At 38.1% G+C, this 109,396-nt stretch carries 107 protein-coding genes and 1 pseudogene; 48 read left to right on the top strand and 60 right to left on the bottom strand.

Going from position 1 to position 109,396, the window contains the following annotated elements; translation table 11 throughout:
• Positions 1-152: 152 nt before the first annotated feature.
• Positions 153-1,055: a response regulator gene (locus O2942_09665; GenBank protein MDA0782515.1), complete on the top strand. Its 903-nt coding sequence runs from the start codon at positions 153-155 to the stop codon at positions 1,053-1,055.
• Between the two features lie 43 nt (positions 1,056-1,098).
• Here the strand turns inward: O2942_09665 and ahcY are convergent, their stop codons facing one another.
• A complete protein-coding gene (gene ahcY, locus O2942_09670) occupies positions 1,099-2,418 on the bottom strand; it encodes an adenosylhomocysteinase (GenBank protein ID MDA0782516.1) in 1,320 nt (439 codons plus the stop codon).
• Between the two features lie 278 nt (positions 2,419-2,696).
• Between ahcY and metC the strand changes: the two genes are divergently transcribed.
• Together metC and O2942_09680 are read left to right on the top strand one after the other, a co-directional pair.
• A complete protein-coding gene (gene metC, locus O2942_09675) occupies positions 2,697-3,884 on the top strand; it encodes a cystathionine beta-lyase (GenBank protein MDA0782517.1) in 1,188 nt (395 codons plus the stop codon).
• 35 nt (positions 3,885-3,919) lie between these two features.
• A complete protein-coding gene (locus O2942_09680; protein MDA0782518.1) occupies positions 3,920-4,360 on the top strand; it encodes a hypothetical protein in 441 nt (146 codons plus the stop codon).
• Position 4,361: 1 nt separating this feature from the next.
• Here the strand turns inward: O2942_09680 and O2942_09685 are convergent, their stop codons facing one another.
• Both O2942_09685 and O2942_09690 read right to left on the bottom strand, forming a co-directional pair.
• Complete coding sequence (locus O2942_09685) at positions 4,362-5,147, bottom strand: metal ABC transporter permease (protein ID MDA0782519.1); 786 nt, start codon at positions 5,145-5,147, stop codon at positions 4,362-4,364.
• Positions 5,140-5,901, bottom strand: a complete 762-nt coding sequence (locus O2942_09690; GenBank protein ID MDA0782520.1) for an ATP-binding cassette domain-containing protein — start codon at positions 5,899-5,901, stop codon at positions 5,140-5,142. Before O2942_09690 ends, O2942_09685 begins: the two co-directional genes overlap by 8 nt.
• A gap of 41 nt (positions 5,902-5,942) precedes the next feature.
• Here O2942_09690 and O2942_09695 point away from each other — a divergent pair, with 41 nt between their 5' ends.
• From O2942_09695 to O2942_09730, 8 genes are all read left to right on the top strand, one after another.
• The gene (locus O2942_09695) at positions 5,943-6,854 is read left to right on the top strand and encodes a zinc ABC transporter substrate-binding protein (GenBank protein ID MDA0782521.1); all 912 of its coding nucleotides are present in this window, start codon (positions 5,943-5,945) and stop codon (positions 6,852-6,854) included.
• Between the two features lie 3 nt (positions 6,855-6,857).
• Positions 6,858-7,250 (top strand): phosphoribosyl-AMP cyclohydrolase, encoded by a 393-nt coding sequence (hisI, locus tag O2942_09700; GenBank protein ID MDA0782522.1) that lies wholly within the window; start codon positions 6,858-6,860, stop codon positions 7,248-7,250.
• A complete protein-coding gene (modA, locus tag O2942_09705; protein MDA0782523.1) occupies positions 7,243-8,034 on the top strand; it encodes a molybdate ABC transporter substrate-binding protein in 792 nt (263 codons plus the stop codon). The genes hisI and modA overlap by 8 nt, the downstream gene beginning before the upstream one ends.
• A gap of 84 nt (positions 8,035-8,118) precedes the next feature.
• Complete coding sequence (locus tag O2942_09710) at positions 8,119-8,397, top strand: DUF2610 domain-containing protein (GenBank protein MDA0782524.1); 279 nt, start codon at positions 8,119-8,121, stop codon at positions 8,395-8,397.
• 148 nt (positions 8,398-8,545) lie between these two features.
• Positions 8,546-11,311: a hypothetical protein gene (locus tag O2942_09715; protein MDA0782525.1), complete on the top strand. Its 2,766-nt coding sequence runs from the start codon at positions 8,546-8,548 to the stop codon at positions 11,309-11,311.
• An 8-nt stretch (positions 11,312-11,319) separates the two neighbouring features.
• Complete coding sequence (locus O2942_09720) at positions 11,320-14,838, top strand: type II secretion system protein (GenBank protein MDA0782526.1); 3,519 nt, start codon at positions 11,320-11,322, stop codon at positions 14,836-14,838.
• Positions 14,839-14,929: 91 nt separating this feature from the next.
• Entirely contained in the window at positions 14,930-15,496 is a 567-nt protein-coding gene (locus O2942_09725) for a hypothetical protein (protein MDA0782527.1), read from the top strand.
• A gap of 136 nt (positions 15,497-15,632) precedes the next feature.
• Positions 15,633-16,235 (top strand): hypothetical protein, encoded by a 603-nt coding sequence (locus O2942_09730; GenBank protein MDA0782528.1) that lies wholly within the window; start codon positions 15,633-15,635, stop codon positions 16,233-16,235.
• 36 nt (positions 16,236-16,271) lie between these two features.
• Here the strand turns inward: O2942_09730 and O2942_09735 are convergent, their stop codons facing one another.
• From O2942_09735 to O2942_09755, 5 genes are all read right to left on the bottom strand, one after another.
• A complete protein-coding gene (locus O2942_09735) occupies positions 16,272-17,342 on the bottom strand; it encodes a 5-(carboxyamino)imidazole ribonucleotide synthase (protein MDA0782529.1) in 1,071 nt (356 codons plus the stop codon).
• Position 17,343: 1 nt separating this feature from the next.
• Complete coding sequence (purE, locus tag O2942_09740) at positions 17,344-17,838, bottom strand: 5-(carboxyamino)imidazole ribonucleotide mutase (protein ID MDA0782530.1); 495 nt, start codon at positions 17,836-17,838, stop codon at positions 17,344-17,346.
• Positions 17,839-17,910: 72 nt separating this feature from the next.
• On the bottom strand, positions 17,911-18,111 hold the full coding sequence (locus O2942_09745; GenBank protein ID MDA0782531.1) for a DUF465 domain-containing protein: 201 nt from the start codon (positions 18,109-18,111) through the stop codon (positions 17,911-17,913).
• A gap of 105 nt (positions 18,112-18,216) precedes the next feature.
• Complete coding sequence (dnaA, locus tag O2942_09750) at positions 18,217-19,623, bottom strand: chromosomal replication initiator protein DnaA (protein MDA0782532.1); 1,407 nt, start codon at positions 19,621-19,623, stop codon at positions 18,217-18,219.
• Between the two features lie 2 nt (positions 19,624-19,625).
• Positions 19,626-20,093, bottom strand: coding sequence for a rhodanese-like domain-containing protein (locus tag O2942_09755; protein ID MDA0782533.1), 468 nt, complete (start codon positions 20,091-20,093; stop codon positions 19,626-19,628).
• A 282-nt stretch (positions 20,094-20,375) separates the two neighbouring features.
• On the opposite strand from O2942_09755, the gene O2942_09760 reads away from it, so the two are divergent.
• From O2942_09760 to O2942_09770, 3 genes are all read left to right on the top strand, one after another.
• On the top strand, positions 20,376-20,639 hold the full coding sequence (locus O2942_09760; protein MDA0782534.1) for a succinate dehydrogenase assembly factor 2: 264 nt from the start codon (positions 20,376-20,378) through the stop codon (positions 20,637-20,639).
• A gap of 485 nt (positions 20,640-21,124) precedes the next feature.
• A complete protein-coding gene (gene mfd, locus O2942_09765) occupies positions 21,125-24,598 on the top strand; it encodes a transcription-repair coupling factor (protein MDA0782535.1) in 3,474 nt (1,157 codons plus the stop codon).
• A gap of 76 nt (positions 24,599-24,674) precedes the next feature.
• Positions 24,675-25,205, top strand: coding sequence for a hypothetical protein (locus tag O2942_09770; protein MDA0782536.1), 531 nt, complete (start codon positions 24,675-24,677; stop codon positions 25,203-25,205).
• Here O2942_09770 and coaBC read toward each other — a convergent pair.
• Positions 25,195-26,365: pseudogene (gene coaBC, locus O2942_09775) on the bottom strand (bifunctional phosphopantothenoylcysteine decarboxylase/phosphopantothenate--cysteine ligase CoaBC). The gene O2942_09770 and the pseudogene coaBC overlap by 11 nt on opposite strands.
• Before the next feature lie 72 nt (positions 26,366-26,437).
• On the opposite strand from coaBC, the gene O2942_09780 reads away from it, so the two are divergent.
• The 3 genes from O2942_09780 to O2942_09790 are packed head-to-tail and all read left to right on the top strand — an operon-like array spanning position 26,438 to position 28,232.
• The gene (locus tag O2942_09780; protein ID MDA0782537.1) at positions 26,438-26,908 is read left to right on the top strand and encodes a DUF192 domain-containing protein; all 471 of its coding nucleotides are present in this window, start codon (positions 26,438-26,440) and stop codon (positions 26,906-26,908) included.
• Positions 26,898-27,524, top strand: coding sequence for a YdcF family protein (locus O2942_09785; protein MDA0782538.1), 627 nt, complete (start codon positions 26,898-26,900; stop codon positions 27,522-27,524). The genes O2942_09780 and O2942_09785 overlap by 11 nt, the downstream gene beginning before the upstream one ends.
• Before the next feature lie 3 nt (positions 27,525-27,527).
• Positions 27,528-28,232 (top strand): lysophospholipid acyltransferase family protein, encoded by a 705-nt coding sequence (locus tag O2942_09790; protein ID MDA0782539.1) that lies wholly within the window; start codon positions 27,528-27,530, stop codon positions 28,230-28,232.
• A gap of 89 nt (positions 28,233-28,321) precedes the next feature.
• Here O2942_09790 and O2942_09795 read toward each other — a convergent pair whose 3' ends face one another.
• Positions 28,322-28,840 (bottom strand): TlpA disulfide reductase family protein, encoded by a 519-nt coding sequence (locus tag O2942_09795; GenBank protein MDA0782540.1) that lies wholly within the window; start codon positions 28,838-28,840, stop codon positions 28,322-28,324.
• A gap of 69 nt (positions 28,841-28,909) precedes the next feature.
• Between O2942_09795 and argH the strand changes: the two genes are divergently transcribed.
• From argH to O2942_09850, 11 genes are all read left to right on the top strand, one after another.
• A complete protein-coding gene (gene argH / locus O2942_09800; GenBank protein ID MDA0782541.1) occupies positions 28,910-30,304 on the top strand; it encodes an argininosuccinate lyase in 1,395 nt (464 codons plus the stop codon).
• Positions 30,294-30,407 (top strand): lipoprotein, encoded by a 114-nt coding sequence (locus tag O2942_09805; GenBank protein ID MDA0782542.1) that lies wholly within the window; start codon positions 30,294-30,296, stop codon positions 30,405-30,407. Before argH ends, O2942_09805 begins: the two co-directional genes overlap by 11 nt.
• Positions 30,404-32,068: a DNA polymerase III subunit gamma/tau gene (locus tag O2942_09810; protein MDA0782543.1), complete on the top strand. Its 1,665-nt coding sequence runs from the start codon at positions 30,404-30,406 to the stop codon at positions 32,066-32,068. The genes O2942_09805 and O2942_09810 overlap by 4 nt, the downstream gene beginning before the upstream one ends.
• Positions 32,069-32,086: 18 nt before the next feature.
• Positions 32,087-32,407, top strand: a complete 321-nt coding sequence (locus tag O2942_09815) for a YbaB/EbfC family nucleoid-associated protein (protein ID MDA0782544.1) — start codon at positions 32,087-32,089, stop codon at positions 32,405-32,407.
• Between the two features lie 53 nt (positions 32,408-32,460).
• Positions 32,461-33,054, top strand: a complete 594-nt coding sequence (recR, locus tag O2942_09820) for a recombination mediator RecR (GenBank protein MDA0782545.1) — start codon at positions 32,461-32,463, stop codon at positions 33,052-33,054.
• A gap of 54 nt (positions 33,055-33,108) precedes the next feature.
• Positions 33,109-33,975 (top strand): glucose-1-phosphate thymidylyltransferase RfbA, encoded by an 867-nt coding sequence (gene rfbA / locus O2942_09825; protein MDA0782546.1) that lies wholly within the window; start codon positions 33,109-33,111, stop codon positions 33,973-33,975.
• A complete protein-coding gene (gene rfbD / locus O2942_09830) occupies positions 33,968-34,882 on the top strand; it encodes a dTDP-4-dehydrorhamnose reductase (GenBank protein ID MDA0782547.1) in 915 nt (304 codons plus the stop codon). The genes rfbA and rfbD overlap by 8 nt, the downstream gene beginning before the upstream one ends.
• Positions 34,839-35,393 carry a dTDP-4-dehydrorhamnose 3,5-epimerase gene (rfbC, locus tag O2942_09835; protein MDA0782548.1) on the top strand — a complete coding sequence of 185 codons (555 nt, stop codon included), beginning with the start codon at positions 34,839-34,841 and terminating at the stop codon, positions 35,391-35,393. The genes rfbD and rfbC overlap by 44 nt, the downstream gene beginning before the upstream one ends.
• A 34-nt stretch (positions 35,394-35,427) precedes the next feature.
• Positions 35,428-37,278, top strand: a complete 1,851-nt coding sequence (locus O2942_09840; protein ID MDA0782549.1) for a glycosyltransferase — start codon at positions 35,428-35,430, stop codon at positions 37,276-37,278.
• On the top strand, positions 37,275-38,246 hold the full coding sequence (locus O2942_09845; protein ID MDA0782550.1) for an NAD-dependent epimerase/dehydratase family protein: 972 nt from the start codon (positions 37,275-37,277) through the stop codon (positions 38,244-38,246). The genes O2942_09840 and O2942_09845 overlap by 4 nt, the downstream gene beginning before the upstream one ends.
• A gap of 216 nt (positions 38,247-38,462) precedes the next feature.
• Positions 38,463-40,235 carry a M3 family oligoendopeptidase gene (locus tag O2942_09850; protein ID MDA0782551.1) on the top strand — a complete coding sequence of 591 codons (1,773 nt, stop codon included), beginning with the start codon at positions 38,463-38,465 and terminating at the stop codon, positions 40,233-40,235.
• Here the strand turns inward: O2942_09850 and mnmC are convergent.
• Genes mnmC through O2942_09865 form a run of 3 tightly spaced genes read right to left on the bottom strand, consistent with a single transcriptional unit; the run spans position 40,216 to position 43,734 of the window.
• Positions 40,216-41,421: an FAD-dependent 5-carboxymethylaminomethyl-2-thiouridine(34) oxidoreductase MnmC gene (gene mnmC / locus O2942_09855; protein ID MDA0782552.1), complete on the bottom strand. Its 1,206-nt coding sequence runs from the start codon at positions 41,419-41,421 to the stop codon at positions 40,216-40,218. The genes O2942_09850 and mnmC overlap by 20 nt on opposite strands.
• 48 nt (positions 41,422-41,469) lie before the next feature.
• Complete coding sequence (locus O2942_09860) at positions 41,470-42,342, bottom strand: ankyrin repeat domain-containing protein (protein MDA0782553.1); 873 nt, start codon at positions 42,340-42,342, stop codon at positions 41,470-41,472.
• A 21-nt stretch (positions 42,343-42,363) separates the two neighbouring features.
• Entirely contained in the window at positions 42,364-43,734 is a 1,371-nt protein-coding gene (locus O2942_09865; GenBank protein MDA0782554.1) for a penicillin-binding protein activator, read from the bottom strand.
• 12 nt (positions 43,735-43,746) lie between these two features.
• Between O2942_09865 and rsmI the strand changes: the two genes are divergently transcribed.
• The 9 genes from rsmI (at position 43,747) to O2942_09910 (ending at position 53,259) form a co-directional block, all read left to right on the top strand.
• Positions 43,747-44,625, top strand: coding sequence for a 16S rRNA (cytidine(1402)-2'-O)-methyltransferase (gene rsmI / locus O2942_09870; GenBank protein ID MDA0782555.1), 879 nt, complete (start codon positions 43,747-43,749; stop codon positions 44,623-44,625).
• A gap of 251 nt (positions 44,626-44,876) precedes the next feature.
• Positions 44,877-45,884 (top strand): hypothetical protein, encoded by a 1,008-nt coding sequence (locus O2942_09875; protein MDA0782556.1) that lies wholly within the window; start codon positions 44,877-44,879, stop codon positions 45,882-45,884.
• A gap of 158 nt (positions 45,885-46,042) precedes the next feature.
• Positions 46,043-47,302: a flagellar basal body P-ring protein FlgI gene (locus O2942_09880; protein ID MDA0782557.1), complete on the top strand. Its 1,260-nt coding sequence runs from the start codon at positions 46,043-46,045 to the stop codon at positions 47,300-47,302.
• Complete coding sequence (locus O2942_09885; GenBank protein MDA0782558.1) at positions 47,303-47,623, top strand: rod-binding protein; 321 nt, start codon at positions 47,303-47,305, stop codon at positions 47,621-47,623.
• A 10-nt stretch (positions 47,624-47,633) separates the two neighbouring features.
• Positions 47,634-48,083: a hypothetical protein gene (locus O2942_09890; protein ID MDA0782559.1), complete on the top strand. Its 450-nt coding sequence runs from the start codon at positions 47,634-47,636 to the stop codon at positions 48,081-48,083.
• A gap of 19 nt (positions 48,084-48,102) precedes the next feature.
• On the top strand, positions 48,103-50,517 hold the full coding sequence (gene flgK / locus O2942_09895) for a flagellar hook-associated protein FlgK (GenBank protein MDA0782560.1): 2,415 nt from the start codon (positions 48,103-48,105) through the stop codon (positions 50,515-50,517).
• A gap of 18 nt (positions 50,518-50,535) precedes the next feature.
• A complete protein-coding gene (locus O2942_09900; protein MDA0782561.1) occupies positions 50,536-51,453 on the top strand; it encodes a hypothetical protein in 918 nt (305 codons plus the stop codon).
• Positions 51,454-51,477: 24 nt separating this feature from the next.
• Positions 51,478-51,987, top strand: a complete 510-nt coding sequence (locus O2942_09905; GenBank protein MDA0782562.1) for a flagellar assembly protein FliW — start codon at positions 51,478-51,480, stop codon at positions 51,985-51,987.
• A 135-nt stretch (positions 51,988-52,122) separates the two neighbouring features.
• Complete coding sequence (locus O2942_09910) at positions 52,123-53,259, top strand: DegT/DnrJ/EryC1/StrS family aminotransferase (GenBank protein ID MDA0782563.1); 1,137 nt, start codon at positions 52,123-52,125, stop codon at positions 53,257-53,259.
• Between the two features lie 56 nt (positions 53,260-53,315).
• Here O2942_09910 and O2942_09915 read toward each other — a convergent pair whose 3' ends face one another.
• From O2942_09915 to O2942_09945, 7 genes are all read right to left on the bottom strand, one after another.
• Positions 53,316-53,747 (bottom strand): hypothetical protein, encoded by a 432-nt coding sequence (locus tag O2942_09915; GenBank protein MDA0782564.1) that lies wholly within the window; start codon positions 53,745-53,747, stop codon positions 53,316-53,318.
• Between the two features lie 123 nt (positions 53,748-53,870).
• Positions 53,871-54,776: a methionyl-tRNA formyltransferase gene (gene fmt, locus O2942_09920; GenBank protein ID MDA0782565.1), complete on the bottom strand. Its 906-nt coding sequence runs from the start codon at positions 54,774-54,776 to the stop codon at positions 53,871-53,873.
• Between the two features lie 8 nt (positions 54,777-54,784).
• Entirely contained in the window at positions 54,785-55,348 is a 564-nt protein-coding gene (def, locus tag O2942_09925) for a peptide deformylase (protein MDA0782566.1), read from the bottom strand.
• Between the two features lie 77 nt (positions 55,349-55,425).
• The gene (locus O2942_09930) at positions 55,426-55,767 is read right to left on the bottom strand and encodes a hypothetical protein (GenBank protein ID MDA0782567.1); all 342 of its coding nucleotides are present in this window, start codon (positions 55,765-55,767) and stop codon (positions 55,426-55,428) included.
• Positions 55,768-55,786: 19 nt separating this feature from the next.
• The gene (mtaB, locus tag O2942_09935) at positions 55,787-57,019 is read right to left on the bottom strand and encodes a tRNA (N(6)-L-threonylcarbamoyladenosine(37)-C(2))-methylthiotransferase MtaB (protein ID MDA0782568.1); all 1,233 of its coding nucleotides are present in this window, start codon (positions 57,017-57,019) and stop codon (positions 55,787-55,789) included.
• Positions 57,016-57,825 (bottom strand): diaminopimelate epimerase, encoded by an 810-nt coding sequence (dapF, locus tag O2942_09940; protein ID MDA0782569.1) that lies wholly within the window; start codon positions 57,823-57,825, stop codon positions 57,016-57,018. Before dapF ends, mtaB begins: the two co-directional genes overlap by 4 nt.
• Before the next feature lie 274 nt (positions 57,826-58,099).
• Positions 58,100-58,819 carry a hypothetical protein gene (locus tag O2942_09945; protein ID MDA0782570.1) on the bottom strand — a complete coding sequence of 240 codons (720 nt, stop codon included), beginning with the start codon at positions 58,817-58,819 and terminating at the stop codon, positions 58,100-58,102.
• A 71-nt stretch (positions 58,820-58,890) separates the two neighbouring features.
• On the opposite strand from O2942_09945, the gene O2942_09950 reads away from it, so the two are divergent.
• Positions 58,891-59,616, top strand: coding sequence for a prepilin-type N-terminal cleavage/methylation domain-containing protein (locus O2942_09950; protein ID MDA0782571.1), 726 nt, complete (start codon positions 58,891-58,893; stop codon positions 59,614-59,616).
• A gap of 3 nt (positions 59,617-59,619) precedes the next feature.
• Here O2942_09950 and O2942_09955 read toward each other — a convergent pair whose 3' ends face one another.
• The 6 genes from O2942_09955 to gyrB form a co-directional block, all read right to left on the bottom strand.
• Entirely contained in the window at positions 59,620-62,403 is a 2,784-nt protein-coding gene (locus O2942_09955; GenBank protein ID MDA0782572.1) for an OmpA family protein, read from the bottom strand.
• 128 nt (positions 62,404-62,531) lie between these two features.
• Complete coding sequence (locus O2942_09960; protein ID MDA0782573.1) at positions 62,532-63,329, bottom strand: inositol monophosphatase family protein; 798 nt, start codon at positions 63,327-63,329, stop codon at positions 62,532-62,534.
• A gap of 6 nt (positions 63,330-63,335) precedes the next feature.
• On the bottom strand, positions 63,336-63,902 hold the full coding sequence (gene efp, locus O2942_09965; GenBank protein ID MDA0782574.1) for an elongation factor P: 567 nt from the start codon (positions 63,900-63,902) through the stop codon (positions 63,336-63,338).
• A 231-nt stretch (positions 63,903-64,133) separates the two neighbouring features.
• Complete coding sequence (gene arsC / locus O2942_09970) at positions 64,134-64,484, bottom strand: arsenate reductase (glutaredoxin) (protein MDA0782575.1); 351 nt, start codon at positions 64,482-64,484, stop codon at positions 64,134-64,136.
• A gap of 16 nt (positions 64,485-64,500) precedes the next feature.
• Positions 64,501-65,418 (bottom strand): permease, encoded by a 918-nt coding sequence (locus tag O2942_09975; protein ID MDA0782576.1) that lies wholly within the window; start codon positions 65,416-65,418, stop codon positions 64,501-64,503.
• A gap of 126 nt (positions 65,419-65,544) precedes the next feature.
• Positions 65,545-67,959: a DNA topoisomerase (ATP-hydrolyzing) subunit B gene (gyrB, locus tag O2942_09980; GenBank protein ID MDA0782577.1), complete on the bottom strand. Its 2,415-nt coding sequence runs from the start codon at positions 67,957-67,959 to the stop codon at positions 65,545-65,547.
• A 387-nt stretch (positions 67,960-68,346) separates the two neighbouring features.
• Between gyrB and O2942_09985 the strand changes: the two genes are divergently transcribed.
• Both O2942_09985 and O2942_09990 read left to right on the top strand, forming a co-directional pair.
• Entirely contained in the window at positions 68,347-69,021 is a 675-nt protein-coding gene (locus O2942_09985; protein MDA0782578.1) for a 7-carboxy-7-deazaguanine synthase QueE, read from the top strand.
• A 56-nt stretch (positions 69,022-69,077) separates the two neighbouring features.
• Positions 69,078-69,341 carry a hypothetical protein gene (locus O2942_09990; protein ID MDA0782579.1) on the top strand — a complete coding sequence of 88 codons (264 nt, stop codon included), beginning with the start codon at positions 69,078-69,080 and terminating at the stop codon, positions 69,339-69,341.
• Here the strand turns inward: O2942_09990 and O2942_09995 are convergent.
• From O2942_09995 to rph, 9 genes are all read right to left on the bottom strand, one after another.
• Positions 69,330-69,947: a TIGR04282 family arsenosugar biosynthesis glycosyltransferase gene (locus tag O2942_09995; protein MDA0782580.1), complete on the bottom strand. Its 618-nt coding sequence runs from the start codon at positions 69,945-69,947 to the stop codon at positions 69,330-69,332. The genes O2942_09990 and O2942_09995 overlap by 12 nt on opposite strands.
• A complete protein-coding gene (locus O2942_10000) occupies positions 69,914-70,696 on the bottom strand; it encodes a glycosyltransferase (GenBank protein MDA0782581.1) in 783 nt (260 codons plus the stop codon). The genes O2942_09995 and O2942_10000 overlap by 34 nt, the downstream gene beginning before the upstream one ends.
• A gap of 3 nt (positions 70,697-70,699) precedes the next feature.
• Entirely contained in the window at positions 70,700-71,548 is an 849-nt protein-coding gene (gene mtnP, locus O2942_10005) for an S-methyl-5'-thioadenosine phosphorylase (GenBank protein MDA0782582.1), read from the bottom strand.
• Between the two features lie 17 nt (positions 71,549-71,565).
• The gene (locus O2942_10010; GenBank protein ID MDA0782583.1) at positions 71,566-72,759 is read right to left on the bottom strand and encodes an NADP-dependent isocitrate dehydrogenase; all 1,194 of its coding nucleotides are present in this window, start codon (positions 72,757-72,759) and stop codon (positions 71,566-71,568) included.
• Between the two features lie 185 nt (positions 72,760-72,944).
• Positions 72,945-74,318, bottom strand: coding sequence for a dicarboxylate/amino acid:cation symporter (locus O2942_10015; GenBank protein ID MDA0782584.1), 1,374 nt, complete (start codon positions 74,316-74,318; stop codon positions 72,945-72,947).
• A 222-nt stretch (positions 74,319-74,540) separates the two neighbouring features.
• Positions 74,541-75,656 (bottom strand): radical SAM family heme chaperone HemW, encoded by a 1,116-nt coding sequence (gene hemW / locus O2942_10020; protein ID MDA0782585.1) that lies wholly within the window; start codon positions 75,654-75,656, stop codon positions 74,541-74,543.
• Between the two features lie 3 nt (positions 75,657-75,659).
• The gene (locus O2942_10025; protein ID MDA0782586.1) at positions 75,660-76,034 is read right to left on the bottom strand and encodes a hypothetical protein; all 375 of its coding nucleotides are present in this window, start codon (positions 76,032-76,034) and stop codon (positions 75,660-75,662) included.
• Between the two features lie 65 nt (positions 76,035-76,099).
• Positions 76,100-76,696 (bottom strand): RdgB/HAM1 family non-canonical purine NTP pyrophosphatase, encoded by a 597-nt coding sequence (rdgB, locus tag O2942_10030; protein ID MDA0782587.1) that lies wholly within the window; start codon positions 76,694-76,696, stop codon positions 76,100-76,102.
• Positions 76,697-77,416: a ribonuclease PH gene (rph, locus tag O2942_10035; GenBank protein MDA0782588.1), complete on the bottom strand. Its 720-nt coding sequence runs from the start codon at positions 77,414-77,416 to the stop codon at positions 76,697-76,699. It lies immediately after the preceding gene.
• Between the two features lie 272 nt (positions 77,417-77,688).
• Between rph and O2942_10040 the strand changes: the two genes are divergently transcribed.
• Positions 77,689-78,318 (top strand): PH domain-containing protein, encoded by a 630-nt coding sequence (locus O2942_10040; protein ID MDA0782589.1) that lies wholly within the window; start codon positions 77,689-77,691, stop codon positions 78,316-78,318.
• An 87-nt stretch (positions 78,319-78,405) separates the two neighbouring features.
• Positions 78,406-79,035: a nucleotide exchange factor GrpE gene (gene grpE, locus O2942_10045; GenBank protein ID MDA0782590.1), complete on the top strand. Its 630-nt coding sequence runs from the start codon at positions 78,406-78,408 to the stop codon at positions 79,033-79,035.
• Between the two features lie 196 nt (positions 79,036-79,231).
• Here grpE and rfbF read toward each other — a convergent pair whose 3' ends face one another.
• From rfbF to O2942_10065, 4 genes are all read right to left on the bottom strand, one after another.
• On the bottom strand, positions 79,232-80,005 hold the full coding sequence (gene rfbF / locus O2942_10050) for a glucose-1-phosphate cytidylyltransferase (GenBank protein ID MDA0782591.1): 774 nt from the start codon (positions 80,003-80,005) through the stop codon (positions 79,232-79,234).
• A 9-nt stretch (positions 80,006-80,014) separates the two neighbouring features.
• Positions 80,015-80,974, bottom strand: a complete 960-nt coding sequence (locus O2942_10055) for a glycosyltransferase family 2 protein (GenBank protein ID MDA0782592.1) — start codon at positions 80,972-80,974, stop codon at positions 80,015-80,017.
• The gene (locus tag O2942_10060) at positions 80,967-81,860 is read right to left on the bottom strand and encodes an NAD(P)-dependent oxidoreductase (protein ID MDA0782593.1); all 894 of its coding nucleotides are present in this window, start codon (positions 81,858-81,860) and stop codon (positions 80,967-80,969) included. The genes O2942_10055 and O2942_10060 overlap by 8 nt, the downstream gene beginning before the upstream one ends.
• Positions 81,861-81,959: 99 nt before the next feature.
• On the bottom strand, positions 81,960-82,673 hold the full coding sequence (locus O2942_10065; GenBank protein MDA0782594.1) for a class I SAM-dependent methyltransferase: 714 nt from the start codon (positions 82,671-82,673) through the stop codon (positions 81,960-81,962).
• A gap of 121 nt (positions 82,674-82,794) precedes the next feature.
• Between O2942_10065 and rfbG the strand changes: the two genes are divergently transcribed.
• The gene (gene rfbG / locus O2942_10070) at positions 82,795-83,880 is read left to right on the top strand and encodes a CDP-glucose 4,6-dehydratase (protein MDA0782595.1); all 1,086 of its coding nucleotides are present in this window, start codon (positions 82,795-82,797) and stop codon (positions 83,878-83,880) included.
• A 4-nt stretch (positions 83,881-83,884) separates the two neighbouring features.
• On the opposite strand, the gene O2942_10075 is transcribed toward rfbG, so the two are convergent.
• From O2942_10075 to O2942_10085, 3 genes are all read right to left on the bottom strand, one after another.
• Complete coding sequence (locus tag O2942_10075; protein ID MDA0782596.1) at positions 83,885-85,558, bottom strand: hypothetical protein; 1,674 nt, start codon at positions 85,556-85,558, stop codon at positions 83,885-83,887.
• Between the two features lie 231 nt (positions 85,559-85,789).
• Positions 85,790-87,409, bottom strand: coding sequence for an NAD(P)/FAD-dependent oxidoreductase (locus tag O2942_10080; GenBank protein MDA0782597.1), 1,620 nt, complete (start codon positions 87,407-87,409; stop codon positions 85,790-85,792).
• A 307-nt stretch (positions 87,410-87,716) separates the two neighbouring features.
• Complete coding sequence (locus O2942_10085) at positions 87,717-89,027, bottom strand: mechanosensitive ion channel (protein ID MDA0782598.1); 1,311 nt, start codon at positions 89,025-89,027, stop codon at positions 87,717-87,719.
• Positions 89,028-89,174: 147 nt separating this feature from the next.
• Between O2942_10085 and O2942_10090 the strand changes: the two genes are divergently transcribed.
• The gene (locus O2942_10090) at positions 89,175-90,371 is read left to right on the top strand and encodes an NAD(P)/FAD-dependent oxidoreductase (protein ID MDA0782599.1); all 1,197 of its coding nucleotides are present in this window, start codon (positions 89,175-89,177) and stop codon (positions 90,369-90,371) included.
• A gap of 141 nt (positions 90,372-90,512) precedes the next feature.
• Here O2942_10090 and O2942_10095 read toward each other — a convergent pair whose 3' ends face one another.
• Complete coding sequence (locus O2942_10095; GenBank protein MDA0782600.1) at positions 90,513-91,133, bottom strand: OmpA family protein; 621 nt, start codon at positions 91,131-91,133, stop codon at positions 90,513-90,515.
• A 340-nt stretch (positions 91,134-91,473) separates the two neighbouring features.
• Between O2942_10095 and O2942_10100 the strand changes: the two genes are divergently transcribed.
• Positions 91,474-92,070, top strand: a complete 597-nt coding sequence (locus O2942_10100) for an ABC transporter substrate-binding protein (protein MDA0782601.1) — start codon at positions 91,474-91,476, stop codon at positions 92,068-92,070.
• A gap of 53 nt (positions 92,071-92,123) precedes the next feature.
• Here the strand turns inward: O2942_10100 and recF are convergent, their stop codons facing one another.
• From recF to O2942_10115, 3 genes are all read right to left on the bottom strand, one after another.
• Complete coding sequence (gene recF, locus O2942_10105) at positions 92,124-93,296, bottom strand: DNA replication/repair protein RecF (protein MDA0782602.1); 1,173 nt, start codon at positions 93,294-93,296, stop codon at positions 92,124-92,126.
• A gap of 3 nt (positions 93,297-93,299) precedes the next feature.
• Complete coding sequence (dnaN, locus tag O2942_10110) at positions 93,300-94,409, bottom strand: DNA polymerase III subunit beta (protein ID MDA0782603.1); 1,110 nt, start codon at positions 94,407-94,409, stop codon at positions 93,300-93,302.
• 165 nt (positions 94,410-94,574) lie between these two features.
• Complete coding sequence (locus O2942_10115) at positions 94,575-95,168, bottom strand: hypothetical protein (protein MDA0782604.1); 594 nt, start codon at positions 95,166-95,168, stop codon at positions 94,575-94,577.
• A 286-nt stretch (positions 95,169-95,454) separates the two neighbouring features.
• Here O2942_10115 and O2942_10120 point away from each other — a divergent pair, with 286 nt between their 5' ends.
• A complete protein-coding gene (locus O2942_10120; protein ID MDA0782605.1) occupies positions 95,455-96,612 on the top strand; it encodes a prephenate dehydrogenase/arogenate dehydrogenase family protein in 1,158 nt (385 codons plus the stop codon).
• Positions 96,613-96,723: 111 nt separating this feature from the next.
• Positions 96,724-97,269: a hypothetical protein gene (locus O2942_10125; GenBank protein ID MDA0782606.1), complete on the top strand. Its 546-nt coding sequence runs from the start codon at positions 96,724-96,726 to the stop codon at positions 97,267-97,269.
• A gap of 1 nt (position 97,270) precedes the next feature.
• On the opposite strand, the gene O2942_10130 is transcribed toward O2942_10125, so the two are convergent.
• Positions 97,271-97,519: a hypothetical protein gene (locus O2942_10130; protein MDA0782607.1), complete on the bottom strand. Its 249-nt coding sequence runs from the start codon at positions 97,517-97,519 to the stop codon at positions 97,271-97,273.
• 150 nt (positions 97,520-97,669) lie between these two features.
• On the opposite strand from O2942_10130, the gene mepA reads away from it, so the two are divergent.
• Positions 97,670-98,587 (top strand): penicillin-insensitive murein endopeptidase, encoded by a 918-nt coding sequence (gene mepA, locus O2942_10135; protein ID MDA0782608.1) that lies wholly within the window; start codon positions 97,670-97,672, stop codon positions 98,585-98,587.
• On the opposite strand, the gene leuB is transcribed toward mepA, so the two are convergent.
• The 13 genes from leuB to rplU form a co-directional block, all read right to left on the bottom strand.
• Positions 98,571-99,677 (bottom strand): 3-isopropylmalate dehydrogenase, encoded by a 1,107-nt coding sequence (gene leuB, locus O2942_10140; protein ID MDA0782609.1) that lies wholly within the window; start codon positions 99,675-99,677, stop codon positions 98,571-98,573. The genes mepA and leuB overlap by 17 nt on opposite strands.
• A 100-nt stretch (positions 99,678-99,777) precedes the next feature.
• Positions 99,778-100,203, bottom strand: coding sequence for a type II toxin-antitoxin system PemK/MazF family toxin (locus tag O2942_10145; GenBank protein ID MDA0782610.1), 426 nt, complete (start codon positions 100,201-100,203; stop codon positions 99,778-99,780).
• A 4-nt stretch (positions 100,204-100,207) separates the two neighbouring features.
• The gene (gene leuD, locus O2942_10150) at positions 100,208-100,819 is read right to left on the bottom strand and encodes a 3-isopropylmalate dehydratase small subunit (GenBank protein ID MDA0782611.1); all 612 of its coding nucleotides are present in this window, start codon (positions 100,817-100,819) and stop codon (positions 100,208-100,210) included.
• A 1-nt stretch (position 100,820) separates the two neighbouring features.
• On the bottom strand, positions 100,821-101,723 hold the full coding sequence (locus O2942_10155; protein ID MDA0782612.1) for an RDD family protein: 903 nt from the start codon (positions 101,721-101,723) through the stop codon (positions 100,821-100,823).
• A gap of 5 nt (positions 101,724-101,728) precedes the next feature.
• Positions 101,729-102,691: an RDD family protein gene (locus tag O2942_10160; GenBank protein MDA0782613.1), complete on the bottom strand. Its 963-nt coding sequence runs from the start codon at positions 102,689-102,691 to the stop codon at positions 101,729-101,731.
• 1 nt (position 102,692) lies between these two features.
• Complete coding sequence (leuC, locus tag O2942_10165) at positions 102,693-104,132, bottom strand: 3-isopropylmalate dehydratase large subunit (protein ID MDA0782614.1); 1,440 nt, start codon at positions 104,130-104,132, stop codon at positions 102,693-102,695.
• 276 nt (positions 104,133-104,408) lie between these two features.
• Positions 104,409-104,876, bottom strand: coding sequence for a 50S ribosomal protein L19 (rplS, locus tag O2942_10170; GenBank protein MDA0782615.1), 468 nt, complete (start codon positions 104,874-104,876; stop codon positions 104,409-104,411).
• On the bottom strand, positions 104,873-105,592 hold the full coding sequence (gene trmD, locus O2942_10175; GenBank protein MDA0782616.1) for a tRNA (guanosine(37)-N1)-methyltransferase TrmD: 720 nt from the start codon (positions 105,590-105,592) through the stop codon (positions 104,873-104,875). Before trmD ends, rplS begins: the two co-directional genes overlap by 4 nt.
• Positions 105,589-106,104, bottom strand: coding sequence for a ribosome maturation factor RimM (rimM, locus tag O2942_10180; protein MDA0782617.1), 516 nt, complete (start codon positions 106,102-106,104; stop codon positions 105,589-105,591). Before rimM ends, trmD begins: the two co-directional genes overlap by 4 nt.
• 379 nt (positions 106,105-106,483) lie before the next feature.
• The gene (gene rpsP, locus O2942_10185) at positions 106,484-106,948 is read right to left on the bottom strand and encodes a 30S ribosomal protein S16 (GenBank protein MDA0782618.1); all 465 of its coding nucleotides are present in this window, start codon (positions 106,946-106,948) and stop codon (positions 106,484-106,486) included.
• Between the two features lie 103 nt (positions 106,949-107,051).
• Positions 107,052-108,074, bottom strand: a complete 1,023-nt coding sequence (gene obgE / locus O2942_10190) for a GTPase ObgE (protein ID MDA0782619.1) — start codon at positions 108,072-108,074, stop codon at positions 107,052-107,054.
• A gap of 89 nt (positions 108,075-108,163) precedes the next feature.
• Positions 108,164-108,424 (bottom strand): 50S ribosomal protein L27, encoded by a 261-nt coding sequence (gene rpmA, locus O2942_10195; protein MDA0782620.1) that lies wholly within the window; start codon positions 108,422-108,424, stop codon positions 108,164-108,166.
• A gap of 4 nt (positions 108,425-108,428) precedes the next feature.
• Positions 108,429-108,962 (bottom strand): 50S ribosomal protein L21, encoded by a 534-nt coding sequence (rplU, locus tag O2942_10200; protein ID MDA0782621.1) that lies wholly within the window; start codon positions 108,960-108,962, stop codon positions 108,429-108,431.
• Positions 108,963-109,396 lie beyond the last annotated feature (434 nt).

A 109,396-nucleotide genomic window follows, 5' to 3' on the forward strand; every position in this document is an offset into this window, starting at 1 on the left:
TCTCCCTCCCTCCCTCCCTCCCTCCCTCCCTCCGAAGGGTAAACAAGCATCTGAACCAATTAATTGTACATTTTGATATAAAAAGATTTGCAAATATCGGCAAAAAGTACTTTAGTTGTATTTATGCGTTCCTTATTAACACGGAGATTGAAATGCAAAGTCAGAATATTAAAGTAATGGCAGTCGATGATGATGACATTAATCTTGAAATACTAATTAAAAATCTAAAAGATTCCGGTTATGACACTCTGGCATATAATGACGGTCACGAAGCATGGCAGCATATGAACGACAATCCGGAAAGTTTTGATATAGTATTGCTAGATAAAATGATGCCTAAAATGAACGGCATGGATTTATTATCAAAAATGAAAGAACATAGCTTACTAAAAAACATTCCGGTTATAATACAAACAGGTGATGTAGGCGTTAATGAAGTAAGACAAGGAATGGAACGAGGGGCTTACTATTATTTATGTAAACCTTTTGATTCGACTATTATGGTTGCGATGGTAAATGCCGCATCAAGGGATTGTATAAAGCGGAATAATATCTATAAACGCATGAAAGATGAAACTTCGATAGCAGAAATGTTAAAAAAAGGGCATTTTGAATATAAAAATATAGCGGAGGCAAAGAAACTTGCATCTGCTATATCGTGTAAAGCCGACAAGCCGGATAGGATAAACACTGCTCTTTTAGAATTAATGGTAAATTCAGTGGAACACGGCTTATTATCTATCGGTCACGAAGAAAAAGGCAAGCTTCTTGCCCATGATAATTTTGCAAAGGAGATTGATGAAAGGAGTAAATTTCCTGAAAACGCAAAAAAAACGGTCGATGTTTTTTTTAACGTTGATAATGAAGCTGTTACCGTCAAGATATCTGACAAAGGTCAAGGATTTAACTGGCGTAAGTATGAGGATTTTGACCCTCTGCGTCTGACCGAACCTAACGGCAGAGGAATTGCCACAGCAAAACTTATGGCAGAAAAAATTGAATATAACGAATCCGGTAATGAAGTCACATGCACTTTTAACAGGGCAATAGGGTAAAAAAATCCCTGTAAAATTTACAATTTACAGGGATTTTTAAGTTTTAATATCTATACATTTCCGGCTTATAAGGTCCTTCAACATCTACATCAATATATTCTGCCTGTTCTTTTGTTAGCTTAGTAAGGTTTGCACCGATTTTTTTCAGATGCAGACGCGCAACCTTTTCGTCCAACTTTTTAGGCAAGGTATATACGTTGTTCTCATAGTTAGATGAGTTTTTCCATAGCTCTATTTGTGCCATAACCTGATTTGTAAATGAAGCACTCATAACAAATGAAGGGTGTCCCGTACCACAGCCTAGATTTACCAATCTTCCTTTAGCTAGTAGAATTATCCTTTTTCCATCAGGGAATTCAACTTCATCTACTTGCGGTTTTACTTCTTCCCACTTCATATTTGCAAGGGCGGAAACCTGTATTTCGTTATCGAAGTGACCTATGTTACAAACAATAGCCCTATCCTTCATAGCCCTCATATGGTCGATAGTTATAATATCTTTATTACCCGTTGTAGTTACAAAGATATCTGCGATAGGTGCGGCTTCTTCCATAGTAACAACCTGATAACCTTCCATACATGCCTGCAATGCACATATAGGATCTATTTCGGTTATTAAAACCCTAGCTCCTTGATTACTAAGCGATGCGGCAGACCCCTTTCCTACGTCACCATATCCGGCTACAACGGCAGTCTTGCCCGATATCATAACATCGGTGGCACGTTTTATGCCGTCCACCAGACTTTCACGGCAGCCATATAGATTATCGAATTTAGACTTTGTAACCGAATCGTTAACATTAATAGCCGGAACTTTTAGCGTTCCTTTCTTAGCCATTTGCACAAGCCTGTGTACACCCGTAGTTGTTTCTTCGGACAGACCTTTTATATCCTTTAATAATTCAGGGTGATTGTTATGTATTATCGCAGTTAAATCACCGCCATCATCTAAAATAAGGTTAGGCTTCCAACCGTCAGCCCCTTGTAATGTTTGCTCGATACACCACTCATATTCTTCTTCCGTTTCCCCTTTCCATGCAAAAACAGGTATGCCTTTTGCCGCAATAGCCGCTGCGGCATGATCTTGAGTCGAAAATATATTACATGAACTCCAGCGTATAGTAGCACCAAGATATGTAAGAGTTTCAATTAAAACTGCCGTCTGAATCGTCATGTGCAGACACCCTACAATCTTTGCTCCTGCAAGAGGCTTGCTATTGCCGTATTCCTCACGGACAGCCATTAATCCGGGCATTTCGGTTTCGGCAATCGTAATTTCTTTACGTCCCCATTCTGCCAAAGATATGTCGGCAATTTTATAGTCGCTAAATCCTGATTTTTCGGCGTGTGCTTTTGAGTTCATATTTTTTCCTGTTTTTTTATAAATACTTTTTAATATTTACGTTTTTATAGTGACTATAATACAAAGTAAATAGGTAATCTTTATATTATGTGTTTTTAGCGTTTAATTTTCTAGAAATTCCTTTATATTCAATGGCAGAAGTGTTCTATAAACTTAGCTTTGTCATACTGAACTTGTTTCAGTATCTTACTGTAAACGGATAGTAGATGCTGAAACAAGTTCAGCATGACATAAATTGCGAACACTCCCGAATCGAAAATAAAGATTAAGGTAAAACTATGAGACCCGAAACATTAGCGATTACATCAAGTAAGAATTATAAAAAGAATCAGGGAACCGTTAACACCCCTATCCATAAAACATCTACAATTCTGTTTGAGACGTGGCAAAAATATATGGAAGCCGATAGCGGACAAGATGTTTATCAAAGCGGTAACGGTCAGGTTGCCGATTTTAGCTATGGAATAGGAGGCACTCCTACACGTTTTGACCTGCAAAAAACTCTAGCAGAGCTTGAGGGAGCGGAATATGCACTGGTTGCACCTTCGGGGTTATCGGCTATAACTACGGTGCTATTGGCGTTAGTTAGCTCAGGCGACCATATATTAATTACCGATTCGGTATATGGACCGACACGACGTTTTTGCAATAAAGAGCTAAAACGCCTTGGTGTTGAAACCCAATATTACGACCCTCTTATAGGTGCAGGCATAAAAGACCTTATCAGGGATAATACCAAGCTTATATTTACCGAAAGCCCCGGTTCGCTAACTTTTGAAATACAGGATATTCCCGCCATATCAAACGCTGCAAAACAAAGGGATATAGCCGTAATTATAGATAACTCATGGGGAACTTCCTTTTATTTTAAGCCGTTCGAACATGGGGTTGACATCTCAATACAGGCAGGTACAAAATATATAGGCGGTCACTCCGACCTGATAATAGGCACTATCACCTGCAATAACAAATATATCAAGCAGATATTTAACACATATAAAAATCTGGGTGTTTCCGTAGCACCTGAGGATTGTTATATGGCACTTCGCGGCATAAGGACAATGCCGACGAGGATTAAAGCACATGAACAATCTGCGTTAAGCATCGCTAAATGGCTGGAAAAACATTCTAAGGTTAAGTCGGTTTTACACCCTGCCCTACCTTCCTTTGAGGGGCATAAGATATGGAAGCGTGATTTTCTAGGCTCAACAGGTTTATTTACCGTAATTTTAGATAAAAAATATTCGTATGAATCCATATGTAACATGATAAACGGCATGAAATATTTCGGTATCGGTGCATCATGGGGCGGATATGAAAGCCTTATAATACATTTTGACCCTAAAACCATACGTACTGCGAAAAAATGGGATATAGAGCAAAGCTGTATCCGTTTATATATAGGTCTGGAAGCCGAAGAAGATTTGAAAGAGGATATTGAATCAGGTCTTAAAAGGCTCGGTTAACCTTTTATTAAACGGTTTAATTTATAATTTGCCTTATGGTAAATAAGTCAAAAATTCTTGTTATGCTGAGCTTGTTTCAGGGCAACGTTAAAAATATTATTTTTATAGCGTTATTTTTTGTTATTGTGTCGTTAAAAGCGAATACTTCTCATGCATTATCCGAATACGGCGCTAAATGTGATAACAACCCTGATTGCGTAGAATGCCGTGATGAAGTTGATGATTTAGATGGCATTGAGTGTCAGCAATGCATGCACGCATGCTGGAATATGTATGGTCCGGCGGAATTTGACGATATAGCAAAAAGACCTCGAACAAAAATTGAGCAATGCCGTATGAAATGGGCAAAGTGGTGTAACGCCCAATGCTGGGACCCCGATGACAAGACAAATCCGGAGTATGTTAGTACAAAACCTATATGCAATGACGATTTTGTGTTTCCTAAATATAACGGTTCTAACACAAGACCGTGGTAATCTAAGCTCTTTTTATCGTACTGCTTAATACGAACAAAATCAAAGCACACACAACAATACTAGGGCCCGAAGGTGTATCAAGCTTCAACGAAGCATACAGCCCCATAAAGACAGACATTGTTCCTACACAGCTTGCCGCTAATACCATTCTTTCAGGAGTATTGCTGAACTTCCTTGCAGTTGCAGCAGGTATTATAAGTAGCGATGTAACCAGTAATATCCCTACTATTTTTATTGATAATGCAACGAGTAACGATATTAAAAGCATGAATATCAGCCGAATTACATCAACATTTACCCCCTCAACTTTTGCCATGTCGTAATTTATCGTTGTAAGCAATAAAGGTCGCCATATTTTGTATAAAACTGAAAGTGATATAATAAGACCTGTGTAAATAAGTATGATGTCGTTTAAGTCGGTAGCCAGTATATCACCGAATAAAAAGCTCATTAAATTGACCCTTATGCCGTCAAAAAACGACACTACCACAAGTCCGCTTGCTAAAGCACTATGAGCAACTATACCGAGCATTGTATCGCTCGAATATGAGCGGTTCTTTTGTAACGACACTATCAAAAGAGAAAATACCGATGCCGATATAACTATACCCAAGATATGATGAACGTTAAAAATAAACGCTATAGCCACTCCCAACAACGCAGAATGTGCCAAAGAATCGCCAAAAAATGCCATGCGGTTCCACACTAAAAAGCTGCCTAAAGGTCCTGCTGCTAAAGCTACTCCTGTTCCGGCAATGATTGCCCTTATTAAAAAATCATCAAGCATTTTTATCTCCGTCAACGCAACCGCTCGGGTCATGAACATGGTCATGATTATGTGTGTATATCGCTACATTCTCTGCGTTTTTCTTACCGAATAAAGCTATATATTCAGGGTGTTCGTTTATGTCCTCAGGAGTTCCCTCACAGCATATATGCTGATTTATGCACACAACTTTATCAGTAGATGCCATTACCATATGTAAATCATGGGAAACCATAATTATACCGCAGCCTATTTCATCACGTATATGCGATATCAGGTTATAAAACTCCGCTTGTCCGTTTATATCAAGCCCTTGCGTCGGTTCATCAAGGATTAGCAGGTCGGGGTTCAGTAAAACAGCTCTTGCAAGCATCACACGCTGCATTTCACCGCCGGATATATCATGAACCTGTTGTTTTAATATGTTAGATATATTGAATTTTATTGCGATACTTTCCACATCTTCAATGCTTCTTAGTTTTTTAGATGTACCGTTCAATCTTAAAAACCTTCTGACGGTTAAAGGCAATATTTTCTCAATGTGTATTTTTTGCGGCATATAGCCTATTACGGTATTTTTTGATACTTTCACCTTGCCTTTAGTAGGATGCTGAATCCCGCAAATTGTTTTTAAGAGTGTCGTCTTGCCGCTTCCGTTCGGACCTATAATCGTTACTATCTCTTTTTTGCTTACTATAAGTGAAACGCCCTTTAAAACGTTCCTATCGCCGAAAGATACGGATATATCCTTGCAATTAATCAATTCTTTCGTCATAATACGTACGCTTTAGTATTTGAATAGTCTGTTGTAATATAATGATAAAAATCATAACCGCAATTTTTTTAATAATATTTTCGTTCAATACCCATTCCAAAGAACAAAATAGCCCCCCTAAAATAGCGGTTTCCATTAAGCCGATACATTCTATAGCGGCTAATATTACCGATGGAATTACAGAGCCTTACCTAATAGTTAATGATAATTCGTCACCGCATGATTACTCCCTAAAGCCTTCAGCCGCAAGTAATATAAATGAAGCCGACATAATAATTTATATTAGCGATGAGTTGGAAACATTCCTAAACAAAACCGTTATTAGTATGGGAAATGACAAAAAAATCCTACAACTAATCAAAACAAACGGTTTACATCTTCTAAACAACGGGAAAAACTTAAATAATACCGAAGATGAACACGACCACCATCACGGGGAAATTGATCCTCATATATGGCTGTCATCAAAAAATTCCGTCATAATAGCAGAGAAAATACTAGATATACTTATTGAGCATAATCCTCAAAACGCAGAAAAATATACGAAGAATTTTTTAGATTTTTCTAAGAAGAATGCGTCTGCAAGTGAAAAATACCATAAAGAACTGGAAGAGTATAAAAACCTTCCCTTTATAGTATTTCACGATGCTTACCGTTATTTTGAAAATGAATACGGCTTAAACAATATCGGAAGCATGACCGATCCTTCATCTAGCGGTATCGGAGCAAAAAGGATTAAAGAAATTGAACAGGCGGTTAATAAATCAAATGTTTCCTGCATTTTTACAGAACCGCAATTCTCTAGTGCCGTCATAGATAATATATTTTTAGGTAAGGATATCAAAATAAAAACCCTTGATCCTATAGGTTATGAAATTGAAGCTGGTAAAGATGCATATTTCATTATATTAGATAATATAGTTAATAACATTAAATCGTGTTTAAAAGGTTAGATTATGTCCGGTGCAGAGAAAATAATAGAAACCGTAAAGTTTAATGATGACGGGCTTGTTCCGGCGATAGTGCAGGACTCTAAGACAAATGAAGTGCTTATGATGGCGTGGATGAATGCCGACGCATTGCGTGAGTCTATCAATAACAACCGGATGTACTATTTTTCACGCTCTAGAAACAGGCTTTGGAAAAAGGGTGAAACTTCAGGGCAAATACAAAAAATAATAGAACTAAGGCTTGATTGCGATAATGACACTATTTTAGCTATCGTGGAACAAGAGGGAGTTGCTTGCCACACGGGCAGAAAAAGTTGCTTCTTTAAGACTGTAGATAATGATAATATCAAGATAAACCAAGATGTCGTCACTCCCCCTGAGGAGCTTTATAATGAGTAGGCACATATTATTTATAATCATAGTTTTTTTTGCACAAATAGCCAATGCCGACTTGCGAGGGCTGCCTAATGTTACAATTTTGGCATCTTCCAGCCTTACCAACCCTATAACCGAACTGGCAATTGAATATTCAAGGCAAAAGAACATTACGGTTACGGCATCATATAATTCTACGGCAGAACAGGCGTGGCGAATTGAGGACGGAGAATCTGCCGACATATTCATATCTTCTCACCCTTATTGGATGGCATCTTTAAAGCAAATGGGTTTAATTGATGTTTATTCGCTTACTAATCTGGTCAAGAATAAACTGGTTTTAATAACTTCGGCTAAAGGTAAGCTAAACGAATATCCCATTGCGGCAGCAGGACTTGAGGGGAAACTTGAGAATCTGGGAAACCGAACAATAATGTCGTTTGGCGACCCCGGCAATACCGCTCTGGGTATGTACACAAAGCAGGCAATAGAAAAACTCGATGAGCAAAACGGTACAAAATTATGGGAGTCACTTAATGCGAAAACCATCAAGTCCCTTAGTTCTAAAAACAACCTATATCTTATAGCACAGGGCGAAACGGCAGGAATAGTTTATTATAGCGATGCAAGGGGCAATGATGAGGTTAGAATCTTAAATGTAGTTGATGAAAACCTGCATGAACCTATTATTTATCAGGCGGCCGTAGTAGCCGGTGAAAATATGGGCTATGCCAGAGATTTTCTTGAATTTATTCAAAAGGAAGAATCAAAGCAGGTATTTAAGAAACACGGATTTATTATAGACTGATTCTACGTTATTATTTATTGCGATTTTTAAGCATAATTGCTAGAATCAACGTGAAATATGTAATTTAAAGGAATTTTCTTAAATATGGTGAAAAAGTTTACTGTTCCATGCGATTTCGGAGGTACAAGAGCACCTTTTACTATATATATCGGTGAACCTGAATCTACGCACCACCCTCTTCATTTTCAGGCAGAATGGCTTGGTAAGAACCGTGGCGGTAACATACCCGCTGATATAATGGATAGTATAGCCAAGCTATATGAATTATCGAAAAAGAATAACGTATCATTTGAAGAGCTATGTGTTTATGCAATAAGTGATCAGGTGAATGATGATTTTGACGAGGCTCCCGTCCCATCATGATTGATTATGTTTTAAAATGATACGGCTACGTTTATAACAATGTATTTATTTTGTAATTGTCTTTGAACTAGTGTATAATAAAACAGTAGGTTGTTACAAAGGCAATGTATTTGATAAGGTTTACAGTTAGTGGACTTACAGGGGGCAGATGTTTTTTAATCGTTTTGCTTTTTTTATAAAAAAAAGCAACCAGAAAGGATTCAGCTTAATTGAGTTGTCGGTTATAATAAGTATTGCGGCAGCAAGCACTGTGGCTTTTCTTTCATGGACGCAGCCCGAAACCCTTACCGACGCACAAAATGCGGTAGAAACAAGAGCCAGAATGGATAGGATAGAAAAGGCTATAGAAGCCTTTCGTGTTGAGCGTGACAGGCTTCCTTGTCCGGCAGATCCGCAAATGCGTATAGGCAATACTCACATTCTGGGTACGAATGGCGTGGTAGGTACGGGTGGCGACACTTACGGTAATGACTTTGGAACCGAAGATCTTGATGAAACTCAGGAAACCTCAGGCACTGCCACATACGGTATTGATTGCCCTGTAAACATGGGGGCTGTTCCCGTCCAGTCGTTAGGACTGAGCAATGATTATATTAACGATGCATGGGGAAGGCGTTTTACTTATGCCATATCGCCGAAAATTTGCGGAAGAGATGCCGGTTTTTCGCTACCGGGTACCCTCGCCGAACAGGCTGCCAGCCGTGAAAATGGCTGTACACGTAACGACTATGAAAATAATTCCGGTGATATTGTAGTGACAGACGGCACTAATCCTTATACCACCGCTGCGGCATATGTTGTAGTCAGTCACGGCTCTAACGGTCTGGGAGCTTTCCTGCCCAGCGGTAGCCAACTTACCGCAGGGGCGGGAAATGAATTGGAAAATTCCGACGGATTGGAAGTGGGCGGAACTTATGACGGCAAATATGTCTTTGTAAAACAAGCAAAAAATACTACTTTTGATGATATAACCTCATTTAAAACCAAGATACAAATAGAAAGACTAACAACAAGGTCTAGTGCTAAACAAATAAGCGTTGCAGAATGTGAAACAAACTCTCAGCAAATTAAAAATATCACCTCTTCGCAAGCTAACTTCATGACTTCAGATATTACCGGTTACGACCATACCGCCGGAATATATAACACGGGCGAGCAAGTCGGGCTTGGTCTGATGATGGCGGTACAGGATATTTGTATCAGCTATTACGGATATCAGCCTCAGATTTTAAGGGGCGATACATGGTCGGGTGCTCAATGTCCGGGAAACAACGCAACTACCGTAGGAACGGGCGGCAACCACGCAGCTGAAACCACTTATTCATCTAAGAATAATGTTTGTACATGTGCCGATGATGCATGGGACGGCGGCTGTACGATGGATTGGTTCGCCGCAAGCGGTCTTACCGTAAGGGACAATATGGTTCTTTGGCTTGATGCCGATAGCCCTGAAACTGTTTTTGAAGACCTTGCATGTTCTGATATTGCCGAATACGGCGATGGTGTTGCGTGTTGGAGGGACAAATCAACTATCGGATTTAGTGCAACTCAAACTACGGCTGTAAACAGACCTGTTTACAGCCTATCAGGAACCATGAACTCTAAAGATGTTATAGTATTTCCGGGAATAGCAGGAAATAAACTTTCAATTCCCGATGACAATAGACTGGATATCACAGGTGATATGAGTGTTTTATTTACCCTTAATTTTGACGATTTTAATCAATGGACGGGAATACTCTCAAAAAGCAACAGTAACCAGCCCAACCCATATGACATATACACTACTACCTCGGGAGAACCTGCCAATTTGCGTTTTTTCAGGGGTAATGGTGTCGTAAATGGTTATGTTCAATCAAATACAAATATTTACGCAGATAATGATTATGTTTTTTCTGTAATAATGCAGGGAACCACAATAACGCACTATAAAAGCGGTGTAAAAAACGGAACGGGAACATATGGCGGTCCGACTCCGGCAGGCGGCTCTACCGCCCTTGATATAGGCGGAAGAAACGATAATCTTACCCGTATGGACGGCGAAATGGGTGAGATAATCATTTATGACACCGCACTTACAGAGGCGAATCATAATATAGTTAGCGATTACTTAAGCGACAAATGGAATATATCCGCAATACCTATTTCAGCAACCTTATCGGCACAGCCGGTATTATGGTTAGATGCCGATGATGAGGCAACATTCTACCAAAGCAACTGTACGACAAGAATCACCTCAGGTTCATTAGGCTGCTGGATGGATAAATCACCTTCGGGGTTCAATGCGGTTCAAACAACTGCCGGAAATCAGCCGTCCTTTATAAAAGAGCCTACTATGAATTACAGGAGCGTTATTAAGTTCCAAACAGATGACTATATGGAAGCCAATGGAGTTGCCGGCGTATTTAGTAATGATTTTTCATTATTTGTTGTTGGCGACTTCGCAGTAGGTAGTGCTTCTAACAGCAGTATAATCTCGGTAAACGACTATAGTGGCCCTACAGCTGGAGATGATGTATTTAGAATAAGATATAGCTCAGCCCAGACAGACATAAACTTAAGTGCCGACAATATGCAAGAGGCGGGTACTTCTTATCAGGTAACTAACGGATTTAGTTTAGCTGAAGATTCATTCATAATGAGTTTGGTATTCGATAGCTCGTTAACCGGTACAAATTTTGATTTTTATTATAATAGCGTTGGAAAAACATCGCTAACTTATGAGCCTACCAACCCTAATACCGCAGATAGGTTTGTTATTGGGGCAGATTACGACGGAACAACGGTTGGCAGATATCTTAGTAATGGATTTGTAGGGGAAATAATAATTTATGACCAGCCGCTAGACGATGTAAACAGAAAAATAATTGAAACCTACCTATCGGATAAATGGAACGTAGAAATTGATAACTAAGAAACATTATGACAAACGTAATTAGAAGCATCAATCAAAAAGGATACACACTGGCAGAGCTTGCCATATCAACTTCTATACTTGCTATGCTTGCTGTCGGCGGTCTTTCTATTATGGGAAAGAAGAATGAGGCTGATAATTTAAAAGAAACCTATATGAAGCTAGAAAAAATAGAGGCGGCTTTGGAATCTTTTATCAGAGTTAACCTTAGAGTTCCATGCCCTGCCGGCCCGCAACTTTCAAGCGATAATAGCACAAACAACAGTCACCAATTTTTCGGTTATGAAGTTGCATATAATAACACACAAGCCGACGGGGACGATTCTGATTTTGAAGAATGTGACAATGATGCGGCAGATGACGGCAATGGCGATTCCGATCTAAATGACGATGGAGTAGTGAACGCAAACGATCTTTTGGCAAATGCCACAGGTGCAGTGCCTGTTAGAACGTTAGGTTTACCTGATGACTATATGTATGATGGCTGGGATAGAAAATTTACATACCGTATAGCAAAAGGTGCCGGGCTTTCAGAAGACTTTGATGTGTCTACTTTTCATGGCGATATAGGTATTATGGACAGGAAGGGTATCCACAAAACAGATATTAACAACCTTCCTCCGAACAATAACGGAGCCATCTACGTTATTATTAGTCACGGTAGTAACGGTAAGGGTGTTGCTTGGGGTAAAAACGCTACCACTGCTCCTGCTCCGGCATCCGGTGTTGAAGGTCAGAATACAAATCATACTTCTAAGAACTATATACAATCTCCTAAAACGGATACTTTTGATGATATTGTTGAATTCGGTCTTAAAAAAGATGTTTTAAGACCTTTTAATGTAACATCACCTGTGGACGTATCCCCGCTAACATGTGAAAATGCTACGGAGTTGATTGAAAAAGGTCGCACTACATTAAATACTTTAGCCGGCAATACCTCAACGACATTAGCCGATCAGATATTTAACAATGCTTTAATACTATCCGAGTTATGTGATAGTGCTCCTACTGAAATAAAATTGCCAAGTTCATTCAGGGGGCTGGTTTTGTGGTTAGATGCCGATGATAGTAATACGGTACATGAATTATCTACATGTAATGACACGGCAGAAAACGGTGACGAGGTTCAATGTTGGCTTGATAAATCCGACAACGGAAATAATGCGATAAGCACCACCGGTCCGGATTATGATATATATGATCCTATCGGTGATACGGGGGGAATGAATAACAGGAATGTACTGGTTGCCAATGATGATGCCGGTTCCGACTTCTTAAGGATAGCGGAAAATCCTAATAACCCTAGTCTTGATTCAATCCAGAATAATACGTTCTTCTTTGTAGGTCAGGTTGATTCGGTTCCGACATCTCCATCTGCCTCGTCTATTTTGAGTAAAGTACAAAACCCCGGCACAAGACACTTTCAGTATGGTCTGAGTAGCTTCACAGGGCAGTTATTTATTGATAATAGCAGCACCCTTTCTTCCAATAGTCAGGTTCCGGTAGGCAGACCCGTACTATATTCATGGAGAGTTAATCTCGGACAGAATGTTAATTATTATATGGACGGTGAAGAACTAGCTCAATCTTCAGGTGCTGTTTTGGGAAGCCTCGTGTTAAATGATGAGGATGTTTATTTGTTCTCCTCAAATCCCGGAAGTGCCGAACTTCTTGATGCAAAAATAGGTGAGATAGTGCTATACAATACGACCCTGTCTAATCAGGAGCGTAGCTCGCTTGAAGTATATTTATCGGATAAATGGAGCATAGACCTAAACAACACAAACAGCGAGCTATGCCCTCCGGGTATGGAGTTTATACGCAATCAGGAGCGTCCTGAAGGAGCCTGCCAGTGCGTTACCGACAATAACGTTTTGGTTCAAGAGCTATCCAGTGGCAGTGCATGTTTGTTCGGGCAGAACAAATTTAACACCTGTGCAGCTATATATTCCGGTTCTCCGACTTATACCAATCCGCCGTCAAGTTCCGGTCAGGTGCTATGGCTAGATGCAAATGATTGTACTACGATTACTTTAGACGGTTCGTCAGCTCAGGTGACGTTATGGGAAGATAAAAGTGCAAATGAATTTAATGCCGAACAAACCGTAACAAGCCGTATGCCTCTTTACAATCAAGATGGTACAAACGGTTTGGACACAATTGACTTTGACGGTACTAATGATCACCTCACTTTAGGTAGTAATTACATTTACAGTGCAAATGACGGTCTAAATATTTTCGCTGTAGCAGATAGTTCAAAATCTTCATCTACGGCTAAAGGATATATAGTTGATTTCGGTAATGCTGAAACTTTAGGATACGGCTTAAGCTTTATAGAAAATGCTATAGACCCTTATGCAACCGGTGCCGACCACATGAATAAAACCGACTTATTTACACCGAGCTATGCAATTTTACATATGAATGTTGACTTTACCAATCAAATGGTTATCAAAATAAATAGTACGGAATTAAAAGAAGAAAAAAAAGCTGCCACAACTACTGCACTTGGTAGCGGTCAGATTAATGAGGCAGCCACAAGAGGTGGTAGCCAAGGACCGGTTACAATTGGCGGGCAAAGCAAGACCACGTCTGATTCCGATAAATTCCATCTCGGTAATATAGGTGAAGTGATTATTTATGATAAAAAACTGACAACCAATGAAGCACTTGCCGTAGAAAATTATTTATCCGATAAATGGGCAATAAATAATAGTCCTGATGATATAGCTAGTCTTGAGCTATGGCTAGATGCAAGTGATACAAGCACCGTATTCGAAGATGCTTGCGGCGGAACTAAAGCAAACTCAGCCGATAGTGTAGCATGTTGGGAAGATAAATCGTCCAACACCAACAATGCGGTGTCAAGCGGCAGCAACAGGCCTACATTCGCAATCCTCACTGCTGACGGTGCATTTACAATTAATGTTATAGATGGTGGATTACCTGACGAAACCATGCCGGTGTTGAATTTTAATGCGGCTAGTTTCCAACGTATGACTATACCTAATCATTCAACATTAGATAGAGATAGTGATTTAAGTTTGTTTGTTTTATACGATACTGCGGCTGCCGGTGCAGGAGATCATTACATATTTACAAAATTCACAAATGCTAGCAATCATCAATATGGAATTTACTACACGAATGCCGGTGGTAAAAGAATGAGTTTTACACATAAAATAGGCGGCGTAACAGTCGAAACTACTGCCGATTCTCCGTCAGGAGCGGGTAATGCACTAAGGCTTTATAGCGGAACCGTATCATCAACGGGAGCAGTAACAAGTTACTTTCAGGGGGCACAAAGCGGTGCGGGTACAAACTATAAAACTGCCACGTACACAACAGGTGCAACAGGTGGCGGTCAGTTAGTAATCGGTGATAGTGATACTGTAAACGGCAGTGAATTTGAAGGTCAAATGGCCGAGATAATGTTCTTTTCAGACGAACTAAGTGATTCTGAAAGAGAATATATCGAACAATACCTTTCTTCAAAATGGGGCGTTACAATCAATCAAAATTAAAAAATTAACTTTTTAATGTGACTTCCTTGCTCAAACGTGCTACCATTTCCAAAATTATGGATTACTTATAAGATAGTATGTTGGAGACGATGTGACAAAACAACAAGACCGTAACTTAAAATCCGCAATACGAAATTCTTCAGGCGGCGAGTCTGTTACTAAGACGGTCAGATTTAAGAAAAAACCGGAAGTTCTGAATATACCTCACGATACGGATATCAAAGCTGAAGAAGGAATTTCATATCAGGCATCTAAATATAATTACATGCAAACAGAAATTTATCCTAAAAAAGCAAAGCACTCATTAATTAATTATTATGTAAAAAACGGTAGTTCTGAAGAAGATGCTTTAAAAAAAATAAAAGAAGTTGCAGAAAGCCCTGACCGTGAAAAAATATTAGATAAAATAAAGCGTGAAAAAGAAATCGAAAAACTACAAAAAGATACGGAACGTTCCGAGAAGCTAAGATATTACAATCGCAAAAGTAATTTTACCAAACAACACTTGAAAAACGGTGCAAGCAACTTTGCTGAGGCTGAACAGATGGCTGACAGATCCATTGTTGCAGAAGATATGAAAATGGATCATGACTACACAAGTTTCATATTGGAGCAAAGGCAAAATCAGGAAAAGGACTGTTTTTGCACTATATCATAGATGTTTACCTCTGATTCTGATGATACTTATAATAAACTGCACACAATATTTTTAACTAAAATAATTTACATAAAGCATGATTCTGTTAGTATTTTCCGCTACTAATTAAGTGGTTTAATATTATATTAAGATTCCTATGCGTTTTTTTACTGCAATTATTGTTTTACTTATTTCGGTTATTTTAAGTAGTTGCGGTTCCGGCATTTACGATAGCGAACTTCTTGAAAGGCTTGACAAAAGACTGCCTCAATACAATGCAGAGTCGGCTTATAGGCAAAATATCCCGCATTACGGCAATGATGATAGCCTTCCGTTATACAAGCCCTCTTCTGATTATCTTCCGAGTGAAAAAATATACGAAGCTTACGATACTAAAATTTATCCTATATATGACAGCGAGGCGGATAACCCCGTTTTACCTGCCACTCGTGATATAGCTCCGATATATCAATATCCTACATACGATCCGTCAGCCGATAATCCGTATTACAACGGTCAGTCATATGGTGGCTTTGAAGATAAAGTTTATAACGATTATTACCCTATATATGACTCAAGTGCCGATAATCCGGTTTATCCGCCTCAGAATGTTTATCAACAACAGCCTTATGGCGGGCAACGACCAAAACAATATCAATATTATAATTACAATCCTGAAGCGGATAACCCTGTAGTACCTGATAATACGAAAAACTTATTTAATAAACCGAGTTTTAATGAGCCGTTATTTGACGAATAAACCTTTTCGTTATTTTAGCCGCAATGCCGATTTGTTTTAATTATCCTGAATTATTGTAACGTGACCCATCTTGCGACCTTCTTTTATTACTTTTTTACCGTATAGATGTAGCTTTGCGTTAGGGTCTTTTACATAGTCTTTCCATAGGTTTATTTCGTCACCTATAAGATTTTTCATTACAGACTTGCTGTGATAATCGGGGTTTCCCAGAGGCAGTCCGCATACGGCACGAATAAATTGTTCAAACTGATTCGTAATACTCGCATCAATTGTGCAATGTCCGGAATTATGAGGTCTTGGAGCAAGCTCATTTATAATTATTTCGTTATTTTTAGTAACAAACATTTCCACGGCAAGCAAACCTACAAGTTCAATATTTTGAGCTATTTTTGTAGCTATTTCTTTTGCATCAAAAGCTAATTCGGCACTTATTTGCGCCGGAGATATCGTTGTATCCAGTATGCCGTCCTTATGGATATTTTCAACAGGCGGATAAGGCACTGTTTGACCGTCATATGTACGTGCGACTATAACTGATATTTCCTTAGTAAAATCAACCTTCCCTTCAAGCACTCCTACTTTCATTCCGGATTCATTCCAGACTTTTTTAAAATCGGTTGAGCCGTTTATCTTATATTGTCCTTTGCCGTCATATCCGTCTTCGACGGTCTTTAAAATACAGTCTGTACCTATTGTATTAAATGCGTTTTTTAGGGACTCGGAACCCACCACTTCTTCAAATCGGGCAGTAGCAATACCTATCGAATTTATAAATCTTTTTTCCCGCAATCTGTTCTTTGTAATATGCAAAACCTGCCAACGTGGGTTAACGGGCGATATTTCTTCAAGAAGCTGTATGGATTTGTGGGGTATATTCTCAAACTCAAATGTAATTACATCAACATTTTTTGCAAAATCAAGCAGAGCTTCTTTATCTTCATAATCGGCAATTATGGTCTTGGTTGCAAAATGTGATGCAGGGCTATCATCTTTGTTGGTATAAATATGAACTTTATAGCCAAGGTTTGCCGCAGCAAGAGCCGACATTCTTCCGAGTTGTCCGCCACCAAAAATGCCGATTGTTGCTCCGGGTTTTATTACTTTCATTTTATGACGGATCTTCTTTAATAGAATTAGTTTGATTTTTTCTATATTCCAGTAGCTTATTGCGTATATCATTATCAAGCAATGCAATTACGGAAGCTGCTAGTAAAGCGGCATTTTTCGCACCCGCCTCCCCTATTGCCAGAGTACCCACCGGTATTCCTGCCGGCATTTGCACGATTGACAAAAGGCTGTCCATTCCTTTTAAGGCTTTGCTTTTTACAGGAACGCCAAATACAGGCAAATGAGTCATTGACGCAGTCATACCGGGCAAATGTGCCGCACCGCCTGCTCCTGCGATTATTACCTTAATACCTCTATCATATGCACTATGTGCATAATTAAATAATCTATCGGGAGTCCTATGTGCAGATACGATTTTGCTTTCGTGTTTTATACCCAGTTCATCAAGTATATCGGCAGCACATTTCATGGTAGCCCAATCTGACTGGCTACCCATTATGATTCCTACCACAGGAGAGTTTTTATCAATTGTCATTATTAAAAGCTTTGTTGATTATTAATAATAAGCGGGTGATTATGTCTTAATAATAAAGTAGAATCAAGAAATTTATGCAATGATGTCATCACATAAAAATTCCTGTAAATAAGATATCCTATCTTTTAGCCAGAGCTTTCTTCTTTTCATTCTTTGAAGCATAAGTTGATCGAACTGTGATTCTTTACTGATAGCCTCAATTTTTATATTTAACTGTTTGTGTTCGTCCTGACACTCTTCCAGTTCTTTTCTGGCTTTTTCCTCTTCTCCCATTATCATTCCTTAACTGTCTAAACTAAAGAGTTAGAATGATAACATATTTTCAACTTAATTAAAACGTAAAAGAACATAACGGGGTATATTTTTTAACAAAATTTATTATGAATTAATAATGTTAATAATATTTTCCACATCGTTACTGAACTCTGAGTCCGAACTTCTTAATTCTTCAACTTTTTTTACAGCGTGCATTACGGTAGTATGGTCTTTGCCTCCGAACTTGCGACCGATTTCGGACAAGCTACGGATAGTAAGCTGTTTACAAAGATACATGGCTATTTGTCTTGGACGGGCAATGCATCTTGAGCGTTTTGCAGAAGACATATCGGATAGCTTTATTTCAAAATATTTTGCTACCTTCTTCTGGATTTCCATAATAGTTACGGTTTTTTCATTGCTGCGTAATAAGTCTGCCAGAATTTGCTGAGTTGAAGACATAGTAACAGGAACGTCCATAAGGTTTGAATGTGCGATAACCTTGTTCAAAGCTCCTTCTAGCTCCCTTACATTTGAGCGTATCTTGCCTGCTAAAAACTCCAGAACCTGCTCGGGAATATCGTTTTTATTCATATTGCTGACTTTTGACTTTAATATACCGAGTCTCAGTTCAAAATCTGTTGACTGCACATCGGCAACCATACCCCAGCCTAAGCGGGATCTTACACGGTCTTTCATACCGTCAAGGTCGGACGGTGAGCGATCACCCGATATAACTATCTGCTTGTTCATATCCAAAAGAGCGTTAACCGTGTGGAAAAATTCTTCTTGCGTGCTTTCTTTGCCGCAAATGAACTGAACGTCATCTATCATGAGTATATCGACTTCACGGAAACAGTGTTTGAAGGTCATTATATCGTTCTCACGAAGTGATTTTACAAACTGATACATGAACTTTTCAGCCGATAAATAAAGCACTTTACGTTCAGGCTGATGTTGTTGAACGTGCAAGGCGATAGCGTGCATAAGGTGAGTTTTACCAAGCCCTACACCGCCATGTAGGAACAATGGATTGTTGCCCTGAACAACCTCATTATTTTCCGCAACCGATTTAGCCGCCATAAAGGCAAGCTTGTTTGAATTTCCTACGACATAGTTGTCGAATGTGAACCTTCTATCTAGCGGTGAGGATATATTATTACTATTTTTCTCTAAGCCTATAACACCGATATTCTGACCTGTAACGTCAACTCCCGATGCTATAACGTTGCTATTGATAGGAGTTATTGTCGCCGTTTTATTAACGATGATATCAACCGAGTAAATAGATGCTTTTTGATTACGGCAAAGCTCTTTTATTCTGCTTAGATAGTTGTTAGCAATCCACTCACGGATAAATCTTGTAGGAGCTTCCAAAACGACCTCGCTGCCTTTCACATCAACAAGCCTCAAGTGGGAGAACCAGCTTTTATATGTAGCTGCACCGAATTCTTTTTTTAACTGCTCGGTTATTATTAGCCAACTATCATTAAAATCTATGTCGTTTTTTTTGTTTACTGCTGATTGCATAATTACCTTTGCTCCCATGGTAGATTGTATTTTTTCCAACCGTTTTTGTTTCCCCTATGTCCGTTTTCGTCTAAATCACCTTCAAAACCTCCGAATATATTATAACATTGAGTATAGCCGTGTTTAGTCATCTCGATTGCGGCATCTAGCGAGCGACCTCCCGTTTTGCATAAGAAAAAAATCGGTGAATCTTTTCCTATTTTATTTTGGTCTTCGACCTGATAAACGAATTTTTCGTTGATTTCCATAGTAGGGAAAACCCTCCATGGAATAAATATAGCCTGTTTTGATAAAACGCTTAAATTAGGAGTTCCTACAAGCGTCCACTCCGGTGCGGTTCTAACATCGACTAAAATAGCGCTAAAATCGTTTTTAAGTATGTCCCATGCTATATCAGGCTCCACCTCACCTGCACAACCCTTTGCAACTTTTGATTTAATTTTATTTGAAATAGAAGTTGGGTTGCCCATAAAGCTATCTTCCCTATGCGTTTTATCAGTTTTTATTTTTTTGATTGAATCTAACTGATTCCCTATGTGTCTTCCTATACCTATAAATGCCCCAAAGAAAGCTGTTAGTAAACTACTTTTTTTTAAAAATTTTCAAATAAAGTTATTGACAGAATCAAAAGTCAGGATATGTCTTGAGCTTAGTAAAAATAATTTTTTTTAGTTAAAATTTAAGTAAAAATTACCATTAACAACTTAACAAATAGTTCAATTTCAAGTTGAGCAAATCGGGTGTAAAATACTATGAGTAGAGATGAAAGATTAAAACGTTTACTTTATCAAAGTATCCATAGAGGATGTAAAGAAACAGATGCACTTTTAGGAAAGTTTGCGAAGAAATACCTTGAAACTTTTTCCGCCGAGGAAGTTGACCTTTATGAAAAATTTATTTCACAAGACGATTGGGATATTTACGCATGGATAACCGGCGCAAAAGATTTCCCCAAAGAGCATGAGAACAAAGTGACAAAAATGCTTCGGGAGTTTGATTTTGTGAAGGGTGAGTAGTTTATTTGTTAAATACCGCAATCTATAGACATCATATGAAAGAAAAAAGAAGTTGCTATAAGTGGAGATATTAAAATAAAATACAATAATATTTTTAATAAAGTTTTTATCAGTTTTTTCCTTTAAAACCATCCTTTGTAAATTTTGCCTTTTTTAGAAAAAAACGAGTAAAGTAAAAAATTATAATCGGAAAGGGTGTTCCGATTATAATAATTTGCGTTTTCAGACAAACTGCAATATCAATCCATGCTAACAAACATAAAAGCTGTATTGTAAAACAAATAATAACGCCTTTTGTAACGGCTTTTTGTTTTACGTATGATAAAATTCCTGCAATTAAAACCGGTAAATATGAGAATAATGATACCAAAGATATCATAAAAATAACAAAATATAATTCTGGCAAAGTGTAATACAAGTCCTTCATGAAAACAAAGCTAAACTATAATTGCAAATTAACGATATTTTATTTATAAAACATCTTTATGAAAATAAATACAAAAAAAATCTCAAATAATACCGTATTGTCGTCATTGCCCGAAGGTGCGGAGTCCATAGTGCTGTCGCAAATAGTATCGGATTGTGATAACGGTATTTTATATATTGCAAGAGATGACAAACGCATGGAACATGTATGTTCGGCTATGGAATATTTTTCTCCAAAATGCAGGATCATCAAAATACCTGCATGGGATTGTTTGCCGTATGACAGAGTCTCCCCAACCATACATACCGCAAATAAACGTACTGAGGCATTGTGTGAACTGACTTCATTAAAAAGCCGCAAGAATACTTTGATAATCACAACGGTTAATTCGATTTTACAAAGGATTCCTCCCAAAGAGGTTTTGTCGGATCTAACATTTGCGGCAAAGGCAGGTGATAAAATTAACCGTGAAAATTTAATCAAACACCTTGTTAAAAGCGGCTATATACGCTCACCAAATGCTAATGAGGCAGGTGAATTCGCTGTGCGTGGCAGTATAGTTGATATTTTGCCAAGCGGTAGCGAGGAAGGTATAAGGCTGGATTTTTTCGGTGAGGACTTAGAGAGCATCAGAAGTTTTGACCCTCTTACCCAGATAAGCGGAAAGAAAAAGAAAGAAATAAAGTTGATGCCTGCATCGGAAGTTATAATTGATGACGATACGATAAAGTGCTTTCGCAATGCTTACAGGGGAATATTCGGCACTGTCGCAGGTGATGACCCCTTATATGATGCAATTTCAGAAGGGCGACATTATGCAGGTATGGAACACTGGATGCCGTTATTTTATGAAAGGGTCGATACGTTATTCGATTATTTGCCCGATAGCATAATAGTTTCCGACCACCTGACGGAAGAAGCCGAAGATGAGCGTTATGTATTGATAAACGATTATTATGATGCCAGAAAAAATGCACAGAAAAACTCATTTGGCGAAGGTAGCCGCTATAACCCTATTTTGCCTGACTATCTTTATCTTGCTCAAAATGAATTATCAATAAAGATACAAGAACATAAGAATATAAAAATAAATCCTTTTAAACTCCCTGATGCGGAAAATATATATCAAATGCCGTTTAAGGCTGTCGATAACTTTTCCGTTATGTCAAAGACGACAAATACTAATTCTTTCGAGTTAATGAAGGATTATTTTACAGGCAATAATTCTCCCCGCCTGCGTAAGAAAAAGATAGTTTCCTGTTTTTCACAAGGCTCTATGGAGCGTATGAAAAATATGCTAAAAGAGCATGATTTTCATGTTGTAATTATAGATAAGTGGGAAGATGCCAAAGATGTGAAAGGCAAATCAATCGGGCTTACTGCTTTTGAGCTGGAAAGAGGTTTTGAATCTGATGATTTTGTAATAGTAAGTGAACAGGATATTATCGGTGAGCGTATCGGCAATCGCCGTACTACACGTAAAAAATCGGAAGAATATATTACGGAAGCCTCAACCCTTGCCGAAGGTGAGCTTGTAGTTCATAAAGAACATGGCTTAGGTCGTTTTGAAGCCTTGGAAACTATAGTAGTATCAGGCGAAAAACATGATTGTCTAAGAGTAATATATTTTGGCGGCGATAAGTTATACGTTCCCGTTGAAAATATTGACTGCCTCACTCGTTACGGTTCTGATGCCGAGCATATACAGCTTGATAAGCTAGGAAGCACAGCTTGGCAGGCACGAAAAGCCAAAATGAAAAACCGCATTAAACTTATTGCCGATGATTTGATTAAGGTGGCTGCGATGCGGGAGTTGAAAACCGCTCCTTATATGACTCCTATGGAAGGGGCTTATGATGAGTTTTGTGCAAGATTTCCATATTCTGAAACTGAAGACCAGCTTCGCTGCATTGAAGATGTTGCAAAAGATTTGGCCTCAGGCAGACCGATGGATAGGCTTATATGCGGTGATGTGGGATTCGGAAAAACGGAAATAGCCCTGCGTGCGGCATTTATTGCCGCAAGTGGCGATGACAATAAACAGGTCGCTATTATTGCACCAACCACCCTGCTTTGCCGTCAACATGCCAAGACTTTTAAGGACAGGTTTGCAGGTTTCCCGTTTGAAGTGAGGGATTTATCACGCCTTACAACTCCTAAAGACGCTAAGGAAACAAAGAAAGGATTGGAAGAAGGAAAAGTTGATGTAGTTATCGGCACTCACACCCTGATTTCAAAATCTATTAAATTTAAAAATCTCGGATTGGTGATAATAGACGAAGAACAGCAATTCGGAGTAGCCCAAAAAGAACGTTTCAAACAACTTCGTTCTGACATTCATATATTGTCATTATCCGCCACCCCGATTCCTCGCACGCTACAAATGTCATTAACGGGCATTAAAGATTTGAGTATTATAGCTACTCCTCCTGTAGATAGGCTTGCCATAAGAAGTTTTACTATGCCGTTTGACGGCGTGGTAATTAGAAATGCAATATTGCGTGAGCATTATAGGGGAGGCTCAACGTTTTTTGTAGTGCCTCGTATAAAGGATTTAGCGACATGTGAGGAGCAATTGCAAAAAATTGTGCCTGAAGTAAAACTCACAAAAGCACACGGCAAAATGACACCTGCACAACTTGACAACACAATGAACGATTTTTATGACGGTAAATATGACGTTCTGTTATCGACAAATATCATAGGTTCGGGCATTGACCTGCCGACGGCAAATACCATTATAATATACAAAGCCGATATGTTCGGACTGGCACAATTATACCAGATGCGTGGTCGTGTGGGGCGTAGTAAAACAAGGGCTTATGCTTATTTTACATTCCCGCCTAGGAGAACTCCTTCCAAAACCGCCCTAAAACGTCTGGAAGTTATCCAGAATATTGATTCACTCGGAGCCGGTTTCTCGGTTGCCAGCCATGATATGGATATTAGAGGATTCGGTAACATGTTAGGTGACGAGCAGTCGGGTAACGTAAAAGAAGTAGGTATTGAACTTTATCAGGAAATGTTGCGTGAGGCAGTTGAAAACGCAAAAGCCGTCGCTAACCACGAGCCTGAAAATGAAAGCTGGAGTCCGTCAATAAATCTCGGTATTTCGGTTTTAATTCCTGATGATTACGTGTTGGATATTGAACTTCGCCTCGGATTATATAAGCGTATCGCTAATATGACTACGGAAGACCAACTTGAAGAAATCGCCGTGGAGATGATAGACCGATTCGGCAAATTGCCAAAAGAAGTGGAAAACCTGTTGGATATCATGAAAATAAAACAGCAATGTTTAAGAGCCGGAGTATCTAAAATAGATGCCGGACCAAAAGGAATTATACTTTCATTTCATAATAATAAGTTCAAGAATCCCGATGCCCTCATTAATTTTATAGCAAAAAATCCTCTGAAAACCAAAATACGTGGCGACCAGAAGCTTGTCCTATTGCATGAATGGAAAGACGCTAATGAAAGATTGAAAGGAACTCGCAATTCATTAGAAAAAATTGTTGAGTTGGCGGCTTGATTTCAAATTTTATTGACATTTTTTAATCAGTTGATACTTATTGTATGTCATATAACCATTCAAAAGTTAACAGACTATGAAAAATAAATATCAGACCAAAGAAAGTGCTGAAAAAGATAAAACATTAAAGGCATATATTGATAAAGCAGAAGCTTCTAATGAGAAATTTAGAAAAGCCGAAGATGCCGACATTGCAAAACAAAGTAAGGCTTTGAGTGAGTTAAATCAGTGGTTAACTAAAGAAATTGAAAAAGATAATTCTCCACCAAAAAGAATCAGAACGGTGACTTTTGATTCAAATGAAAGCAATCCGACCAAGAAAGCTAGATCAGAAAGCTCGGAGGAAATTCTGCATAAAATGGGAGAAACTCTCTACGCACAGATGGTTGTTTTAAATAGAGCCGTTAATAACGGAAGCATTGGCGAGCAAGTCTCCGAACAATATCGCAAAGAGATAGAGAGTTCCGTAAAAAGTTTCAGTTATGCTCAAAAAGTAAAAGATACAAAAAGTTTGGGGTTGCTGAAAAAAAGACCGGTCAGCGAAAACGGAGCAAGGTCGTTTGTCGATTTAACGCAAGACTCCGACAGCGAAATATCTATAGGTTAATACTTGATAAAATTATCTTGGAAAGCTTGTCTGCGACATCTTTTTTTGACATTTTATCCCATGTTTCTATATTGCATTTTGATACTAACGAAACGGTGTTCGTCTCGGAGCCGAAAACTCCTTTACTAACGTCATTAGCAAGTATGTAGTCGCAACCTTTATTGATTAGTTTTGTCTTGGCATTTTCAAGCAGATTTTCAGTTTCGGCAGCGAAGCCTACTACAATTTTTGGACGCATTTTATGGTTACTTATTGTCTTTAATATATCCGGTGTCTTTACAAATCTGATATCAAGATAATTTTTATCTGATGTTTTCTTCATTTTTTGAGAGTGTTTCTGTTCGGGTTTCCAGTCACAGACGGCGGCAGCACTCACAAAGATATCTGCAGGTAGTGAATTTTCAACCGACGTTAGCATCTCTTCTGCCGATTCCACGCTAATTACATTAACATTCTCAGGTGGCGGAATATTTACCTTGCCGGATATCAAGGTAACATTGACACCATTTTCCTGTAGTGCTTGTGCTATAGCGTGTCCTTGCTTACCCGAAGAATCGTTTGTTATGTAGCGTACAGGGTCAATCCGTTCAATGGTAGCACCGCTTGTAACTATGGCTTTAAGCATTATTGAAGTAATCCTCTACAACTTTTATGATATTTTCAGGCTCTGCCATTCTACCCTGTCCTTTTTCACCACAAGCAAGCTCTCCCGATTCCGGCTCAATTAGCCTCGCCCCGTCTCCAAGTAATAGGTTAACATTGCGTTGTACAGCATTGTTTTTCCACATTAAATGATTCATTGCAGGTGCTATAAATATGTCTTTGTCAGATGCAAGTAAAATGGTGCTTGCAAGGTCATCGGCAAGACCGTTTGCCATTTTTCCGATTATATCGGCACTTGCCGGAGCTACTAATATCAAGTCTGAATCTCTTGAAAGCCTGATATGCCCCATTTCAGTTTCGTCTTTTAGGCTAAATACATTGTCATAAACATTATTTTCGCTAATTGACGCAACGGACATAGGTGTAACGAACTGTTTTGCACCGTCTGTTAACACGCATGTTACATCAAAAGTTTTTTTCCTTAAAAGCCTTATCAATTCCAATGATTTATAGGCAGCAATGCTTCCTGTTATAATAAGTAATATTTTTTTGTTCATAATATTAACTTGCTTCAACGAATTTTTTCATTAACAATAGGTCTTATTTACAACATTTTTATTACTATGTATATGAACTTTTGTAAGTTTTTAGCCATCATTATATTATTTGCCGGCAATGCAAGTGCTGAAGAATTAAAAGCTCTTGATGTTTTACATATAAATAATTCAAAAAAAGAGCTTATAAGGTTTGATGTTGAATTAGCCGATACCGAGGAAGAACAGATAAAAGGTCTGATGTACCGTACATCAATGCCGGAAAATCAGGGAATGTTGTTTGTTTTCAAGCAGCCAAAAATAGTTAATATGTGGATGAAAAACACATTTATTCCGCTGGATATTTTATTTATTAATGAAAATGGCGTGATAAAAAAAATCGTTAAAAATGCCACACCACATTCATTAAAAACATTATCATCGGACGTTAGTGTTATTGCGGCACTTGAAATAAATGCTATGATGACCGAAAAGCATTTTATTGAAGTTAATGATGTGGTTTTGCATCCGTTTTTTAATAATATTGAAGATTTGAATGTTAATTAAACGTATATTAGGCAGTAAAACATCGAAGGTTGCAAAGGTTGCTAATAAGTTTCTGGTGGTTTTTGTTGTATCTTTTATATTCTGGGCTATCGGTCTGAATGTTTTTGTCAAAAACATTCCTATGGAAGCCGAGGACAAAGAGAGCCAAACCGATGCAATAGTTATACTGACAGGCGGCACTCAAAGATTTGAGGAAGGCTTAAAGCTGTTAGCTCATGAGAAAGCCGGAAAGCTATTTGTGTCAGGAGTCGGTGAAGATGCTACATTGCCTAACCTGCTTTTACTATCAGGATATGTTCCGGCTAGCATAAGCAGTATTGCCAAAAATATCGAGTTGGGATATGCGGCAAAAAGCACTAAAGGCAACGCTGAAGAAGTATATCAATGGGTTGTCGGTAACGATATAAAAAGCATTAGACTGGTAACGGCAAATTACCACATGGCAAGAAGTAAAATAGAGTTTGACAGAAAAATGCCTGACATAAAAATAATACCCAATCCTATATTGCCCGATCAGTTCCGGTTGGAAAAATGGTATCTGAATCCGGTAATGAGGAAGGTAATAATTTCCGAATATAATAAATATCTTGTTACAAAAATAGGATTTTCGGTATAAGCTATGATAATAATACGTTCCGTTTTATTTAATATATACTTCCCGTTATGGACATATACATTAGCAATTGTAGCTTCGCCTTTTTATCTGGCTCCACAACATATAGCCTCAAAGATAGGTCATATATGGTCTACGGGAATTATGATAGGTTTGAAATATATTTGCGGTATAACTTACGAAATACACGGGTTGGAGAATCTCCCCAAAGAGCCTTATGTAATTGCCTGTAAACACCAATCGGCATGGGATACGGCTATATTTTTGAAGCATATAAACGGTCCGGCATATATTTTAAAAAAATCCTTGTTGAACGTACCTTTATTCGGTAGGTACTTAAAAACCATGTGTATGATACCTGTTGACAGGGAGGGAGGGTCTGCCGCATTAAAACAGTTACAAAAAGATGTAAATGACAGGTTGGAAAAAGGGCGTTGTGTAATAATATTCCCTGAAGGCACAAGGACGGCGGTAGGCGAAAGAGTTAAGTATCAGCCCGGAATTGCCTTTATATATAAGGATATGAAGCAGAACATACCTGTTGTACCCGTTGCCCTAAATTCAGGAAAATTCTGGGGGCGCAACTCGTTTAAAAAGAATCCGGGTGTTATAAAAATGCATTACCTAGAGCCTATATATCCGGGACTGGACCGGAAGGAGTTCATCAAAAAACTTGAAGATACGATTGAAACTAAATCGGCACAGTTGTAGTAATGTCTGCTATAAAAAACAGAGAACTTCTTAAGCGTGGCAGGAGTTATTTAACAGAATTTATTGAAATAATTATCTGTATCGGTTAACTAATCCGATGATAATTTTATAAAGTAATCTTTAACATCCTTTGTTGACCAGTCAAACTCGCCATATACCCTTGCTACTTCAAAGCCGTCCTTGTTTACTATAATAGTTGTGGGTAACGCTCGAAGTTTTAGTGACCGGAAAGATTCACCGTTATTATCCAAATATATACCGAGGTTTTTTATATTCGTGTCCGTATAGAATTTTTTTACGGCATCTATCCCTTTAAAATCAACCGATATGGGTATTACCTCGGCATTTAATCCCGATATATTATCATGCAGCTTTGACAATGACGGCATTTCTTGAACACACGGCACGCACCATGTTGCCCAAAAATTAATTAAAACAACTTTACCCGAATAGTCGTTTAAGCTATTAATATTGTTGTTTTCGTCTACAAACTGAATGTCGTTAATTGCTATTGGCTCTTTATGCTCATAATCTGCCAGACTTTTTGCAATTACTTTTTGGCTTGATAAAACAATAATAAATATGAATAAAACAATTTTTTTGTACATATGTTGATACTTAAATTAAACTTAATACACGATACATTATAGAGTATAAAGGTCTATAGGGCAAAAGCTATGATAAAAACAAATAAAAATCCGTTATGGGGAGGTCATTTTGATAACGGCCCTTCCGAGATAATGGAAAAGATAAACGAATCTATTAGTTTTGACAAAAAGCTGTATGAATATGATATAAAAGGTTCGATTGCCCATTGTGATATGCTGGTAAAGAAGAAAATACTCACCCAGCCCGAAGGCAAAATGATTGTAAAAGGTCTTAACCAGATTAAAAAAGAGATATACAGAGGGAAGTTCGTATTCAAAACTCAGCTTGAAGATATTCACATGAATATAGAATCCCGTCTTCACGACATCATCGGAGATGTTGCCGGAAAGCTGCACACCGCCCGTTCAAGGAACGATCAGGTAGCAACCGATTTCAGGCTGTATGTAAGGGACGCACTGGACGTTACGGAGGCAACTTTAAAGAATCTGCAAAAAGCACTTATTAAACGTGCTAATGAACATTCTTCAACAATAATGCCCGGATTTACCCACCTTCAGACCGCCCAGCCTGTTACCCTTGGTCATCATTTGATGGCTTATGTCGAGATGTTCGGCAGAGATAGGAGTCGTGTAAAAGACGCTCGTAACAGAATGAACGAATGTCCGCTAGGGGCTGCGGCACTTGCGGGAACTTCCTTCCCTATTGACAGGAAGGCAACGGCAAAATCATTAGACTTTAAATGTGCTACCGCAAATTCTATTGATTCTGTTTCCGACAGGGATTTTGCACTGGAATTTCTAAGTACCGCATCAATTATATCCATGCATTTATCAAGATTGGCAGAAGAGGTAGTTATCTGGTCGAGTGCCGATTTTAATTTTATAAAACTTTCCGATGCGTTTACGTCGGGAAGTTCGATAATGCCGCAAAAAAGAAACCCTGATGCCGCAGAATTAGTAAGGGCAAAAAGCGGCAGGATATACGGCTCGTTATTTGCCCTTTTAACTGTGATGAAAGGTCTTACCCTCACTTATAGTAAGGATATGCAGGAGGATAAAGAGCCTGTGTTCGATGCGGCGGAAAACCTTTCTTTATGCATAAACGCTATGGCAGGTATGATAACGGATATGAACGTAAATAAAGAAAAAATGAAGGAGGCGGCAGGTAGGGGATATTCAACCGCTACCGATTTAGCGGACTGGCTTGTTCAGAATTTGGGAATTCCTTTTAGGCAATGTCATTCAATTGCCGGAAGGGTCGTAAAACTGGCGGAAGAAAGGGGGTGTAAATTAGAAGAAATCCCTCTTGAAGATATGCAGCAGATAGAGCCTAAGATAACTGAAGGTATTTTAAAGGTTTTAAGTGTCGAAAGCTCCGTTAAAAGCCGTACAAGCTATGGCGGAACCTCTCCTGAAAATGTAGAAAAAGCTATAAAAGAGGCAAAGAAGAAATATGAATTATAAAAAATTATTAGCAGTATTATTTATTTGTTTTACGGTTTGTTCTTGTGGAATAAAGGGTGATTTGTACTTACCTGATGACAAGCAAGAGGAAAGCGGCAAATAACACAAAAAGAGGCAAAGGTGACAAAAGGAAAAAAAGATAATTACAAGGTTCTGGCATTAAAATACAGACCTGATAATTTTGATGACCTAATCGGTCAGGAAGTTTTGGTGCGTACTATAACTAATGCTATCAAAACAAATCGTATAGCCAATGCCTTTTTACTTACGGGTATAAGGGGAGTCGGTAAGACTACTACGGCTCGGATTATTTCCCGTGTTTTAAACTGTGTAGGTAAAGACGGCAAAGGCGGTGCTACCGCAAGCCCATGCGGGGTGTGTGTTAATTGTATAGAAATTAAGGAAGACAGACACCCGGACGTACTCGAAATGGACGCTGCAAGCCATACAGGGGTTGATGATATCCGTGAGATAATTGACAATTCCAGATACTTGCCGACTACTGCCCGTTATAAGATATATATTATTGACGAGGTTCACATGCTTTCAAAAAATGCGTTTAACGCATTATTGAAAACATTAGAAGAACCCCCTTCCCATGTAAAATTTATTTTTGCCACAACCGAGATACGCAAAATTCCTGTTACAATTCTGTCAAGATGCCAGCGTTTTGATTTAAGGCGGATTGATAATGAGATACTCGTTCCGTTCCTGCAAAAAGTATCGGAAAAAGAAGGGGCTGATGTTGATAAGGAAGCCATAGAGATGATAGCCCATGCATCGGAAGGCTCGGTGCGTGATTCGCTTTCATTATTAGATCAAGCAATTTCACATTCAGGCGACAAGATTACCGCCAAGATGGCACAGGATATGTTGGGTCTTGCCGATAAAGGCAAAATAATCGATATATTCGATTTTATTGCTAAGGGTGATATTGAAAATGCTCTTGGTGCATTGAAAGATTTATATGATGCCAGTGCCGATCCTGTTTTAGTCCTGAATGACTTACTGGAGTTTTCTTATATCGTTACAAAGCTGAAAATTATTCCTAATCTGAATGCTACGGGTTTTATTCCTGAAAATGAATTTAAAAGAGCAAAAGAAATAGCGGAAAAACTTGACATGCCTTATCTTACGAGATGTTGGCAGATGTTATTAAAAGGGCTGAATGAGGCAAAAACCGCTCCTAACACATTTAATGCGGTTGAAATGATAATGATACGCCTTGCTCATTTATCAAACCTCCCCTCACCTGCTGCCCTGATTAAGAAAATGCAGAACTCCGATTCTCCCGCTCCGACAGGCGGAGGAAGTAAAACAGGCGGTTCTTATGGTATGCAGTCAGCACAACATGCTTATCAGCCTCAGTCAATGCCGCAAAATGAGGTTGAAGGCGAGCCTGTTGCTTACATTCACAACTTTGAAGAACTAGTTGAATTGTTTAAAATAAATAAAGAAGCGTTAATTCATAGTTGGCTGGTATCAGATGCGAGCTTGATAAGCTTTAAACAAGGCAGACTGGAATTGAGCCTTACAGCCGAAATACCTTCTGATTTTCCACAGCGTGTCAGTGGGCATTTAAGAAACTGGACAGGACAAAACTGGGTTGTTGTAGCCTCAAATAAAGCAGGCGCACCAAGTTTGCTGCAACAAAAGATAAATGAAGAAAAAAATCTTAAAAAAGAACTATCCAAGCACCCTAATGTTAATAAAATACTGGAATTATTCCCCGGTGCGTATATAAGTAAAGTAGAGGAAAAATAGTATAAAAGGGCAAAACTCATGAACATTCAACAAATGATGAAGCAAGCACAGAAGATGCAGAAAAAAATGGAAGAGATGCAACAGCAGCTTGCCCAAAGTGAATATGAAGGTACATCAGGCGGCGGTTTAATTAAAGTTACGGTTAGCGGCAAAGGAGAGCTGAAGAAATTAAAGATAGACCCTTCGCTAATTGACCCTGAAGATCCTGAAGTTCTGGAAGATTTAATTGTTGCCGGTTTTAACAATGCAAAAAAAGACGCCGATGATGCACAATCGGAAGCCATGTCCGGTGCTATGGGCGGAATGGGGCTTCCTCCAGGTTTCAAGATGCCTTTTTAATTAGGTTTTGTCTGCTCTCTTTGGGATAAAACCAATTTTCTTATAAGGTATATATGCAGGATAATGACATTGAGAAATTAATATATTTACTGGGCAAACTTCCCGGTCTTGGCAAAAGATCTGCAAGGCGTGCCGTATTACATCTTGTTCAGAACAAAGAATCTCTAATGATTCCCTTGGCTGATTCTATAGCGAGTGCCGCCGATTCAATAAAAATCTGCGATGAATGCGGAAATGTCGATAGCTCCAACCCATGCCACATATGCACAGACCCCAAAAGGCAAAATGATAATATATGTGTAGTAGAAGAGGTTTCAGACCTTTGGGCAATTGAACGCAGCAATATGTATCGCGGGACTTACCACGTTCTGGGAGGAACATTATCAGCGATAGACGGTCGTGGACCTGCGGACTTGAACATTGAGAAACTTATCATAAAAGCTTCAAATGACGATATAAACGAAATCATTTTAGCGACAAACGCAACTGTTGAGGGGCAAACTACGGCTCATTATATAACCGAGCGTTTAAAACATCTGAACATACAAATAACTCAAATAGCCCATGGTATTCCGATGGGCGGAGAGCTTGAATATCTTGATGACGGAACACTTGCCACGGCATTAAAAGCGCGACGCTCTTTTTGAGTTTTCAGTTAATTACAAGTAATAAGTATTAGATAAACATAAAAAAAGAAGAAAATGAAAGGCATTATTTTAGCAGGAGGATCGGGAAGCAGACTAGCCCCGATAACAAGAACAATAAGCAAGCAGGTTATTCCGCTTTACGACAAGCCTATGATTTTTTATCCGCTATCAACCTTAATACTGTCTGGTATAAAAGACATATTAATAATAAGTACGCCACGTGATTTACCATCAATTGTAAGATTATTGGGTGACGGTTCTAAATTAGGTATATCCATATCATATAAAGAACAACCAAAACCGGAAGGCATTGCACAGGCGTTTTTAATCGGTGAAGAATTTATAAACAACTCCCCTGTGTGTCTTATTTTGGGTGATAACGTTTTTTATGGACAAGGCTTGTCTAATAAACTTAGCGAAGCTTCAAAGTTAAACAAAGGTGGGCTTGTATTCGGCTATCACGTAAAAGACCCTGAACGCTACGGCGTTGCCGAGTTTGATAAAAATAAAAAAGTCATCTCTATTGAAGAAAAACCCAAACAACCAAAATCAGCATGGGCAGTAACAGGCTTGTACTTTTATGACTCACAGGTCGTTCAAATAGCAAAAAACTTAAAGCCGTCAGCACGTGGCGAGCTTGAAATAACCGATGTTAACAACGAATACCTGAAAAAAGGTCAGTTGAATGTCGAGCTATTCGGGCGAGGAATGGCATGGCTTGATACGGGTACGCCTCAATCGCTGCTAAATGCATCAAATTTCGTCCATACCGTTGAAGAACGCCAAGGGCTAAAAATAGGCTGTATTGAAGAAGTTTCATACAGAAAGAATTTTATTGATAAAACACAGCTTATGGCTTTAGCAGGTGAATATAAAAACAATGAATACGGTGAATATTTGAACCGGTTAGCCAATGAATAAAAAATATATAATCATCGGAAAAAACGGACAAGTAGGCTCTAATCTTGTCCGGCTTTTGGGAAATAACGCAATCTCATATTCACACAGCGATTGTGACTTTAAAAACCTAACGCAAGTAACTAATTTATTAAAAGAAACCGACATTAAGGCAATCTTTAATGCTTGTGCCTATACAAATGTAGATGCCGCTGAAACCGAGTATGACGAAGCAATTGCCGCCAACTGTGAAATACCCGACACGCTGGCAAAATTTTGTAAGGAAAAAGACATACCGCTTGTGCATTACTCAACAGATTATGTGTATAGCGGCGATGGAACGGCTCCCAATAAAGAGGAAGATGCCCCCTCCCCTTTGAACAAATACGGGCAAAGCAAGCTAGACGGGGAAAAACGAATAATTGCAAGCGGCTGTAAATACCTGATATTCAGAACCTCGTGGGTATATGACCTACATGGAAAGAATTTCCTTACCACCATGCTACGCCTTGCCAAAGAACGTGAGGGCCTATCTATAGTATCAGACCAAGTCGGTTCGCCGACATATGCACTAGACCTAGCGGAAAAATCTATTGAAGCATTTGAAAATGCACTAAAAAAAGATTCGTTTCCATCGGGTGTATATAATTTATGTAATAGCGGCGAAACAAACTGGCATGAATTTGCCGAAAACATTTTTGATAATGCCAAAAAGCATGGTATTGCTTTAAAAATAAAAGAGGTAAAAAAAATAACCGCTTGTGAATATCCGACTCCCGCAAAACGCCCTTTAAATTCAAGATTAGATTGCAGTAAGGCTAAATCTGTACTAAACACTCAAATGCCCGATTGGAAAGACAGCTTAGAAAAGTGCATGGAGAAATTAATTGAAAATACAAACAACACCGATAAAAGACCTGTTAGTTGTTGAACTTGACGTTCATGGTGATGAGCGTGGCTTTTTTGTGGAGCGTTTCCATTTTGAAAAATTTTCGGAACTTGGATTACCGACAATTTTTCCGCAAGACAACCACTCCCGTTCCGCCCCTAACGTACTTCGAGGAGTTCATTACCAACACACACCTGCACAAGGCAAATTAGTCGGAGTAATAAGGGGCAGAATTTGGGACGTTGCCGTTGATATACGCCCTGAGTCTGAAACATTCGGGCAATATTTCGGCATTGAACTTGATGATATTAACGGCAAATTGCTATGGATTCCTGCCGGATTTGCACATGGCTTTTGCGTACTATCCGATGATGTTGCAGACGTATATTATAAAGTAACGTCCGCCTATAATCCGCAAGGTGAATCGGGCATTGCATGGAACGACCCTGAATTAAGTATTGACTGGCCGCTAAAAAATCCGATAATTTCAACAAGAGATACAAAACAACAAAGTTTTAAACAATATAAAAACAATCTTCCCGACCGGAATTAACATAATAATTAATTGAATTTTAATGCAAAAAGATATGACTGATACGCAGCAATCAGAGTATAGTGTTAGTGTGGTTATGCCCTCATACCATACCGGCCCTGTGATTATACGTGCCATAAAATCAGTTCTGTCGCAAAAGTATTTGAAAGAGCTTATAATAGTTGATAACGGCAATTCGGATTATGTACGTGGAAAAATAGAGGAATATTCGCTAAAGCATGATGCGATACATATAATATCGGGACAGGGAAATATCGGCTTTGCAAGGGCGTGTAATTTAGGTGCGCATGAAGCTAAGGGGAATTATCTGCTTTTTTTAAATCCTGACTGTATATTGCCTACAAATTCATTCCAAAAAATCATAAACGAAATAGAAAAAGATGATGATGTGTGGTTGGCAGGGTGTAAGCTTGTCAACCCTAACGGCAGCGAACAAAAGGGTAATCGTCGCAACTTACTGACTTTCAAAAGCCTTGCGGCAGAATGGTTCGGTTTACACCGATTTTTGAATATACCGAGATTCGAACTGGGTAAAACACATATATCAAACAAGAATAATTATGTACCTGCCATATCAAGTGCGTTGATGATGATATCACGGGATAAATTCAATCAAATCGGCACTATGGACAAAAGCTACTTTGTGCATATTGAAGACCTCGACCTTTGCTTTAAGGTAAACCAGATGGGAGGAAAAATAGCGTTTTTATATGAGCTGGAAGTAGTACGGTACGGAACTAGCGATGATATTACCAAATTAAACTTGAATAAACATCGAGCAAAAGGTCTGGCATATTATTTTAGAAAAAATTTTAACGGGGCTTATTTTCCGGGTGCTATATTACTCATATGGATAATAATATATCTTCGCTTTTTCTTTCAGGCATCATTTTATTTGCTCAAGAAAATAAAAAATAAATTCTGTAATCCGTTCCTGACCAAAGACGAAATAAAATGCTATAAATCCTTTGTTGAAAGCTATAAGGAATTTGAAAAAGAATGCAAAGATATACCCAAAGACTCTAAATACAATATCTCTAACCGCTCACCCGTACTAATCACCGATACGGAGTCTGAAACGGGAATATCAATTTTACGGAGATTGTTAGCTGCTAATATTGATGTGGTTGCACTATATAAAAACAATTATATAGACATATACCACCCAAAATTAGTATGGATAAAGTCCGATATAAATAATAAAAATTTGGATTTGCCAAAAAACACTACGGTGAAAACGGTGTTTTATACGTCGAATTTTGATTATATCGCACCGTTTTTAGAAAAATTTGCGGCAATAGGCACAAAAAGAATAATCATCTGCTGTCCGCTAAATGCGTCCAATAAAAAGGATATCATTGAAAAGGACATATCACGCATCTGTAGCAAAAAAGAGATAGATTATACCATTTTAAAAACCCCGATAGTATATGGTCTGGGAGCGAATATATATTTTTCCCCGATTCATGAGTTTATTAAAAAATTCGGCAGATTTCCGGTTAAACGTTCTAATTTTAAGATATACTCGCCAATTCACGCAGATGACCTCGCTATATCAGCAATTAAGATACTAAATTTCAAAGAAACATATGGCAAGAGCTATAACCTTATCGGAAGTGATAAGGAGTTAAGCTATAAAAAAATGATTGAAAAGATTTTCAAGTCATTAAATAAAAAGCAAAAAATAAGCAACTCACGTTTTTGGTTACTTTTTTATAAACTTTATACAAAATTTACTAACTCAAAAGATATCAATACCGATATCCGAAAATATAAGGAAGAACGCTTTATAATAAATTCCGATGAGGCAAAAAAAGATTTTGATTTTTATGCGGGCAGTTTTCTTGAGGCATCAAATAAAGATTTAGGAATAGACAAAACATGACAATATTAATAACCGGTGCGGCAGGTTTTATCGGATACCACGTGGCAAAAAAACTGCTGGAACGTGGTGAAAAAATCATCGGCATTGATAACCTGAATGATTATTATGACGTAAATTTAAAAAAAGACAGGCTGGAACTTTTAAAGCAAAGCATTAATTTTGCATTTTATCACACTGATATATCAGGTGCAAACGTAATCAACGATATTGCAAGCAAGCATCGTGACATCAATAAAGTTGTTCATTTAGCGGCACAGGCAGGAGTGCGTTATTCTCTGGAAAATCCGTTTGCATATATTAACAGTAATCTTGTCGGTCATGCGGTTATATTGGAAATGTGCCGTAATTTAGATAATTTCGAGCATCTGGTATATGCAAGCTCAAGCTCGGTTTATGGTGGAAATACCAAATTACCGTTTTCAACTAAAGATTCGGTAGACCACCCTCTTTCATTATATGCGGCAACTAAAAAAGCTGATGAATTATTAAGCCATAGCTATAGTCATTTGTATAACATACCTACAACCGGATTGAGGTTTTTTACAGTTTACGGTTCTTGGGGCAGACCTGATATGGCAACGTTTTTATTCACAAAAGCTATATCTGAGGGAAAGCCGATAGATGTATTTAACAACGGTGATATGCGAAGAGATTTTACATATATTGACGATATAGTAGAAGGCACTATATCGGCACTTGATAATCCGCCATCGGGCAAGCCTCCTTATAAGGTTTACAATCTTGGTAATAACACTTCTGAGAACCTTATGGACTTTATCGGAATAATAGAAGAATCACTTGATAAAAAAGCTGAAATTAACTTTAAACCGATGCATATCGGTGACGTTAAAGAGACATATGCCGACATTGAAGATACTAAAAAAGATTTAGGATTTTCTCCTAAAACCACAATCAGGCAAGGTTTACCTAAATTTATCGAGTGGTATAAGTCTTATTATTCAAAATAGATGTTTTCATTATCCGAATTTTAATTATATTGTTATAGAAGACTCTGCAAAGGGCGGTAAAAACTCCCTCTCCCTTTGGGAGAAGGAACTAGGATTTGAACTTTACTACCTTTTGCAGAGGTTTTATAATAGAACCTGAAATAAGTTCAGCATTGCAAAAAATTATAAAAAACCAATTAATGGGATATTCCGTAAAAAATACAATTAAGGAACAAAATGAAAGCACAAAAAGTCGAACAAACCCTTCCAACTTGGGACTTATCAGCACTTTATCCGAGTAAAGAATCAGGTGAGTTAAAAAGCGATATAAAAAATGTCGAAGATAGAGCGAAGCGTTTTCAAAAAATATTTGAAGGAAAGATAAAAGGCTTAGACGGCAAAATGCTTGCATCTACAATAAGAGAATATGAGGAGATAGAAGAAACGCTGGGTCGCCTGCACAGCTTTGCTTATTTGCTTTATGCCGAGAACATATCTAGTCAGGAAAATTCCGCCTTCTACCAAAATATCTCGGAAAAAATCACGGAAATATCTTCTTTGATTTTGTTCTTTGAACTGGAGATAAATAAAATCAGCGATAAAGAGATGGATAAAAAACATTCCTCATCTTCAGAGCTTAAAAAATATCAGCCGTGGATTCGTGATGTAAGAGTTATGAAGCCTTACCAGCTATCGGACGAAGTGGAAAAAATTCTTCATGAAAAAAGCATAACAAGCCGTCAAAGCTGGCACAGGCTATTTGAAGAAACTATGGCCGATTTAAGGTTTCCGTTTGATGACAAAAAACTGACGGCAGCAGAAGTTATGAACTTTATGTCGTCAAAAAATGAAGATGAACGAAAAAAAGCCGCCAAGTCGGTTGGAAAAACTCTTGGAGAAAACATCAAGAAATTCGCCCTGATTACTAACGTTCTGGCTAAAGATAAAGAAATAAACGATAGGTGGAGAAAATTCTCAAAACCGATATCTTCAAGGAACTTGGCAAATCTGATTGAAGACGAGGTGGCAGAGGCATTAATCAACTCGGTAAAGAAAAACTATGAGAAACTCGGACATCGTTATTATAAAATAAAAGCCGGAATGTTCGGTAAAAAACAGCTTGATTACTGGGATAGAAACGCCCCCCTTCCTGATGATAAATCTGAAAAAATATCATGGAATGACGCTGTTGAAACAGTAATAGAAGCATATTCCGATTTCTCACCCGAAATGGCAAAGATAGGTAAACGCTTTTTTGATGAGAACTGGATAGACGCACCTGCTCGTGAGGGAAAGGACTCGGGAGCATTCTCGCACCCTACGGTTCCATCGGCACACCCTTACATATTAATGAACTTTCAGGGCAAGATACGTGATGTAATGACGCTCGCCCACGAGCTTGGACATGGCGTACACCAATATCTGGCAGCCGGACAAGGTGCTTTAATGGCAAGCACGCCTTTAACGTTAGCAGAAACTGCATCGGTATTTGGTGAACAGCTTACCTTTAGAAAGTTACTGGAAAGACAAACAAGCGAGCAGCAAAAGAAAATCATGATAGCTAACAAAGTTGAGGATATGCTCAACACCGTTGTACGTCAGATAGCATTTTGTGAATTTGAACGTCAGGTTCATGACGAGAGAAAGAACGGCGAAATACCGGCGGAAAGGCTCTGCGAGATTTGGCTTGGAGTTCAAAAAGAATCACTAGGTCCTGCTATAAAATATGACGATGAATACAAGTATTTCTGGTCATACATACCGCACTTTGTACATACTCCTTTTTATGTCTACGCATATGCATTCGGCGATTGTCTGGTCAACTCGCTATATAAAGTTTATCAGGATAAACCTGACGGATTTGTAGATAAATACATAGAAATGTTAAAAGCAGGCGGAACGCTACGCCATAAGGAATTATTAGAACCGTTCGGATTAGATGCGAGCAACCCTAAATTCTGGCAAGGCGGTCTGGATATTATTTCAGGCTTTATTGATGAGATTGAGTAATTTGCCCCTGCTTTAATTCACGTATTATAAAACGAGCCGGATTGACTGCGTCAATGATTTTTTTATCAACGGGTAACGGCTCGTTATTTATCATGCATGCTATAATTTCACCTGCAATCGGGCAGCCTGTTATTCCCCTTGAGCCAAACCCCGTTGACACATATAGCCCCTTATAGTAAGCCCCATCAGGATAATTCTTATTAACTTTACCGTGTTTTAAATCTGCATAATCTTTAAGAAACGACTCTCTGTCGGCAACCGCACCAATCATGGGTCTTCTGTCCGGTGAAGTTGAACGCAAGGCAGTTTTTGCCCCAACTATGCGGCAAGACTCGGCATTTATAATTTTATTTAAATTACGAGTGTTTATATCATTATCTTCAGAGGTAACATTAAGATTTAAATTCTCTTTATCGTATGTAGCTCCTATATAATTTATACCGTCAATTGTAGGTATGACATACCCACCTTCGTAACATAGTACTTTACCGGTTCTTATCTCATCTGAAATTACATGCGTCACCTGCCCTCTTACAGGAGTAAGAGGCAGCCGGTCGGTTTGTGAAAATTTGTTAGCATCATTAGAGTTCGCAATAACAACAACATCAGATTCGCAAATTATATTTCCGTCCTGACTGCTTACAGTCCACTTATTATTTCCTTCATATAGACTAAGTGCTTCCGAATTAAGTATTATTTCTACATTATCTTTATATGCTTGTATATTTGAGCGACAAAAATCAACAGGACTCAACCAGCCTCCTTGTTTAATATGCAGAACACCGTCTAAGAGTTTATGACCTATAACTTCGCTTGCTTGAGCGGCTGATAATTTTTCAATCAACTCTTTATTTATTACCAGTTCTTCAATGTTTTTGTTAACCTTGTCGGAGGATAACTCAAAAACACCGCATAGGTCTGATTTTACGTTAAAATGTTTTTTAAGTTCGTTTAGATGATTAACCGTATATAAGAATCCTGCAAGAAAGAATTTTCCTATGATATCATTTTTATGGGAAATAAGTGGACTTATTATAGCTGCCTCATTGCCTGATGCTTCGGCGGCGAGTCCGTCATTTCTTTCAATAAGTTTTACCCTCCAGCCTCTTTTTGCCATGCTATAGGCAACCGATGTACCTGCCAGACCACCGCCTATTACGGTAGCACATAAATTTTTATATTCCACGCACGGGATATTATACCAAGGTTGCTTCATTTCATGGTCAGAGCTTTATTATTCTCCAAATTTTTCCTTAAAATAACCCTTTATAAAAGTTGCCGAAGCAATATCCCTTGCCGTAAATCCGTTATTGTTCCTTATCTCTACATCGGCTCCGGCTTTAATAAGCAGCTTTACCACATCAAGGTTATGAGATATAGAAGCTCTGTGTAGCGGTGTATTGCCTTCTTTATTCTTTGCGTTAATATTAACACCTTTATTTATCAATAGCTCCACAACGTCCGGATAGCCATAATAACAAACTCTGTGTAAAGGAGTATTTCCCCTATCGTTGATTGCCTCTTTATCCGCACCGCATTTAATTAACAACTCAACAACATTTTTACAGCCGTGAGAGGCGGCTTTATGCAAAGCGGTGTTGCCGGATTTATTTCTTAAATTTACATCAACATTATAGGTAAGAAGGCATTCAAGGTTTTTAAGTCTACCTACCTCCGCAGCAATATGAATCGGTGCATTTCCCCTTTCATTAACCGCCGTAACATCTGCACCCGAACCAATCAGGGTTTTTATAAGATTAAAATCGGCAAATTCAGACGCTATGTGCAAAGGAGTGTTGCCGCAATTATCACTAGCATTGACATCACCTCCCATTTTCAACAAATAAGATACAAACTCATATTTATTATAACGAATAGCAACATGTAGGGCATCTGCACCCTTTTTATTAACAAAATTAATGTTCGCACCTTGGCTTATAATCTTTTCTAACTTAGCAAGCTCATTACCTGATGCAAGATACTTATGTAACAACGCAGTCTTCTCAATTACATTGCGTCTTGATGCTTCGAGTTGTTCCTTTTTTTTCTTTTCCAGTTCTTTTTTTATTGCCGCTTGTTGTTCTTCTTTGGTACTAGTATATATCATAATTTAACACCGCCTCCTGTTTTAATAATCGGAACTACTATCATCGGCACTATCCTCTTCAAAACGCTCTATCTCGAAGAAGTTTTGCGGTGCCGGAGAAACTATATAAAATTTACCGTCCCATATTTCAATAATAGCAAGCCCTCTTTCGGTTAACCCGTTTTCTTTAAAGCGGAATATACCGTCAATACCGACAAACCCTCTAGGATTTGTTAATGAGCGATTACTAAAATCCTGCCCCTTGGTTATCCTTGCTATAGTAGCTGTTAGTGCTATACCGTCATAAGCAAGGCTTGCCAGTTCATTTGGTTCATACCCGTAAATTTCTTTGAACTTGCCTTCAAATATCTCCCGTCGGTCCTTCGGAGGAGCGGCAAACCAGCTACCCTGCAATACCGGATTGTTTAATAAAGACTCTTCTTCCTGATACCAGTTAGAAGTGCCAAGCAATTTTATTTTTTCAGGGTCGTGTTTATAATTTGTTAAAAGCTCCGTAACCATAGAGAGATTTTCACCCCCCTGAGGCACTAATAAAGCCCTTGGGAATTTTATCGGGTTATCATTAAACTTCTTTAACTCCTCATTGTAATCCTTTGGCGGCTTAGTGTTCATCAAAGAATCAAATGCAGCATAAACATGAGATTTCAATCTTTTTGGTTCGCCCGACTTATCGGTTATAAATATTTCCGTTTTTAAAACCGAAGCCTCTTTGTTTCCTGAAACAGAATTTCTCATTTCTTTTGCCGCCGCCGCACCATAGGCACTGTTAGGAAGAACTGCGGCAAAATCCTCCATGCCTTTTTCCATAGCAAATTCAACAACACGCCTTATTTGCTGTTCGGGGCGGAATCCCATTGCAAATATGCCTTTATCCGCCAGCGTTTTGTCATTTGAGAATGAAACGATGCTAATGCCGTTTTCTTTTGCCTTATCGGCAACTGCTTGGGCAGATTTGCTGAATATCGGACCTAATATTATGTTAACATCATTTTCAATAGCCTTTTCAACAGCCTCAACAGCACCATAGGAGGTTCCCTTTGTATCGATAGGAACAAGTATAAGGTTAGGCTCGTTAATACCGAATAATGCCAACTGAGCAGAATCAAGCATGTTTTTTCCAAGTTCTTGATATTTACCGCTTAGAGGTACTAATAATGCAACTTTTACAGGAGGAAAACTTGCGAATCTTGTAAATACGCCAGTACTTTTCTCATCAAGCTGTTTGGGTGGCGGATATTTTTTAATTACGTTCTTTCTCTTAGCGTAGTCATCGTCAGGATAAGTATTTGCTGAAGGTTGCGGTATATCTGGACTATTAGGCTGATAATATGTATCATCAACAGTTGTACATGAAACAACAAAGATTAATAATAACAACAATATATTTCGCACAATAAACACCCCATGACAGATAATAATCAAAGAACCGCTATTAATAATACACTATTGCAATCATGTAAACAGGAGCTTGCATTATATGTTGTTGCAACCCCTATCGGTAACATGGAAGACATCACTTTAAGAGCTATAAAAACACTTGCTAACGTTGATGTAATTGCATGCGAAGATACTAGAATTACACAAAATTTACTGTCTAGGCTGAATATAAAATCAAAATTAATATGCTATAATGACCATAGCGGCGAAAAAGAACGTGATTATATAGAATCTCTTTTGATATCGGGAAAATCCGTAGCACTTGTGTCCGATGCGGGTACACCGCTGATTTCAGATCCCGGTTATAAACTTATACGCAGGATATCCGACGCAGGTATAAAAGTAACATCTATCCCCGGAGCCTCATCAGTATCTACCGCACTTACATTATGCGCCTTACCTACCGACAGATTCTTTTTTGAGGGCTTTTTGCCTCCCAAAAGCGGGGCAAGGATAAATGCCTTAAATAAACTAAAAGAAATAAACGCCACTTTAATATTTTTTGAATCGGCAAAAAGGCTTGTTTCCTCAATCGCCGATATCGGCAGTGTATTTAAAGAACGGGAAATATGTATATTAAGGGAGATTACAAAAAAGTTTGAAGAGATTAAAAGGGGTACTAGCGAAGAACTTGAACAATATTACAAAAACAATCCGCCAAAAGGCGAGATAGTAATTGTTGTAGCACCGCCAAATGAGAATGAAGTCAGCAATACCGACATAATTTTCCAGCTATCCAAAGCACTGGAAAGCATGAGCGTAAAAGATGCCGTTGCATTGGTGGCAGATAATAACGGCGTTAATAAAAAAGACGTTTACAATTTAGCACTGAATATTAAAAAATGATAAAAAAGAAACATCGTACAAGTGTCACTATTCCAAAAATATTTAAAAATAGAATTGATTGTTAATTAAATTTTTTGTAAAACGTTGCGGAGTGTCTAATTGAAATAAAAATAAAGTAACTTTGAATTTACGCATATTAAAAAAGTTTCCTAACTTTTTTAAATATGGATTCCACTATAATTTTTTACTAAACAAATTCGTGGAATGACAAAGGCGAGTAAATTAAATGCAAATAATAATTTAGAATCGTTATGAAAGATTTATTATTACCGATTATAAAAAAGTCTACTCGAATATCATCGCAGCTATCGGAAAGCTTTATAAAAGCATTTTCCGCCCGTGCCGAAACGCCATATGCATCTAAGGGCAGTAAATCTGATAAAAAACAAAATTATCCTGCTTTAAAAGATAATCATTATAGGAACAATAATAATACTCATGGCAACAACGCACTTCTTTATACTGCGGTTGGATTTGCAGGTGTGGTTATTATTAAAGGCGTTCGAGAAAATGCAAAAAAAAGAAGCACTGAAACTGACAAAAAGAATGATATTATTCCGATATCGGAAAGTAATTCAGAAGCGTTAAAGAAATATTATTCGGAAAGAATTTTTACAAACGGCATAAGAGATGAAAAAACAAACGAGATAATGTCTGAATTTTTAAAAGTAATTGATTCTAAAGATGATAAACCGCTTATACATGATATAATGCAAACCATTGCGGCAAAAGGAGCTTTAAACAAAATCAACCTATCTTCAGAGCCTCAACTCATTGAAACAAAAACAGGCATGAATATGCTAACGGCAAGCCTTGATAAAGATAACAATATCAACGTTTATGATGCTGATAACAGAACTACTAAGGAAGTTATAAGCAGCATAGTTCATGAAGCCGCTCACTTATTGCAGAACATAACTATAGAAAACAATATTTTCCTCAAAAACCCCTTTAAAAGTAGCACTTTAATCGACACCCTAAAAAAAGACCGGAAATTAAATAAGGGTTCAAAGGTGATATCCGAACTTATTGAGGATATAATGGAATATGATAGTAATAAATATGGTTTTGAAATACATTCAAGGGTTATGGAACAATATTATGCAAACACAGAGGAGGCAAAAAGGCTTTTTCCAAATACTATAAGCGAAATATCTAAAATTCATAAAAATGTAAAATCAACACTTTACAACGACCCTGCTTCTTTTGTGCAAAGATTATCTTTTAGTAATCGTCAACCGACTGCCCAAAGTCTTTAACTAAGAAAATAAGTCCACACTACTAGGAAAATATTTCCCGATAGACACATCAAAACCACTTCCGACAAACTCCAAACCTCTGAGTTAACAGCCTTTTGGCTATTTGGCACGGTTCTAGCATTGTTATTAACGAAATAATTTTCAATTAGTTATAACTTATGGCACTCAGAAAAAAACAACCTAAAATATACAAGTCGGCTTTAAATGATTTAAAAGCCGCAAGGTTTCTTGCCGGACACGAATATATCAAAGGTATGCAAAAAGCGGGGAACGATAACTACAGGGCAAGAAGCTCACGATTAAAGACACTATTCATGATATGCACCATGACATTGGTTATAGCCGTTTTATTACTAGCTAAATCCGCTCATTCTGCATCACGTATAAAAGACATAGTTTATTTTGAAGGCATAAGGGAAAACACCTTGCTCGGCTATGGTCTGGTGGTAGGTCTGAACGGTACGGGTGATAACCTGAAGAACTCACCGTTTACAGAAAAAGGTCTTGCCGAGTTCCTGTCAAAATTAGGTATCAACTCAAAAGGCACTAACTTAAAGACAAAGAACGTTGCCGCAGTAACTATAACGGCTAACTTTCCTGCATTTGCAAGGGTCGGTAGTAAATTTGACGTTACCGTAAGTACCTTAGGTGACGCAAAAAGCCTTGAGGGCGGAACATTGCTCGCATCGCCACTGCTAGGTGCTGACGGCAATGTATATGGTGTGGCACAAGGTCCTGTAACAATAGGAGGAGTAATAAGCGATTCGGACTCCTCAAACGCAAAATCCAAAGGTGTCGGAACAAATAGTACGATAGCTAACGGAGCTACCGTTGAGCGTGAAATAGCTTTTGACCTGTCATCAATGAAGTCTTTAAAACTGGCGTTACGCAACCCTGATATATCTACCGCACGCCGTATTTCGGAGAACATAAACGACGCTATCGGTGAAGATGCGGCTAACCCTCTTGACCCCGGTACGGTTAACTTAAATGTTCCTGATATTTATGAAGGAAACGTTTTGGGTCTTTTGGCAGATATTGAGCAGATAATCGTAGAGCCTGACCAGCGTGCCGTTGTTGTAATTGATGAGGCATCGGGAACAATAGTTATGGGCGAAGAGGTTAAGATAGATACCGTTGCCGTAGCACAGGGAAATCTGATGGTTGCCGTAAATAGCAATTTCAATGATAAGGGTAATGCATTTTCGTCCGACGTATCAAGGGCATCGGGCAATACCGAGCCTGTAAATAATAATAATAATCCGGGCAACGGTCTTGCGGTATTACCGCAGGGTGCAAACTTGCGTGACCTAGTAAGCGGGTTAAACGCACTTGGAGTCGGCACACGTGATTTAATTACAATATTGCAAACTATTAAAGTAGCAGGTGCATTACACGCCGATATAGAGGTAAGGTAAATGAAAGTCGGAACACTGTTTTTAACAATAATACTGTTTTCATCACATGCCGGTGCAGGCTCTTTTGAGCAACTGAACCGTCAAACCTCGCAAATTGACGATGACAACAAGATACATGAAGAAGCGGTGGAATTAGAATCGGTTTTAATATCTAAAATGATAGAACCTATGTTCCCTGACGGCAAAGAAAGCGGATTATATGGCGGAGGGCATGGCTCGGATATCTTCAGGCAAATGATGATTGATGAATACGCAAAAACACTTGCAACAACAAACGGCTTAGGGCTGGCAGAAAGCATTGAAAGAGATTTAAAAAAATAAGGGAACAAACATGACGACAGAAACAAATAAAATAGATTTTGCGGATATGGTATCGGTAATCAAGCGTCTTACGAATATCTTATCTATCGAAATACAAATGATAAAAGATATGAAACTTGCCCAGATTCATACCTTACAGGACGAAAAACTTAAACTCCTGTCGGTTGTAGAGAGCTTCAAAGAAACTATTCAGGAAAACCCTGATATTCTAGCCTCAATAAACGAAGCAACAAAAAGAGAACTGACACAAGCCAACAACGAGTTTGAAAAGCTTATAAATGAAGATGGCAAACAGCTTCTCAAAGCAAGAAAGGTGCATCAGATAATTATGGAATCAATACGAAAAGTTCTTGATGACAAACAGAAAAACTCAATGAGTTATAATCAGGAAGGAATAGTCGGTAACAATAAAAAAAAAATTGTGAGCTCGAGTCCGTTCACGGTTAACTCATCTATTTAGTTTTTAATGGGTAATAATAATGACAACTTTATCAAACGCATTATCCGCATCACTTAGTAGCCTTAAAACAGTGCAGGAAAGTATATCTGTGGCTGCAAATAACGTTGCAAATGTTAACACACCCGGATATGTAAGGCAAACGGTTAACCAGCAATCAATAGTAACTGACGGCGTAGGTCAGGGCGTACAGGTAGTTTCTATCACGGCTAATGTCGATGAGCAGTTGTTAAAGTCGTTACGGGCACAATTTTCCGAATTAGGTTATGCAAACGCCTTAAACGGTTACTACGATACGGCACAGACACTACTTGGAAAACCAAGTGACGATAACAGCCTAAGTAGCTCTATAGACAAGTTTCTTGCCGACTTCCAAATACTCAGTGACACCCCTCAAACAGCATCATTGCAGTTAGCTGCGGTCAATAGTGCGGTTGATTTGACAAATAAAATTTCCCAAACGGCTAGAGATCTGCATAACTTACAGGTTAGTGCCGATGCACAGATAAAAGCCGAGGTAAATCAGGTAAACAGCATTATTCTGAGTCTGCATGATACGAACGTTCAAATAATAAATTTCCCTGAAGGGACGGCAGGACGGCTTGAAATAGAGCAGGAAAGAGAGGTGTTGCTAAGGCAGCTTTCCGAATATGTAAATGTAAGTGCAAATGTTAATAGCGACGGCAAATTAACAGTCTTAACGGGAAGCGGATTATCATTGCTCGAAACATCAGGACCATATCAACTATCTCACATTGCAGTTCCTTCAAGGGATAACTTTGTAAACGGCACGCCAAGGTCTGCTATTACCATATCACCTTTAAACAATAACGGCACTTTAGGTGAGCCGGTCGATCTGGTTACATCGGGCATAGGTTCTTCCGTTACCACAAGTCTTACATCAGGCTCAATAAAAGGTCTGGTTGAAATAAGGGAGCTTGAGTTGCCTAAAATTATAGAACAACTTGATAATCTTGCTTTAGAACTGACAAAACAGGTGAATGCTATTACAAATAACGGATCAAGCTTCCCTCCCCCCTCATCATTGACAGGTACGACCTCTATTGCCTCAACAACTTCCGTAGGCTTTTCAGGTAGCGTAATGATAGCAGTTCTTGACAGTGACGGAACGCCTCCGACAAGTCCTTATTCCGATGAAGTAAACCTACGACCACTCACACTGGACTTGGGAAGCCTTGATAGCGGAAGTGGAGCAGGGCAACCGGACTTACAAACTATCGTAGATGAAATAAACTATTATTACGGCCCTCCTCAACCGCGTGCGGAAGTGGGCAATCTGCGTGACATAACATTAGCTGCCGTATCAACTGATATTGCAGACGGAGGAACGGCACAATTCGACCTTCAGCTTGATAATATTTCAACCGAAAATGCCACAGTGGTTATAAACTCCATTACCGTTATTGACCCTATTGACTTCAGCCAGACATATAATGCGGCAACATTACCAAGTCCTAATAGCTATGTTGTTAATCCGGGCGACAGGGAGCGGACAGGCATACCTTTTACGGTAGATTTTGGCGGTGACGATAACAGGGCATCTTATACTGTACGTGTGCAGGTACAGGTTACCGATGCATCGGGTAATGTGTCGGTTGCAGATATTGATTACACCGTAAACGATAACGTAACGGCGGTAAAAAATGACAGATATCCGCCTGCTGCGGTAACTAACGTTTCGGGAACAAGTACCCTTCATGCAGCACCTTCATCACAAGGCTTTTTAACAGCAAGTATTGTTGATGCCAACGGTGTAACGGTATCAGCCGGAACTTCCGGGTTTTTAAAATTAACCACTAATCCCAATTCAAGTTACGGCGTGGTAATGAGTGAGCTTAACAGTCAGGAAGTAGGGCTGCCTTCGACTCCGTCTAGTAGCGTTACTAATAAAGGTTTTTCCGATTATTTCGGAATGAATAATTTTTTCGAACCACATGGTACAACAGGTGGAAGTGCATTAAACATGTCGGTTAGAAGTGATATTGTAAGCAACCCGAGTAAACTTCAAAGGGCGTCTTTGATACTTTCAAACCAGCCTTCAGACCCTAATACTGCTGTTTATACATATGAGATAGGAAGCGGTGACAACGCCATACTTTCAAGCATAGCCTCATTAAACGATGTAGATGTTTCATTTGCCTCAGCAGGAACCCTGCCTAATATAACAACCACATTAACAGGATATAGTGCCGATATTATAGGTTACACCTCTACGATATCGGTAAGGTTTTATAACGTACAACAAATCGAAGCACTAGGTCTTGAAGGTCTAAACGACCTGTTGTTCAAACAGGCTGGAGTAAATACCGATGATGAACTGGCAAGGATAATCGAATTAGAGAATAACTATAAGGCATCGGCTCAAATCATCAGCACAATACAGGAACTATTTAGAGCCTTACAGCAAGCGTTCTAATAAAGGAGATTATACAAGATGACTATTGAAATAAAAGTACCTACACCGACTCAAAAAATAATCTCACTGTCGCAAACCAAACAGAACGAGTTACAAAAAGCCTCCATACAAAGTGCGACAGGGAATAGATATGAAGATTTTCAAGGGTACGCATCAGAGGGTACGGTTGAACGATATATATCACTTGATTCAAGCATAAAAGCAACCGATACCTATATCAAATCAAACGAGATAATTCAGGCAAGAACACAAACAATAGAGCAATCTTTAGAGCAAATAGTGGTAGTTGCAAGAGATGTTATCAGCACTATATCACAAAGAAACAATGGGGCATCAGGTGAAAATATACCTATTGACGTAATAACCGACTCATATTTCCAGAGCATCGAATCAATTTTAAATACACGTTCTGACGGGATTTATCTATTTGCAGGAACTAAAACCGACACTAAACCGGTTGTAAACGCAAATTCAAGCAATGTCGACTCTACAACTCTTGTTACCAGTGCCTCTTATTATCAGGGCAATAGTGCCATTGCTTCCGTTAATATAAGTCAATCCGAAGTGCTTTCATACGGTGTAACTGCTAATGACCCTGCTTTTCAGGAATTAATCGGGGCAATACATTTACTGATAGAAGCTGACGCAAGCGGAGATACGGAATTATTAGGCAAGGCACTCGATATGGCAAACAGTGCTAATGAACGTATCGTTTCACTTGCAGCCTCGGCACGCTCGGCAAGTAACAGACTTGCAAAAATAAACACCGTGCATACAAGTGTAGGAACACTACTCTTTGAGAGTTTTAGCGATGTAGCATTTATCAGACTTGAAATTGCGGCAACCAAAATGATTGAACTTGAGGCAATTATCGAAGCTTCATACCTTGCTTTTAATAGGCTCAGTAATCTTAAACTATCTAACTTTTTAAGCTAACCATTAACTAATATGAGGAATATCATGAGAACTTCAACAGAAGACAATTTAAAATCCAATCCAAAAGTTTTATCGTCATCGTCCGATAAAATTGATAGCAAGAATCTGATTACTATCAAGAGCCGTTTCGGTAAGATTGAAGTTGATAAATCAAAACAAATATCTTTCAAACATGGTGTTCTGGGGATTCCAAGAGCCGTTACATTTTGTCTTACAAAATTACCGACTATAACATCAGACCAGTTTAAATTATTACAATGCCTTGAAGATGACGAGCTGTCGTTCATAGTTGTTCCGGCACAATACGACAACAGGCTTATAGAAAGTCAGGATTTAGATGAAGCATGCAAAGTTCTGGATATAAAAACCGATAAATTGTTATTACTATTTATCGTTACTATTCAAGAAAATGGAGCAAAAAGAGAAATTTCAGTTAATGCTAAAGCTCCTGTATTGGTTGATGTTGAAAGCAAAACGGCACACCAGTATGTTCTTCAGAATCCTTCGTATAAAATTCAACACAAAATTTCTTAATAAATTAAGTCATGTAGACAAAAACGCCTGAAGGTATCAGGCATAAAAAATAAATACTTGTCAAATGTTTTTAATGTCGTTAAAGTGCAGCCGAAGTAGTATTATTAAAACAATTTACAAACCTTTAGTTGCGACATGTTTATTAAGAAAAAAATACCTGTTTCTAAAACAAACCTTCCACATCACAGTGACATATACCCGTACTTACAAGATATAAAAAATGATGATTCCACATACGGTAGAAGACCTTTAGTCGATCACCTGAAAACCAGATTTCAGGAGTTGTTCGGAACCGAAAAAGGTATGGTCGCCATAACATCAAATGCGGTCTATGCTCTAGCCAATACCTTAAAAGCATTAAATGTCCCGGCAAACAGCTATTGTCTTATGCCTTCATGGTGTTCCCCTTCAATACCTTATGCGGCAACTTACGCAGGTTTAACGCCGTATTTTATTGATGTTGACGACGACACATGGACACTTGATGTTAAAAATACCGTTGAAAGCTTAATGTATATAAAGCAGGAAATAGGTGCCGTTATAGTTCCGTCTTCGATAGGAGAAACCATAAATACAAAAGAATGGGATAAATTTACCGAAGAAACAGGCGTACCTGTTATAATCGGTGCGTCAAATTCATTTGATAACGTTACATCACAATCAAAATCGGTAATATCCGATACACCTATCGTTATAGGGTTTAATCATAATAGTTTACTATGTTTTGGTGAAGGAGCCGTTATTGTATCCAAAAACAAGAAACTGATAGAAAAAATAGATAATATATCCACATTCGGTCTTGGTGACGAACTTTACAAAATATATATAGGCACAAACGGGATTATGACCGAATATAATGCGGCAGCGTGCCACGCTGCCCTTGATTCATGGGATTCAACAAGGGCAAAATGGAACACTATCAATAATTATTACATCGAAACTTTCATTGAAACAACATTGCAACACCGGCTTTCATTTGAGTACTTATCATCAACGTGCAATATATATTTGCTGGCAAATAACGCAGATAGCACTATTGATTACCTCAAGTCAAAAGGTATTGAAGCCCGAAAATGGACGGGCAACGGCTGTCATAATATGAAAGAATTTCAAAATGCACCGAAAACAAGCCTTCCTGTGACAGATAATCTTATATCCTCCGTCATAGGATTGCCTTATTATCTCGGCATAACAAAGAAAGAAATAGAACTTATTGTTAGAACACTTAGCAGTAATGTCTACGGGAAAAAAATTCACCTTAGAAATGCTTAGATAGCCTTAATAACGGATTATAATTGCAATATGCTATTACAGGTTACGGTAACAACCTATTTTTTCTTTATTTTTGCCTGATCTTCTATTAACAGGCTTCCGTTGTAGTTTTCTTTTCTTAACCGTTCTTTTATATAAACACGGTTTCTATGTATATCATCTACTTCTTTTTTAACAAAATTAGATTCGGCTTCGGCTAATAGACTTTCTATTCCTTTAACGCCATCATCAATGTTTCTTGAATCCGTTACTATATTTTTAATTATAGCATCGGCAATTGCGTCATATAGAGCATCAGGATTGTTTTTTTTATCCCTTGCACTTTTAGCATCAAGCAACTTCACTAAAGAAGGCTTGTTTTTAGAAGCTTTTACATTTTCGCCGACAATTTGCTTCCTTTCCTTATTTTGCTTAGTAGGTACAATAGAGTAAAAAAGTGCAAATATTTTCCCCTTAACAGAATCACTCTCTTTCTTCTTTTTCACCATATTGTTGTAAAATCCCTACACGAAACCCAATTAATAACCGTAAAATCTTAACAGAAATTCATTAACATTCCGTTAACACAATAATATTACACTTAGGAAGGGGCGAAAGGAAGTGCTTTTTAGTCACGTTATAACATCGCCTACAACAAACTTAAAACCTCTTACAAACTGATTGATAGGCATAGGTTTTTTGCCTTGTCGCTGTATAACTGCGGGGTTAAAAAAACCGTCTTTTATTGCTATAGTCGGCTTATCATCAATTATTTTTCCAAACTCATAATTGTGGGAGGTTATTTTAAAAGATGCCTCTAATACCTTAAATTTCTCATTTCTATAAATAAAAAATGCTCCGGGAAAAGGGCAAAAAGCCCTAACTCTCGCAGAAAAATCAGCAACGTTTTCGCTACAATTCAGCGAAGCTTCATTTTTATTTATTTTTGCGGCATATGTAGCTTGACCTTCTTGTTTTACAGCTACTATCGTATCTTTTTGTTTAATATATTTTACGATAAGGTCAGCCCCCATTTCGCTCAAAACATCATGTAATTTGCCTGCCGTCATATCGTCGGTTATTTTCACTTTATCCCAAATCAGCATATCACCGGTATCCAATCCCTCGTCCATCTGCATAATAGTAACGCCCGTTTCGCTATCTGCGGCAAGTATGGCTCTCTGTATCGGAGCTGCACCACGCCATCTGGGCAAAATAGATGCATGAATATTTATACACGGACAGCTATCTAGCACTGCCTTAGGCAGTATTAACCCATATGCAACAACTACAGCCATATCGGCATTTGTATCGGCAAATATATTCTGCTCAGCCTCATTTTTTAATGATTTAGGGGTGCGAACGGTAATATTATATTTTTCAGCCGTTATGTGAACCGGAGATTTTCGCTCTTTATGACCTCTGCCTGCCGGTCTTGGAGGCTGTGTATATACTGCTAATATCTCATGCCCGTCATTTATTAATGCTTCAAGGGCAGGAACTGAAAAATCAGGGGTTCCCATAAATATTAGCTTCATAATAAAAACTAGCCATCATTGTTTATTATCAGTTTTTTCACTTTTTTTACTTTACGCATGATAAAATCACGTTTCATCTTAGATACATGGTCGATAAATACAACACCATTTAAATGGTCGATTTCATGTTGAACGCATGTAGCAAGAAGCTCGTCACATTCCATTATTTGCTCTTTACCTTCATAACCAAGGTATTTAACTTTAACTACCTTTGGTCTGGTGACTAAAGCACGTTGCTCAGGAAAGGAAAGGCAGCCTTCCTCATATATATTCTCTTCTTCAGACTCTTCTATTATCTCAGGATTAACCATATAAATAGGCTTTGACAAGTCAACGTTACCGATTTTTTCTCCCGCATTTTCATATCTTTTATGGCTTTCGCTTAAGTCCATTACTAAAATACGCTTATGCACCCCAACCTGAACCGCAGCCAAGCCTATACCATCACATGCGTGCATGGTTTCAACCATATCATCCATGAATTTGCGTAGCTCATCGGTAACTTCATGTACCGGCTCCGAACAAACTGCCAATCTGGGATCAGGTGCTATAACAAGTGGTAGAACAGTCATAAAAAAATAATATTATAAATTCAATAATGGGGCAATTATTAACATAGGGGCTTATAAATATCAAGATGGTAGGAATATTACCTATTCCTGACCGCCTCTCGGTTTGTTACATTTTCAACATGAGTTCTAACCTCATTTTCTTCATAAGGAATCCTGTTCGGCAGGCTTCCAACACTTGTAACAAAATCAATAAAAAACTGCGATTCTTCTTTTTTGTATTTATCATTTATAGAATCGGTTATTTTATCTTCAAAACTCTCATCGTTGTGGTCATAAACAATATTTGTATCTGACAATTCTTCTTTTGCTTTGTTACAAATAAGTTGCCTTATTATTTCATTACCCAGAATTTCCTGATCAAGTTTTTGACCGGATTTTTCATCAATTTCATTACTTTTATGAGGTATTTTTATTGCCATCTAAATCCTTTCGTAAAGACTACAAGTTACCAAATAGCCTGTTTCCATCAAGCCTTGTTATATTGACATCAACAATAGTACCTATTTCAAGCTCTTTATTAATTGATATTTCACTAAAATCTTCAGCCCTTGCTATCATGTCTTTTTCAACGACGGCTTTGAGCGTTTTTCCTATATTTTTTTGCAGATGCTTTATTAGTTCTTTTTCTCCTGCCTCCCTAAGTTTGGCGGCTCTTTCTTTCCTTATATCCTTTGCCACTTGCGGCATTTTTGCGGCAGGAGTCCCCTCCCTTTCCGAATACGGGAAAATATGTAAATACTGCAATCCGGCTTCGCTTATCAAATTTAACGTATTTTCAAACATTTCATCAGTTTCAGTGGGGAACCCTGCAATAATATCCGCACCAAAAGCCGAATCGGGTCTTAACCTTCTGACTTTTTCAGTAAAATCTACTACATCTTGTCTTTTATGCCTTCTTTTCATACGCTTTAGAATCATATCATCGCCTGCCTGCAAAGATATATGGAAATGCGGCATTAATCTTGGCTCTTTTTCAATAAGTCCGTATATATCATCATCTAATTCCGCCACATCTACAGATGAAAGGCGTAATCTGGGCAAGTTTGGAACTAACGCAAGCAATCTTCTTAGCATTTGTCCTAATGTAGGCTGTCCCGGTAAATCCTTGCCGTAATCGGTTATATCAACCCCCGTTATAACCACTTCATTATAACCAGACTCTACCAGTTGCCTTACCTGCTTTACTATCTCGCCGATTGGAACCGAGCGGCTGTTTCCCCTTCCATAAGGAATGATACAAAAAGTACATCTGTGATTACACCCGTTTTGCACCTGAACAAACGCCCTAGCCTTCCCCTCTATTGAGCCTACAAAATGAGATGCGGTTTCTTTGACCGACATAATGTCGTTTACCGATATCTTCTCACCGAAGTTGTAGTTATGGGCGTGCAGTTTTTCTTCATTGCCAAGGATTTTATCAACCTCCTCCATTTTGGAGAATTTTTCAGGAGAAATTTGTGCAGCACAACCTGTAACAATGATTTTAGCATTCGGGTTATTACGCCTCGCCCTTCTTATAGACTGCCTTGCCTGCCTTTCAGCCTCTTTTGTAACCGAACATGTATTGAAGACGATAACATCATCAAGCCCTGCAACCAGAAGGTTGCTTTTTATAACTTCGCTTTCATAAGCGTTTAATCTGCACCCGAACGTTACTACTTCCTGTTTCATAGCAAAATACCTTTAAAAACAGTTGCTACGGCTCCGGTCATATTAACCCTGCCGTTTATGTAACTAATCTGTAAATCTCCACCGGGCAGATTAACTTCAACGTCCTGCTCGACCAGTCCCCTTAAATTTGCAGCCACAACCGCAGCACAAGCCCCTGTTCCGCAAGCTTTTGTTTCACCGGCTCCACGTTCCCAAACTTGTAGCTTTATTTGCTTGTTAGATATAATCTGTGCAGCTGAAATATTCGCCCTTTGCGGGAACAACTCGTTAACTTCCAATTTCGCCCCCGAATTTTGCAAATCAACACTATCAACATTTTCTACAAAAAACACCGCATGCGGATTGCCCATACTGACGGCAACGCCGTCTTTTAATTGCCCAGAACTCAAGGGAAGATGCAAAGTATCAACATCTTTCGACAACGGTATATCCTGCCAGGCAGTTTTTGCGATTCCCATATCCACAGAAACCAGCTCAAAACCTCTTTTTTCGCAGTTTAAAATCCCTCCGGCTGTTTCTATAGAAACGTTTTCTCTATTATTTTCTTTTATTATTATCCACGCAACACATCTTGTAGCATTACCGCACGCACCCGACTTACTGCCGTCAGCATTATAAAAATTTACCAAACAATCAGCTTTTTCAGAGTCTTCTATTACAACAAACTGGTCACAGCCTACACCCGTATGACGGTCACATATTTTTTGGACTTCATCACTTGTAAAAGAATAATTTTTCTCACGACCGTCAATAATGACAAAATCATTGCCCAAACCGTGCATTTTTAAAAAAGGTATATTTTCCATAATCCTGACTTTAATACCTTATTTTCAGCACTAAATAAAGCATTTTTATTACAGATTGCACTAAAAGAAAAACGTCATCCCCCGAATTTTCGTAGAAAATTATAGGGGGATCTCATTTAAAATTATAGAGATCAACGAAAAAGTCGGGGATAACAATCCTAACTCTTGAAGTAAAAATACTATAATCATCTAATAAGATCGCCCTATAGTTTTCTAAAGAAAACTCTGGCGATGACGTAAATAGGACAAATATATATTTATTGAAAACTCCCGATTACAGAATATTGATGTGGCTTTGATTATACACTTCAATTGCAGGGCCATAGTAATATTCAACCCAACCTTTAACTATTACGTCCTTATTTACTAAATCTTCTATCTTATAGTCAACGAAATTATCTAAATTTTCCTTAGCTATTTTTACGGTAAAATCTGTTTTCCAGTCATCTGTGAAATTTATATACATATTATTTTTAACAAGTTTGGTACTTTTTACCCTACCCTTTACTACCTTAAACTTGTTTACGTGATTTTTAGTATTTGTTTCTATTTCCGCCTGATTAAGAAATATTTTTTTATCCTTTGCCCATAAGCCTAACTGTAAATTCCTAGCGTTATTTTCTGCCTCAACAATTTCTTTATCAACAGCTATACCGTCAACATTATAATTTAAAACGTAACCGCCTTTCAAAAGCCTGTTATAGACGCTACCACCACCAACTTTAATATCATCAACTATCGAATTGTTATACAAGTCTTTTACCGCACCAACCACCACCAACTCAACAATATCACTTCCTATTATACCATTGATATAGTTTGAATATTCCTGATGCATTTGTAACGGAACGTACATATTTTTTATTTTAACATTAGTGCCGTCATCAAGTTGCAACAATCCGCTTTTACTTACCCCTATTAAATTATATCCGGCATATGAAATATTATTAATAAATATGTATATAAACAGCACGTTAAATAATGTAATTTTCATTTCTTAATCTAAAATTAACTATTTATGTTATATAATATCAACTTAATTAACATTATTATATATTAGTTATTATGAAAAAAGAACAGAGTGGATTTTCGTTAGTTGAGTTATCTGTGTCAATTGTCATTATAGGCTTTATAATCGCAGCCATAGTGCAAGGCAAAAACATACTCGACAATGCTCAAATTCGTTCTATTATCAGTCAATTTTCCGAACATCAAACATCAGCGAATAGCTTTAAGTTAAAGTACCTACAATATCCGGGCGACTTTAACGAAGCCGTTGAACACTGGGATATAGGGACTAATGATATTGAAGACGGCAATGGCGACGGAAAAATTCAATTCATTCAAGGTGGGGTATATGAAGGCTATAGGGCTTGGCAACACCTTACATACGCCAGAATGACAAAGGCTAATTATTTAGGAACGGAAACGACCGGAGCCGCTCAACTTGAATCTGACATTCCCAAATCCAATCAAATAGGCGGATTCGTATTTGAATACGGACTATTATCAATGACAAGCGGCAATGTAATTGCACTTGGAATACCGCTTGCGTCTACTACAACAATTAATTTAGGCAGCTCACTAACCGCTCAACAAGCATTTGCGATTGATAACAAATCAGACGGAGGAAACCCTTCAACAGGAAAGGTAAGGGCTATTGAGGGCAGCGGCTCTACTGCGGGAACATGCGTAGATGCTAACGGTGCGGGAACAGCTAACGATCTGTATAATATAAGTTCTGGGGGCAAGAATTGTATTATAGGTATATCTTTTGGCGACACGCCTTAAGCACTAATTCGCAAAAGATATCTTCACACTATTTTCATCTTGCTTCTTCTCGGCTACTCCCGCCGCCTGAACGTGAACCATGTCACTAGTCAATCCTGCTTCAAGCATAGCCGACCTAACCGCTATAGCCCTTTTTAAGGATATTCTCCTTGCGTTTTCTATCTTGTTACTTGATGCGTAACTAACTATAGCTACTTTTTTATTAGAATCTTTTATATCCTCAACAAGCTTATTGATTTTTTTATTATCACTTTCGGTCAAGTCAAGCTGATCTTCATTAAAATCAATTTTTAACAAACCTTCAGATTTTGGCGTAGCTGCAATGTTAGTTGTGTTTAACAATTCCATTTCGCTTGACGGAACAACTATTCTGTTGCCCACCAGTTCCGTAACTTTTGAAGGGATAGTACTATTTCCATTAACACTACCTACCGATGAAGAGCCTAAAACAGAACGGTTTATAACAACGTCATTAGGGTGTTTGTTCTTTTTTAATGTTTTAGCTATATCCTCAAGGTATAATATACCGTCACTATCCGTTACTGTTTGTTCAGGAGCTTTTTGTTCGGTATCTTCCTGTTTGAGTTCTTCACTTGATGATAACTCATCAGACTCTACGGGATTAGAAGACGGGCTACGCTTTAAGTCAACTTCCGCTTCTGCTTCAACTTTTTCTTCTTCCTTATCTTTCTTTAAAAGACTTTTAAACTTAGAAAGGTCTACTTCTTCCTTCTTTTCAGCCTCTTGGGCAGGCAAGGCTTTTAATCTGGCTTTTTCAAGAGCTTCTTCCCATTTTTCATCACTTATAGGGTCGTAATTCTTTTCATTTTCAATATTAGCCTGAGGAGATACTATAGGTGTCTTTTTCTCTGTGGAAACAACATCAGGAACTTTATTTACATTTTGTTGTTTATTCTCGGAGACTTTTTGTGTTTTTTCTTCAGTAATATTTTTAACTGCGGGAGCGGCTACATCTTCTTGTTTTTTCTTGTTTTTTTCAACTATCGGAACATTATCTGCCTCTTGAGTTTTTGAACTCCTTACAACAGGAATTACCGTTTTTTGTATCTTTTTAACATCAAAGGCTTCTTCTTTTAAAGGCTTAACTCTCGGCTTAGGAGTTTCTTTGCCGCCTTGTTCATTTTCAACGGGATTAGGCAGAATTATGTTCGTATTATTTCCTAATGCTGCAATATTCTCGTTTTTCTTTTTTATATCTGCGTCCAGAGTTTTCATAATATCTTCCGGCACGTTCCAATCACTTAAGTTACTAACGCCGTCCAAATCAACAGGCTTTGTGTAGTCTTCCGTATAATCCTGCACTATTTTATAAAGTTCGCTAACTTCAACAGGTATCAATGCTTTATTTTCTTCCTCAGGACTTTTATATTCATTTATTTTTTGCGGAACATCAATTTCCTGAGTTTCATTTACTTCATTTTTTATGACATCAGGCTTTTGCTGCGGAGTAACTTTATCATTACTATTACTGACTTTTATATTAAGCTTGTTTTGCTCTTGTTTTGCCTGCCCGCCCTCATTAAAAGAGAATAAGTCTTTTACTTTTTTATTAACAACACTGATAAAGCTATCTTCCTTTACAGGATCACTTTTCGTACTTATATCCTCGGATTTTTTAGGCTGTTTCGGCAAGTCATTTTTTGCGTTAGGTACATTTTTTATATCATCGACTAATTCGGACTCGTTTTCGTACAGCTTAACTTCCTTCACATCGAGAAGTTCTTTTTCATAATCGTCATACTGTGAAAATTCGTCACTTTCAATAGCGTCTATATCATCATTAAAAACGGTATTCTTGTTCGGCAGCTTTTTAGGTATGTCGGACAATTCTGCCGGCTCCTGTAAATATTGACTCTTTTCATTAATTACAGGTTTAGGCAATATTCTGTTTGTATATTCCTCTTCCTTTTTTTCGGATTCAGGGAAATTGTAGTAACTTACATTAGGAGAGGCAGTTTTATTATCGGCATTATTTTCACGCGGCACTTCCGTAACCTTAATAAAACTTTGTCTGCTTCCCGGCATTTGGTCAAAATATATCTCTTTAGCCGGAGACTTTTCTTTGCTTAGTTCAACCACTTCGTTATCGTCCTTATAAGACTCGTTTCTTTGGTTTTGTTCACTTCCGGGCTTTAACCTCGGAAGCAAAAGATTATCAAGAACATTCTCGGTTGATTCGGCTACAGTCAATGGCGATGAGGTAACTTTCTCAGTGCTATACGGCTTTGATATCGGAGATGGCAGGGAATCTTGTGAGTTGTATTTATCGGCTATTTCATTTCCGATATTAAGATCTTGCCACACTTGATTAGGATTTTTCCAAACCTGCTGATTAGGTTGCCTTGTCGGAAGCTGTTCTATATAACCCTGATATTGTTGAGGTTGTCTTTCAACATACGGGTCATTTTGACGGACGTTAGGATTATAGCTTTCAGGATATCTTTTCTGCGGTTGATTATTAACATAATCATTTTGCTTATAATTACCGGAATTATTATAATTATTAGCATTATTACTCGCAACGGCTCTTCCTTGCGATTCTTGCATCGCCTTATATTGAGCCTCTTTTATTCTGCGCTCTTCTTCTTTTAGTCTTGCTATTTCCCTGTTCCGCAGTTCTTGTATTACGGCAAAGTTAACCACGACCGAAGGTAGCTCAACACCGGTTCTAAAACTTCTGGAATACGCTGAATCTGCATTATAAACACCCGTGAATAAGAAAGTGCTTAACAACAAATTTAATTTAAAACCGTATTTTATTTGCATTTTTGTACCCTGAATAACCGTTTTGGCAAAGTAGTATAACAAAAAAATATAACAATTAAACTAAAAAGTAAATTTAGATACAAAAGGATACAACGAAAACAAATTATACTAAACAAGAATTTTACTATTTAACAAAGTTTTTTCATGAGCAACGGCTCAATGTCAGCGTTTGATGCAATGATACTATTGTTTTCAAACATTTTCTTTTTACCGTTAATATCACAAACAACGCCCTTTGCCTCACTGATAAGCAGAACGCCTGCCGCTATATCCCACGGCTTTGCACCGTTATGAATGAAACAGTCGAATTTTCCTGCAGCGGTATATGCGATAGCCAAAGCAGTTGAGCCTATACAGCGTGTTGCCATAAATTCTTGTGTAATATCGCTATTTTCCTTGATGTCCGTACTAAATGACCCCACCGAAAGCAATGACTCGGATAATTTAGTTCTGGAGCTTACTCTTAATCTTGTCGAGCCGTTTGTATCAGCTGTTTCAAGCCACGCCCCAAGCCCCTTAGCCGCCCAAAAAGTTTCTTTTAATATAGGGGCTTCGGTTACACCTGCAATAATTTCCCTTTGACCGTTGGGTAATTTTTTTTCAAGACCGATAGTAATGCAAAAATACGGAAAGCCATGCATAAAATTGTTTGTTCCGTCTATCGGGTCGATAATCCAGCAATATTCCTCATCAGAGCCTTTAATAAAGCCGACCTCTTCGGATAGTATAGAATACCCTTCTCTTGCTTTTTGCAGCTCTGCGATAAGTATAGACTCTGCCTTTAAGTCGGCAGAAGTGACAAAATCTCTTGCACCTTTTTTTGAAACCTGCAAATTCTCCACTTCGTAAAAGTCCCGCACCACACGTCTTGATGCCTTACGAATGGCGTCCATCATTATCTTTACTACCGCAGGGTATGTTTCCATAAATTATTAATCCTTTGCTCTTTCAACATACTGACCGTCAGCAGTTTTTACTAAAACACGGTTGCCTGCCTCAACAAAGGTAGGAACCATTATCCTGACGCCGTTGGAAAGAATGGCAGGTTTATTAGAAGATGCTGCCGTCTGACCTTTCACCACGGCATCTGCCTCAACCACTTCAACCACCACTTCTTCAGGCAATTCAACTGCAATCGGTTTGTTTTCATAGCTAACAACCGTAATCATCATTTCATCTTGCAAGAATGCCACAGGCTCACCTACTAAATCAATAGGAACATGCACCTGCTCATAACTATCTAAGTCCATAAGGACAAGCTCCTCGCCTTCAGTATATAGATATTGATATTCTTTTTCGTCAAGATGTGCGCGTTCAACATCTTCGCTTGACCTGAACCTTTCATTAAGCTTAGTACCGCTTTGTATGTCTTTCATTTCAGTCTGAATATACGCACCGCCTTTTCCCGGTTGCGTGTGGGATATTTTTGAAACAACCCATAGCCTATTATTATAAACAAGAACATTACCCGGACGGATATTATTTGCACTCATTTTCATATTTGTAACTCCAAAACCAATAGATATTTTATCAGTTGCACATCATATGCAAAACAATAAATTTAACAATCTATATTTTAGGGATTATTAAATCGGCTGTTTTCGTTAATTGTAAATAAAAGTATCTGCATGGCTAATAAACACTATCTTCTGAGTCAATTTTGATTTGAGCCTGAAAAGTTGTTTGCCTTTGCATGGTGGGAGTAAAAACTCAGTCCTGCGGGGGGCTTTTTAATCAATAACCTTCAAAACATTCTCAGGCGGTCTGCCTATTGCTGCTTTTGAACCGTTTACTACAATAGGGCGTTCAATAACTTTCGGATTTTTTTGCATTAAGGAAATTATTTCATCTTCGGACAGGTTGTTATTATCAAAGCCTGCCTCTTTATATATATCCTCTTTTTTACGTAGGATATCCCTTGCACTTATACCAAGCGATTTTATAATTTTTTTTATCTCGTCTTTAGAAGGAGTATCCGCAAGATATTCGACCACTTCAGGCTCAACCCCGTTATCCTTTAGAAGCTGTAAAGTCTGACGGGATTTTGAACATCTGGGATTATGATATATAACAACACTCATACTTTATCCGTTACATTTAAACATTATTCAATATATATCCCAATATAAGTATTTGGGGCAAGGTTACAAGGGGTAAAAACATAGAAATCTTCCATGATTTTGTAGTTTCCTTTAGTGACATAATTTCGGTGTAGTCAGTTGAAACACCCGCCATCAGGAAGGTGAAAGTATTACCCGGTGCCTTTCCCCTATTCATTATATCGGCAGCTATCGGAGTTGAACCTTCCGAACAAACTTCTATTATCGTTGCCGCAACTAAAGTTAAAAGCAGACCTGCAACAGTCGGTCCGAATAATGCGTGAAAGTTATCCGCAGATACAAAAGTTCTTATCAAAGCCGCTAGCAAAACACCAAACAATATCCAGCGTACTATCATTCGTGAACTTTTTACTCCTGAAATCAAAACATCTTTGATAAATAACATGTTAATATCAGACATTGAAAATTGTTTTTTAATTTCTTTGAAAAAATCAAAATTATCAGGCAAATCTATTTTATTAGGATTTTGCGGAAGAATCTTTTTGTCTTCCAACTTGTTAAATATAACCCCCGAAATAACGGCAATGACAAAAGACAGCAACAGAAACGTTAATGTCCATTTGAATCCGACTAATGCAAAAAGTATGAATGTTAATGAAAAAGAATTCCATGGGCTGGCTATTAAAAAAGCCATCGTCTGACCAAGGCTTGCCCCTCTTTCATATAATTTCATTCCTACAAGCAATATACCGTGACTGCATAAGTCCAGCAACACGCCCGCACATGTGGCACGCAATATAGAGCCTAGCCCTCTTTTACTACCCAATACCGATATTACGAAATCACGTGGTATTTTATCAAGAATCCCTACAAATATAATGCCGAGAAGAACTCCCCACCACATCTTGTTGAGCAACTCGAAAACCGCACCGGACATATCATTTAAAATTGACATATCAGATATTTGAGCTGAAAACATCAAGTGAAAAAAATATAACGGGACAATACATATTATGCTTCCCCATAATATAATATCTAGCTTCTTTTTTTCGCTATGACAGTGTCCCATAAAACCAACACTCTATGCGTCAAGGTTAGATACCTTCAACGCATTTTCCTGAATGAAATCACGGCGAGGCTCAACAACACCGCCCATCAATGTAGAGAATACTTCTTCAGCTTCATCAACATCACCTACCCTTACCTGCAATAACGTCCTGTTATCAGGGTTCAAAGTAGTTTCCCATAGCTGATCGGGATTCATTTCTCCAAGTCCCTTAAAGCGTTGAACAGTCATGCCTTTACGCCCTGCTTCCATAATTTCGTTATAAAGCATTGAAGGTGTATCGACAGGAGTCGAGCCGTTTTTAGTTTCCAACAAAACACGCCCCTCGAACACTCCGTCAAGCTCTTTAATTACGGAATTGATTTTTGCCGCCTCAGGCGTAGATAAAGTACCCTTATCTAAAGTCTGAGTTTCGGTAACCCCTCTTAACAGCCTTGTAAGTACAAGCTCGCCTTTTTCGTTTAAGCTTCCTTCCCAACAGCCGAGTATAGGGTCATTTATACTTTCATTAAGCCCGTCTGCTACTTTCTTGGCTTTTTCCGCATTACCCAAAGATTCTTCATTTAATGCATTTGCCAATGCCGCCGCCTGAACTATTTCAGCAGGGGCACGCCTTGTAAGCGTCTTTACCTGATTAACAAACTCCGCTGATTTTTTAATAATATCTTTCAAATCGTTACCGGCTCTTTGTTCACCGTCCGACCTTCTTAAAACCGCTCCGTCCATAGCGGAATCTATCAGATAATTTTGCAGTTCTTTTTCATCTTTTAAATAAACCGCCTTATTACCCCTGCGAATCCTGTATAAAGGAGGTTGGGCAACATATAAATATCCTTTTTCTATAAGTTCGGGCATCTGGCGGTAGAAAAATGTTAAAATCAGCGTCCTGATATGAGCACCGTCAACGTCCGCATCCGTCATTATAACGACTTTGTGGTAACGAGCTTTCTCAATGTCAAAATCATCTCGCCCTATTCCCGTACCAAGTGCAGTTATCAAAGTGCCTATTTCCTGCGAGGATAGCATCTTATCGAACCTTGCACGCTCTACGTTCAATATCTTACCGCGAAGAGGCAATATTGCCTGATTTTTTCTGCTTCTTCCCTGTTTAGCAGAACCGCCTGCCGAATCCCCCTCCACTATAAATATTTCAGAAAGAGCGGGGTCTTTTTCCTGACAATCTGCGAGTTTTCCGGGTAGGTTTGAAATATCAAGGCTTGTTTTTCTACGTGTTAAATCACGTGCTTTCCGAGCTGCCTCACGTGCTATTGCAGCTTCAACCGACTTATTAACTATTATTTTAGCTTCACCCGGATTTTCTTCAAGCCACTGGGACAGTTTTTCATATACAACGCCTTCTACTACGGGACGCACCTCTGAACTTACCAGCTTGTCTTTGGTTTGAGAAGAAAACTTAGGGTCGGGAACTTTCGCCGATAATATGCAGGTTAAACCTTCACGCATATCATCACCGCTTAGGCTTACTTTTTCTTTTTTGAGCAACCCTGAAGAATTTGCATAATTGTTTATTGCACGGGTTAACGCACCTCTAAATCCCGCAAGATGCGTTCCTCCGTCCCTTTGACGGATATTATTTGTAAAACACAACACATTCTCATGGTAAGAGTCGTTCCATTCTAAAGCCACTTCCACACTAACACCGTCGGGAGCCTCACCGCTTACCACTATAACAGGGTGTAACGCCGTCTTCGTTCTATCCAGATACTTAACAAATTCAGCCGTTCCGCCATCATACTTAAATTGAGTCTCAACCGGTTCTTCATTCCTATGGTCTTTGAGAACTATATGAACGCCTGAATTTAAAAACGCCATTTCACGTATTCTGTGTTCTAAAGTGGAATAGCTAAATTCTATTTGTGTAAACGTCTTGTCGGACGGATGAAAAGTAACCCTTGTTCCTTTTTTGCCCTCAACATCACCCAATGTTTCCAGATGCCTTACCGTATCGCCATGCTCAAATCTGGCACTATACTCCTTGCCGTTACGCCAGATGGTCAGCTCCAGCCAGTCAGACAGTGCATTCACCACCGAAACACCCACACCATGCAGTCCGCCGGATATCTTATATGAATTAGAATCGAACTTACCGCCGGCATGCAACTGAGTCATAATAACCTCGGCAGCAGAAACCCCTTCTTCTTCGTGCAAATCAACAGGGATACCGCGACCATTATCCGTAACAGAACAGGAGCCGTCAGGATTTAAAACAACTTCTACCTTGTCACAATGACCCGCCAACGCCTCATCAATGGCATTATCCAGAACTTCATAAACCATATGATGCAAGCCCGTTCCGTCGTCCGTATCACCTATATACATTCCGGGGCGTTTTCTTACAGCTTCCAGCCCTTTTAGCACCTTTATGGAATCCGCACCATATTCTTCTATCGGCTTTGCGTTCTCTGTCATTATCGCTTGTACACTCATATTATATTAACTTATATTAACTTCTATTTTCTTAAGCTGACCTCAGCCTAAAAAACATACAGCCTAATCAAGCCAACCGCAAGGAAAATGAAAGATTTTATAATACAAATACAATCTTTTTTCAGTTAAAAAACTTAAACTAATATAAAACTAAATATACAGCGAAACATCATTGCCTTTTAGTAACAAATATAATATAAGAATATCTTAATTATAGTAATTTTGTATTTAATTTACCTATATTGTCATTCCACGAATTTTGTTAGTAGAACAAAATTATAGTGGAATCCACACTCTAAAAAGTTAGGAAACTTTTTAGAGTACGCAGATTAAATCCAAAGTTACTATGTTTTTAACTTCGGGAGCAAAATGTTCGGGCAGAATCCAATTCGCAAACCTGAAAAAGGTGACGGCTCAATATTACAGGTGCAGGAGATTTTTCCTACGTTTCAAGGGGAAGGGCCTTTTGTAGGTCACCCTGCAATTTTCATAAGGCTGGGCGGCTGTAACTTAGCTTGCGACTTTTGCGACACTGAATTTGAAACCTTTGCAGACAAATCTATAGATGAAATCGTTGAAACTGCAAACAACTTTTCAGGAAAGGGTAATAATAATTTCACTCATAAACTAATAGTTATAACCGGCGGAGAGCCTCTTCGGCAGCCAATAGAAAAGCTCTGCGAGGAATTGATAAATAACGGTTATAAGGTGCAAATAGAGACTAACGGCACATTATACCGCAATGTACATAAAGATGTCAGTATAGTTTGCTCGCCCAAGACAACAAATAATTACGCCCCCATTCGTGAAGACCTTCTGCAACGACTTGATTGCCTGAAATTTATTATCTCGGCAACGCACCCTCTATATCAGGACATAGGCGATGTGGGGCAGCATAAATATAATATACCCGTGTATATCCAGCCTATGGACGAATTAAACGCAAAAAAGAATCAGAACAATCTGGAATACGCTATAAGGCTTGCATCGAAAAACGGCTATAATATATCACTGCAAACACATAAAATTATCGGCATTGAGTAGAATATTTTATAATTTTAGGCTATCATTTTTATAAAAAAAATGCTATAATGCAAATTATGGATAAGAAAATTGTAACTATTTCATGTTTAACTCTGGTGTTTGTGCTATTTGCCAATAATGAGGCAATAGCTGCAGCTAATGCGTGCAGTTCAGGCTCATCGCAAGTATTTAGTCCGTTAACTTACTATATAGCTTTATTATATATGGCAGCTTGCCTGTTTTTTCCTCAGTTGAAAAACGCTGTCAAAAGACAAGTGAATAATATAAAAAATTCATTTGTTAAAGTGGAAGCTCCTACGGTAAAAGAATCAAACGTCTAAAGAAGCTAAGTCTTCAACCGTATCAATATCGGCTAAAGCCTCAAGGGCTAACACGTCTCCTAAATGCTCTATTTTTCGGGAAAGATTTTCCATAGTATCATTTTGGCTATATTCAACACTGACCCACAAATCTTTAGGAATCGGCTTGTTACCGCCAAACAGATAAAAACCGCCATCAAAGGTAGGGCCAAAAACAAATCTGCCTTCTTTGGCTATTTCAGCGGCACAATTTATATGTTCGGGGCTGATATTAGGACTATCCGAACCTATTAAAATTACATATTCATGCTTTTTAAGCAGTGAGGTATAAATATTATGCATTCTCTCACCAAGACACCCCTCCCCCGTATAAACAGCCTTTAGGCTTTTCCACATCGCCTTTTCAACACCGGCTTCCTCTCCTACCGCCCAATAAGGCTCTATAGATTCATCAATATTTAACAATACGTCCTGAACATTCTCCACCATAGTGAGATATACTTCTTCAGCCCTTTGCTTGCCTATATCCTTTGCCAATCTTGTCTTAATAGGGGAAAGCCCCGGAGTCTTTACAAAACATGCTACCGCACCACTCATAAATTTACGCCTTTCATTAATTTTTTCCATTCGGGAAACGCCTGTGACAGCCACATTTTCTGATGACGCATTGTAATATTAAGCCAACCGTTCTTTTTATATTTTCTTGAACTTGTCAATATAGTTCCACCCGTACAATAAATCTTAACACCTGCCTGCTTTGCGTGCCATACAAACAAATGATCCTCACCATATTCGGCGTTATTGGGAAAACCGCCTATCTTATCGAACAATTCTTTTTTGATACAAAACCCCTGATCCCCAAAAGGCGTCCTAAACAATTTTGAACGTAATCTTACACCTATCTCGTTTATTAGCATAAGATTAGGACCGTCACTCAAAAACCTTAAATTAAAATAATGAAGTCCTTGAGGGTATTTTTTTATTGATTCTTTTAGACTTATGTAAGCATCTTTTGTAAATCTGCTATCTGCATGCAAAAACCATATAAACTTTGACGAAGCAACATCAGCTCCGGCATTCAGGCAATTCGCCCTCCCCGACTCGGAACGTATCCATTTTACCCTTTTGCCTTTTAAGTTGCTTACTAAATCAGGCAATTCGTCAAACGATGAGTCCTTCTCCGAAACTGAAAATATTATTTCAGTACCATAAGGCAGTGCATCCAAATCAGGTAATAATTTTTTCCACTCTTTATCCCATGATGCTATGGGAACTACTACCGAGACCAATTCATTTACTTTTTTGGATTTCGAGAGTTCCTCTACATCTTCATCGATTATAACAGCATCAATATTCTTAACATTTTCTTCACTCATACCTCAAACCCTTAATAGATTTAAAAGCTCTTTTTTGTCATCTGACAACGTATCATAAGGCGTAACAACCGCATCTTGCAAACTAATTCTGCAACCGCAATTATTATCGGCAACTTCGCCACTTAGTATATTATTGAGGATTTCTTTTACTTTACCTACGCTTTTGCCATATCTTTTCATAACCTGCGACAAACTTACATGAGCCTCAGGCTCGTCCTGCCAGCAATCATAATCGGTTACTATACCTATAGTGCAGTAACACATCTGTGCTTCCCTTGCCAAAAACACCTCAGGGACATTCGTCATACCCACAACATCAGCCTTAACCGCATTTTTAAGAAAGAAGCTCTCCGCCCTAGTCCCTAGCCTAGGGCCATCAACGCAGGCATATGTTTTTTCTTCATGTAACTTTACATCAACGCATTCACTTGCTTTCTTCACAACAGATGTCAATTCTTTACAAACAGGCTCTGCACTTGAAATATGGGCGACTAGACCATCACCAAAAAATGTTTTTATCCTATTTCCTTTTATATGGTCAAAATACTGGTTAGAGATAACGATATCTCCGGGGGCCAGTTCCTTCTGTAGGCTCCCTATAGCCGATACGCTCAATATCTTTGTAGCACCCAGCTTTTTTAATGCCCATATATTAGCCCTGTAATTTACCTCATGCGGCAAAATAGAATGGCTCTTACCATGTCTTGGGAGGAAAAAAATATCCCTATCCCCGTATTTTGCATGAGTAATTACATCAGACGCACTCCCAAAAGGAGTCTCAACCGTTTTTTCGCCTACAATCTCTACTCCGTCTATGGAATAAAGACCAGTGCCTCCTATTATCGCCAACATGACTTTACCATCTTTTATTACAATCGCTCTTTTACGGCGTCAATATACTGCCGTGTTGTTAGCGGTTTAACGTCATCGGTTGCTATCAGGCTTAAATCTTTAGTCATCTGACCGCCTTCAACCGTATCTATACAGGCTTTTTCAAGTTTTAAAGCAAAGTCGTTAAGCTCTTTGTTATTTTCTTTTTTCGACAAAGCGGACAAAGCCCTTGTCCATGCGAAAATAGACGCAATAGGGTTTGTATAAGTATCCTTTCCTTCAAGGTGCTTTCTGTAATGCCTTGTTACAGTACCGTGAGCTGCCTCCGTCAACACGGTTCCGCCCGGCACTAGCAAAGTTGAGGTCATAAGCCCTAACGAGCCGAACCCCTGTGCTACCATGTCCGACATAATGTCACCATCATAGTTCTTACATGCCCAGACAAACTTACCTTTGGATTTTATAGCAAATGCCACCATATCATCAATTAGCCTGTGTTCGTATTTTATACCGGCTTTTTCATATTGTTCCTTATAACTATCGTCAAAAACCTTGCGGAATATCTGTTTAAAGCGTCCGTCATAAGCTTTTAGGATTGTGTTTTTAGAGGAAAAATATAAGTCCCACCCTTTATTTAACGCATATTCAAAACTTGCACGGGCAAAACTCTCAATTGATGCATCGGTATTGAACATACCCATAGCAACCCCTGCTCCGTCAAAATTATGTATTTCATGCTCTTGCGGCTCGCCACCTTCGGGAGTAAATGTAATTTTAAGACTTCCTTTGCCGTCTATAACAAAATTCTGAGATTTATATTGCTCTCCGTACGCATGGCGACCGATAGTAATCGGGTGTTCCCAGCCGGAAACTAAACGTGGAACGTTCTTACAGATAATAGGCTCTCTGAACAGAGTACCCCCTAATATATTTCTGGTAGTGCCGTTTGGAGAAACCCACATTTTCTTTAGCTTGAATTCTTTTACCCTAGCCTCGTCGGGGGTAATCGTAGCACACTTAACACCCACCCCATGTTTTTTTACGGCACTTGCAGCATCAACGGTAACTTTATCTTCAGTATCATCACGGTTTGGAAGTCCAAGGTCATAATATTCAATGTTAAGATTAACATATGGAAGTATAAGATTTTCTTTTATCATCTTCCACATAACACGTGCCATCTCGTCGCCATCCATTTCAACAATCGTGCCGTTTGTTTGTATCTTGGACATTACTCTACCCTTTGCTATAAATATTAATTTTTTGAACTAAACTCTACAATATGAATCCTACAATTGCAAACCCCTTCTAAGGTTTTAATTGTGGGAGTGTTCAATCAATATAGGTTTTTAAATTAAAAAAACGCCCCTGATTTTTCAGAGGCGTTTTTAATATTACCTAAAACTAATCAAGCGTATTACGCAGCCTTTTTAGTTTTTACTTGCTCTTTTTTTTTAGAGTTTGCGTTTTTAGATGCCTGCTCTCCTGTTTCGGGAATAGCGATATCGGCAGGTAACGAACCGGCGTTCATATCATTATACATCTTCAGGTTAAGTTTACCTTCTGATTTAGCAACGATACAGGTAGTTGCAGCATCACCGGTAACGTTAACGGCAGTACGCATCATATCAAGCAGCCTGTCAACACCTATAATAAGGGCAATTCCCTCAACAGGCAATCCGACTTGCGTAAACACCATCGCAAGCATGATAAGTCCGACACCCGGAACACCTGCCGTACCGATAGATGCAAGAACAGACATACCTATAACGGTAAGATATTGGGTAAAGCCTAACTCAATTCCATAAGCATTTGCAATAAACACAGTCGCAACACCCTGCATGATGGCAGTACCGTTCATATTGATTGTAGCACCAAGCGGAATAACAAATGAAGCAATTGAGTTATCTACACCGAGTTTTTCTTCGGCAGTTTCCAATGTAACAGGAATAGTAGCATTTGAGCTTGCCGAACTAAATGCAAATAATAACGTGCTACGCATTTTTTTCATGAATATTAACGGATTCAATCCGGCTATCATGAACAAACCGCTGAAAGTACCCACAAAGTGAATAACAAGAGCCGCCACAACGGTAAAGAAATATCCTGCCATAGGCATAATAGCCTCAATACCCTGTTCGGCGAAAGTTCTGGCTATCAAGCAGAATACACCGTAAGGGGCTAAAGACATAACGATATGAACCAAATCCATCATGATTACGTTAAAGCTAGCGATTCCTTTTGCTACACCTTTTCCTTTTTCACCGGCTTTAATAATTGCGATACCTAAAAATATACATGCGGTTATAACTTGCAGCATTTCGCCTTGAGCCATTGCACCGATTATATTACCCGGTACAAGTGCTACCATCACATCACTAAATGCCGGAGCTTCTTTAGCCTGAAAAGCCGCCGCTTTAGCATTTTCAATGTCAAACCCCTCACCTATTCCAAGCGTAATGGCAAGGATTAAACCGAATGATATGGCAACAACAGTCGTAAACATGAAAACGGCAAAAGCCTTTCCACCGGTCCGTCCTAAAGCTTTAAGGTCATTCATGCCTACTATACCTTCTACCAGAGAGCAGAATACTAGAGGCACAACCAACATTTTTAGCGACTCAATGAACATTTTTCCAAGTATATAAAAAATACCACCCGTTATATATGTCTGAATAAATTCAGATTCAGAGGCAAATTTATTTAAAATAACACCGACAACCAATCCTGCTAACATGTAGACGAGTATCTTCGTTGTTAGCGTCATTTTGCCTTTTGAACTTCCTGACATAGCAGTTTTCTCCGTTCTATAAATTAAAATTTTCAAAATTGAAAAACGATAAGTACATCATTATTCGCAAAATTTCAAGTACCAGTTACAAAAACAATTTTAGAGTTTTCCACAAATATAGATTTTGCATAAATTATATTACAAAACTTGTTCATACCTAGCCTGTTCGGGGCATCTAATAGCCTTGTATAATAAGATGCACAAGACTTCGTTTACTCTGCTTTAGTTATCAACTAAAGAGTTAATCAGGCTGTTTAAGACTAAAAATCCACTCTGTGTTGCTATAATATTTCCTTTTTTTTCTTCAAGCAGGTTTTCGTTTATAAGTAGTGCCAGTTGTTTGTTGTTCGTGATTATATCTTTTTTTATGCCTTCTTTGGTTCTAAGACCCATCATTATGGTTTCGTAATTTATTTCGTCTTCGCTTAATAATTCGTGCGTTTGTATGCCGTTTCCTTTTTCCTGAACGCTTTTTAACCAGCTATCGGGCGAGTGGATCATCATTATAGCCGTTTTGCCTTTAAGGCTTATTCTGCTATGTGCTCCAGCTCCTATGCCAAGATAATCCCCATAACGCCAGTATGTCATATTATGCCTTGACTCATACCCTGACTTTGCGTAATTAGAAACCTCATAAGCAGGAAGTCCGTTTTTCTCCATGATTGAACCTGTCAGATTATAAAAATCTGCCGATAGGTCGTTTTCGGGCATTTTGAACTTGCCCGACCTGTAATCACTATAGAACTTTGTGCCTTTTTCTATCGTAAGCTGGTAAAGGGATAAGTGTCCTTTTGCGTATGTTAGTGCCTCTGTAAGTTCTTTTTCCCATTGACTTAAAGTTTGTTCAGGGAGGGCGTATATTAAATCGAAGCTGTAATTATCGAATATCTGAGCTTTTTCTACTGCTTTTAAAGCCTCTGACGAGCTATGTTCTCGCCCAAGGAACTTGAGATTGTCATTGTTTAAAGACTGAACCCCAAGGGAAACCCTGTTTATTCCCGCCGTCTTAAAGTCGTTGAATTTTTTTAATTCAACAGATGTGGGGTTTCCTTCCAGTGTAATCTCTATATTGCTGTCAAACTTGGCTATTTTACTGAATTTACTGATAATTGCATCTGCGATAAACGGCGGCATTAAGGTCGGAGTGCCGCCGCCAAAAAATATGCTGGTTATGTTCTTGCCGGAAATATAATCTTTGAAATGTTCAATTTCTTTAATATATGCTTTATGCCACAGGTTAAAATCAATTTTACTTGCAACATGCGAATTGAAATCACAATAAGGACACTTTGACTTACAAAAAGGCCAATGTACATATATGGCTAGATTATTACTCATGCTTTAGAAATTTCTACCGATTTCTTCAGATTTTTGTTTGATAACATCATTGATTTGCTTGTCCTGCAAATCCAAGTCTGCTTTTTCTCTGGCGAATTTTACGGCATTGACGGTTTGTGTAGCACGTGCAAGAAGCGTTATCAGAAATTCTTTGTTTCTAATGCGAGAATTTTTTATAATGCTGCCTTTGGAGTTATCGTTAGCCCCCCGATAATCAACGTTAGGCCACATATCGTCTATTTGCTCATTACTAAGCTTTTTGAAGTGCTGATGCAGCATTTCAAGTTTTTTTAATATCTGAGAGCTTTTTATTACGTTATCGGTTTTGAAGCTTTTTGCTCTTGCTAACCTGTTCTCAATCGGAATACGGTTTTTCATTTAACTAACACTTTAAATTTACGATAGACTTATACCGGAACAAACTTCACGTGTCACTATATTTTTTATAAAAAACACTTATTAATCAATTTATTAAAAGCGTCAGCCCTATGGCTGATACTATGCTTTTTATCAGGTTCTATCTGGGCGAAAGTTTTGTCCATTCCATGTGCGATAAAAATAGGGTCGTAGCCGAAGCCGTTTTCACCTCTGGCGGGGAAGGTGATTATTCCTTCAACCTTTCCTTCAAAATTTTCAACTATATCGGTTTCGGGCAGATAAAGCGATAAGGCACAAACGAATTTTGCGCCTCTGTTCGGGCTATCTCCCATTTCGTCCTCTATACGTTTCATTGCAATTGAGAAATCCTTATCTTTACCCGCCCATCTGGCGGAATAAATACCCGGAGCATTATTTAAAGCCTCTATGCACAGTCCCGAATCATCAGCCAGTGCCGGTAAACCGGTTTTGTTTGAATAATAACGTGATTTAATTTCAGCGTTTTCAATGAAACTAGAGCCGTTTTCCTCCGGTTCGGGAAGATTAAAACCGGCAGCGGAAATTACCTCAACATTAAACGGCTCAAGAAGTTTGCTTATCTCTTTTATTTTTCCTTTATTCCCGCTTGCTATAAGTAGCTTATTTTCAGTGAATTTCGTCATTTAAACAATCTTTAATGCTTCTTTTTGTTTTTCAATAAGGTTTTTAATGCCGTTTTGTGCATATTCCATCATTTGTAGGAACTGTTCACTTTCAAACGGCGATTCTTCGGCAGTTCCCTGTATCTCGATTATTTTACCGCTACCCGTCATAACAAAATTAGCATCGGCATGTGCCGAGCTATCCTCAGGGTAATCAAGGTCAAGCACTACATTGCCTTTATATATACCGCATGAAACAGCCGCCATATCGTTAGTGAACGGTAATTTTGCAATTTTGTTTTCCCTGCATAATTTATCAAAGGCAAGGTGAAGAGCCACATACCCTCCTGTTATAGATGCAGTCCTTGTGCCTCCATCGGCTTGTATTACATCGCAATCCACTATTATTTGACGCTCTCCGATTGCTTTTAAATCAACAACCGAACGCAATGACCTGCCTATCAATCTTTGTATTTCTTGAGTCCTGCCGCTTTGTTTTCCGTTGGCAGCTTCTCGCCTTATTCTCGAAGAGGTGGAACCCGGCAGCATTCCGTATTCGGCAGTTACCCAGCCTGATTTATTGCCTTTCATCCAATGTGGAATATACTCATCGATAGATGCAGTACAAATAACATGGGTGTTACCGCATTTTATCAGACATGAGCCGTCTGCATTCATGTTAATATCCGTTTGTATCTCTACGTTTCGCAATTCGTCGTTCTTACGTCCTGATGGTCGCATATTAGTAACCTTTTGTTGATTGAATTTGTCATGGGCGAACTTGTTTCGGCATCTACCTTATCATGGTATAGATGCCGAAACAAGTTCGGCATGACAAAAATTAGAGATTTCAGTGCGATTGTTACAAATTCTATGCTTATTAAACCCTCCCTTAATTTATTATATGCTATTAGAAATTTTTAATTGAGAATCTTATTTAGTTCGTGTAGGGTCTATTAGCTTAAGTTGTCAAAACTTGCGTTTTTGCCATAACATGTTATAATATAACGATTATGAATAGTTACACTAAAAAGACCTTAATGAAAAATGAGCGTATATTATATAGTGCCAGAGGTCATTTCTTCAACTATTTCGGTGGTGTTGTGGCTATTATAATAGGGCTGCTGCTAACAGGTCTTGTTGACCCTAGAGTTCCTGAAAAATTGAAGGATAATGAAACCGTTAAAGAAATGCAGCAGAACATTGATAAAAAAAAATACACTATTAAAAAAAGTATTAGTGATGTTTTCGGAATTCTTAAAAACATTTTTCCCAAGGAGTTTATTAACTTATTCTATCAGGTAAGGGGACTATGGTTCGGTATTGTGTTTTTGTTTCTGGGTTTTGTCAGGTGTATAATGGTATATATAAAACGACAGACAAACGAATATTGTGTAACAAGCAAGCGAATTATATTTAAATTCGGATTTTTAACCACTGATACTAACGAGATAAATCTGGACAGGATAGAAGGCGTAAAAGTTCAGCAGACGGTTACAGATAAAATAGTCGGCAGGGGAGACGTTCTAATTAACGGGGTGGGCAGTGAATTCGTTGAGATGAAGAAGATTTCCGACCCTACTTCTCTTAGAAAAGCAATCCTTGAAGCAGTCAATAGATATGCGTCGGGTAGCTCTAAATAGAATTTTTTTATGATTGCCTCTTGAAAACACAACCATTGATGAGTAAATAATACATGGTGTTGTTTATTAATTAATGAAGTTGTAATTATGTCAGAAGCGGTAAAACCAAAAAAAAATGAAAATCAACCTTTAAATGAAAATCCCGAGGAAACAGTGCTTAATCATGAGCCTGAGCAAGAAGTTGCTAGCGATGATAATATCGAAAGCGAAAATGTTCCGGAAGAAGATGCTGCTGCAGAAGCTATAGTGCCTGAAAAAGAGGAAATAGATTATAATGCGGTTATTGATGACTTAAATGATAAAATTCTACGTACTGCCGCAGAAATGCAAAACATAAAACGTAGAGCAGAGCAGGATATGCAAAAAGCCCGCGATTATTCCATAGAAGCTTTCGCAAGAGATATGCTGGGTGTGATGGATAACCTGCACCGCACTACGGAAAGTATTTCCCAAGAAGATGCGGCAAAAGATGAAAAACTCAAGCTTATCATTGATGGCATTGATATCACAAAAAAAGAAATGGAAAATGTGTTTGAGCGTAATAAAATAAAATGCATAAACCCTGTAGGTGAAAAATTTGACCATAATTTTCATCAGGCAATGAGTCAAATCGAAGATGCCGAGAAAGATTCGGGGACTATTGTCAATGTTATGCAAACCGGATATGTAATAAAAGACAGGCTGATAAGACCGGCACTGGTCGTTACCGTGAAATAACATTTTAGCCACTTATCCATTTTATATAATCAATACAATATCAATCCGCCCCAAGGCAGATATATTATAGTATTTTTCATTTTTAAGACCCATGCGTAATTTGCCGTTACAATCGGTGAAAAACGTTTTATGGACAATGGATTTTAGAAGAAGTAACAAGAATCTTGTAAAACTTATTGTTCAGCGTCAAGGTTCATTATACCTTCCAAGGAGCATTACCGCTATGCCAAAGTTCTTCTAGGTGTGCTTTGTCTCTTGGGGTATCCATACAATGCCAGAAGCCCTTATGCTTATATGTCATAAGCTCTTTGTCCTTCGCAAGATTTTCCAAAGGAGACTTTTCCCAAATAGTAGAACTTCCATCTTTTATGTAATCAAGAACCTTATTGGATAGCACAAAATATCCACCATTTATGTTACGCCCGTCACTTGAAGGTTTTTCGAGGAAGTTTGTTACCATACCATCACTATCAGTTTCTATCTCTCCAAACCTGCTTGGAGCTTCAATTGATGTTAATGTTGCAAGTTTTCCATGTAATTTATGAAACTCAACTAGCTTCTGTATATTTACATCCGAAACACCATCACCATAGGTAAAGCAAAAAGTTTCTTCATCTTTTATATAGTCTTTTACAGCTAATAGCCTTCCACCGGTCATTGTTTCATATCCGGTTTCAACAAGCGTTATCTTCCATGGCTGAGAGCGATTATTATGTAACTTTATAGAATTATCAGACAAATCTATTGTAAAGTCAGACTCATACTCATAGAAGTTCAGGAAGTAATCTTTTATTATATTAGCTTTATAACCTAGGCATATTACAAAATCATTTATTCCATAATGTGAGTATGTCTTCATAATATGAATAAGGATTGGCATCCCCCCTATTTCTATCATCGGCTTTGGTATGAACTCGGTTTCTTTACCTATTCTTGTTCCAAATCCACCTGCTAAAATAACTGCTTTCATTTTTTACTCTTATTTTTTATTATTGTTGTCGATTTCTTTTTCAATAATTGTAATCGGAAGGTTTTGCACTTGCATATATATCCTTAATAAATACTCACCAATAATTCCTAAAAATATTGCATTCAAACATATTGAAAAAAGAATTAGAATCGCCGTTGTCGTAAAGCCATCTGGCCAATCAACATCTGTAAATATACGCAAGAGCGAATAAAAAAGAATCAAACACACCGTTATAGCTGAAGTGACAAAACCTACATAACTGGCAATTCTCAAAGGAAGTACTGACTGACTAACAATACCATCAACCGCCAAACTTAGAAGCTTTGTTAAAGGAAATTTGGTTTTTCCATGCAAACGCTCATCTCTTGCATATGGAACACCTTTTTGCTTAAAACCCATTGAAAAGACCATTCCTCTTATATATGGGTTCTTATCATTGGTCTTCTTTATATTATCAAGTATAACTCTGTCTATAAGCATGAAATCACCTGCGTCAACAGGCAGATTATAAGAGCTTATCTTGCTCATCATTCTATAATATACCTTACGTGTGGTATTTATAATTTTTCCTTCTTGGCGTTTGTTCCTTATGCCATAAACTATTTTGTTTCCTTGTTCCCAATGCTCTAAAAATTGCGGCAATAATGAAGGGTCGTCTTGCAGGTCGCAATCAAACTCAATTGCACAATCCCCCCTTGCCTTTGTGTACCCTGTGTATATAGACCTTTGAAATCCGAAATTGCGTGAAAATTTAAAAATGCGAATGCGTTTATCTTTTTTCGCTAATTTTTCAAATAGCACATATGTTTTGTCAGTGCTTGCATTATCAGTTATTACAATTTCAAAATCATATTTGCCAGAAAGGGTATCTAGAGTTTTGCATAGTTTCTTATAGTAAAAATCAACATTATCTTCCTCGTTTAGTACCGGAGTAACTATAGATACTAATTTTTTCTTTTTGTTAGTCATTTATTATTTTCCTCAACCCCTCATCTATAGATACGGTTTGCTGCCAATCCGGAAGAATTTCACCTATGTAAGGATTCATTATCTGCTTTGCGGCATACTGAAGCGTCCCCATATTTATCTTTTTAATATCATAACCGGCAATAGTTACATATTTATTAATAATTTCTTTTAATTGAATCTTATCACCTGCAACAAAGTATTTTTTATGATTGTTGTTAGATATACTGGATTGCGATAAATCATAAGACTTCAAATAAGCTGATATTACATCGTCGATATAAACGGGGCAAATAAACTGCTCTCCTGCCGTAGTATCAAGTTCCGCCTTATTAATACACGCCTCTTTTAAAAGCGAGAAAATCTTTTTCCTATTGTCTCCTACGCCATACACATCGCATAAGATTAGAGTTATGGCATTTAGCTCACCGCTATATGTATAATATTCTATTATATCCTCGAAAGCTTTTTTAGAAGCGGAATATAATGCTTGAGGCTTGTAGGTGTCATTATCGTTATATACCGAAAAGCTGCTAGTATTTATAAACGAAGGACAATTATACTCTGTGGTACATTCTAATAAATGCGTACCAAAACGAACATTAGAATCGATAATAGTATCAATATCATCTTTGCAATGCGATAGTTTTGACCAAGCTGCCAAGTGAAAAACAGCACTTATATCTTTATTAATAAATGCAGGTTCTAAAGATGATAAGCTACCATCATAATGTGTAATTGATACCGACTTGTCATCAGACGGCAAATAAGAAAGGTTAGAATTTTTTCTAGCAATTATACTAACATGGAAGTCATCTTTTAAAAGACGATTTGTAAGCTCCCTTCCAATATAACCACTTGCACCAGTCACAACTACTTGTTTTAACATTAGCCTAATTTATATCCCTTATAAAAATAGCATTGCAAAATTAGTTCAGCATAAAACATTTTATACAAAAAACTGACATCTTGCAATTTAAATGGTAATCTACAATACCTTGCCACAAGTAAAATACTGTGCCCCCATTGGTATCGGAGCTAGTATTTTATCTAATAATCTGAATATATTTAAGTTAATTGGAACAAAAAGAATGTAATTGCTGCGTATTTGCTCATAACCACATTCTTTAAATAAAGATTTCATTTTTCTGTTACTCAACAAGACCGCATTCTCATCAAGTGGGCATTTATTAACAATATGGCAAGTAACGGGATTTAATGGGTTATGTTCAAAAATTACTACCAAGCCACCCTTTTTGACAACTCGCTTCATTTCTTTTAAAAAATCCACCCACTGCACAGGCGGAACATGATGCATAACGCATATAGCATAAGCCATATCAAAGCTACCGGAATCATATGGCAGCTTAATACCGTCATAACAGTCATAATTTACCAATGGGTTATTCTTTTTTGCAATCTCTATAACTTCATCAGCCATATCAATTCCATTGAGTTTTATCCTTTCATTACTCAATAAGAACGGATGCATTAAGCCATGACCGCACCCAATGTCAAGCACGGCAAGCTCTTTAGATGAATCGAACTCTTTTTTTATTACGTTAAGAAGGTTATCGGCCTTTACTTTCGTAAAATAATCGTGAGACTGTCCGGTAAAAGAAATTGCCTCGCTTATCTGTTCGCTATAGTTATTTTTATAGGCGTTAAATTCTATATTATTTTTTTCATCAGGCTCATTCATTGGTATCTAATTCTTTTTCATAACCGCAATTGACAACTCCCACAGCACAACAATAAAACAAAAATGCTGTAGATAAAAGTCAAAAGAAATGATATTTATATTTAAAAAAAGTATTTAAAAAATGTTAAAGTCAGTAAAATCAACTTACAAAGGTAAAAAGGTTCTGGTTACAGGTCATACCGGCTTTAAAGGAACGTGGCTTGTTTTGTGGTTAAAAAAACTTGGTGCTGAAGTTATAGGTTATGCCTTAGAACCTGAGGATATAAGGGGCAATTTATATAATATAGCTGACATTGAAGGTAAGGGGCTTTTAAAATCCTATATAAAGGATATTCGTGATATTGATTCAGTTAATGAAGTCATTAAACAAAACAAGCCTGAAATAGTATTCCATCTTGCAGCACAACCAATTGTACGGAAATCATACTTCGACCCAATAGAAACTTTCGGCACTAACGTTATGGGAACGGCTAACTTGCTGGAAGCTATACGCAACATAGATAGCGTTAAGTCTGTTGTAGTTATAACATCAGATAAATGCTACGAGAATATGGAACAAAGGCGGCCATATAAAGAAGATGATAAACTAGGAGGGCATGACCCCTACTCTTCAAGTAAAGCTTGTGCTGAACTTGTTGTTTCTTCATATAGAAAATCATTCTTTTCCGATAAAACGCTACTGGCATCTGCAAGAGCCGGTAATGTTGTAGGGGGTGGAGACTTTGCACAAGATCGCCTTATACCCGACATTATAGAGTCTATTTCTAAAGGAGAGTCTGTTAACATAAGAAGCCCTAATGCTGTAAGACCTTGGCAACATGTTCTGGATGTATTGTGGGGATATTTAATTTTGGGTTCAAAGCTATATAACGATGACAAAAGCAGTGATTCAGCCTTCAACCTTTCGCCTGTTGATGAAAATTATGTTAATGTTGAACAGCTCACGGCCAAAATTATAGGTTCCTATGGTGCGGGTAATTATAATATTGAAAATCAGGGTGACAAATTACATGAAATGCAAATGTTATATCTTGATTCACAAAAAGCAATAAAAGAGCTTGGCTGGAAGCCATTACTTAATATTGACGATGTCATTGAATTCACATGCTCGTGGTATAAACAGCACATAACAAATAGCACTGATATTTATGATTTTACTATTGAGCAAATAAACCAATATGAATCTATCATTAAAAATACAAACTGATATCCTATTCAATCACTAAAGGATAGCTTGTTGGTTGTTTATTTACATTATCAAAAGCAATTATGTTAATTGCCTCATGGTCATTAGGAATAATAAGCCTGTATAAACTTTGCCCCATTTCATATCCCAAACTATCATATAAAAAATCAAACATATATTTTGCTGGCTGCCCCGCTCCAATTATATCGTTTTCTTTGTTAACTACCAACAAACACTCCCAAGGTTCACTAGCAGAACCATCAATTATTATCTCTTTATATTTAGGATTCCAGCTATCTTTATGATCCCACTTAATGTCTACTAAATGCCCCTTAACTTTCATATCACTTGAATTTGCATCTATTGAAGATTTGCTATGTATAACTTGTTCACACATATTCCATTTAGATGGATTATATGGAATATTTTTATACTCATTCAGAAAAGCAACTGATTTTTCAGAAGTCTTTGCCATTTCATCTTTACTTAAACCACTAATAAAAAAATTATATGCAAAATCTTCTTCAATTGCTAATGAGTATCTGTTCAGGTCGTTTAATTCTTGCGAGTATCTATATAAATTAAAATAAGACACACCTTTATTGTAAGTTAAACTCATAGATGCAATAACAGCTGATATAATTAGTATTTTTGAGTTTATTGATTTATTTTTTATAAATAATATGAATGCAGATATTAATAACAAAGCAGGTAAAGATTGATACCTGCTATACTGAACATAGCTTGCTCCTCCAGTATCAATTCTGGCGAAACCAAATGCAATAATGCAAAATAAACAATATATTGCCACACCTATCCAAAAAAGCTGCACCTCCTTTTCACGAACGTCAGAACTATTATTTAAATTCAGAGAGATTTTGAACATAAAAAATAATATGCAAGAACCCAACAAAGCAGCAATAGCAGCATTTCCAGCCGAAATTCCTGACATGATTACACCAAAGAATATAACCGGAAAAATATTAGAAATATGCTCTGTAGGTGGATTTTCAAAAACATTGAAAACAAATAAGGCACAAACAGAAACTACTAACACCCCTAAAATAGCAATAATTAAAGTATACTTAAAAGGTGGGCGATACGCTAAAAAATAAACTAGGATTAATGCTGGCAATACCATTATTCCTGTTGAATGGCTTGTAGCCGCTATGCCTCCAGACAAAATAAGTATCGGGAGATACAAAGTAGGCTTCTCTTTTCTATGATAAAAGCAGTAAAGTGTTAATACTGCCATAAGATTAGCAAGTATCCAATGTGTTCCGCTGTAACCATAACTAAAACTATCAATCGCAAGTGGCGTGAAGCTATAGAAAGTGATAAAAACAAAACTAATGGCACGCTTGTAGCTACAATCAAGAGTTTCTCGAGCCATTTTATAAAGTAAAGCTATTTGTATAAGAACGAAGAATATTGTAATGTATTTTAATACAAAATCGTTCCCTGCAAAAAATTTAATATTTAGATAATAGATTATTTTAGGTAATAATTGCAGGTGATGGTTTTGAGTTTCAAATACCTTAACAGCTGAAATTTTATTATCGGCTCCTAAAGATATTTTTATTCCTTCCCAGTAATCATTAACCGGTATATTGCTTCCATAACTATTTATTTCATACAATATAATTAAGAAAAATAGTGTTGCTAAAATATATAAGAAACTATTTAGTTTTTGGGACATAATAAACTTTTCTTACTTAGTATTGCGTCAAGGTATTATTTTCTTACGCAAGAATTATACTATTAAACGATAAGCTAAAAAAAATAAATAGATTTTTATAGACCCGCCCTGCCCTACTATATTAGTATCAGTGGACATTATCAAAGGTTTTTATTGTTAACAATAAAATTCAGCATGACAAAAATAACTAAATTCTAACGGTTCAACCATTAAACGTTCAGCTACGTTTTTTTAGTTATTGCCCGACATGCTTTTAGCTATGGCTTCGGCTATTTTTATACCGTCAACACCGGCAGAAAGGATACCGCCTGCATAGCCCGCCCCCTCCCCTGCGGGAAATAAACCGAAAGTATTTAGGCTTTGTAAGTTCTCACCACGCTTTATCTTTATCGGTGAAGAGGTGCGTGTTTCAACACCTGTAAGTACAGCGTCTTCTTTGTCAAACCCTTTTATCTTTCGTCCGAACTCAGGCAAGGACTCACGTATAGCCTCTATTGCGTAATCAGGCATACAAGTTGAAAGGTCTGTCGGTTTTACACCCGGTTTGTATGACGGGACAACCTCACCCAAAGATGTCGAAGGACGACCTGCGATAAAATCACCCACAAGCTGTGCGGGGGCTTTATAATTTTCTCCCCCTGCGATAAATGCAGCCGATTCCCATTTTCGTTGAAAATCAATACCTGCCAGAGGGTCACCCGGATAATCTTCAGGAGTAATGCCTACAACTATGCCGGCATTGGCATTGCGTTCGGCACGGGAATATTGGCTCATGCCGTTTGTTACCACCCTTTTTTCCTCCGAGGTTGCAGCAACAACCGTACCTCCCGGACACATACAGAAGCTATAGACCGAGCGACCGTTTTTTGCGTGATGCACTAGTTTATAATCTGCCGCACCAAGTATCTTGTTACCGGCAAAATCTCCAAAACGAGCCTTATCTATAATAGATTGCGGATGCTCTACGCGAAATCCTATTGAAAAAGGTTTTGCCTCTATATAAACACCACGGTCATACAACATACGGAAAGTATCTCGTGAGCTATGACCTATTGCCAGTACGACATGACTTGACGCAATATGCCTTCCGTCCTCCAGCATAACACCACGCACATAACGTGAGCCGTCATTTTTAGTTTCAATTTCTATATCAGTGACTTTTGATGTAAAATGATATTCTCCACCCAGTGATTCAATAGTACGACGGATATTTTCAACCATTTTAACCAGACGAAAAGTCCCTATATGTGGGTGTGCATCAGTCAGTATCTCAGCTGGTGCTTCGGCTTTTACGAACTCTACCAACACCTTACGCCCCAAATGACGGTTATCCTTTATTTGGCTGTATAGCTTACCGTCGGAAAATGTCCCTGCTCCGCCTTCACCGAACTGTACGTTTGATTCGGTTGTCAAAACCGATTGCCGCCATAGCCGCCAAGTATCCTTTGTCCTTTCCCTTACAACCTTGCCACGCTCAAATATTATGGGACGAAAACCCATTTGTGCCAGCACTAGAGCTGCCATCAGTCCGCACGGTCCGGCACCTATCACAATGGGGCGTTCCGTTAAATTTTCAGGTGCATGGGCAACGAATTTATATTCAGTATCAGGAGTAGGTTTTACATTATTATCCTTTGCAAAACGCTTTAATATGGCAGCTTCGTCCTTTAATTCTATATCAAGCGTGTAAACTAACGATATTGCAGATTTTTTTCTTGCGTCATGTGAGCGGCGAAAGACCTCGCAAGAAATAAGATTTTGTTCGCTTATACCAAGATATTTAACAACCGAATCTTTTATAGCTTCGGGACGATGGTCAAGCGGCAGCTTTATTTCAGTGATTCGAAGCATAGAATTACGGTTAAAATCTTTTAATTAAAAGTGTCTGTAAAATAGTTAATCTGATTGTTTTTGCAACACAAAAATAAAGAGTGTTCGATGAACAATAAGTATTCCTAACCGCTAAATTAGTAGTTATAATACCACCTTTATAGTATTTTTACTTTTCAATAGTTAGAATTGTCATCCCCGACTTGTTCGGGGATCTCTATAAATTTAAATGAGATCCCCCTATAATTTTCTACGAAAATTCGGTGGATGACAAACTATGGTACGGAAGTTATTTTTAATCACTATAGGTTAACCCTAGTCTAATACCTTACTTTAAACCATTTATCAATTCACGTAACTCATCGGACGGCTTAACGTTAACATCACGCTGCGGGAAAGGAATGTCAATTTTATTTTCTTTAAATGCGTCCCATATGCCGAGCAAAAGGTCACTTCTTATGTTCATTACTCCCTCAATAGGGTCGCATATCCATATACGCAATTCAAGCTGTACGGAAGAATCCCCGAATGCTATAACCCTGCAAACCGGTGCGGGGTCGTCCAAAACCCTCTTATGCTGCTTTGCGACATCCACTATTAGCTCTATAGCTTTGCGTAAGTCCGCATTATACGAAATGCCTATAGGAATCTTTTGCCTTACATTGCTGCTACTATATGACCAGTTAGTTACCGTTTCGGTAATCAGGTGTTCATTTGGGACAAGATATTCTACACCGTCCCTTGTTATTATCGAAACACATCTTGTTCCCAATGAGTTTACCCAGCCGAACGTATTATCTATCTGTATTACATCACCGGGTTTTATTGAACGGTCTAGTAAAAGTATAAAGCCACTGAACAGATTAGAAATAACTTTTTGTAAACCGAACCCCACACCAAGACCTAACGCACCGCCAAATACCGCCAATGCCGTCAAGTCTATTCCCATGCTATTCAAGCCTATCATAAAGGCCAGTGTTAAAAGGAACACCTTACTCACCTTTTTGACCAGAACACGGGCAGAAGGTGTTAAATTAGTAACATGTTCAATTCTGGAGTCCAGTAGTTTTGAAAGTTTTCCGGCTCCATATATTAAGATGATAAGGGTTAAAACCCCTGTTACTATTGAGAAAACATTAACTTTAACACTGCCTACCGAAAACTCGATAGCATTTAAAGTGGCAGTAGTGCTATCTAGTATTCCGACAATGCTAAGTGCGGCAATTGCCCAGACTATAAAAGAAAAGAACCTTGTAAAAGCCGAGTTACCGCTTACCAGAAGCACTAAACTAATTAACACCCATGCACTGAAAAGCTTTGTAGTTATAAGTATCAAAGAGACAGGGTGGTTTAACGATACCATAAATAACAACGATAAGAGCTGGAAAACCAATATAGTGAACAAGGTAAGTCGATATTTAACCTGTTTTTCACCTAACCTTCTGATATAGTGGGTGGCGGTAAGGTTTTCATAATATTTTGAGAAATAGCCGTGTAATGGTCTGACAGCCCTTAGACCTATCAATATAGAAGCAATTACAATACTTAGTTGCACAAAAAATGAAGATATAAAGACGGTTTCACGTAACCATAAGAGAACCTCACCCCAGTGTTCGTAAAACATCTCTTTCATATCCATCTAAAAAACTCCTCACCATATGGCTTGATAAATATTTTTTTCGAGAGTTCAACTTATCAGTTCCCGTATTTTTTTACAGTTATTTCTTTCCTTCTTTTTATAATCATATAGAACGATGAACAGAAATATAATAATGAATATATAATAATGCAGCCGATTAACAAAGAATATGATGTAATAATAGTCGGAGCCGGTGCAGCCGGTTTAATCTGTGCTGTTGAAGCGGGTAAAAGGAAGCTGAAAGTCCTGCTTATAGAACAGGCAAAGTCGGTCGGTAATAAGATACGCATCTCCGGTGGAGGCAGATGTAACTTTACTAACATTAACGCAAGTCCGGCTAATTATATTTCAAAAAATCAAAGATTTTGCATATCGGCACTAAAAAGCTATACTCAGCATGACTTTATTGCATTAGTCGAAAAGCACGGTATCAAATATCACGAAAAAACCCTCGGACAGCTTTTTTGCGATACATCGTCAAAGCAGATAATTGATATGTTGCTTAGCGAATGTAACAATGCAGGTGTAAATATCCTTCTTAATAATTGCGTTAATGACATTAGAAATGACATTAGAAAAGAAAATGATAAGTTTCAAATAAAGCTGAAAGACGGCTATATTTATAGCTGCCGCTCATTGGTTATAGCAACAGGAGGACCTTCTATACCCAAAATGGGTTCTAGTACTTGGGGACATAAAGTTGCCGAAAAGTTCGGTCATTCGATTGTTGAATTAAGAGCAGGTTTAGTCCCGTTTTTAATAAATGACGAAGAGCTTAAAAAGCTGGCAGGAGTGTCTGTAGAGGTTATAGCAGCATGCAATAATGTTCAATTTAAGGAGGCAATGCTTTTTACCCATCGTGGTCTTAGCGGTCCTGCTATTTTGCAGATATCATCATACCGGAATCAGGGTGAAAGAATTATTTTAAATCTTTACCCTAATGCCGACCTTTTTGAACAGCTAAAAACATGGCGTGATATATCGCCAAAGCAGGATATAAACAACTGCCTTGGTAAAATATTACCCAAACGTGTTGTTCAGTATATCTGCACGGCAAACAATTACAAAGGTAACTTAGCAGAGTTACCCAATAAAACACTAAAACAAATTTCAGATTCCATACAAAAATGGGAGATAATTCCCGATGGAACGGAAGGTTATAGAACTGCCGAGGTAACTATTGGCGGTGTTAACACTGATGAACTGTCCTCTAAAACTATGGAGTCAAAAAAAGTAAGCGGACTATATTTTATAGGCGAAGTTGTAGATGTAACGGGACATCTTGGAGGATATAATTTCCAGTGGGCATGGTCATCGGGATACGTAGCCGGACAATATGTTTAACACTATCGTAAATTTGAATTTATAATAACGTAATTTTACGTTTAATAAATTAACCTTACAATTACATATGCTAACCTCATAAAAAAAGACCTTCAATTAATGAAGGTCTTTTTTAGTATTTTCACCAATAATACTTTCGCATTATCTGGTTTGCTCGGTTTGAGTAAAAACCTTTATTTCCGTTCTACGGTTTTGAGGCTCTTTAATTCCATCATTAGTAGGAACCAAAGGCTCGCTCTCACCTTTCCAGTTAACTTTAATGTTACCGGCTGATAAACCGTAAGATACTAATTTATCTTTAACAGCTAAGGCACGTTTTTCCGATAAAGCCATGTTGTAAGCATCAGAGCCTGAACGGTCGGCGTGACCTGTTAACTCGATGTCAGCCTTGCTACTTCCTCTGATAGCTTTATATAAATCGCCCAATACTTCGTTAGCAGTACCGTTTATATTTGATTTATTGAAATCAAAGAAAACGATGTAAGAACGCTTATCGCTTACAGTGTAAGTCTTAGGAGCCGGCTGTTTTTTCAACGTAGATACTATCTTCTTTTGTGGTTCAGGAACCGATGCAGCCTCAGGAGCGGCACAAAGATCGGAATCACTCTGCCATTTTGTTAAAACACACTCACCCGATACAATTGAAGTTATCGGTCTGCCGAACTTGTCAACAACAACTTTTTGGTCAGATCCATCAGCAAACGTAGGTACGGCCGATAAACTTGCTATAGAAAAAATAGCACTAACAATAAACTTTTTCATTTATAAAAACCCTGATTTGTAATTAGTTTTAAACTTGAGTTCGCAATATATACAACTTGATACTAAAAATAAACCATTAATTATTATCTACAACCCGTTATGTAACAAATTACCTTCCTTTTTCTTAAAATAATCTATATGTATGGCAAAAACCACACAAACAACAACTCGCAAATACAACCTCTAACTATACTTTGTAAGCGACATTGAAATTAATAGTTGCAAGTAACGCACTGAAAAAAATAACTTTATTTACAAGATTAACTATTTTTTAATACTTTTGTAATAATAATATTACTTAGGGCGTTTACTAAAGTATATTATACGCAAGGGGGATAATATGAACACAACTAACTTCGTAAGGGTATTTATTACACTTCTTATTTTCAATACATCAATCCTTACAAACGCAAATGCATCAACGGAAGGGGCGAGGCAATTTATAAAAGAAGTTAGCAGCAAAGCCATTGAATTAATAAAAAGTAACGATACGAACGAATTAATCAAGGAGCAGCAACTATCCAAATTATTTGAAGATTCCGTTGATACGGATTGGATATCGAAATTTGTAATAGGCAAATACTGGAGAGATGCAAGCGAGGCACAAAAAACCATTTACTTAGAATTACATAGGCAATTTTTATTAAATAGCTACGTTCCTAAATTTAAAAACTATACTAATCAACAAATCTTGTTTAAAAACACTTTCGATGAAGGAAGTAACGAATTTCTTGTGGAAACGGAAATAGTACAAGAAGACGGAACTGCCGTTAAAGTTGACTATAGAGTCAGAAAAATTGAAAACGGTGAATACAAAATTTTCGACGTTATTGCTGAAGGTGTTAGTTTAATAAATACGCAAAGATCCGAATTTGCATCTATACTTTCCCGCAAAGGGGTTGATTATTTAATCAAAACGCTGAAGGCTAAAGTATAACTGCAATGCCCACTTAGTTCAGAGGGGGGGGGCTCTCTTTTATAAGGGAGCCTTTATTTTTTTGTTACTACTCCATCATATACATTAAAAAACTGCGCCTTATCCCTTATTTCCTTAAAAAGTTCTTCGTCAGTACCGGTCATCCAAACCTGTGCCTGCATTGAAAATATCTCTTCAAATAACGAAGCCCTGCGTTTTTCATCAAGATGTGCCACCACTTCATCTAATAGAAGAACCGGAACACTCCCTTTCCATAGTGCCTTAGCCCTTGCCTCCGCAAGTATTATAGATAGCAGCAGGGCTTTTTGCTCACCTGTAGAACAGGAAGCCGCAGGCATAGCTTTTTCATTGTGAAAAGCTATAAAATCACTTCTGTGTGTGCCTACGCTCGTCCTGCCCGTCCTTGTGTCCATTCCTCTTGATTCATATAATTGCTTCTTAAGAATTTCCTCAGCCTGAAGGGCTGAATTTTCAAGCATAATTCTTTCCACCCCTCCTTGCACATCTATATCGGCTTTCGGAAAGGCTGTTTTAAACTCGCTAATAACCGCCTGAATATGCTCGACAGTATCAATTCTGGCAGCGGCTATTGAAACCGCCCTTTGTGCCATCTTCTCTTCTAGCACACTTACCCAAGAAGGGTCATAACTCGGTTGCCGTATTATCTTGGCACGCTCACGCATAGTATATTCATATGAATATATACGTGAGGCATGTTCGGGGTCAAAATTGTAAACCAGCCTATCTAAAAACTTACGCCTGTCAGATGAACTGCCTATAAACAGCCCGTCCATTTGCGGTGTCAGCCACATTACACTGAATATACTAGTTAATTCCGCCTGATTTTTTACTATATCGCCGTCAATTTTTACTATACGCTTGCTATCTGTAACAAGCTCCCTGCCCGTTCCTATCCTAAATTCCTCAAAGCCCTTGTTAACAACGGCAGATATAGACCATGGCAAAACAGCCTCACCGCCCTGAATCATATCTGCTTCGTTTAATTTTATTTTACGGAATCCCTTACCCGGAGATAATAGCGATATCGCTTCTAAAATATTGGTCTTGCCAGAACCGTTAGCCCCCGTCAACACGACAGGCGATGCATTAAGTTTTAAAGACAAGTCTTTGTAATTTCTATAACTACCAAGTTTAATGCTTGAAGCATAAAATGCCTCGGCTTGTATATTGTCGGTTATTAGCGGCGTATCGGCTACTACACTCACGTTTTATATACGCATCGGCATTATAACATATAGAGAAGAGCTATCGGCACTATCCTTTACTAAAACAGGGGCTGAACCGTCAGCAAATACAAACTCAACTTCATCACCTTCAATAACGCCCATCATATCCAGTATGTATCTTGAGTTAAAGCCTATTTCAACACTATCGGAATTATAATTTGCCTCAAGTTCCTCGGTTGCCGCACCGTTATCGTCATTAGTAGCGGAAAGCACAATCTTACCGGCAGATACAGTAAGCTTTACCGCCTTTGTTTTATCTGACGATATGGTAGAAACCCTATCAACAGCAACAGAAAGTGCGTTTGAATCTATTACAAGGCTTTTATCGTTGGACTGAGGTATAACCTTAGTATAATCAGGGAAAGTTCCGTCTATAAGTTTTGATAATAAAACGGCTTTTCCGCATACAAAACATATTTTCGTATCGGATAACGATACTTCGATATCGTCTTCAGCCTCATCAAGAAGCTTTTTAAGCTCAACAACTGTTTTTCTGGGGATTATCACTCCCGGAATCTCAGATGCTCCCTCAGGGGCTTCTATTTCAATCTTGGCAAGCCTGTGTCCGTCAGTTGCAACCGCACATAACATTTTATCGGTTGAATGAATATATATACCGTTTAGGTAATACCTTGTTTCTTCAGTGGAAATAGCAAATCTAGGCTTGTCTATAAGTGCCGTCAGCTCAGCAGCCGTCAACGAAAACTCATACGGCATATCACCTCTACTCATTACGGGAAAATCAGTAACAGGAAGGCAGGCAAGCGAGAAATTACAAGAGCCTGACGCTATTTCGATATGACCGGTATCAGATGCATCACCCTTTATGGAAACCTGTGCTCCGTCAGGCAATTTCCTTACTATCTCATATAAAGTATGGGCAGATACGGTCAAAGCCCCTTCTTCAGATATATCGGCTTCCAGTTTCTCCGTTACGGCAATGTCCATATCAGTGGCTGTCAGGTTTATTTGTCCGCCAAAAGCCTCTATTTTAACATTCGACAATATCGCTATCGTATTCCGCCTCTCCACAACCGACTGCACGTGTCCCAAAGCCTTTAAAAGCTGCGATCTGTCAATCGTAAAACCCAATGAAGACGAAATATTTTCCGCCTGTTGTTCGTCCGACCGGACTTCTGCTAATTCTGTCATATTTACCAAACTTTATACTATATTAATACTAAAAATTATTCTGGACATTATCAGCAAAAAATCATTTATGCAAGCAGTCTTGAACACGAAATTATAAAACAATTTTTACTCCAACAACCTCTTCTTCCAGCTCTCTAGTTGTTCAACATCAATACCGGCATACACAACCCCTATAGGCTCATCATTGAGTGTTGCAATAAACGCAACCTCTACCTGAAAAAACTCCGTATTATAATCAAACGCAAGGTCGCTTATATACGTTCCGTAAGACCTTGAGCCGAGAGTTTTGGTCCATTTCTCGTTATTACCTTGCCAATAATCGTCACTAATCATACTTTGTCCGGCATTTATACCATAGGCATCTATTATGATTATTTCAGTGAATAATCCCTGTGATTCCTTTTGCTTAATTTTCAGGAAATTTGAAAGGTCATTTTCCAGAACCCTATCCGTAAGAGGTCTTTTATTCTTCCTGCGTTCCCCCATCCACGTATCATTTAATATCTTCTTATCCGTCTGGGACAAAAGCTCATTCTTTTCATTTTGCTTTTTTAATGCTTTGATAACAATATCATTTTTCAGCCACAACTTCATTTCGTTTACTACGAAATCATTGATATCGCTCCTGTAATCCTGCTGTGCAATGGCATTGAATGAAACCAAAACAGAAAAAAACAATACTATTAATATCCTGCTCATTTTTATACCCACCGATTAAACAATGTCTGCTAGGTTAGTTTTATTTATTTCATCTTTCAAGAAAAAGAGCAATTTACTGATTTGTCATTACTATAAAAGTTTATCGACTCGCAGATAAAAGAAGTCTTATCAACCGATGTTTTTGTTGTTGTAATTTTGTGCGAAAGCCAACGAACGACAGGCATTAGTCTAATCAAATAATATGATTATTAATCTTTTTAGTTTAGAAATACTATAAAAGCTACTAAACTAACCTCTTTAAATACATTATGGATATAAAATAAATATGCCGTTATTTAATAATATAACCATCATCGGATTAGGACTTATCGGCAGTTCCATAGCACAGGCTGCAAAAAAATACCATGCCGCAAAAACCGTTACTGCATTTGACCTAAACCAAGAATCCATAAACAAAGCACTTGAATTGGGCATTATTGACAGCGGATATAACAACCTTACCGATTCCGTAAAAGATAGTCAGATGGTTATAATCTGTACCCCTATTAGCACTTATGAAGCAATTATAAATGAAATAGCTCCCAAACTTGATAAAAATACGATAATCACAGATGTAGGCTCTGTAAAAAAATCAGTGATAGACATTATTTTACCTAAATTAAAATACCCTGAAAATTTTGTTCCCGCCCACCCCATTGCAGGTTCTGAAAAATCCGGTTTACTTGCAGGTAATGCAGACCTTTTCTTAAATAAAGAATTCATAATAAGTCCGGCAGAAAAAAGCTCTTCATCCTCAATCACAAAAGTTGATCGGTTCTGGCAGACCCTCGGCAGTAATATCGAAATAATACCACCCGAAGAACACGACGAAATATACGCAAAATCATCACATATACCCCACTTAGCCGCTTTTTGCTATGCTAGATTCATGATGAAAAATCAGCACATGCCACTTGCAAAGTTAGTTGAAAACCAAGGGGACGAGTTCGCAGCTTTTGTAAGGCTGGCATTTTCTAACCCGCAAATGTGGACGGATATATTTTTATATAACAAAGAACCTATAATTAAAAATACTGAAAAATACCTTCTTACCCCTTCAAATATTATTAAAAATAACGATGAAATCACAGTGTTATATGAAAGAATAAAAAACGCTGCAAACATAAGAGCAAAGTTTCAGAAAAAAGGACACTTTACAAAAGAGCTTAACAAAAACGATATTTCAACAGGGATTATCCCGTTATTAATATCATGCCTGCTAATAGAATCAGTAGAAGGAAACCCGAAGGTTGGCGGTGGCTTTTTAGGAATGACGCAAGTTATACTTAACCCGAATGAGGCAATAAAACAAACTATACGCACTCAAATTGACGAATATAACGATAAATACAATCAATTATTATGTGAATATGAAAAACTTCTAAACTATATAAAAAGCTCCGATAAAAAAAACATTTACTCCTATTTATCTGAAATAAAATAGATAAATTATAAAAAATACAATTATTAACAACTAATTAATATTTTTATATTGATACTCATATAATTTTAAGTACAAATAATGATGAAAAACATTTTAAACCGGAATAAAAATATGAGTAAAGGTACAAAAAATAACAGTAATGCTGATAAAAGCACGGCTAACCAAATAACCGAAGAATCTTTACATAGCACTTCAGAGGAATTTATATCTATAAATCCTGATGAAGGTAAAATCAGCAATTTAGAATATGTAGCAAGAGGGTTTAGTACGGTAACGAAAGTTGCGTCAAGCACTTTAACCGGTACGGGTAATGCCGTACAAAAAATTGCGGCAAATCCTTCTCATGCCTTTAGTGACATGGTTGTGCAAGCTAAGAACGCATCGGGCGTTCGTATGCCATACCATGAGCGAGGCGAATATAAGGCATTTTTCAAACAAGGTGCGGAAGAAAATCCTGTTACTAAATATCTTGATGAAAATTTTGGCGGTGCAAGCAGGGACGTAGCCGGATATACGCATAAATACAACTCCGATACGGGCAGAGTTGATAAATACAGCCCGACCGGAGATGTAGCTGAAAGAGTCCACGGGGCAGTTATAAAAGTAATAGTCGATAAATTACAAAAGGAACAGCAAGAAGAAATATCACGAAGTTAAATCAGACATCTATATCAATATGCCCCTGCATCGGATTATCCGGATATCTGTTTTTTTGAGCAAATTTTTTGTTATCTTCCGAACCTTCATCTTCAGATGATATATCCACGATATCTTCCGGCTCGTTATTTTTACTATGCCGGTCTTTATCTTTTTTATCTTTATTGATTTCATGGTGAGGGTCTTTTGAGGAAACGTAAGTTTTCTCAACCTTATTATGAATAGGCGGCGGTGTAATTGATGCAACCATTTTTAAATCTCCTTTCATTAGAAAATTGATTTATTCAATTTTTGGTTCTACATTGGTTAATTATTGTACATTTGTTTAATCTCTAAATATACAAACCCAATACTTATTATATTATTAAAAATATCAACTTTCAACATATTAGGTTAATGTATGCCTTTTAAATATTTGTTATTACTGTCAATAGCACTAACAACCTTATCATGCGGGATTAACGATGAGCAAAATACTGCCAATGAATATAATTCGCATGGTCACGGAGAAACAACAAAACAATATCACTGGGAAAAAGCCAAAATTCCCACCTCAAAAGAACCGAAAGTATATGGCGGCTATACAAACGGCTGTATCGACGGAGCTTTAAGGCTGCCTGAGTTCGGAACGGGTTATATTGCCGCCAATGCCGCAAATAACCGTTTATACGGACACCCCGACCTCATACAGGTTATAGAAGACTTAGCCAAACAAATGAATGACAAATATAACGCAACCCTTCTTATAGGAGATTTGAGTCAGGCACGCGGAGGCCCTGCACCACTGGACACATCAGCCCACAGAAGCCACCAAAACGGTCTTGATGTGGATATATGGTACAGAAATTTAAGCAAAGAAAAAATAGAAGAGGACGATATTTACCCTCATACGGTATTATCTTTATTTAAAAATAAGTTAAACAATAAATACTGGGGAGATTCACAAATAAAAATGCTTGAATATGCCGCAAAGAATGATGACGTTGAAAGGATACTTGTAAACCCAGTTGTCAAAAAAGCAATGTGCGAGAAGTTCGGCAGTGAGCCGTGGATTCATAAACTACGCCCTTGGTGGGGACATGACAAACACTTCCATCTAAGGCTAAAATGCCCGAAAAATGATTCTACATGCAATAAGCAAGACCCCGTGCCTGAGGAAAATAGTTGTGCAGAACCACTGGAATGGTGGTTTTCAACAGAAGCTCAAAACATGGCAAAAAGCAACAAATCCACAAAAAGGCAATACCCGAACCTCCCCGAACAATGTGAAAAGGTTTGGGTATGGAAACCTATCGGAACAATTAAGCTGCAACCTTAGCGGCAACATGCTCAAGAGCGGAAATTATAGCGTCACCCATTTGTGATGTACCCACTTGTTTTGCACCTTCCTGCATTATATCGCCCGTGCGATAACCGTCGGCTAGCACTTTCTTAATTGCATTTTCAACTAAATCAGCCTCCGCTGCCATATCAAAACTATAACGCAGCAACATCGAAAGGCTAAGGATAGTAGCAATAGGATTTGCTTTATTCTGCCCTGCAATATCAGGTGCAGAGCCATGCACAGGCTCATATAACCCCGGAGTTCCGGGCTTGCCCAAAGATGCGGAAGGCAACATGCCCAGTGAACCTGTAAGCATAGCGGCACAGTCGGATAAAATATCACCGAACATATTAGTAGTTACCATAACATCAAACTGCTTAGGGTTACGCACAAGCTGCATAGCCGCATTATCTACGTACATGTCGGAAAGCTCCAATTCAGGATATTCGACCTCATGTATTTTATGCACTTCTTGTCGCCAAAATTCCGTAGCCTCCAATACATTCGCCTTATCAACAGAGCAAACCCGCCCGTTACGCTTCTTAGCCAATTCAAATGCTACTCTGGCGATTCTTTGGATTTCCTCAGTGGTATAAACAAGCGTATTAAAACCTTTTTTCTGCCCGTTGCCTAAATCCTCAACGCCACGCGGCTGACCAAAATATATACCGCCCGTAAGCTCACGCACTATCATAATATCCAATCCGGACACAACTTCCTTTTTCAAAGTTGAAGCTTCCGCCAACTCGTCAAACACTATAGCCGGGCGAAGATTAGCAAACAATCCCAGCTCCTTACGGATACCTAGCAACCCTTTTTCAGGACGCACGGAAATATCCAGAGGTTCCCACTTAGGTCCTCCTACGGCTCCCATTAATATTGCATCGGAAGCTTTTGCCTTATCAAGAGTTTCCTGCGGCAAAGGCGAACCGGTTTCATCATAGGCAGCACCACCTATTAGAGCATAGCCTATTTCAAAATCTGTGTTTTTGTTTTCATTTAACCATTTAATAATACGGACAGCTTCAGCAGTTACTTCCGTACCGATTCCATCACCCGGTAATATTAGTATTTTTTTAGTCATTGTTTTTCCTTTTTTAGGTTTTTTGCGTTTTTACCACAATTACCGCAATTTGTATTGCACAATATATTACAATCTGCTATAATTAAAACATAAATTGGCACTAGCCACCGCAGCCCCTGAAAGGGGGCTGAGTAAATCGGAATATAAGACTCTTTACTTTCCCTTTTATAATTTCAAACTCCTTTTTACTTATACTTCCCATTTTGTCAGACAATCTTTTTGAGTCCGTTAATTTAATTTGAGGCAATATAACAGACTGTTCTTTATGCTGAAATGTAAACTTAAAATAGAAGTGACTATCTTCCTTTATTTTACTACTAAGTGGTACTGCAATAAAAACCCGTTTGTTAAATTTCTTCAAAACAAGAACCGGACGGTTAAAAAACTCTCCCTTGCCGTCTTCTTCATCTCCGACATTAACGCCCAAACGACACCACCATACGTCCCTCTCCTTAAATAAAGGTCGCCTTGCATCTTGCTGAATTTCTTTTTTAGTTTGATTCCATATATCAAAATCTTTATGCATTTATCTAGCTATACAACCAATTCTGCTCAACTTTGTTTTTACTTTCAAATGCAGATATTTTGTCCCCCTTTTCCAAAGTAAGACCGATATCATCTAAGCCTTCTAGCAGGCATTTTTTACGGAAAGGATCTACTTCAAATTTAATCACACCGCCATCGGGTCCGGTTATTTCCTGCGATTCCAAGTCTACGCTCACAGTTGCATTAGCACCTCTTTTTGCATCGTCCATAACCTTATCTACATCGGACTTGGGAAGTTTTATAGGCAATATTCCGTTTTTAAAACAGTTATTATAAAATATATCAGCAAAGCTAGGGGCGATGATAACCCTGATACCGAAATCCAGTAATGCCCAAGGAGCATGCTCACGTGAAGAACCGCAACCGAAATTATCCAGCGACACTAATATTCCGGCTTTTCTATAAGCAGGTTGGTTTAGGACAAAGCTATCAATTTCCCTGCCTTCCTTAGTAAAACGCATCTCGTCAAACAAATTTGCACCAAGCCCCGTACGCTTCACGGTTTTTAAAAACTGCTTAGGTATTATCATATCCGTATCAACGTTACGTATAGGAAGCGGTGCTGCCACCGCGGTTATTTTTGTAAATTTTTCCATATTAAGGTCTTCCTTTTATTACTCTGGTTTTTGCTACTATATCATGAAATGCTGTTTTTTCTTTTGTAAATGCTGCCATTATATACCAAATAAAAAACACTATAAAAAATAATAATGATACCACAAGTATCTTTAAAATATCTGCAATGGTTTCAGCACCGATAGTCCCTACATGTTGCTGAATTGCCGCTCTATCTTCATGGCTCAATTTTATATATTCTTCCAACATTATTTCTATTATCGCAATGTCTTCTTCACTATACACACCCTCATAAAATTTTAAATTTGCAACAGCGTCTTTTATTTCTACCTTGCCGCTAATAATATCGGGAGATAAATTTACTACAAATACCAAATTCCTCCAAACACCCAACTCATCTAAGTTTGACTGCGTAAAATAATCATATGTAGACGGCATAATATCTTTTATGTCCTCAACAAAATTATTGTCGGGAGTCGGTAAATTCTTTTCAATACCTGCCGTTCTAAAATTCATTGATAATATAAAAAGTACGGAAACAAAAAGGGGAAGAGCGGTTCTTAATATAGCCGTTTTAGGTGAAATTTTTTCCCCCGATATACCCACCACATAGATATTCATAAAACGCTTACCGGGAGTAGCCTGCCATTTTGATGTAAGGAACATCTTACATACAAACACCATTATAATACAGTTAATAATTTGCAGTGCCGAGTGCATCATTGCATCTTTCTGCGTTATATGGGCATGATAATTTTCAGCTTCATAAGACCCCAACTCTAAACCTGTAACCGCTGAAAAAATAATTATCATTATATAATTCAGAACCGACAAAGGAATCATAAATATAAGCAAATCCAATAGATAAGCACCGACCCTTATCCAAAATCCGGCATACTCTACTTTATTGCTTACCGTATCCATATAATTTAAGCCCTGCCTTTTATTACTCTTGTATTTGCAATTATATCATGCATAGCTGTTTTTTCTTTTGTGAAAACTATAACTATGTACCATGTAAATAAACAAATAAAAAACACTAATAAGTTAATAAAGAATAACATATTTGTTTTATGTAGATATTCAGCACGCATAACGTTGAATATTTTCTTTTGAGTTTCAAGTTGCTTTTCTTTACCAAAGCTTAAAAATTCATTTAATGACAATCTAATTAGTTCAGTGTCATCTTCAGTTATAAATGCACCTCCCCCTCTAGTTATATTGTTTACTAACTCCTCAATATTAACATTTTTTCTTTCAAATGATTTTACTATAATTGCATCATCATCACTTCCATATTTCTTTCCTTCATCTAAATAAAAATCGTTTAATTTTAACATTATCAGCGTCACTTTAAAAGCAAACGACTCCGAACTTCCAAACTTCTTATATGTGTTTGGCAACAAAGCCTCTACAGTTTCCAACTCAACATCTTCCATATGACTTGATTGATAGTTCATTTTTATAAGAAGCATAAAAAACACAGAAGCAAATATACAAATTATCAATAATGGAAGAGAGGTTCTTAAAATAGCTCTAACAAAGGATATCTTATTACCCGACATATGAACTACGTATATTTTCATAAGACGCTTACCGGGCGTTGCTTGCCATTTAGTTACCAAAAAAACAGCACAAACAACCGAAAGAATAATAGTATATAAAAACAGCTGTGTTAAAAATACATCTTTATGATGATAAAAAATATCGTAATTTTTATCAAAATTATATTGTTCAAAACAACAATAACCTTTACCAGTAAACGAATAATATAATATATAGGAAATTATAGCAGCTAAAAAATACGCAACTACGTTTAATATTGCAAAATCTATTAGACCTGCTAACGCACGCCTCCAAAAACCTGCATATTGCACTTTATTTTCAGACATATTATCCAAAAGCCTTTTCACAATCCGAACCCAGTTCCTGAAGCTCCCTTACATCGGTTAATTTACCCGTAACAGCGGCAGCGACAGCCATTGCAGGGCTAACAAGGTGGGTACGCCCTCCCCTTCCCTGTCTTCCTTCAAAGTTACGGTTAGAGGTGGAAGCACAACGTTCGCCTTCTTCTAATTTATCGGCGTTCATCGCCAAACACATAGAACAGCCTGCCTCACGCCATTCAAAACCTGCCTCAAGAAAAATTTTATCCAAACCTTCTTCTTCAGCTTGTTTTTTAACCAGTCCCGAACCGGGAACTACCATAGCCAACTTTATATTATCGGCAATCTTACGCCCTTTGGCTATTTTGGCAGCGGCACGAAAATCCTCTATCCTTCCGTTAGTACAAGAACCGATAAATATTTTATCAACCTGAATTTCGTTTAACGGAGTTCCGGCTTTAAGTCCCATATAATCCAACGCACGTTGAATAGCATTTGCCCTTTCTTCATTTTCAGCATCATCAGGAGAAGGTACGAATCCCGTTATAGGAAGCACATCTTCAGGGCTAGTCCCCCACGTAACCTGCGGAACCAATGCAGAAGCGTCCAATGTAATCTCCTCATCGAAAACCGCATTTTCATCAGACTTTAACTGCCTCCATTGCTCAACCGCCTTATCCCAGTCAGCACCCTGCGGACACATCGGACGACCCTTTAAATACTCGAAAGTCTTCTCATCAGGTGCTATCAAACCTGCTCTTGCACCGGCTTCAATCGACATATTACAAACGGTCATACGCCCCTCAATAGAAAGGTCACGTATAGCTTTTCCTGCATACTCAATAACAAATCCCGTACCGCCTGCCGTTCCTATCTTACCTATTATGGCAAGAACAACATCCTTTGCGGTTACACCTTTTGGCAAATCGCCATTTACGGTAATACGCATATTTTTAGCACGTTTTTGTATCAATGTCTGGGTTGCCAAAACATGCTCAACTTCACTTGTCCCGATTCCAAAAGCCAACGCTCCGAAAGCACCGTGAGTTGATGTGTGGCTGTCACCGCAAACAATGGTCATACCGGGCTGTGTAAAACCTTCTTCCGGTCCCACGATATGCACCACTCCCTGACGCATATCGCTCATCGGGAAATATTGTATGCCGAACTCTTTACAGTTGTCTTCTAAGGTCTGAACCTGAATACGGGAGGTTTCATCTTTTATACCCTGCAAACGATCCGATGTAGTCGGCACGTTATGATCGGCAACGGCTAAATGTGCCTCAGGACGGCGAACTTTACGCCCCGCTATACGCAAACCCTCAAAAGCCTGCGGGCTGGTAACTTCATGAATCAACTGATGGTCTATATATAACAGACAAGTGCCGTCACTTTGCTCATCTACCAAATGATTCCGAACTATTTTATCATATAAAGTTTTAGCCATTTTTATTTCCCGCTTACTGATTAATATTATAGTGTTTACACTTTTGAACAATACTGTCATCCCCCGAATTTTCGCAGAAAATTATAGGGGGATCTCATTTCAACTTATTCAGATCCCCTAACAAGTCGGGGATGACAATTCTAACTCTTGAAAAGCAACGCTACTATAGTGCAGTGTTTTATATATAAAATCTGCCCTAAAAGCAATAACAATACAAATAAAAAAGGAGACTTTAGCAGCCCCCTTTTTTTACAATTCCTAAACTTAAAAAAGATATTACTTGCTCTCTTTATCTTTTTTAACCTCTTTAGCCTCAGCCTTAGGAGCTTCTTTTTTCGCAGCTTCAGCTTTTTTAGCCTCTTTTCTTTCTTCTTTAGTGGTATAATCACGCTTCTCTTTAATACGTGCTGCCTTACCTGTAAGCTCACGCATATAGTATAGTTTAGCACGACGTACAACGCCTTTACGAACAACTTCAATATCCTCAACTCTTGGAGAATATAGCGGGAATACACGCTCAACACCTTCACCGTGGCTTATTTTACGCACGGTAAATGAAGAATTGATTCCATTATTCTTTCTGGCTATGCAAAGCCCTTCAAAAGCCTGAAGACGCTCGGTTTTTCCCTCAACGATACGGACTTTAACACGTAATGTATCACCGGCTTGGAAGTTAGGGATTTCCCTATCGCCAAGGAGTTCTGCAATTTGTTTTTCTTCAAACTTCTGTACTAAGTTAGTCATTTTTGTTGCCTCTTAACTAAACAATATTTATTCCACAAATCAGGTCGTCGACTTTCAGTAATTTCTTCTGCTTTTTCAAGTCTCCAACGGTCAATATTTTTATGATGACCCGATGAAAGGATATCAGGTATTTTCTTACCTTTCCATTCAACTGGTCTTGTATATAGAGGATATTCCAAAAGTCCAGCATAATCTTCATTTTCACCGAAACTTTCTTCATTTAAGGTGCTTTTATTGCCTATTACACCATCTATGAGCCTGATACAACCGTCCATAAGGACGGTAGCGGCAACCTCGCCTCCCGACAAGATATAGTCACCTATACTTACCTCCTCAACGCCATATTCCTCTATAATTCGTTCATCAATTCCTTCAAAACGACCACATATTATAGCCAAATCATTACAATTTGCAAGCTCATATATTTTTTTTTGCGTAAGTAAATTTCCACGAGGGGACATATATATAATTTTAGTATTCTTGTCGGTATTAGCTTCAATAGCCGCCCCCAATACATCGGCACGCATAACCATACCCGCACCGCCTCCTGCCGGAGTATCATCTACCGATTTATGGGCATCTGTCGCATAATCCCTAATATTTATCGCTTCATAGTCCCAAATCCCGCCTTCCCTTGCCTTACCGGCAAGAGAAAAGCCCAATGAACCGGGGAACATTTCAGGAAAAATCGTAAACAGCTTTACTTTCCAAGTCATTTTTCTACATTTTCAATGTCAGGTGGAACAATAATTACCGAACCTGACTTAATGTTGATATTAGGAAATATATCTTTCGTAAAAGAAAAAAGCTCCTTCTTTTTGTCTTTCTTTAAGCGAATCTCCACAATATCACCGGCTCCATAATTTTGAATCGAGATAATTTCCCCATACTCCGTGCCGTTTTGCAGCTTCACCCTCAAACCGACAAGATCTTCATAGTAAAACTCATTTTCACCCACGTCTTCAAAATCATCACGATATACGTATAAATCCTTACCTTTTAAAGCCTCGGCTTCATTTCTGTCATTAACGCCATCAATAAAAGCTATAACCGCTTCCTTGTTATTTGACTGTATTTGCAATTCATATTCGGCAGAACCGTCTTTATTATACAAGACGGGATAATCGCCTATAGATAACGGGTCTTCGGTATATGAGCGTATCTTAACCGCCCCTTTTATTCCATGGGCGGAAGTGATTTTAGCAATACAAATCAATCTATTTTGCATAATTTTTATCGTTATTTGTGAAATAGTAAATTAAGTATATAATTACACACGTCATTCTGTCATTACCCGAATTGCCAAAGGCAATTATAGGGTAATCTCATGATATCGCCCTATAGTATCCTACGGAAACTCGGGCGATGACGTAATTATAGTATTTCCAAAATTTATTGGTAATTGTCATCCCCGACTTGTTCGGGGATCTTCTGTCAATTAAAACAGATCCCCCTATAATTTTCTACGAAAATTCGGGGGATGACATTATTATTAAAAATTAGAAACACTATAGATAGTAAAATTACTATATTTCAAAACCCATTTAAAATTAAAAAAGGCGACAACTTTACTAAGTGCCGCCTCATAAAAACTCTTTTTAAAACCACTATTCTGCAGGTTTTTCCTCACCGGCGGCAGCTTCTTCGGAAGCGGCATTAGCTTTAGCCTCTGCTTCAGCAGCTTTTGCAGCCTCTTCCTCTGCCTTGCGTGCAGCTTCTTCCTCTTTTTTCTTAGCCGCTTCAGCAGCTTTTTTAGCTTTCACTTCTTCTTGAGATTTTTTCACCTTAGCATCAAGCAATTCCTGAGCCTTTTTGTTACGCTTATATAGTTTAGCAGCAACAAGGAATTTCTCAACACGCTCCGTAGGGGTAGCACCCGTACCAAGCCAGTGTTTAACTCTATCTTCTTTTAGTGAAATTCTTTCAGGATTATCTTTATCTAGCATCGGGTTATACGTACCGACCTTCTCAATGAACCTACCGTCACGTGGCGAACGTGAATCTGCTACCACTATTCTGTAGTAAGGTTTCTTTTTTGAACCGCCTCTAGCTAAACGAATTTTAGTTGCCATTTATGTTTTCCTTAAATTTTACAGCCATTTTTTATCCGAGCCATGCTTAATAATACATTTTAAGGCATAAGTCAAAGTAATAATGACAATTTTTACGCAAAAACTACAATTCACCCTCTTTTAGGGTTTCTTTTTTACGAAAATCCTCAATTTCACTTAACAACACCCGTAATACATTATCAACACCTTTCTTGGCTATCGCCGATATAACCATAACTTTTTTACCACCGGCTTTTTCTAATTCGGACTTCTTTTCTTCGATTTCCTCCTCCGACAATGCATCGGCTTTATTTAGTACTATAACCTCATGTTTTTTAGCCAGATTTTCGCTGTATTTTTCCAGCTCATTCCTAATAGTAACATAAGCCCCCGAAACATCTTCATGCGTTCCGTCTATCAGATGCAATATAACTCCGCATCGCTCAACATGCTTTAAGAATCTTATGCCAAGCCCAACCCCTTCATGTGCACCTTCTATCAGCCCCGGAATATCCGCCATAACAAATTCTTTTTCATCTATATAAACCACCCCCAACTGAGGTTTTAAAGTAGTAAACGGGTAATCGGCTATCTTAGGTTTAGCCCTTGAAACTACACTTAAAAATGTCGACTTTCCTGCATTGGGTAACCCGACCAGACCGGCATCCGATATTAATTTTAGCTTCAGCCAGACATTTAACTCCTCACCTTCTTTACCCCTTGTAATCTTTCTGGGAGCCTGATTTGTCGATGATTTAAAATTTGCGTTACCCAATCCCCCGTTTCCGCCCTTGGCAAGCAACACTTCTTGCCCTACCTTAGTCATATCCGCCAGCACAAGATCAGTCCCGTCGGCAATTACCTGAGTACCGAGCGGTAATTTTATTACAAGGTCATCAGCCGACTTACCGTGGCAATTTGCCCCCTTGCCACCTTCTCCTTTTTTTGCTTTAAAATGCTGTGTATATCTAAAATCTATCAGGGTGTTGAGTCCCTCAACGCATACGGCTATAACGCTACCGCCACGCCCGCCATCACCGCCGTCAGGCCCGCCTTTTGGCAGATTAGCCTCACGGCGGAAGCTCAGGCAACCATCGCCACCCGCACCGCTTTTTATGTTAATCTTAGCTTCATCTATGAATTGCATTTTTCTTTACCGTTTGTAAACATAAAGCAATAAAAAAGCACGCAACCGACTACGGCAACGTGCTTAAATATAATAATATTCTTTTTTATTTATGCAGCTTCACAGGCATTTACAGAAACAAACTGTCTTTTACCGGATGTGAAAAACACAACATTACCTTCAGCCGTTGCAAATAACGTATGGTCTTTGCCCATGCCTACATTATCACCTGCATAATATTTAGTACCACGCTGACGTACGATTATATTTCCCGGAATAACCAACTCACCGCCGTATTTTTTAACACCAAGTCTTCTGCCCGCAGAATCCCTTCCGTTCTTGGAGCTACCGCCTGCTTTTTTATGTGCCATTTATCTAGTCCTCTTTTTTAGTTGCTTTCTTAGGAGTTCCTACATCTTTTTTAGCCGCAGGCTTTTTAGAAGCGGACTCGCTCTTTTCAGCCGTTTTTTTCGATGCCGTAGCTTCTTTTTTAGGAGCTTCGGATTTCTTTGGAGCTTCTTTTTTGTCATCGGCTTTAACGGCAGGCTTTTCTTCTTTAATAACAGCCTTTTTAGCAGGAGCTTTTTTTACTTCACCCTTACCGCTAACATCCATAATCCTTACAACCGTCACTTGTTGACGGTGACCGTTCTTTCTGCGGTAGTTCTGACGACGTTTCTTCTTGAAAATGATGATTTTATCATCTTTTTTCTGCTCAAGAACCTCAGCACTAACAACAGCACCCTTTATAGTAGGCTCACCAACTTCAACGCCCTTATCGGAACCGATAGCTATAACTTGGTCGAACTTCACATTCTTACCAACTTCACCATCAATTTTTTCAATTTTTATAACTTCGTTTTCGGCAACTTTATATTGCTTTCCACCGCTTTTTATAACTGCATACATCTTGTTTACTCTATAAAATCTGTAATTCGGATTGTGGAATATAGCGACATCATACGATTTGTCAACATAATATTAACCAAATATCCGAGCGTTTCCTATATACAAGATATAGGTTTTATACATATCCTTACATTATCTTGAAATAAATTCACCTATGGATAAATTTATATTTATCGAAAATGCCTAATATCACTTAATAACCCACTTAAAAGTTTAACTTTTTAACAAAGTTACATTTTGTAACAATTGTGCAATATCGGCACATTAAAATGAAGATATTAATTTTATATTAATAAATACACCGAGGATAACAAGGCAACATACTAAATAGGAGATAATCTGATGATTTCAGGGCTTTCTAGTAAAGTGAGTTCTCACTTTAAAACCATTTTATATACGGGATTTTTTAGTTTAGCATTAGCTTCAACGAGTAA

This window comes from Pseudomonadota bacterium (assembly GCA_027620075.1).
Taxonomy (GTDB): Bacteria; Pseudomonadota; Alphaproteobacteria; order Rickettsiales; family UBA6187; genus 1-14-0-20-39-49.

Coding starts and splice junctions, on each gene's coding strand:
- O2942_09955 (MDA0782572.1), bottom strand. CDS start 62,403: ATGCAAATAAAATACGGTTTTAAATTAAATTTGTTGTTAAGCACTTTC.
- leuC (MDA0782614.1), bottom strand. CDS start 104,132: ATGGCTAAAACTTTATATGATAAAATAGTTCGGAATCATTTGGTAGAT.
- modA (MDA0782523.1), top strand. CDS start 7,243: ATGAGTAGGCACATATTATTTATAATCATAGTTTTTTTTGCACAAATA.
- O2942_09730 (MDA0782528.1), top strand. CDS start 15,633: ATGCGTTTTTTTACTGCAATTATTGTTTTACTTATTTCGGTTATTTTA.
- O2942_09910 (MDA0782563.1), top strand. CDS start 52,123: ATGTTTATTAAGAAAAAAATACCTGTTTCTAAAACAAACCTTCCACAT.
- purE (MDA0782530.1), bottom strand. CDS start 17,838: ATGACAATTGATAAAAACTCTCCTGTGGTAGGAATCATAATGGGTAGC.
- O2942_10060 (MDA0782593.1), bottom strand. CDS start 81,860: ATGTTAAAACAAGTAGTTGTGACTGGTGCAAGTGGTTATATTGGAAGG.
- O2942_10095 (MDA0782600.1), bottom strand. CDS start 91,133: ATGAAAAAGTTTATTGTTAGTGCTATTTTTTCTATAGCAAGTTTATCG.
- O2942_09860 (MDA0782553.1), bottom strand. CDS start 42,342: ATGATATATACTAGTACCAAAGAAGAACAACAAGCGGCAATAAAAAAA.
- O2942_09715 (MDA0782525.1), top strand. CDS start 8,546: ATGTTTTTTAATCGTTTTGCTTTTTTTATAAAAAAAAGCAACCAGAAA.
- rdgB (MDA0782587.1), bottom strand. CDS start 76,696: ATGACGAAATTCACTGAAAATAAGCTACTTATAGCAAGCGGGAATAAA.
- O2942_10015 (MDA0782584.1), bottom strand. CDS start 74,318: ATGTCAGGAAGTTCAAAAGGCAAAATGACGCTAACAACGAAGATACTC.
- O2942_09880 (MDA0782557.1), top strand. CDS start 46,043: ATGGCACTCAGAAAAAAACAACCTAAAATATACAAGTCGGCTTTAAAT.
- O2942_10065 (MDA0782594.1), bottom strand. CDS start 82,673: ATGAATGAGCCTGATGAAAAAAATAATATAGAATTTAACGCCTATAAA.
- O2942_09985 (MDA0782578.1), top strand. CDS start 68,347: ATGTTCGGGCAGAATCCAATTCGCAAACCTGAAAAAGGTGACGGCTCA.
- O2942_09780 (MDA0782537.1), top strand. CDS start 26,438: ATGAACTTTTGTAAGTTTTTAGCCATCATTATATTATTTGCCGGCAAT.
- O2942_09795 (MDA0782540.1), bottom strand. CDS start 28,840: ATGTACAAAAAAATTGTTTTATTCATATTTATTATTGTTTTATCAAGC.
- rfbA (MDA0782546.1), top strand. CDS start 33,109: ATGAAAGGCATTATTTTAGCAGGAGGATCGGGAAGCAGACTAGCCCCG.
- O2942_09945 (MDA0782570.1), bottom strand. CDS start 58,819: ATGAAAATTACATTATTTAACGTGCTGTTTATATACATATTTATTAAT.
- O2942_09905 (MDA0782562.1), top strand. CDS start 51,478: ATGAGAACTTCAACAGAAGACAATTTAAAATCCAATCCAAAAGTTTTA.
- rplS (MDA0782615.1), bottom strand. CDS start 104,876: ATGACTAACTTAGTACAGAAGTTTGAAGAAAAACAAATTGCAGAACTC.
- O2942_10075 (MDA0782596.1), bottom strand. CDS start 85,558: ATGTCCCAAAAACTAAATAGTTTCTTATATATTTTAGCAACACTATTT.
- O2942_10080 (MDA0782597.1), bottom strand. CDS start 87,409: ATGCTTCGAATCACTGAAATAAAGCTGCCGCTTGACCATCGTCCCGAA.
- rfbF (MDA0782591.1), bottom strand. CDS start 80,005: ATGAAAGCAGTTATTTTAGCAGGTGGATTTGGAACAAGAATAGGTAAA.
- O2942_09665 (MDA0782515.1), top strand. CDS start 153: ATGCAAAGTCAGAATATTAAAGTAATGGCAGTCGATGATGATGACATT.
- O2942_10000 (MDA0782581.1), bottom strand. CDS start 70,696: ATGAGTGAAGAAAATGTTAAGAATATTGATGCTGTTATAATCGATGAA.
- leuD (MDA0782611.1), bottom strand. CDS start 100,819: ATGGAAAAATTTACAAAAATAACCGCGGTGGCAGCACCGCTTCCTATA.
- fmt (MDA0782565.1), bottom strand. CDS start 54,776: ATGAAGCTAATATTTATGGGAACCCCTGATTTTTCAGTTCCTGCCCTT.
- O2942_09770 (MDA0782536.1), top strand. CDS start 24,675: ATGAAAAATAAATATCAGACCAAAGAAAGTGCTGAAAAAGATAAAACA.
- flgK (MDA0782560.1), top strand. CDS start 48,103: ATGACAACTTTATCAAACGCATTATCCGCATCACTTAGTAGCCTTAAA.
- O2942_10010 (MDA0782583.1), bottom strand. CDS start 72,759: ATGTCCAAGATACAAACAAACGGCACGATTGTTGAAATGGATGGCGAC.
- O2942_09850 (MDA0782551.1), top strand. CDS start 38,463: ATGAAAGCACAAAAAGTCGAACAAACCCTTCCAACTTGGGACTTATCA.
- O2942_09875 (MDA0782556.1), top strand. CDS start 44,877: ATGAAAGATTTATTATTACCGATTATAAAAAAGTCTACTCGAATATCA.
- rph (MDA0782588.1), bottom strand. CDS start 77,416: ATGCGACCATCAGGACGTAAGAACGACGAATTGCGAAACGTAGAGATA.
- O2942_10055 (MDA0782592.1), bottom strand. CDS start 80,974: ATGACTAACAAAAAGAAAAAATTAGTATCTATAGTTACTCCGGTACTA.
- O2942_09745 (MDA0782531.1), bottom strand. CDS start 18,111: ATGGGAGAAGAGGAAAAAGCCAGAAAAGAACTGGAAGAGTGTCAGGAC.
- O2942_09695 (MDA0782521.1), top strand. CDS start 5,943: ATGATAAAAATCATAACCGCAATTTTTTTAATAATATTTTCGTTCAAT.
- O2942_09845 (MDA0782550.1), top strand. CDS start 37,275: ATGACAATATTAATAACCGGTGCGGCAGGTTTTATCGGATACCACGTG.
- O2942_09975 (MDA0782576.1), bottom strand. CDS start 65,418: ATGTCAATTTTAAATGATATGTCCGGTGCGGTTTTCGAGTTGCTCAAC.
- O2942_09915 (MDA0782564.1), bottom strand. CDS start 53,747: ATGGTGAAAAAGAAGAAAGAGAGTGATTCTGTTAAGGGGAAAATATTT.
- mtnP (MDA0782582.1), bottom strand. CDS start 71,548: ATGTTGGCGATAATAGGAGGCACTGGTCTTTATTCCATAGACGGAGTA.
- obgE (MDA0782619.1), bottom strand. CDS start 108,074: ATGCAATTCATAGATGAAGCTAAGATTAACATAAAAAGCGGTGCGGGT.
- O2942_09840 (MDA0782549.1), top strand. CDS start 35,428: ATGACTGATACGCAGCAATCAGAGTATAGTGTTAGTGTGGTTATGCCC.
- O2942_09890 (MDA0782559.1), top strand. CDS start 47,634: ATGACGACAGAAACAAATAAAATAGATTTTGCGGATATGGTATCGGTA.
- leuB (MDA0782609.1), bottom strand. CDS start 99,677: ATGACTAAAAAAATACTAATATTACCGGGTGATGGAATCGGTACGGAA.
- O2942_09785 (MDA0782538.1), top strand. CDS start 26,898: ATGTTAATTAAACGTATATTAGGCAGTAAAACATCGAAGGTTGCAAAG.
- O2942_10145 (MDA0782610.1), bottom strand. CDS start 100,203: ATGCATAAAGATTTTGATATATGGAATCAAACTAAAAAAGAAATTCAG.
- O2942_09995 (MDA0782580.1), bottom strand. CDS start 69,947: ATGGAAAAAATTAATGAAAGGCGTAAATTTATGAGTGGTGCGGTAGCA.
- O2942_09760 (MDA0782534.1), top strand. CDS start 20,376: ATGAGTAGAGATGAAAGATTAAAACGTTTACTTTATCAAAGTATCCAT.
- metC (MDA0782517.1), top strand. CDS start 2,697: ATGAGACCCGAAACATTAGCGATTACATCAAGTAAGAATTATAAAAAG.
- O2942_09960 (MDA0782573.1), bottom strand. CDS start 63,329: ATGGAAACATACCCTGCGGTAGTAAAGATAATGATGGACGCCATTCGT.
- dnaA (MDA0782532.1), bottom strand. CDS start 19,623: ATGCAATCAGCAGTAAACAAAAAAAACGACATAGATTTTAATGATAGT.
- O2942_09790 (MDA0782539.1), top strand. CDS start 27,528: ATGATAATAATACGTTCCGTTTTATTTAATATATACTTCCCGTTATGG.
- mtaB (MDA0782568.1), bottom strand. CDS start 57,019: ATGAAACAGGAAGTAGTAACGTTCGGGTGCAGATTAAACGCTTATGAA.
- O2942_10115 (MDA0782604.1), bottom strand. CDS start 95,168: ATGAGCAGGATATTAATAGTATTGTTTTTTTCTGTTTTGGTTTCATTC.
- O2942_09685 (MDA0782519.1), bottom strand. CDS start 5,147: ATGCTTGATGATTTTTTAATAAGGGCAATCATTGCCGGAACAGGAGTA.
- recR (MDA0782545.1), top strand. CDS start 32,461: ATGCAGGATAATGACATTGAGAAATTAATATATTTACTGGGCAAACTT.
- rpmA (MDA0782620.1), bottom strand. CDS start 108,424: ATGGCACATAAAAAAGCAGGCGGTAGCTCCAAGAACGGAAGGGATTCT.
- grpE (MDA0782590.1), top strand. CDS start 78,406: ATGTCAGAAGCGGTAAAACCAAAAAAAAATGAAAATCAACCTTTAAAT.
- mepA (MDA0782608.1), top strand. CDS start 97,670: ATGCCTTTTAAATATTTGTTATTACTGTCAATAGCACTAACAACCTTA.
- O2942_10090 (MDA0782599.1), top strand. CDS start 89,175: ATGCAGCCGATTAACAAAGAATATGATGTAATAATAGTCGGAGCCGGT.
- rfbG (MDA0782595.1), top strand. CDS start 82,795: ATGTTAAAGTCAGTAAAATCAACTTACAAAGGTAAAAAGGTTCTGGTT.
- O2942_09720 (MDA0782526.1), top strand. CDS start 11,320: ATGACAAACGTAATTAGAAGCATCAATCAAAAAGGATACACACTGGCA.
- O2942_09900 (MDA0782561.1), top strand. CDS start 50,536: ATGACTATTGAAATAAAAGTACCTACACCGACTCAAAAAATAATCTCA.
- rplU (MDA0782621.1), bottom strand. CDS start 108,962: ATGTATGCAGTTATAAAAAGCGGTGGAAAGCAATATAAAGTTGCCGAA.
- O2942_10100 (MDA0782601.1), top strand. CDS start 91,474: ATGAACACAACTAACTTCGTAAGGGTATTTATTACACTTCTTATTTTC.
- O2942_10040 (MDA0782589.1), top strand. CDS start 77,689: ATGAATAGTTACACTAAAAAGACCTTAATGAAAAATGAGCGTATATTA.
- O2942_09815 (MDA0782544.1), top strand. CDS start 32,087: ATGAACATTCAACAAATGATGAAGCAAGCACAGAAGATGCAGAAAAAA.
- dapF (MDA0782569.1), bottom strand. CDS start 57,825: ATGGAAAATATACCTTTTTTAAAAATGCACGGTTTGGGCAATGATTTT.
- rimM (MDA0782617.1), bottom strand. CDS start 106,104: ATGCAAAATAGATTGATTTGTATTGCTAAAATCACTTCCGCCCATGGA.
- rpsP (MDA0782618.1), bottom strand. CDS start 106,948: ATGGCAACTAAAATTCGTTTAGCTAGAGGCGGTTCAAAAAAGAAACCT.
- O2942_09710 (MDA0782524.1), top strand. CDS start 8,119: ATGGTGAAAAAGTTTACTGTTCCATGCGATTTCGGAGGTACAAGAGCA.
- O2942_10125 (MDA0782606.1), top strand. CDS start 96,724: ATGAGTAAAGGTACAAAAAATAACAGTAATGCTGATAAAAGCACGGCT.
- rsmI (MDA0782555.1), top strand. CDS start 43,747: ATGACAGATAATAATCAAAGAACCGCTATTAATAATACACTATTGCAA.
- def (MDA0782566.1), bottom strand. CDS start 55,348: ATGACTGTTCTACCACTTGTTATAGCACCTGATCCCAGATTGGCAGTT.
- O2942_09690 (MDA0782520.1), bottom strand. CDS start 5,901: ATGACGAAAGAATTGATTAATTGCAAGGATATATCCGTATCTTTCGGC.
- O2942_09930 (MDA0782567.1), bottom strand. CDS start 55,767: ATGGCAATAAAAATACCTCATAAAAGTAATGAAATTGATGAAAAATCC.
- O2942_09680 (MDA0782518.1), top strand. CDS start 3,920: ATGGTAAATAAGTCAAAAATTCTTGTTATGCTGAGCTTGTTTCAGGGC.
- trmD (MDA0782616.1), bottom strand. CDS start 105,592: ATGACTTGGAAAGTAAAGCTGTTTACGATTTTTCCTGAAATGTTCCCC.
- O2942_09990 (MDA0782579.1), top strand. CDS start 69,078: ATGGATAAGAAAATTGTAACTATTTCATGTTTAACTCTGGTGTTTGTG.
- O2942_10085 (MDA0782598.1), bottom strand. CDS start 89,027: ATGGATATGAAAGAGATGTTTTACGAACACTGGGGTGAGGTTCTCTTA.
- hemW (MDA0782585.1), bottom strand. CDS start 75,656: ATGAGTAATAATCTAGCCATATATGTACATTGGCCTTTTTGTAAGTCA.
- O2942_09805 (MDA0782542.1), top strand. CDS start 30,294: ATGAATTATAAAAAATTATTAGCAGTATTATTTATTTGTTTTACGGTT.
- O2942_09755 (MDA0782533.1), bottom strand. CDS start 20,093: ATGGGCAACCCAACTTCTATTTCAAATAAAATTAAATCAAAAGTTGCA.
- mfd (MDA0782535.1), top strand. CDS start 21,125: ATGAAAATAAATACAAAAAAAATCTCAAATAATACCGTATTGTCGTCA.
- O2942_10155 (MDA0782612.1), bottom strand. CDS start 101,723: ATGGATACGGTAAGCAATAAAGTAGAGTATGCCGGATTTTGGATAAGG.
- O2942_09885 (MDA0782558.1), top strand. CDS start 47,303: ATGAAAGTCGGAACACTGTTTTTAACAATAATACTGTTTTCATCACAT.
- O2942_10025 (MDA0782586.1), bottom strand. CDS start 76,034: ATGAAAAACCGTATTCCGATTGAGAACAGGTTAGCAAGAGCAAAAAGC.
- rfbD (MDA0782547.1), top strand. CDS start 33,968: ATGAATAAAAAATATATAATCATCGGAAAAAACGGACAAGTAGGCTCT.
- O2942_10130 (MDA0782607.1), bottom strand. CDS start 97,519: ATGGTTGCATCAATTACACCGCCGCCTATTCATAATAAGGTTGAGAAA.
- argH (MDA0782541.1), top strand. CDS start 28,910: ATGATAAAAACAAATAAAAATCCGTTATGGGGAGGTCATTTTGATAAC.
- arsC (MDA0782575.1), bottom strand. CDS start 64,484: ATGAGTGTTGTTATATATCATAATCCCAGATGTTCAAAATCCCGTCAG.
- O2942_10120 (MDA0782605.1), top strand. CDS start 95,455: ATGCCGTTATTTAATAATATAACCATCATCGGATTAGGACTTATCGGC.
- ahcY (MDA0782516.1), bottom strand. CDS start 2,418: ATGAACTCAAAAGCACACGCCGAAAAATCAGGATTTAGCGACTATAAA.
- gyrB (MDA0782577.1), bottom strand. CDS start 67,959: ATGACAGAGAACGCAAAGCCGATAGAAGAATATGGTGCGGATTCCATA.
- O2942_10160 (MDA0782613.1), bottom strand. CDS start 102,691: ATGTCTGAAAATAAAGTGCAATATGCAGGTTTTTGGAGGCGTGCGTTA.
- hisI (MDA0782522.1), top strand. CDS start 6,858: ATGTCCGGTGCAGAGAAAATAATAGAAACCGTAAAGTTTAATGATGAC.
- O2942_09950 (MDA0782571.1), top strand. CDS start 58,891: ATGAAAAAAGAACAGAGTGGATTTTCGTTAGTTGAGTTATCTGTGTCA.
- O2942_09735 (MDA0782529.1), bottom strand. CDS start 17,342: ATGAAAGTAATAAAACCCGGAGCAACAATCGGCATTTTTGGTGGCGGA.
- efp (MDA0782574.1), bottom strand. CDS start 63,902: ATGAAAATGAGTGCAAATAATATCCGTCCGGGTAATGTTCTTGTTTAT.